This window comes from Streptomyces sp. DH24 (assembly GCF_029813775.1).
GTDB lineage: Bacteria > Actinomycetota > Actinomycetes > Streptomycetales > Streptomycetaceae > Streptomyces.
This window is the reverse complement of sequence record NZ_JARVKW010000002.1, coordinates 114,357-229,699: the sequence shown is the minus strand read 5'-3', so window position 1 is coordinate 229,699 and position 115,343 is coordinate 114,357. Positions and strand designations below refer to the sequence as shown.

68 protein-coding genes and 5 pseudogenes (2 of these 73 cut by a window edge) are annotated in these 115,343 nt (G+C 74.0%); 41 read left to right on the top strand and 32 right to left on the bottom strand.

Translation table 11 applies throughout. The features are described from left to right. Nucleotides 1–5,303: the 3' portion of a type I polyketide synthase gene (locus QC282_RS02535; protein ID WP_279547491.1), read on the top strand. Its footprint begins 3,250 nt before the window's first position; 5,303 of the gene's 8,553 nt are visible here — the last part of the coding sequence; its start codon lies off the left edge, out of view; it ends in the stop codon at nucleotides 5,301–5,303. Between the two features lie 79 nt (nucleotides 5,304–5,382). On the opposite strand, the gene QC282_RS02530 is transcribed toward QC282_RS02535, so the two are convergent. The 3 genes from QC282_RS02530 to QC282_RS02520 all read right to left on the bottom strand — a co-directional run bounded on the left by QC282_RS02530 (nucleotide 5,383) and on the right by QC282_RS02520 (nucleotide 8,789). Further along, nucleotides 5,383–6,216, bottom strand: coding sequence for a phytanoyl-CoA dioxygenase family protein (locus QC282_RS02530; RefSeq protein ID WP_279547490.1), 834 nt, complete (start codon nucleotides 6,214–6,216; stop codon nucleotides 5,383–5,385). Nucleotides 6,217–6,254: 38 nt separating this feature from the next. After that, the gene (locus tag QC282_RS02525) at nucleotides 6,255–7,445 is read right to left on the bottom strand and encodes a cytochrome P450 (protein ID WP_279547489.1); all 1,191 of its coding nucleotides are present in this window, start codon (nucleotides 7,443–7,445) and stop codon (nucleotides 6,255–6,257) included. A 153-nt stretch (nucleotides 7,446–7,598) separates the two neighbouring features. Then, nucleotides 7,599–8,789, bottom strand: coding sequence for a cytochrome P450 (locus QC282_RS02520; protein ID WP_279547488.1), 1,191 nt, complete (start codon nucleotides 8,787–8,789; stop codon nucleotides 7,599–7,601). Nucleotides 8,790–9,257: 468 nt separating this feature from the next. Between QC282_RS02520 and QC282_RS02515 the strand changes: the two genes are divergently transcribed. From QC282_RS02515 to QC282_RS02500, 4 genes are all read left to right on the top strand, one after another. Beyond that, nucleotides 9,258–12,089, top strand: a complete 2,832-nt coding sequence (locus QC282_RS02515) for an AAA family ATPase (protein WP_279547487.1) — start codon at nucleotides 9,258–9,260, stop codon at nucleotides 12,087–12,089. Between the two features lie 317 nt (nucleotides 12,090–12,406). Continuing rightward, nucleotides 12,407–14,974 carry an AAA family ATPase gene (locus tag QC282_RS02510; protein ID WP_279547486.1) on the top strand — a complete coding sequence of 856 codons (2,568 nt, stop codon included), beginning with the start codon at nucleotides 12,407–12,409 and terminating at the stop codon, nucleotides 14,972–14,974. Between the two features lie 3 nt (nucleotides 14,975–14,977). After that, a complete protein-coding gene (locus tag QC282_RS02505; RefSeq protein ID WP_279547485.1) occupies nucleotides 14,978–17,818 on the top strand; it encodes an AAA family ATPase in 2,841 nt (946 codons plus the stop codon). Nucleotides 17,819–18,161: 343 nt separating this feature from the next. Continuing rightward, a complete protein-coding gene (locus QC282_RS02500) occupies nucleotides 18,162–18,899 on the top strand; it encodes a LuxR C-terminal-related transcriptional regulator (RefSeq protein ID WP_336621056.1) in 738 nt (245 codons plus the stop codon). 60 nt (nucleotides 18,900–18,959) lie between these two features. Here QC282_RS02500 and QC282_RS02495 read toward each other — a convergent pair whose 3' ends face one another. Further along, a complete protein-coding gene (locus QC282_RS02495; RefSeq protein WP_279547483.1) occupies nucleotides 18,960–19,733 on the bottom strand; it encodes a thioesterase II family protein in 774 nt (257 codons plus the stop codon). Nucleotides 19,734–19,986: 253 nt separating this feature from the next. Between QC282_RS02495 and htpG the strand changes: the two genes are divergently transcribed. Beyond that, nucleotides 19,987–21,888 carry a molecular chaperone HtpG gene (gene htpG, locus QC282_RS02490; protein ID WP_279547482.1) on the top strand — a complete coding sequence of 634 codons (1,902 nt, stop codon included), beginning with the start codon at nucleotides 19,987–19,989 and terminating at the stop codon, nucleotides 21,886–21,888. 66 nt (nucleotides 21,889–21,954) lie between these two features. Here the strand turns inward: htpG and QC282_RS02485 are convergent, their stop codons facing one another. Further along, nucleotides 21,955–22,767, bottom strand: coding sequence for an SAM-dependent methyltransferase (locus tag QC282_RS02485; protein WP_279547481.1), 813 nt, complete (start codon nucleotides 22,765–22,767; stop codon nucleotides 21,955–21,957). A gap of 140 nt (nucleotides 22,768–22,907) precedes the next feature. Then, nucleotides 22,908–23,783, bottom strand: coding sequence for a helix-turn-helix transcriptional regulator (locus tag QC282_RS02480; RefSeq protein ID WP_279547480.1), 876 nt, complete (start codon nucleotides 23,781–23,783; stop codon nucleotides 22,908–22,910). A gap of 361 nt (nucleotides 23,784–24,144) precedes the next feature. Between QC282_RS02480 and QC282_RS02475 the strand changes: the two genes are divergently transcribed. Beyond that, nucleotides 24,145–24,804, top strand: coding sequence for an ATP-binding protein (locus QC282_RS02475; RefSeq protein ID WP_279547479.1), 660 nt, complete (start codon nucleotides 24,145–24,147; stop codon nucleotides 24,802–24,804). 235 nt (nucleotides 24,805–25,039) lie between these two features. On the opposite strand, the gene QC282_RS02470 is transcribed toward QC282_RS02475, so the two are convergent. Then, nucleotides 25,040–25,630 (bottom strand): hypothetical protein, encoded by a 591-nt coding sequence (locus QC282_RS02470; RefSeq protein ID WP_279547478.1) that lies wholly within the window; start codon nucleotides 25,628–25,630, stop codon nucleotides 25,040–25,042. Between the two features lie 245 nt (nucleotides 25,631–25,875). Here QC282_RS02470 and QC282_RS02465 point away from each other — a divergent pair, with 245 nt between their 5' ends. Beyond that, on the top strand, nucleotides 25,876–26,142 hold the full coding sequence (locus QC282_RS02465) for a hypothetical protein (RefSeq protein WP_279547477.1): 267 nt from the start codon (nucleotides 25,876–25,878) through the stop codon (nucleotides 26,140–26,142). 186 nt (nucleotides 26,143–26,328) lie between these two features. On the opposite strand, the gene QC282_RS02460 is transcribed toward QC282_RS02465, so the two are convergent. From QC282_RS02460 to QC282_RS02450, 3 genes are all read right to left on the bottom strand, one after another. After that, nucleotides 26,329–27,066, bottom strand: a complete 738-nt coding sequence (locus QC282_RS02460) for a D-Ala-D-Ala carboxypeptidase family metallohydrolase (RefSeq protein ID WP_279547476.1) — start codon at nucleotides 27,064–27,066, stop codon at nucleotides 26,329–26,331. 172 nt (nucleotides 27,067–27,238) lie between these two features. Beyond that, on the bottom strand, nucleotides 27,239–28,954 hold the full coding sequence (locus QC282_RS02455) for a cellulose-binding domain-containing protein (protein ID WP_279547475.1): 1,716 nt from the start codon (nucleotides 28,952–28,954) through the stop codon (nucleotides 27,239–27,241). 313 nt (nucleotides 28,955–29,267) lie between these two features. Next, on the bottom strand, nucleotides 29,268–30,062 hold the full coding sequence (locus tag QC282_RS02450; protein WP_279547474.1) for a hypothetical protein: 795 nt from the start codon (nucleotides 30,060–30,062) through the stop codon (nucleotides 29,268–29,270). A gap of 241 nt (nucleotides 30,063–30,303) precedes the next feature. Here QC282_RS02450 and QC282_RS02445 point away from each other — a divergent pair, with 241 nt between their 5' ends. Further along, nucleotides 30,304–30,798: an NUDIX hydrolase gene (locus tag QC282_RS02445; RefSeq protein ID WP_279547473.1), complete on the top strand. Its 495-nt coding sequence runs from the start codon at nucleotides 30,304–30,306 to the stop codon at nucleotides 30,796–30,798. A 2-nt stretch (nucleotides 30,799–30,800) separates the two neighbouring features. On the opposite strand, the gene QC282_RS02440 is transcribed toward QC282_RS02445, so the two are convergent. Further along, nucleotides 30,801–31,055, bottom strand: a complete 255-nt coding sequence (locus QC282_RS02440) for a helix-turn-helix transcriptional regulator (protein WP_279547472.1) — start codon at nucleotides 31,053–31,055, stop codon at nucleotides 30,801–30,803. After that, entirely contained in the window at nucleotides 31,055–31,552 is a 498-nt protein-coding gene (locus QC282_RS02435; protein ID WP_279547471.1) for a DUF2975 domain-containing protein, read from the bottom strand. The genes QC282_RS02440 and QC282_RS02435 overlap by 1 nt, the downstream gene beginning before the upstream one ends. Nucleotides 31,553–31,746: 194 nt before the next feature. Here QC282_RS02435 and QC282_RS02430 point away from each other — a divergent pair, with 194 nt between their 5' ends. Together QC282_RS02430 and QC282_RS02425 are read left to right on the top strand one after the other, a co-directional pair. Continuing rightward, the gene (locus QC282_RS02430) at nucleotides 31,747–32,196 is read left to right on the top strand and encodes a DUF3618 domain-containing protein (protein WP_279547470.1); all 450 of its coding nucleotides are present in this window, start codon (nucleotides 31,747–31,749) and stop codon (nucleotides 32,194–32,196) included. 68 nt (nucleotides 32,197–32,264) lie between these two features. Continuing rightward, entirely contained in the window at nucleotides 32,265–32,552 is a 288-nt protein-coding gene (locus QC282_RS02425; RefSeq protein ID WP_279547469.1) for a hypothetical protein, read from the top strand. A 68-nt stretch (nucleotides 32,553–32,620) separates the two neighbouring features. Here QC282_RS02425 and QC282_RS02420 read toward each other — a convergent pair whose 3' ends face one another. Beyond that, entirely contained in the window at nucleotides 32,621–33,949 is a 1,329-nt protein-coding gene (locus QC282_RS02420; RefSeq protein ID WP_279547510.1) for a SpoIIE family protein phosphatase, read from the bottom strand. Between the two features lie 370 nt (nucleotides 33,950–34,319). Between QC282_RS02420 and QC282_RS02415 the strand changes: the two genes are divergently transcribed. Together QC282_RS02415 and QC282_RS02410 are read left to right on the top strand one after the other, a co-directional pair. After that, on the top strand, nucleotides 34,320–35,855 hold the full coding sequence (locus tag QC282_RS02415; protein WP_279547468.1) for a carboxylesterase family protein: 1,536 nt from the start codon (nucleotides 34,320–34,322) through the stop codon (nucleotides 35,853–35,855). 146 nt (nucleotides 35,856–36,001) lie between these two features. Continuing rightward, on the top strand, nucleotides 36,002–36,940 hold the full coding sequence (locus QC282_RS02410; protein WP_279547467.1) for a hypothetical protein: 939 nt from the start codon (nucleotides 36,002–36,004) through the stop codon (nucleotides 36,938–36,940). A 31-nt stretch (nucleotides 36,941–36,971) separates the two neighbouring features. Here QC282_RS02410 and QC282_RS02405 read toward each other — a convergent pair whose 3' ends face one another. Beyond that, nucleotides 36,972–37,862, bottom strand: coding sequence for a LysR family transcriptional regulator (locus QC282_RS02405; protein WP_279547466.1), 891 nt, complete (start codon nucleotides 37,860–37,862; stop codon nucleotides 36,972–36,974). Between the two features lie 128 nt (nucleotides 37,863–37,990). Here QC282_RS02405 and QC282_RS02400 point away from each other — a divergent pair, with 128 nt between their 5' ends. After that, complete coding sequence (locus tag QC282_RS02400) at nucleotides 37,991–38,896, top strand: DMT family transporter (protein ID WP_279547465.1); 906 nt, start codon at nucleotides 37,991–37,993, stop codon at nucleotides 38,894–38,896. Here the strand turns inward: QC282_RS02400 and QC282_RS02395 are convergent, their stop codons facing one another. Continuing rightward, nucleotides 38,897–39,124, bottom strand: coding sequence for a hypothetical protein (locus QC282_RS02395; RefSeq protein WP_279547464.1), 228 nt, complete (start codon nucleotides 39,122–39,124; stop codon nucleotides 38,897–38,899). A gap of 134 nt (nucleotides 39,125–39,258) precedes the next feature. On the opposite strand from QC282_RS02395, the pseudogene QC282_RS02390 reads away from it, so the two are divergent. Further along, nucleotides 39,259–39,827: pseudogene (locus tag QC282_RS02390) on the top strand (DUF664 domain-containing protein). Nucleotides 39,828–39,851: 24 nt separating this feature from the next. Here QC282_RS02390 and QC282_RS02385 read toward each other — a convergent pair. After that, nucleotides 39,852–40,034, bottom strand: a pseudogene (locus QC282_RS02385) (hypothetical protein); the annotation flags it as partial. A gap of 241 nt (nucleotides 40,035–40,275) precedes the next feature. Between QC282_RS02385 and QC282_RS02380 the strand changes: the two are divergent. Next, nucleotides 40,276–40,467 (top strand): hypothetical protein, encoded by a 192-nt coding sequence (locus tag QC282_RS02380; RefSeq protein ID WP_279547463.1) that lies wholly within the window; start codon nucleotides 40,276–40,278, stop codon nucleotides 40,465–40,467. A 401-nt stretch (nucleotides 40,468–40,868) separates the two neighbouring features. Here the strand turns inward: QC282_RS02380 and QC282_RS02375 are convergent, their stop codons facing one another. Next, a complete protein-coding gene (locus QC282_RS02375; RefSeq protein WP_279547462.1) occupies nucleotides 40,869–41,342 on the bottom strand; it encodes a helix-turn-helix domain-containing protein in 474 nt (157 codons plus the stop codon). Between the two features lie 92 nt (nucleotides 41,343–41,434). Here QC282_RS02375 and QC282_RS02370 point away from each other — a divergent pair, with 92 nt between their 5' ends. From QC282_RS02370 to QC282_RS02310, 13 genes are all read left to right on the top strand, one after another. Continuing rightward, on the top strand, nucleotides 41,435–42,364 hold the full coding sequence (locus QC282_RS02370; protein ID WP_279547461.1) for an ABC transporter ATP-binding protein: 930 nt from the start codon (nucleotides 41,435–41,437) through the stop codon (nucleotides 42,362–42,364). Nucleotides 42,365–42,416: 52 nt separating this feature from the next. Next, on the top strand, nucleotides 42,417–43,187 hold the full coding sequence (locus QC282_RS02365) for an ABC transporter permease subunit (RefSeq protein ID WP_279547460.1): 771 nt from the start codon (nucleotides 42,417–42,419) through the stop codon (nucleotides 43,185–43,187). Nucleotides 43,188–43,314: 127 nt separating this feature from the next. Next, the gene (locus tag QC282_RS02360) at nucleotides 43,315–44,505 is read left to right on the top strand and encodes a cytochrome P450 (protein WP_279547459.1); all 1,191 of its coding nucleotides are present in this window, start codon (nucleotides 43,315–43,317) and stop codon (nucleotides 44,503–44,505) included. Nucleotides 44,506–44,698: 193 nt separating this feature from the next. Next, entirely contained in the window at nucleotides 44,699–47,671 is a 2,973-nt protein-coding gene (locus tag QC282_RS02355; RefSeq protein WP_336621055.1) for an AAA family ATPase, read from the top strand. A gap of 238 nt (nucleotides 47,672–47,909) precedes the next feature. Next, on the top strand, nucleotides 47,910–48,410 hold the full coding sequence (locus QC282_RS02350; protein WP_279547457.1) for a hypothetical protein: 501 nt from the start codon (nucleotides 47,910–47,912) through the stop codon (nucleotides 48,408–48,410). Nucleotides 48,411–48,445: 35 nt separating this feature from the next. After that, a complete protein-coding gene (locus QC282_RS02345; RefSeq protein ID WP_279547456.1) occupies nucleotides 48,446–48,958 on the top strand; it encodes a hypothetical protein in 513 nt (170 codons plus the stop codon). A 108-nt stretch (nucleotides 48,959–49,066) separates the two neighbouring features. Further along, the gene (locus QC282_RS02340; protein ID WP_279547455.1) at nucleotides 49,067–50,488 is read left to right on the top strand and encodes a PfaD family polyunsaturated fatty acid/polyketide biosynthesis protein; all 1,422 of its coding nucleotides are present in this window, start codon (nucleotides 49,067–49,069) and stop codon (nucleotides 50,486–50,488) included. Continuing rightward, nucleotides 50,485–51,351, top strand: coding sequence for an ACP S-malonyltransferase (gene fabD, locus QC282_RS02335; RefSeq protein ID WP_279547454.1), 867 nt, complete (start codon nucleotides 50,485–50,487; stop codon nucleotides 51,349–51,351). Before QC282_RS02340 ends, fabD begins: the two co-directional genes overlap by 4 nt. Nucleotides 51,352–51,433: 82 nt before the next feature. After that, nucleotides 51,434–64,756, top strand: coding sequence for an SDR family NAD(P)-dependent oxidoreductase (locus QC282_RS02330; protein WP_279547453.1), 13,323 nt, complete (start codon nucleotides 51,434–51,436; stop codon nucleotides 64,754–64,756). 2 nt (nucleotides 64,757–64,758) lie between these two features. Beyond that, complete coding sequence (locus QC282_RS02325; protein WP_279547452.1) at nucleotides 64,759–75,498, top strand: SDR family NAD(P)-dependent oxidoreductase; 10,740 nt, start codon at nucleotides 64,759–64,761, stop codon at nucleotides 75,496–75,498. Then, complete coding sequence (locus QC282_RS02320) at nucleotides 75,495–90,203, top strand: SAM-dependent methyltransferase (protein WP_279547451.1); 14,709 nt, start codon at nucleotides 75,495–75,497, stop codon at nucleotides 90,201–90,203. Before QC282_RS02325 ends, QC282_RS02320 begins: the two co-directional genes overlap by 4 nt. 8 nt (nucleotides 90,204–90,211) lie before the next feature. Beyond that, nucleotides 90,212–91,324: a MupA/Atu3671 family FMN-dependent luciferase-like monooxygenase gene (locus QC282_RS02315; protein ID WP_279547450.1), complete on the top strand. Its 1,113-nt coding sequence runs from the start codon at nucleotides 90,212–90,214 to the stop codon at nucleotides 91,322–91,324. Nucleotides 91,325–91,400: 76 nt separating this feature from the next. Continuing rightward, complete coding sequence (locus QC282_RS02310) at nucleotides 91,401–92,213, top strand: cyclopropane-fatty-acyl-phospholipid synthase family protein (protein ID WP_279547449.1); 813 nt, start codon at nucleotides 91,401–91,403, stop codon at nucleotides 92,211–92,213. A 20-nt stretch (nucleotides 92,214–92,233) separates the two neighbouring features. On the opposite strand, the gene QC282_RS02305 is transcribed toward QC282_RS02310, so the two are convergent. From QC282_RS02305 to QC282_RS02280, 6 genes and pseudogenes are all read right to left on the bottom strand, one after another. After that, entirely contained in the window at nucleotides 92,234–93,016 is a 783-nt protein-coding gene (locus QC282_RS02305) for a thioesterase II family protein (protein WP_279547448.1), read from the bottom strand. Next, a complete protein-coding gene (locus QC282_RS02300; RefSeq protein WP_279547447.1) occupies nucleotides 93,013–94,068 on the bottom strand; it encodes a ketoacyl-ACP synthase III family protein in 1,056 nt (351 codons plus the stop codon). Before QC282_RS02300 ends, QC282_RS02305 begins: the two co-directional genes overlap by 4 nt. A 17-nt stretch (nucleotides 94,069–94,085) precedes the next feature. Further along, a complete protein-coding gene (locus tag QC282_RS02295; RefSeq protein ID WP_279547446.1) occupies nucleotides 94,086–94,787 on the bottom strand; it encodes a hypothetical protein in 702 nt (233 codons plus the stop codon). A gap of 125 nt (nucleotides 94,788–94,912) precedes the next feature. Continuing rightward, nucleotides 94,913–96,139: a cytochrome P450 gene (locus QC282_RS02290; protein WP_279547445.1), complete on the bottom strand. Its 1,227-nt coding sequence runs from the start codon at nucleotides 96,137–96,139 to the stop codon at nucleotides 94,913–94,915. Nucleotides 96,140–96,417: 278 nt separating this feature from the next. Further along, nucleotides 96,418–96,930, bottom strand: a pseudogene (locus QC282_RS02285) (GNAT family N-acetyltransferase); the annotation flags it as partial. A 158-nt stretch (nucleotides 96,931–97,088) separates the two neighbouring features. Further along, the gene (locus QC282_RS02280; RefSeq protein WP_279547444.1) at nucleotides 97,089–98,060 is read right to left on the bottom strand and encodes a helix-turn-helix domain-containing protein; all 972 of its coding nucleotides are present in this window, start codon (nucleotides 98,058–98,060) and stop codon (nucleotides 97,089–97,091) included. Between the two features lie 106 nt (nucleotides 98,061–98,166). Between QC282_RS02280 and QC282_RS02275 the strand changes: the two genes are divergently transcribed. Beyond that, nucleotides 98,167–99,198, top strand: coding sequence for a trans-acting enoyl reductase family protein (locus QC282_RS02275; RefSeq protein ID WP_279547443.1), 1,032 nt, complete (start codon nucleotides 98,167–98,169; stop codon nucleotides 99,196–99,198). 84 nt (nucleotides 99,199–99,282) lie between these two features. Here QC282_RS02275 and QC282_RS02270 read toward each other — a convergent pair whose 3' ends face one another. Then, entirely contained in the window at nucleotides 99,283–100,338 is a 1,056-nt protein-coding gene (locus QC282_RS02270) for a glycoside hydrolase family 5 protein (RefSeq protein ID WP_279547442.1), read from the bottom strand. A gap of 384 nt (nucleotides 100,339–100,722) precedes the next feature. Next, entirely contained in the window at nucleotides 100,723–101,283 is a 561-nt protein-coding gene (locus QC282_RS02265) for a hypothetical protein (protein ID WP_279547441.1), read from the bottom strand. 382 nt (nucleotides 101,284–101,665) lie between these two features. Here QC282_RS02265 and QC282_RS02260 point away from each other — a divergent pair, with 382 nt between their 5' ends. Then, complete coding sequence (locus QC282_RS02260; protein WP_279547440.1) at nucleotides 101,666–102,367, top strand: hypothetical protein; 702 nt, start codon at nucleotides 101,666–101,668, stop codon at nucleotides 102,365–102,367. A 237-nt stretch (nucleotides 102,368–102,604) separates the two neighbouring features. After that, complete coding sequence (locus QC282_RS02255) at nucleotides 102,605–102,748, top strand: hypothetical protein (RefSeq protein WP_279547439.1); 144 nt, start codon at nucleotides 102,605–102,607, stop codon at nucleotides 102,746–102,748. Between the two features lie 99 nt (nucleotides 102,749–102,847). On the opposite strand, the gene QC282_RS02250 is transcribed toward QC282_RS02255, so the two are convergent. From QC282_RS02250 to QC282_RS02230, 5 genes and pseudogenes are all read right to left on the bottom strand, one after another. Then, the gene (locus QC282_RS02250; RefSeq protein WP_279547438.1) at nucleotides 102,848–103,240 is read right to left on the bottom strand and encodes a GNAT family N-acetyltransferase; all 393 of its coding nucleotides are present in this window, start codon (nucleotides 103,238–103,240) and stop codon (nucleotides 102,848–102,850) included. 309 nt (nucleotides 103,241–103,549) lie between these two features. Further along, entirely contained in the window at nucleotides 103,550–104,281 is a 732-nt protein-coding gene (locus QC282_RS02245; protein WP_279547437.1) for a ferritin-like domain-containing protein, read from the bottom strand. A 194-nt stretch (nucleotides 104,282–104,475) separates the two neighbouring features. After that, nucleotides 104,476–105,654, bottom strand: a complete 1,179-nt coding sequence (locus QC282_RS02240) for a Cmx/CmrA family chloramphenicol efflux MFS transporter (protein ID WP_279547436.1) — start codon at nucleotides 105,652–105,654, stop codon at nucleotides 104,476–104,478. 382 nt (nucleotides 105,655–106,036) lie between these two features. Then, a complete protein-coding gene (locus QC282_RS02235) occupies nucleotides 106,037–106,780 on the bottom strand; it encodes a carbonic anhydrase (protein ID WP_279547435.1) in 744 nt (247 codons plus the stop codon). 120 nt (nucleotides 106,781–106,900) lie between these two features. Continuing rightward, nucleotides 106,901–107,158: pseudogene (locus tag QC282_RS02230) on the bottom strand (hypothetical protein); the annotation flags it as partial. Between QC282_RS02230 and QC282_RS02225 the strand changes: the two are divergent. The 3 genes and pseudogenes from QC282_RS02225 to QC282_RS02215 all read left to right on the top strand — a co-directional run. Then, nucleotides 107,138–107,278 (top strand): annotated as a pseudogene (locus QC282_RS02225) (DNA-binding response regulator); the annotation flags it as partial. The pseudogenes QC282_RS02230 and QC282_RS02225 sit on opposite strands and share 21 nt — an antisense overlap. 30 nt (nucleotides 107,279–107,308) lie before the next feature. Then, a complete protein-coding gene (locus QC282_RS02220; protein WP_279547434.1) occupies nucleotides 107,309–107,548 on the top strand; it encodes a hypothetical protein in 240 nt (79 codons plus the stop codon). Nucleotides 107,549–107,744: 196 nt separating this feature from the next. Further along, entirely contained in the window at nucleotides 107,745–108,299 is a 555-nt protein-coding gene (locus tag QC282_RS02215; protein WP_279547433.1) for a M23 family metallopeptidase, read from the top strand. A gap of 97 nt (nucleotides 108,300–108,396) precedes the next feature. Here the strand turns inward: QC282_RS02215 and QC282_RS02210 are convergent, their stop codons facing one another. After that, nucleotides 108,397–108,657 (bottom strand): hypothetical protein, encoded by a 261-nt coding sequence (locus QC282_RS02210; protein ID WP_279547432.1) that lies wholly within the window; start codon nucleotides 108,655–108,657, stop codon nucleotides 108,397–108,399. Between the two features lie 146 nt (nucleotides 108,658–108,803). Here QC282_RS02210 and QC282_RS02205 point away from each other — a divergent pair, with 146 nt between their 5' ends. Continuing rightward, a complete protein-coding gene (locus tag QC282_RS02205) occupies nucleotides 108,804–109,349 on the top strand; it encodes a DUF5994 family protein (protein ID WP_279547431.1) in 546 nt (181 codons plus the stop codon). Nucleotides 109,350–109,386: 37 nt separating this feature from the next. Continuing rightward, complete coding sequence (locus QC282_RS02200) at nucleotides 109,387–109,602, top strand: hypothetical protein (RefSeq protein ID WP_279547430.1); 216 nt, start codon at nucleotides 109,387–109,389, stop codon at nucleotides 109,600–109,602. On the opposite strand, the gene QC282_RS02195 is transcribed toward QC282_RS02200, so the two are convergent. Then, nucleotides 109,599–111,767, bottom strand: coding sequence for a HEAT repeat domain-containing protein (locus QC282_RS02195; RefSeq protein ID WP_279547429.1), 2,169 nt, complete (start codon nucleotides 111,765–111,767; stop codon nucleotides 109,599–109,601). The genes QC282_RS02200 and QC282_RS02195 overlap by 4 nt on opposite strands. Before the next feature lie 222 nt (nucleotides 111,768–111,989). Here QC282_RS02195 and QC282_RS02190 point away from each other — a divergent pair, with 222 nt between their 5' ends. The 4 genes in view from QC282_RS02190 to QC282_RS02175 are tightly spaced (at most 48 nt apart) and all read left to right on the top strand, a layout consistent with a single transcriptional unit that may run on beyond the window. Continuing rightward, nucleotides 111,990–112,340 carry a YciI family protein gene (locus tag QC282_RS02190; protein WP_279547428.1) on the top strand — a complete coding sequence of 117 codons (351 nt, stop codon included), beginning with the start codon at nucleotides 111,990–111,992 and terminating at the stop codon, nucleotides 112,338–112,340. Between the two features lie 5 nt (nucleotides 112,341–112,345). After that, on the top strand, nucleotides 112,346–113,617 hold the full coding sequence (locus tag QC282_RS02185; protein WP_279547427.1) for an RNA polymerase sigma factor: 1,272 nt from the start codon (nucleotides 112,346–112,348) through the stop codon (nucleotides 113,615–113,617). 48 nt (nucleotides 113,618–113,665) lie between these two features. Beyond that, nucleotides 113,666–114,670, top strand: coding sequence for an aminoglycoside phosphotransferase family protein (locus QC282_RS02180; protein ID WP_279547426.1), 1,005 nt, complete (start codon nucleotides 113,666–113,668; stop codon nucleotides 114,668–114,670). A 28-nt stretch (nucleotides 114,671–114,698) separates the two neighbouring features. Beyond that, nucleotides 114,699–115,343 carry the 5' portion of an aminoglycoside phosphotransferase family protein gene (locus QC282_RS02175; RefSeq protein ID WP_279547425.1) on the top strand. 90 nt of this gene lie beyond the right edge of the window, so only the first 645 of its 735 coding nucleotides appear in the window; the start codon lies at nucleotides 114,699–114,701; its stop codon lies off the right edge, out of view.

Genomic DNA, 115,343 nt, shown 5'->3' with positions numbered 1-115,343 from the left:
CGCTCGCCCTCTGGCAGGCACTCGCCGACACCGCACCCACGGCCCGCCTCTGGTGCGCCACCCGCTCCGCCCAGTCCGTCGGCGCGGGAGACACCCCTTCCCGGCCCGCCGAGGCGGCCGTGTGGGGCCTCGGCCGCACCCTCGCCCTGGAACAGCCCGACCGCTGGGGCGGACTCGTGGACCTGCCCGCCGACCCGGACGCCGACGACGCCGAACGCCTCGCCGCCGCGCTGACCGCACCCGGCGACGAGGACCAGCTCGCGCTGCGCCCCACCGGCGTCCTCGCCGCCCGCCTCGAACGCGACACCGCCCCCGGCGGCAGCCCGGACAAGGACCGCGGCACCCGCTTCCACGGCACCGCCCTCGTCACCGGAGGCTCCGGCGCGCTGGGCCGGCACATCGCCCACTGGCTCCTCGACCGCGGCGCCGACCACCTCGTCCTCGTCTCCCGTCGCGGCGCCGACGCGCCCGGCGCCCGGGAACTGCACGCCGAACTCGTCGGACGCGGCGCCGAAGTCACCCTCGCCGCCTGCGACATCACCGACCGGAACGCCCTGGCCGGCCTCCTGCACGCCCACCCGCCGACCGTCGTCGTCCACGCGGCAGGCGTCCTCGACGACGGGCTCGCCGCCGACCTCACCCCCGAGCGGCTGGCACGCGTCCTCGCCGTGAAGGCCGAAGCGGCCCAGCACCTCCACGAACTGACCGCCGACCGCCCGCTCGACGCCTTCGTCCTGTTCTCCTCCACCGCGGGCGTGACCGGCAACGCCGGCCAGGCCGCCTACGCCGCCGCCAACGCGCGCCTGGACGCCCTCGCCCAGTACCGCCGCGCCCAGGGGCTGCCCGCCACATCCGTCGCGTGGGGGCCCTGGGCCGGTGACGGCATGGCCGCCGACCCTGTCGTCACGGCACACCTCGGCCGGCTCGGCATCCGCCCGCTCGACCCGGACACCGCCGTCGACGCCCTCCAGCGCATCCTGGACGACGACCGGGTCTGCGCCACCGTCCTCGACGCCGACTGGTCCCGCTTCGCCGCGACCACCGCGTACGCGCGCCGCGGCTCCCTCCTGCGCGAACTCACCGAGCCGGCCAGGACGAAGACGCAGTCCGGCGGCACCGGCCCCGAGCAGTCCACACCCGACGGGGGTGCACTCGCCACGGCCCTGCACGGCCGCCCGGCCGCGGAACGCGAACGCGTCGTCCTCACCCACGTGCGGGACACCGTCGCCGCGGTCCTCGGACACGCCTCCGGCGCCGCCGTCGCGCCCGACCGTCCCTTCAGCGACCTCGGTTTCGACTCACTGACCTCCGTCGAACTCCGCAACCGCCTCGGCGCCGCGACCGGCCTGCGCCTGCCCGCCACCCTCGTCTACGACCACCCCACCCCGGCCGCCCTGGCCGCCCACGTCCGCGCCCAACTGCCCGGCGACCAGGCGAACGAGGGCTCCCAGGACAGTCCGGGATCACCCACCGCCCCCGGTGCCGACGCCGACCCGGTCGTGATCGTCGGCATGGCATGCCGCCTCCCGGGCGGCGTGGACTCCCCGGAAGCCCTGTGGGACATGCTCGCGGCGGGCCGGGACGGTCTGTCCCCCTTCCCCGAGGACCGGGGCTGGGACATCGACCGCGTGTACCACCCCGACCCCGGCAACCCCGGAACCTCCTACGTGAACGCCGGTGGGTTTGTGCGGGGTGCGGCGGAGTTCGATGCGGGGTTGTTCGGGATCTCGCCGCGTGAGGCGTTGGCGATGGATCCGCAGCAGCGGTTGCTGTTGGAGACGTCGTGGGAGGCGTTGGAGCGGGCGGGTGTGGATCCGGTGTCGGTGCGGGGGTCGGTGTCGGGTGTGTTCGTGGGGACGAACGGTCAGGACTATGTGCTGGCGTCGCAGGGTGGGTTCGGTGAGGTGGAGGGTTTTGTCGGTACGGGGTCTGCGGCGAGTGTGATGTCGGGGCGGGTGGCGTATGCGCTGGGTTTGGAGGGGCCTGCTCTGACGGTGGATACGGCGTGTTCGTCGGCGTTGGTGGCGGTGCATCTGGCGGTGCGTGCGTTGCGGGCGGGTGAGTGTGGTCTGGCGTTGGCGGGTGGGGTGACGGTGATGTCGACGCCGGCGGCGTTCGTGGAGTTCTCGCGGCAGCGGGGGCTTGCTGCGGACGGTCGGTGCAAGGCGTTCGCGGAGGGTGCGGACGGGACGGTGTGGGGTGAGGGTGTGGGGATGCTGGTGTTGGAGCGTCTGTCGGACGCCCGCCGCAACGGTCACCCGGTGCTGGCCGTCGTTCGGGGGAGTGCCGTCAATCAGGATGGTGCGTCGAACGGTCTGACCGCCCCGAACGGCCCTTCCCAACAGCGCGTGATCCGGCAGGCGTTGAAGAACGCCGGAGTGAAGGCAGCGGACGTCGACGCTGTCGAGGCGCACGGCACCGGCACCTCCCTGGGCGACCCGATCGAAGCACAGGCCATCCTCGCCACCTACGGGCAGGACCGGCAAGAGCCCCTGTGGCTGGGGTCGGTGAAGTCCAACCTCGGGCACACCCAGGCCGCCGCCGGAGCCGCCGGCATCATCAAGATGATCCTCGCCCTGCACGCCGAGCAACTGCCACCGACCCTGCACGTCGACGCGCCGTCCAGCCGCGTCGACTGGGAGGCGGGCGCCGTGCGCCTGCTCACCGAGCCCCGGCCGTGGACGCGCGGCGACCGTCCGCGCCGCGCCGGCGTCTCCGCGTTCGGCATCAGCGGCACCAACGCCCACGTCGTCCTCGAAGAAGCCCCCGCCGAAAAGACCGAGCAGCACGGGAGCGGTACGCGACTGCCCGTCGTCCCCTGGGTTCTCTCGGGACACCGCCCGGAGTCCCTGGCCCGGCAGGCCGCACGCCTCGGCGCGGCACTCACCGACGACCGGTCGCCGTACGACGTCGGATTCTCCCTGGCCACCACCCGCGCCGTCCTGACCCACCGGGCCGTCGTCCTCGGCCCCGACACACCCACCATGGCCGCCTCCCTCGCGGACCTCGGCACCGAGAACCACGGCATCGTCACGGGCACCGCGTTTGAGGGCGGCACGGCCTGGCTGTTCACGGGGCAGGGCAGTCAACGTGCGGGCATGGGCCGGGAGTTGTACGCCTGCTTCCCGGTCTTCGCCCGGGCGCTCGACGACGTGTGCGCCTGTCTCGACGGCGAGTTCGACGGTGTCCCCGGGTTCCCCACGGCCGTACGGGACGCGGTGTTCGCGCCCGGGAGTTCCGATGCGGCGAGCCTGCTGGGACGTACGGGCTACGCACAGGCCGCGCTGTTCGCCGTGCAGGTCGCCCTGGTGGAACTGCTGCGCTCGTGGGGCATGCGGCCGGACTGCGTGGTGGGTCACTCGGTGGGCGAGTTCGCCGCCGCCTACGCCGCCGGCGTCTTCGAACTGCCCGACGCCGCACGGCTGGTGGCCGCCCGCGCCCGGCTGATGCAGGGGCTTGCGGAGGGCGGGGCCATGGCGGCGATCGAGGCCACCGAGGAGGAGATCACCGGATCACTGGACGCGGCGGTGACCCTCGCCGCGGTCAACGGGCCCCGGTCCGTGGTGGTGTCGGGCGCCGAGGACGCCGTGGCGAAGGTCGCGGCGGCCTTCCAGGCACGGGGGCGCCGGGCGACCCGGCTGCGGGTCAGCCACGCCTTCCACTCGCCGCTCATGGCACCGGCGCTGGACGGCTTCGCCGCCGTGGCGGCCGAAATCCCTTACCGCACACCGACGCTGCCCGCCGTGAGCACGGTGACCGGCGAGGCGGTGCGCGACGGCGACTGGACCACCGCCGCCTACTGGGCCGAGCAGATCGTCCGCCCCGTCCGGTTCCACGACGCGCTGACCACCGCGACCGGCCCGCAGGGCGCCACCCGGCTCCTGGAGATCGGCCCCGACCCCGTCCTCACCGCGCAGGCCCCCGACGACGCGGCCGTCGCCGTGAGCGTGCTGCGCCGCGACCGGGAGGAGACCGCGAGCCTCCTCACCGCCGTCGCCGAGGTCTTCGTGCACGGCACGGACGTCGACTGGAAAGCGGTGTTCGACGGGACCGACGCCCGGCGCGTCGACCTGCCCACGTACGCCTTCCACCGCCGCCGCTACTGGCTGCCCGACCACGCCGCCGACAACGGCGCCCGGTCCTTCCTCGGCGCCGCCGCCGGCCCCGGCACCGAACCACCGGCCCCCACGGACCGGCTGCGCGACCTGCCGTCCGCCGCGCGAGAGAGCGCCGTCATGGACCTGATCCTCTCCCAAGTGGCCCATGTCCTCGGCCACACCGACCCCGGCGAGATCGACCCCACCCGGCGCTTCCTCGAACTCGGCTTCACCTCCCTCTCCCTCGCCGAACTCCGCACCCGCGTCAACCGCGCCTGCGGCGTGCGCCTGCCGACCGGCACCCTCTACGACCACCCCACCCCCCGCGCCCTGGCCGCCCACGTGACCGGCGAGTTGCGGAGCCAGGACGTGCGACCGGCCGCCGCGCCCGCGGACTCCGTCAGCACGCTGGTCCGGTACGCCTTCGAACAGGGGCAGTACGACAAGGCGCTCGACGTCCTCAGCCTGGCCGCCGCCATGCGCCCGGCCCCCGGCGGACACCCGGACGCCCCGCCCGCCCCCGAACCGGTACGGCTCGCCACCGGCACGCGTGCCGGGGCCCTGCTCTGCCTCCCCTCACTGGTGGCACCCGTCACCCCCTACCAGTACGCCCGCTTCGCCGCCGCCCTCCAGGGCATCCGCGACGTCTGGGTGCTCCCCGCGCCCGGCTACGCACCGGGCGAGCCGCTGCCCGAGAGCCCCGAGGCGGCCGCGGCGTGCCTGGCGCGGGCCGTGCTCGCCGCGTTCGGCGACACCCCGCTCACCCTCGTCGCCTACTCGTCCGGCGGCTGGCTCGCCCATCTCCTGGCCGCCCGCCTCACCGGGGCCGGTGCGCCGCCACGCGCCCTGGTCCTGCTGGACTCGCCGGCGGCACCCGAAAAGGAACTCGCCGCCGCCATGGTGGGCACGACCTGCCGGCTGATGCGGGACTTCCCCGAGGTGCCCGTCGACGCCGACCAGTTGACGGCCACCGCCCACTACGGCCGGCTGTTCACCGGATGGCGTCCCGCACCCGGGTCCGCGGCGCCGCGCGCGCTGTTCGTCTCGGCCGCCGACCACGACCCGGCGCTGCTCATGGGCGCCGACCGTCCCTCCTGGCCGCTGCCCCACGAGGCCGTTTCGGCCCCCGGCAACCACGTCACGCTGCTGGAACGCGACGCGGAGAGCACCGCGCGCATCGTCCACGAGTGGCTGCTGAAGCCGTGAACACACTCGTGCGGCAAGCACGGCGAAGGGCCGCCGCACCTTGCGTGCGGCGGCCCTCGGCGTGGCGCGTCCCGTGAGGTCAGCCGTCGAGCAGGGCGATCGGGTCCCGCTGCTCGTACCAGCCCAGGAACGGCGGGCACAGCCCCCACCCCAGCAGCCGCTGCAACTCCTCGGGATACTCGCGGACCATCTCCCGGGGCACGGCGAGGTACTGGTTCTCCTCCTGGCGCAGGTTGCCGCGGACCAGGGCCAGCGTCAGGCCCGTGCGCGGCTCGTCGGCGAGGTTGGCGCCGCCGCCGTGGAAGAGGCCGCCCACCCAGATCAGACACGAACCGCGGTCCATTTCGGCGGGCACGGCCTCCTCGGGACGCGGGGCGCGTTCCGCCTCCCACGTGTGGCTGCCCGGGTAGACCATCGTCGCGCCGTTCTCCTCGGTGAACTGGCTCATCGCCAGCATGATCTGCACCCGGTTGGTCGGCCCGGGGCAGGGCAGCAGATGGGCGATGTCGTCGCGGTGCGGCGGCTGCGGCGTCTCGCCGGGCCAGATCTGGATGGCCTGCGTGATGCTGACCTGGACGTTGGGGGCGAGGTCGGTGCGCTGCCTGCCGAACCAGTTGGTGGAGGGACGCTCGATCAGGCTCCGGGCGGCGCCCAGGAACAGCGGATCGAGGGCGATGCGCTCCATGCGCCGGGAACGGGCGAACAGGGAGCTGATCCGCTTCGTGCGCTGGCCGGTGAAGGAGATGTCGCCGTATCCGGCGGCGTCCAGCGCGGGACCGAGATCGTCCCACAGCCCTTTCAGGGTCGTTTCGTCGACGAGGTCCTCGACGATCACACCGCCGTCGCGTTCCAGGACGGTGGTGACATCGGCCACCGAGGCGGTGGCGGGAAGCCGGGTGAGGTCTGCGGACATACGAGTTCCTGGTTCTGTCGGTCGGGACGGCGATGCGGTCACCAGCGCACCGGCAGGGCGGCGAGCCCGTACAGCACCCCGTCGTCCTTGTACGGCAACTCCTCCACCGGGCAGGCGAGTCGGAGCGTGGGCAGCCGGTCGAAGAGGATGCGGTAGGCGAGCTCCATCTCGACGCGGACGAGATGCTGGCCCAGACACTTGTGCCGGCCGTGGCCGAACGCCACGTGCCCCTGGGCGGAGCGGCCCGGGTCGAAGGCGTGCGGGCAGCCGAACCGGGTCTCGTCGTAGTTGGCGGCGGCCACCAGCGGCGCCACGCCCTCACCGGCCCTGATCAGCTGACCGCCGATCTCCACGTCCGCGACGGCCACCCGCAGCGGCACGAGGTCGGCGACGGAGTAGAACCGCAGCAACTCGTCCACGATGCCCTCGTCGCCGATCCACTCCGGACGCGAGACGAGGGGCACCGCGCCGAGCGCGATGTTGTTGGCGGTGGTCTCCTGACCGGCGATGAGCAGCAGGAGCGCCGCCCCGCCGACCTCCATCGGGGTCAGCTCCCCGGACTCGATCATCGTGCTGATCAGGTCGTCCCCGGGCCGCCGCCGCTTGATGGTGACCATCCGGCCCAGATAGCGCAGCAGTTCCGTCGTCGCCCGGTCACGCTGCTCGTCGGTGGCGGCGAGCGTGACGAGGACGGCGATCCGGGACTCGAAGAAGGCGCGGTCGGCCCGGGGCACGCCCAGCAGCTCGCAGATCACCAGCGACGGGACGGGCACCGCGAAGTCGGCGACCAGGTCGGCCGGGCTGCCCTTGGCGGCCAGTGACTCCACGCACTCCTCGACGACCCGCTGGATCCGGGGCCGCAGCTCCTTCATCCGGCGTGCGGTGAAGGGCTGCATGAGCACCTTGCGGTATCGCTCGTGCTCGGGAGGGTCGAGCGTGGCGAACCACCCCGGGATCTGCGTCTGCGAGGGCGGACCTCCGGTGCGGCCCGGCGTCGGGAAGCCGTCGTTGCGCGAGTCGGAGCTGAGATGCGGGCTGAGAAGCGCCTCCCGTACGTCCTCGAACCGGGTCAGCAGCCAGACCCGCTGGCCGCCCGGCATCATCGACCACACCAGCCCCTCGCGTTCGCGGTACGCGGAGTAGCTGGGCGGCGGGAAGGGCTCACCGGGGCGGCGGAACGGGAAGTCGACCCGCCGCGCTGCGTCGCCCTGTACGTCTGTGGCTGTCACGTGCCATCCCCTCTCACCGGGACGTGCCACCGGGACGCCGGGGCGCCCGGCGTCGAACGAAGGATGGGGGAGACCCGGCGGGCAAATCCCTAGTCATCTCCGGGGAATCGGTGCCGGACGACCCTCGCCTCCGGACCGGCCCGGGGCAGCTGGCTACCACACCACCGGTAACGCCTCCGGGCCGCCGACCAGCCGCCCCGCGCCGGTCACGAGCCGTTCCTCCGGCACCGCCGGGCGCAGCGCGGGCATGCGGCCGAACAGGGCCGTGAACGCCTCGGCCAGTTCCCTCCTCGCCAGCGAGGCCCCGATGCAGTGCCACACCCCGTGCCCGAAGGACAGATGAGGGTTCGGGGACCGGGTGCCGTCGAAGGCGCCCGGGTCCGCGAAGACCCGCTCGTCGTGGTTGGCGAGGGCGAAGTCCAGCAGGACCAGCTCACCGGCCCGGACGGTGACTCCGCCCACCTCGATGTCCTCGCCCGCGTACCGGGGGAGGACGGAACCGGACTGCTTGCCGGACCTGAGCACCTCCTCCACCAGCCCCGCCATCGCCCCGGCGGAACCGAGCGCCGCCTCGTGCTGCGCGCCGTGCCGGGCGAGCAGCACCACGCCCAGGTCGACATGGCTGACCACGCTCTCCAGGCCCGCGAACAGCAGCGTCGCGGCGAGCGCCGCGGCCTGCTCGTCGGGCACTCTGGAGGCGACCAGCCGGGACAGGACGTCGTCGCCCGGGGCGGTCCGGGCCGCCGCCGCCAACTCGCGGAAGAGGGCGAACAGGCCGCCCGGACCGGTCGGTGGTTCCTGCGCGGTCCCCACCCGGCCAAGGTCGCGGAGCAGCGCCGCGCAACGTCCCCGCTCGGCCTCCGGGACGCCGATCAGGTCGTGCAGGACACCCAGGGCGTAGGGGAACGAGAAGTACGCGTGCAGGTCCGCCGGCCGCTCACGCCCGGCGAAGTCCGCGGCCAGGGCCTGCGCGGCCTCCGCGACGCGCGGGCCGAACTCCCGCATCCTGCGGGCCGCGAACTGCGGGGTGAGGAGCGTCCGGACCTCCCGGTGCAGCCGACGCGCCTCGTCCGCGTCGTCGAGGATCAGCATCTCGACCAGCGGGTTGTCCACGTAGCGCGCGGCCGAGGCCGGGTCGGGGTGATGGCGGCCCAGGCGTTCGTCGCGGAGGAGTTCCTTCGTCTCGGCGTACCGGGTGACGAGCCAGGCATCGTCCCCCGCGGGCGTGCGCACCCGGCACAGGGGCGCCTCGTCCCGCAGGGCGGACAGCGGGCCGGGGTCCAACACCGGCCGCGACCCGGTGGTCAGCCGAGGCAACTCCGTGCCGTTCGGGGTGTTCTCCATGGATTCCTGACGGGGAAGAGAGGACGGGATGCCCAGAATGCTCCCGGCCGCTCCGCCGCGAACGGCCCTGCCCGCCCGACACTGGGGAAAGCCGTAGGAAATCGGTGACCACCGTCCGGGGGTCGGTGTGTAATGCGACACACGGCAAAATTGAAACTTATTCACTTTCCGGTCCGGATGCTGCTCCGGACGACGCTCCGGATGCCGCTCCGGATTCAGCGAATGTTCTCATTCCTGCGGGCCTCGGGCTGCCTGTGCCCGCCTGTGGATGCATTTGACATGCATTTCGTTGGCGATCGTGAATTTGCGACGGGTTGTCCGGCTCGTGCCGGAGGCGGGGCGCGCCGCCGCGATTCTGGTTGTCCGTCGCCCTGAGAAGCGGCCCGGAGACGTGCGTATGATCGGACATGCAACGCAGTTCTGACCAACCCCAACTCCCTTGTGTGATGGGGCAGTACAGGAGTCACGGTGGCCTCACCCATCGGCGCGCAGACGGCTGACGAGCCCGGACTTGTCGGCCGGGACCTGGAGCTCTCGCTGGTGCGTGAGCACGTCCACGGCGCCGGTGAAGCCCGGGCGGTACTGCTGCGCGGCCCCGCCGGCATCGGAAAGACCCGGCTGATGTCCGCCGCGCTCGGCGAGCCCGCCGACGCCCACGTCCTCACCGTGAAGTGCCAGGAGAGCGGGGCCGGCGCGTACGCCGCCGTCCGCGCCCTCTTCGCGCCCCTCGGCCTGACGGCGGGGGACCGTGCCGGCCACCCGCTGCTGAGCGGCAGCGCCCGGCTGGCCCTGCCCGCCCTGACCCTCGACGGGGCGCCCGCCGCCGTACCCGCCGACACCTACGCCGTCATGCACGGCCTGTACTGGCTCACCGCCGGACTCGCCGCCGACAGACCGGTCGTCCTCGCCGTCGACGACGTCCAGTGGTGCGACGAGGCGTCGCTGCGCTGGCTCGGCTTCTTGCTCAGGCGCGCCGAGGACCTGCCGGTCGCCCTGTTCATGACCCTGCGCAGCGAGGTCGAGATCGCCCGCCCCGAGGTCCTCGACGAGATGGCGGACGCCGCCTCCTGCCTCACCGTCGACGTGCAGCCGCTGCCCGCCGACGCCGTGCGCGACATGCTCACCGCGGCCCTCGGCGCGGCGCCCGCCCCGGCGCTCGTGGACCGCTGCATGGAGATCACCGGCGGCACGCCGTTCCTGGTGCAACTGGTGGCCGGCGAGCTGAAAAGCCTCCCGCCGGTCACCGGACTGGCCGCCGCGGCGCTGTCAGTCGGCTTCGGCCACGGTGCGGTCGCCCGCTTCCGCGTCGACCGGCTCACCCCCGAACGGCTCGCCGTCGCCAAGGCCGTCGCGGTCCTGGAGACCGACGACCTCGAACCCGTCGCCGCGCTCGCCGGCACCCGGCCGGGGCCCGCCAGCCGCGCCGTCGACGCGCTGCGCGACGCCGGCCTGCTGCACACCGACTCGCTCGGCTACCGGCACGACCTCATCCGGCAGGCCGTACTGGACGCCACACCGGACGCCGAACTCGTCGAACTGCGCGAGCGCGCCGCCCGGTTGCTCAACGACTCCGGCAGCCCCGCCGAACAGGTCGCCGTCCAGCTGATGCGCCTGCCCGACATCCCGGAACCCTGGATGGTCACCGCGCTGCGCTCCGCCGCGCTCGGCGCCGAACAGCGCGGCGCGCCCGCCGTCGCCGGCCAGTACCTCACCCGCGCCCTGCGCCACGACCCCGACGACGTGGAGCTGTTGTCGGAGTCCGCCCGCACCCTCGCGAGCAACGACCCGCGCACCGCGCTGAGCAGGCTGGAGCACGCGCTCACCCTCGCGACCGAACCGCGCCTGCGATGCCGGCTGATCCTCCAGTACGTGGTGACCGCGCTCGGCGCCCAGCACTCCCTGCGCGCCTTCGAACTGGTCAACGAAGCCCTGGAGTTGTGCGAGTCGGAACTCGGCGACTCCCCGGCCGACCAGGCCCTGCGCACCCGGGTGGAAGCCATGGTGCTGGTCGCCGGACTGGACGAGAAGACGACCGTACGGCGGGTGAGCGAGCGCTTCCGGGACCACGCGGCGCCGGCCGGCGAAAGCGCCGAGGAACGCCTGCTGCTGGGCATGCTGTGCGCGCTCGGCACGCTGGAGGGCAGGCCCGCCGCCGAACTCGTACCGGCCGCCGAACGGGTCCTGCGCGTCGGCGACGTGTCCCTCGGCGGCTGGGGCGCCCTCGGCTCCAGCCTCACCCTGTACCTGGCCGACGAGATCAAACCGGTCGACGCGGCCCTCACCGCCCTCCTCGAGCACGCCCAGAAACGCGGCGAGGCCTGGATCTGCGCCCTGGCCTCCACCACACGCGCCCAGGTCCACCTGTGGGCCGGCAACATCACGCAGGCGCTGTCCGACGCGCAACTGGCCTTCGACCTGGCCCACGGCGACCTGCGCGTGTTCAGCGCGGTCGGCCCGCAGTGCGCGCTCGCCGAGGCCCTGGTGCACCGTGGCGAGGCGCACCGCGCGGAGGAACTGCTCGACATGATCGGCAGGCCCCGGCTGGACCAGTTCTCCCTCGAATACCACACGTACCTGGTGACCCGGGCACGGTCCCGGGCGGCGCTCGGCGACCTCGACGGAGCCCTGCGGCACCTTCGGCAGTGCGGCGACAGCCTCGCCGGGGCGGGCATCGGCAACCCCGTGCTGGCGCCCTGGTGGTACGACGCCGCCGAGGTCCTCGCCGAACTCGGGCGCCGGGACGAAGGACTGGAGATGATCGAGGAGGTCGCGCCTGCGGTGCGGCGCTGGGGCACGCCCCGGGCGCGCGGCATGCTGCACTACGCCCGCGGCGTCCTCACCGAGGGCGACGCCGCCGTCGACGAACTGACGGAAGCCGCCCGCCTCCTCGACGGCAGCGCGGGCCGGCTGGAGAGCACCCGCGCCGAATACCTGCTCGGCCGGCGGCTGCTCGACCGCGGCGACGCCGAAGGCGCACGGGAACGGCTCCGGCGCTCCATCGACCTTGCCGTGCTGTGCGGAAGCAAGCTCCTCCTCGACCAGGCGGTGCCCGTCCTGGCGGCAGCGGGCGGGCGGTTGCGGCACAGCACCGAGTCACCCACCGACGCACTTAGCGGAAGCGAACGTCAGGTCGCCGAGCGGGCGGCGGCCGGTGCCACCAACCGGGAGATCGCCGAAGCGCTGTTCCTGACCCAGCGCACCGTCGAGTTCCATCTGACGAGCGCCTACCGAAAGCTCGGCATCCGGGGCCGGCAGGAGCTCGCCGACGTTCTCGCCGGCAGCTGGAAACCGGAGCGGTAACCCACCGGACCCACCGCATTCCTCCCGCATCCCAGAGCATTTCCGTGCTTCGGGTTCTTATCAACGCGCGTTGCGTCGCAAGGGACCTTCCCGGCAGCGTGTGTTGATTCGTCGGTAACCTCAAAAAAAGCTCAGGGTTCCCGGCGAGAACCTGTAATGCGGCGGCGGGGTAGGTAATCTCCCATTCGCAGGAAGAGCAGGTCACCCGCTGTCGTGAGACGAGAGGTGCGCATGCGGAACCTTCTGGTGCGGCGCACCGTCCGTCCCCCGGCTCCCGACGCCGGCGGCAGGCGCGACACGGGCCGCCGGGTGCACCCGTGACGGCGCCCCCCGCGCTCGTGTCCACCCGCCTCGTCGGCCGGGACGCCACCCTCGGCGCGATCGACGGATTCGTCACCCGCCTGGAGAACGGCGCCCGCGAACTCGCCGTCGTCACGGGCCCCGTCGGCGCCGGACGCAGCGCCGTCCTCGACTGGGCCGTCACCCGGGCCCGCGCCGCCGGCCTCGCGGTCGGCGTCGCCCGCTGTTCACCCCGCGAGTCCCGCATCCCGTACGGCACCGTCACCCAGCTGATGGCCACCCTGTGCCCGCCGTCCCGCTTCGGCGCGCTCGCCGGCGCGCTCGGCCGCGGCACCCGGCCCACCGCCGCCGTCGCCCACACGTGCGACGCCCTGCTGACGGAGTCGGCCGGGCGCCCCGTCCTGCTGGCCGTGGACGACGTCCACCTCGCCGACCCCGACTCGCTGCGCTGGCTGGTCGAGCTCGGCAGGCGCAGCCACGGGGGCCCGGTCCTCGCGCTCGGCACCTCGCCCGTACCGGACCGGCAGGTCCTCGCCGCCGCCGGCGTGCCGGCCCGGGCCGGCACGTGCCCGGTGCACACCCTGCGCCTCGACCCGCTGACCGGCGACGAGGCGCACACCCTGCTGGCGACCCGCGCCGGGCGGCCGGTCCCGAAGGCCGTGCTGGCCGCGACCGCCGTGGCCGGGGGAGCCCCGGCCGTCCTGCGCGCCGTCGCCGACCGGATCGCCGAACTGGCCGGTCCGCTGGACACCGACGCCCTTCCCCACCTCGTCGCCACCGCGCGGGCCGCCTGGTCCGCACGCGCCCTGGCGACCGCGCGCGGCCTCTCTGACAACGCTGTCGGACTGCTGCGGGTGGTCGCCGCCGTCGGCCACCTGCTCGACTTCGGGCAGATGGCGGCCATCGCCGGACTCGACGCCACCCCGTTCGACGACGCCGTGGCCGCCCTGCGCGCCTGCGGGCTGCTCGCCGACGCGGACACACCCCGGCTCGCCCACGCCTGGTTCGCCGACGACGTACTTGCCGGCCTGACCCGCGCCGAACGCGACACCCTCCACCTGAGGGCCACCGCACTGCAGGGCGGCAGCGGCGCGCGGATCGGCACCGTCGCCGACATGCTCGGCGCCGTCACCGGACTCGTCCGCCCCTGGACCGCGTCGGACAGCGGCCCGGCCACCCGGCCCCGCCCGGCCGACGTCACCACCGCCGCCCTGCGCCACGCCCTGCGCGAGCCCGTCACCGACACCGAGCGGGCCCGGCTCCTGCTCCGCCTGGCCGCCGTCGAAGCCGTCACCGCACCGCAGGCCAGCGACGGCCGGCTGCGCCAGGTCATGCTCCGCCACGCCACCCCCGAGACCTGGCCCGCCGTCCTGCACGCCGCCGACCTGCTGCTCAGCCGGGGCGACGCCGAGACCACCCGCTGGGTCATCGCGGACGTGCACCAAAGGGCCCTGACGGTGATCCCCGACGCCCAGCTCCGCCCGCTGCGCGCCCTCGGCCGGCTCGCCGGGGACGAGAAGGGCGGCCCGCCCCTCGTCGCCCCGCCGCCCGTCCACACCGACCACCCCGGCCACCCCGCGCAGGCCGCCGTCCTCGCCTGGACCCTGGCCGCCCGCGCCGACGACCGGGTCCGGGTGCTCGACCTGGCCCGCACCACCCTCGCCGAACCCGCCGCCGTCCCGCTCATGTGCCGCATCGCCGCCGCCCGCGCCCTGCTGTGCGCCGGCGACGTCACCGGCGGCCTGGACCGCCTCGACGCCGTCGTCACCGACGCCCGACACACCGGCGCCCGCGCCGCCGCCGCGCAGGCCCTGCTGACCCGGGCCGAGGTGGCCGTCCGCCTCGGCCGCCCCGAGGACGGCCTGCGCGACCTGGCCACCGCCACCCGCGAACTCCCGCCCGCCTCCTGGCACACCCTGCTGCGCCCCCGGCTGACCGCGGCGGAGATCCTCGCCCTGATCCGGTGCGGACGCGTGGACGAGGCCCGACGCGTCGCCGAGCGGGCCCGCACCCGGCCCGAGGGCCACAGCGTCACCTCCGGCTTCCTGCTGTACGCGCGCGCCGAACTCGCCCTGATCGACGGCGACGCCACCCGCGCCCTGCTCCTGCTGGAGGAATGCGGCAGGCTGCTCCGCTCGAAGCGGTGGCGCAACCCCATGCTGATCGCCTGGCGCGGCACCGCGGCCGTCGCCCACCACCAGCTGGGCGCCCCGGCCACCGCCGCCGAACTCCTCACCGAGGAACACCGCGTCGTGGAACGCTGGGGCACCGCGAGCGCCTTCACCGCCGTGCGCACCCGGACCCACGACACGCTGGCCCGCTACGGCGTCGACCTGCCCGGCGCGCCGCACCGCGACGAACCCGCCGACACCCCGGCGGAAGCCGGCGGCGAGGCACTCTCCGCCGCCGAACGCGCCGTCACCGACCTCGTCGTGCAGGGACTCGGCAACCGCGAGATCGCCGGCCGGCTCGGCCTTTCCACCCGGACCGTCGAGCTGCGCCTCACCAAGCTCTACCGCAGGCTCGGCGTCAAGGGCCGCCCCGCCCTCGTCACCCGCCTCCTGGCCGGACAGGAGGACGGCTGACCGATGCTGCTGGAGCGCGAACAGGAGCTGACCGTCCTCGACAAGGCCGTCGCGGAGGCACAGTCGGGTTCCGGCGCGCTCGTCCTCGTCGACGGCGGCGCCGGCACCGGCACCACCGCGCTCCTGCACCGGCTGGCCGACCTCGCGGCGGCCTCAGGCGCGCTCGTGCTGCGCTCCGCCGGCGCGTTCGGCGAACGCGCCGTCCCGTTTGGCGTCGTACGGCAGCTGGTACTGCCGCTGCTCGCCGAGCCGGGCGTGCACATCCCGTCCCTCGCCGGCCCGCTGCTCGCCCCGGGCTGCGACCCGGGCCCCGGACCCGACCGCGGGCACGCCGCGGCCCACCCCTCGCTCCCGGCGCCGGGGGAGACACCGCGAACCCTCGACGGCGCGCCCTGCGCACCCGACATCGCCCCCGCCGACCTCGCCGACGCCCTGCACTGGCTGCACATCGCGCTCGCCGGGATCAGCGCCGAGCGCACCGTGGTGCTCGCCGTGGACGACCTCGGCTGGGTCGACGACGCGTCACGGCACGCGCTGGCCCACCTGGCCGCACGCCTGGAGGGCATGCGCGTCCTGATGGCCGTGGTCCGCAAGGACGGTCTGAGCGCCCGCGATCCGCTCGTCCGGGACATCGCCGCGACGGCCACCCACCACGTGCGCGCCCGCGCCCTGTCCCGCCGGGCCACGGGCCGGCTGGTCGCCGACCGGCTGGGGCCGCACTGCCCCGAGGAGTTCACGGCCACCTGCCACGAGGTGACCGGCGGCCGGCCCAAGGACCTCAGGACGCTGTGCGACCGGGCCCGGCTCCGTCGGCTGGGCGCACCCGCCTGGCACACCGCGCGGCTGACGGAACTCGGCGAGTCGCTGCGCCGCGAGCGACTGCTCGTGCTGCTGCGCCGCGAACCGGTCGTGGAGGCGTTCGCCAAGGCGACCGCGGTCCTCGGCGACCAGGCGACGGACGACCTCGTCGCACGGCTCGCCGGACTCACCCAGGAACAGTGCGACCACGCCCGCGACATCCTCGCCCGCACCTGGCCCGGCACCGACGACGACCCCGCGTCGGCCGTCCGCGCGGTCGCGGGAGTCGTCCTGGGAGCCATGGGCGACGAGGAGAGCTCCCACCGGCACCGACAGGCCTCGGTCCTGCTGGACGAGTGCGGCGCCGACCCCGAGGAGGTCGTCGCCCCGCTGCTCCACGTCGACCGGCTCGGCGGCGCCTGGGAGATCCACCAACTGCGCGCCGCCGCCGCTGCCGCCCGCCGCAGGGGCGCCCCCGACGCGGCCGTGCGCTACCTCAGCCGCGCCCTCGTCGACGTACCCGCCGGCGGCGGTGCGCGGGCCGAGCTGCTCTTCGAACTCGGCGTCACCGAGGCGGAGTCGGGGTCGCCCTCGGCGGTACGGCACCTCGTGCAGGCCGCCCGGCTCATGCCGCGGATCAGGCGCCGGGCGGAGGTGGTGTCCAGCACCCCGATGCACATCGTCGGCAGCGACCCCCAACTCGCCGATCTGATCCGGGAGACGGCCGCCGGCCTCGGCACCCCGCGCGAGGCCGACCGGCACGGCAGATACCTGGCGATGCGGCTGGAGGCACGCGCCCGCTACGCCGGGCTGCACGAGCCCCGGTACGTGGCGTCGGCACCGCGGCGACTGCGCGAACTGGGCGAGCGGCACACCGGACCGTCGTCGTCCGAACGGGAGTTGCGGATCGTCCTGCTGTTCTCCGCCGCCATGGGCGGACAGGCCGTGCACCGGGACATCGCCCGCATGGCCCGGCAAGTACTGGAGCAGGAACCGGCCCACGCCGCCCTGCCCGGCCCCGCGCTGGACATGCTGCCGCCGGTCCTCTACGCGGTGGACGCCCCGCACGCCGCCGCCTCCTGGCTCGACGCCGCGCGCCTGCACGCCGCACGGGAGGGCGCCCCGGGCCTCATGGCACGGGTCGAGGCGCAGCGAGGGCTGCTCCTGGTGGCCCGGGGTGAGATCGCCCTGGCCCGTGAATGCGGCACACGCGCCGTCACGCTCGCGGAAGGCGTGCCGTCCGAGGAACGGCTGCTCCCCGTCCTCACCCTGGGCCGGGTCGCGCTCGAACTGGAGGACCCGGAGCTCGCCGCGCAGCTGACCGGCACCCTCGAACCGGCCGCCGACCTGCGGTTGTTCGCGCTGCACAGGGCGTTGCGCGGGCTGCGCGCCGAGGCCCGCGGCAATCTCCCGGTGGCCCTCGCCCAGTACCTGGACTGCGGCCGCGTGCTGGAACGGGCCGGCTGGCTGAACCCGGCGATCGCCGACTGGCAGGTGCGGGCGGCGTTCGTCCAGCACCGTCTCGGCCGGACCGCCGACGCCGCCGCCACGGCCGACGAGTGCCACGAGCGCGCCCGGACCTGGGGCGCGCCCACCATGCTGGGCCGGACCCTGCGGCTGCGCGGCACCCTCACCGAGGGGCCGCGCGGGGTCGCCCTGCTGCGGCAGGCCGTCGACATCCTGGAATCCGGGGGCAACCGGTTCGAACTCGCGCACGCCCTGACCGCCCTGGGCAAGCGGCTGCGGCGGACCTCCGACGCCGAGGGTGACCGGCTGCTGAATCGCGGACGGCGACTGGCCGTCGAATTACAGAACGCGCCGTCGGACATCCGCTCAGGAATGACGGCGCGACCGGTCCGGGCGATCGTCGCCGGGCTCACCCCTGCGGAAACGAAGGTGGCGGAACGCGCCGCGCGCGGACTCAGCAACCGCGAGATCGCAACGGAACTGGGCATCAGTATGCGTGCCGTGGAAAGGCATCTGACGAGTTCCTATCGCAAATTCGGGATCTCGGGTCGTGACGAGCTGGCCCGTACTCTGGGGTAACCGCGGCTCGCGCATTCCCGGCCGTCCGCTCATTTACTTTCTCTCCTTTTCCGTGTCGTTACCGATGGGTAACTGCGTGCTCCCCCGGATATCGCCGAGGTCTTCGCCCGTGCGGGCCCGAGGCTTCGACGATCATGTGCCTGACGTGCGCAAGCCCTTTCATCCGCGGACGTTTCCCCGCGTCCCGAAATGACCCGGCCGCAGGGACCGCAAGGGGCACCGAACCGTCGTTGTGCGGTACCGCAGTCTTAGGTGCGAAAGGGCTGGTGGGAACTTTCTCGGCCTTGACACGGTTTTTCCATCGATGGCAATGTCATGGGTAAAGAACATTCCGTTCGACGGGATGGTCTGCTGGTCATCAGCTCCGAGAGAGAGTGGCCCACCCCCCATGAAGAACGCAGGCCTCGACTCTGCAGAGAAACATTCCGAAGCGACGCGCAGCTGGACTTCGGAACCGTATCGCGACAGTTACTGGGCGCTTTTTGAGCAGTCCTTCGTGTGTATGGCCAACCTGGATCTGGAATTCAGGATCCTGGAGGCCAACCAGTCCTTCGCCCGCCAGTTCGGCTGGAGTCCCGGGCGCGGGTCGGGAAAGAACTTCTGCGAGTTCCTCCACCCCAGCGTGCAGGGCAAGCTGAAGAACGAGCTGATCCGGTTGGCGGACGGCCAGAGCCCCCGGTTCGCCGACCACATGGTCGCGCTGGACGCGAAGGACTCCGTCTTCCTCGGCGAGATGACCGGCATCGCGGTACGCAGCGGCGCCGGCCGGGTCGACCGCATCCTCGTCATGGTCGACCCCGAGGAGTCCGGGACCGGACCGCAGATCGTCAGCGCCCGGCGGAAGCTGTTCAGCCCGATGCACGCGCGCATCCTGGAAGGCGTGGCCGCCGGAGAGTCCACGGTCCAGCTCGCCACGAAACTCTTCCTCAGCCGCGGCGGAGTCGAGTACCACGTCTCGTCCCTGCTGCGGAAGATGAAGGTCACCAACCGGCCGGCGCTCATATCGAAGAGCTACTCCATGGGAGTGTTCGCCGTCGGCCAGTGGCCGCCCCGGGTGCGACCGGAGTTCGTGTCCGAGTGACCCCGGGCCGCACAGGACCGCGGAGGACCCCCACCCGCGCGGGGGGCCTCCGCGGCCGGCTCAGGACACCGCCGCGCGCGCCGCGTCGAGCTCCTTGTGGATCTCGGCGTTCACCTCGTTCTGATGGTCGGTGAGGAAGAAGTGACCGCCGGGGAAGACCTGCATACGGAACGCGCCCTCGGTGTGCTCCCGCCACGCCGACGCCTCCTCCAGCGTCGTCCTGGGGTCGGAGTCACCCGTCAGCACGGTCAGCGCGCACCGCACCCGGCGCCCGGGAGCGCAGGTGTACGTCTCGATGGCGCGGTAGTCCCCGCGGATCGCCGGCATGGCCATCCGCAGCAGCTCGTCGTCCCCGAAGACGGCGGAGTCGGTGCCGTTGAGCAGCCGCAGCTCGGCGACCACACCGTCGTCGTCGCGCTGATGGACCCGCTCGTCACGCCGGGTCGACGGGGCGCGGCGCCCCGAGGCGACGACCGCACGCGGCGCGTTGCCGCCGGACGCCTCCAGCCGCAGCGCCGTCTCGAAGGCGAGGACGGCGCCCATGCTGTGCCCGAAGAACACCGTCGGCTTCCCGCTCAGGGCGCCCACCTCCTCCGCCACCCGGTCAGCGAGCACGCCGATGTCCTCGACGCACGGCTCCCTGCGGCGGTCCTGGCGCCCCGGATACTGCAGGGCCACCACGTCGACCTCCGGGGCGAAGCGCACCGAGACCGGGTGGAAGAAGCTGGCCGAACCACCCGCGTGGGGAAAGCAGACGAGCCGTACGGCGCTGTCGGCGGACGGATGGTAACGGCGGATCCAGGCCGTGGTGGCGTCGTCGGCGATACGCGACATGGCGTCCCTTTCCGAAAGGCTTCGTCGGCGCGGCGGCCGGCGGTGCGTCCGCCCGCCGTCGCCCGGCCATTGAAAAGGGCTTCCGACCCGCAAAATCCCTACACTTGCCGCCCGCCCGGCCCGGCCGGGCACACGATCCGGCCGGAACGGCACGCGCCACCGGCCGAAAGACTGGCATTCCGTCCTGACTTGCTATTTTAGAGTGACACCACCAGTTCAGGCGAACAGTGGACCTGTGAGGTACTCGCGAACCATGCCGACCGAAACGTTTGAGTTCCAGGTAGAGGCCCGTCAGCTGCTGCAGCTGATGATCCACTCGGTCTACTCGAACAAGGATGTCTTCCTGCGGGAGCTCGTCTCCAACGCCTCCGACGCGCTGGACAAACTGCGCCTCGCCTCCCTCCGGGACGACGCACCCGACGCCGACGTGACCGACCTGCACATCGAGATCGACATCGACAGCAACGCCCGCACGCTCACCGTGCGGGACAACGGCATCGGGATGTCGTACGACGAGGTCACCCAGCTGATCGGCACCATCGCCAACTCCGGGACGGCCAAGTTCCTGAAGGAGCTGCGCGAGGCGCAGGACGCCGCCGGGGCCGACGGTCTGATCGGACAGTTCGGCGTCGGCTTCTACTCCAGCTTCATGGTGGCCGACGAGGTCACCCTGGTCACCCGGCGGGCCGGCGAGACCCAGGGCACCCGCTGGACCTCACGCGGCGAGGGCACGTACACGCTGGAGACGGTCGACGAGGCGCCCCAGGGCACCTCGGTCACGCTCCGCCTCAAGCCGGCCGACTCCGAGAACCAGCTGCACGACTACACCTCCACCTGGAAGATCAAGGAGATCGTCAAGCGGTACTCGGACTTCATCACCTGGCCGATCCGGCTCGTCCCCGAGGCGAAGGACGGCGAGGACGAGGCCCGCGAGCCCGAGACGCTGAACTCGATGAAGGCCCTCTGGGCGCGCCCGCGCGACGAGGTGTCCGACGACGAGTACCACGAGCTGTACAAGCACATCAGCCACGACTGGCGCGACCCGCTGGAGACGATCCGCCTCCAGGCGGAGGGCACCTTCGAGTACCAGGCGCTCCTCTTCGTCCCTTCCCACGCCCCGCACGACCTGTTCACGCAGGGCTACCAGCGCGGCGTCCAGCTGTACGTGAAGCGCGTCTTCATCATGGACGACTGCGAGGAACTGCTCCCGCCGTACCTCCGCTTCGTCAAGGGCGTGGTCGACGCACAGGACCTCTCGCTCAACGTCTCGCGCGAGATCCTCCAGCAGGACCGCCACATCCGCATGATGCAGCGCCGGCTGACGAAGAAGGTCCTGGCCACGGTCAAGGACCTGCGGACCCAGGACCCGGACCGCTACGCCACGTTCTGGCGGGAGTTCGGCGCCGTCCTCAAGGAAGGCCTGGTCATCGACTCCGACAACCGTGACGTGATCCTCGCCGCCGCCTCGTTCGCGAGCACGCACGACGCGCAGGAGCCGACCACGCTCCAGCAGTACGTGGAGCGGATGAAGGACGGCCAGGACGACATCTACTTCATGACGGGCGAGTCCCGGCAGGCCATCGAGAACTCCCCGCACATGGAGGCCTTCGCCGCCAAGGGCATCGAGGTGCTGCTGCTCACCGACCCCGTCGACGAAGTGTGGGTCGACGCGGTCGGCGAGTTCGAGGGCAAGAAGCTGCGGTCGGTCGCCAAGGGCGAGATCGACCTCGGCGCCGACGAGGACGGCAAGGCCGACGCCGAGAAGGAGAAGCAGGGCGAGGAGTACGCCGGGCTGCTCGGCTGGATGACGGAACACCTCGGCGAGGACGTCAAGGAGGTCCGCCTCTCCTCCCGCCTCACCGTCTCCCCGGCCTGCGTCGTCTCCGACGCGGGGGACCTCACGCCCGCGCTGGAGAACATGTACCGGGCGATGGGCCAGGAGGTCCCCAAGGCCAAGCGGATCCTCGAACTCAACCCGGAGCACCAGCTCGTGAAGGCCCTCAACCAGGCCTACACGGAACGCGACGACCGCACCGAGCTCACCGAGACCGCCGAACTCCTGCACACCCTCGCGGTCCTCGCCGAGGGAGGCCAGCCGAAGGAGCCGGCCCGGTTCGTGAAGCTGGTGGCGGACCGGCTCGAACGCACCCTGTAGCCCTGCGGCACCGGCAGCCGGACCGGCAACTGCCCGAGCGGCGCCCGCGGTTGACGCGGGCGCCGCTCAGGGTTTGCGGCCGATGGCGCCGTACATGGCGATGTCCTCGTCGCGAATGCCCTCGCACGTCGCGTCGGGCCGCCACTTGTGCACCTGGGTCAGGCCCGGTGCGACGAGGTCGAGTCCGGTGAAGAACTCGGCGGCCTCGGCGTGGGTGCGCAGCCGCATCGGCATGTCGCGGGCCGCGTACTCCTCGGCGACCCGCCCGACCTCGTCCGGCGCGAAGTCGGCGGTCCCCACGGACATGGCCAGGCAACTGCCCGGGGGCAGCGGTTCGAGCAGCTTGCGCACGATGCCGTACGCGTCGTCCTCGTCCAGCACGAAGTGCACGATGGCGATCACCGTCAGCGCGATCGGCTGCGACAGGTCCAGGGTCTCCCGCAGCGCCGGAGCCGTCAGGATCGCGGCCGGGTCGCGCATGTCGGCCTCGATGTAGGCGGTCCGGCCCTCCGGGCTGCTCTTGAGGAGTCCCTGGGACAGGGTGAGCACGATGGGGTCGTTGTCGACGTAGACCACGCGGGAGTCGGGCGCGACCTCCTGGGCGATCTCGTGGAGGTTCGGGGAGGTGGGGATGCCCGTACCGATGTCGAGGAACTGGCGGATCCCCGCCTCGGCGGCCAGATGGCGCACCGCGCGGTGCATGAAGTCGCGGTTGGCCCGCATGTGGACGGGCAGGGCGGGCCACTCCCGGCACAGCGCGTCACCCGCCTCCCGGTCGGCGGGGTAGTAGTCCTTGCCGCCCAGGATGTAGTCGTAGATGCGCGCGGAATGGGGACTGGCGGTGTCGATCCGGTCAGCGGGCCATCCGTCGTCGAGCACCAGCACTCCTTCGTGTCGGCTTCACTTCCATTCACGCACGCCGCCCTCACCGGGTTCACCGGAATACGGAAAGATGCCACCCCGGTTCGCATGAAGCTGCCACTGCGGTGCGCCGCACACCGAGGAAGGGCGAGCGGCGCTCAGAACTCCTTGCGGAGGATCTCCAGGGTCGCCGCGGTGGCCCTGGCCGACGGTGCCTGGGCGCTGAGACGGTCGAGCGTCTCCCGGTAGACCACCACGTCGTCCTGCTTGTCCAGGTAGACGTCGCCGATCAGACCGCTCAGATAGACGACGTCGGGCATCTCCCGGGCCAGGAACCGGAACAGGTGGAAGGCGCCCGCCGGCATGGCCGGGTGGGGCCCGCGGTCGAACCTCATGATCTGCAGCACCACGTGCGGCAGTTCCACGAGGGCCAGCAGGTGATCGATCTGCGTGCGCATCACCTCGGGGCCGCCGATGGGCCAGCGCAGCGCCGTCTCGTCCATGACGACCCACAGATGCGGCGGATTCCGCTGGTGCAGCAGGTCCTGCCGGCGCATGCGCAGCGCGACCCGGCGCTCGGTCGCCTCCTCGGAGGCGTGCGGGTTGCCCGCGCTCAGCAGCGCGCGGACGTACGCCTCGGTCTGCAGCAGCCCGTGCACGAACTGGGGCTCGTAGGCGCGGATCTGCGTCGCGGCCTGCTCCAGGCTGAGATAGGCGGCGTACCAGTCGGGCATCACGTCCCGGTAGGTGTGCCACCAGCCGCGCTTACCGGCCTCGTTCACCGACTGGAGGAACGTGGCCGTTTCCTGCTCGTCGGTGACCCCGTAGACCCGCAGCAGCTTCTCGACCTCGGCCGGGCGGAGGCGGGCGACCTTGGCGTTCTCCATCCGGCGGATCGTCGCGTCGCTCACGCCGATCGCCTGCGCCGCCTGGGCGTAGCTCAGGCCCGCGCGCTTGCGCAGTTCCTCGAGCTGCTTGCCCAGGATCAGCCGCAGGACGGCCGGGGACGTGTCCCATCCGGCCCCGTCGGTCACAGCTCGCCTCCCGTCTCCGTTGCCCGCCAGAATTTCACGTGCCGCCTCACGACGCCGCAACAAGTCACCGTTCAACTTCTTGAAGGAGAGCCAAAATTCGTCAATCTGCAAATTGCAGTTTGCCCTTTGCATCTCTCCTCCGTACGACAGTATGGTCGGCACCACACCTCAATCCGCTTGTGTGCCACCGGCCTCGGTCGGCTCGACAGGTTGCAGGTCACCAGCCGTGCCCCGTTGACGCCGCCCGCGGGCCTTCGAGAGCCCTCTCCCAGCCGGGGCCGGTCACGGGGGAGTTCCGGCACACCGAGACGCGGGTGTCGCCGTTACGTCCCCGACTCTGCACGACGAGAGGCCGCCCCCCATGGCTCCCCCCTCCCCAGTGGGCCCGTCACCGCGACACCCGGACGCCGGGCCCGAGCCGAAGAGACGCTGGCTGCTCCCCGCGCACGACGGGTCGGTCGCTCTCGCCCGCCGCCACGTCCGTGACGCCCTGGCGCAGTGGGAGGGGCACCCCGAAGTGGCCGACGACGCCACCCTGGTGGTGTCCGAACTGGCCACGAACGTCATCGCGCACACCGGCAGTCCCGTCCTGGTCCTCACCCTCCACCTCGACGCGACCCGCCTCCGCATCGAGGTCGAGGACCGGTGCGGCGAGAGCGGCAGGCCGCGGCCGGGCCTGTGCGACCCGGACGACGAAGGCGGCCGCGGGCTGCTGATCGTGGCGCATCTCGCCGCCACCTGGGGCGTCACCGCGTGTCCGACCGCCAACGGCTCCCTCGTGTGGGCCGAGTTGCCATGGCGCCGGGCGGGCGCGCCGGACGGGCACGGGCACGGAGAGCGAGCCGAACGGGACGACGGCGTGCGACCGCTGCCGGGCCCAGGCGAGTCCACCGCGACCCGGTGCCCGGCCCCGGGTCACTCCCTGCCGGGCCGGCTGTCCCGACCGGCCCACTCGCCCCACGCCCACTCGCCCCACGCACACGCGCACCGGCCACCGGAAGCGGGGCCCGTGCGGGCCTGATGTTCGGCCGCCCCCTCCCGGGCGGCCGCGCGGCCGACGCACGGCCAGGGGCGCAGCGTCACCAGGAGCAGCCGGACGTGCTCGGCGGTGCCGGTGGTGTCCGCGTCGATCGTCGATGCCGTGGAGCCGGTCGGCGAGCACCATGGACACCGAGTGGGACGCCGAGCCGGGCTCCGGGCAGGACGCCGAACCGGGGCTCCGGGCCCGAACGCCGGGCCGGGCTTCGGAGCCTGGCTCAGTGCTCGGCCGGCGACGCCACCAGGCCGAACAGCGACGCCACGGCCCTCGCCAGCCCACCCGCACCCGCGGCGGCAGCCTCGGCGGGCACCGACAGTCTCCGCAGCGCCCCGCACAGGACGTCCTCCAGCAGCGCCACCTGCCCGCCGAGCATCCGCGCCCCGGAAGCACCGTTGCGGCCCCGCCCGGCGAGCTGCGTGAGCACTTCCTGCGCGGAGAGCTGCAGTTCCTGAAGGACCTCCCACTCCGCCTTCGACGCCTTCCCCTTCCCCTGCCTCAGTACCTCGGGCAACTGCTGGATCACGTTCGTGTGCCACAGCGCCAGCGAGCCCTCCATCTCCGCGCGCAGCCCGTCGAGACAGAGCCGCAGGACGGCCGCGCCGGTCGTCACGCGGACCGTCGGAGCGCTGCCCGCCCTGGGGACGGCCGGTGCCGCGGGCCGCGCGCCCAGGTAGTTGCGCAGGACGACCGGCATGACCTCCGCCTCGGAGCCGGACGCGGGCCTGTCGGGCGCCAGCACCGCGCATACCGGGGCGAGGGACTGGGCGGCCTGTTCGGCCGCCGTGTGGCATGCGTAGTCCGTGGGCACGATGCGTTGTTCCTTTCGGGCGTCGCCGGCTGCGGTCGGTCCGTGTCCGGTTGCACGCTGTGAGACGGCGATTGGTTCACCGAAAAGCCGGAAACCCGCGAATTCACAGGAATTCGTGCGCTCCCCCGGGGTGCGAACCCGCTTTTTCCGGGGCCGGTTCGCACAGCCGCCGACGGGGCCGCCGCGTCCCTGACCGCGAGCGCGCGCCGCGCCGGTTGTCAGTGGTGGCTGTGATCCTGGCCGTCATGGACGAACGGGAATTCATGCGAGGCCGGGTCTACGGCGCCGACCACGAGGACGCCGCGCCCCGGTCCGGTCGCGTGTACGCGGAACTGGTGGGCGGCCCGCTGGACGGCCTGCTGCTGGACGTCACCGACCGCCCGGAACGCGAACTGCGCAGCGGTGTCACCCTGCCGACGGAGATAGGCCGCCACGGTCCGGGCGGCAGCGCCGTGTACGCGCCGCGCGGCCCGGGGGCACGCCGCTTCGACTGGCGCGGGGACGTGCCGTGAACGGACGTCGGGGGCAGGGGCGGACGGCCGCCCGCGGTGCGGCGTACGGCCACGCCGTCGGCCTGGCGCGCGCTGAGGGCCGGGCGCGCGGGCCGTCGCGGTCACGAGGTCCCGGAAAGCGGTGAGCGGGTCCCCCGGTTCACCCGGGGAACCCGCTCGGCGCTGTTCAGAAGTGCGGTCGGACGGTCAGATGCCGCAGGTGGGCGCCGACCAGTACCGGCTGCTGCGGTGGTCGAGGTGGGTGTGGTCGTTGTGGTCCGGGTAGCCCGGGCCGAGGATGCCGTTGAAGCCGTGGTTGCGGGCCTGCTTGGCCAGGGTGCACAGGGAGTGCGGTCCGGCGCCGAGGTCGGCCGCGTCGCCGTACAGGTGCCGGCTGCTGCTGGAGCCGCCGACGGCGCTGTTGCAGGAGTAGGAACGGAAGCCGCTGGTGACCGTGATGGGCTGGTCGCCGAGCGCGTGCCGCAGGGCCTCCAGCTTCCACATCGTCCGCAGCGCGTTGGCCTTGGCCGTCGCCGCGCTGACCGCGCCGCCCGACCAGTCGGAGTTGCAGCGGTTCAGCTCGGCGTAAGTGAAGTGGATCGGCGTGCAGTCGTCGTCCTGGAGGGCGTACAGCTTGTTGTAGGTGTTGGTCCCCGCGACGCCGTCGGCGGACAGGCCGTACGCCGACTGGAAGCGCTTGAGGGCGGCCGAGGTGGCCGGGCCGAAGCTGCCGTCGACGGCCAGCACGGTCCCGTAACCGGCGTAGCCGCCGAGCCGGATCTGGAGCTGGGTGACATCGGCGCCCGAGGCACCCTGGGAGAGGGTACGGGTCCAGGTGTAGCAACCGTCGGCGTGCGCGGTTCCCGCGGTCGCGACGGTTCCCACCACCGCGCCAGACATGATCATGACAAACGCGGCGAGGAGTCGGGCGGTGCGTCTGAGCATGCGATCTCCTGTAGGAGGAACGTGAGTTGGGGCTGAGGTCGAGCTGTGTTACGCGCGTCAACCATGGAGCACGCGGGCCGCAGGACGCAAGAGCAACTGCAGAGACCTGCCTTCCGCTCCGGTGCCGACTGCGGCGCCGGAGCGGAAGGCGCGGGGGGTGGTCCGGCCGGGGTCAGGGACTGGCGCAGGTGAGGCTGCTCGGTGCCGACGCGGAACCGCCGTTGACGGTGAAGCCGAACGTGACGGTGCCGTTGGCCGCGACGGTTCCGTTCCATGGTGTGTTGCGTACCGTGACGGATCCGCCGGTGCCGGTGTGCACACCGTTCCAGAGGCTGCTCATGGACTGACCGGAGGCGAGGGTCATGCCGACCGTCCAACCGGCAAGCGCAGCGGTGCCGTTGTTCCGGACCGTCACCTCGCCCTGGAAGCCGCCGGACCACGAGGTGACCGTCCGATAGGCCGCGGTGCAGACGGCGCCCGGCTCGCCGGGACCACCGCCCGTGCTGCCGCCGGACGTCGAGCCCGCACTGGAGCCTCCGGTCGAACCGCCGGTGGTGCCTCCGGTCGAACCGCCGGTGGTGCCTCCGGTCGAACCGCCGGTGGTACCGCCGGTCGTGCCGGAGTCGGTGAGCGTCGGGGTCTGCCAGTCCCGCCACTGGGACAGGTTGCCGGCCTTGGCGGGCGAGACCCGGAACACGCCCGGAGCGGTGCCCGAGTCCCGCAGGAACCTGGCGATGCTCTGCTGAAGGGGTGCCTTCCACTCGGGCCTGACGGCGCAGTGCGTGCCGTCCTGGACGTCGGACCAGTACGAGATGTTGGACCCGGCCCCGAGTGCCTTGTAGACCTCGGCGCCGCCCAGGGCCGCGACGCTCCCGGACCGGGCGCCCAGCCAGTCGACGTGCGGGTTCTCCATGACGAAGAGCCCGCGCGGCGCGACCATGGCCACGACCTCGTGGGTGTCCACCGGCAGCGTGGCGGGATTGCCGGTGAAGGAGCCGAACGCGTCGCCCAGCCACGGCTGTTCGGAGTAGGCGCTGCTCAAGGGCTGGGCACCGCTCTCGCCGGGAATCCCGCGGAAGATGCCCGTGCCCGCGCTGCCCGACTCGATCGGCATGGTCAGGTCGATGCGCTGGTCGAACGCTCCGGCCGCGAAGGCGCCCTTCCCGAACCGGGAACACCCCGTGACCCCGGTCGCGTCCGCCCGCAGGACACTGCCGCCCGACTGCTCGATGACGTCGATGATGCGGCTCACGCCCCACGACCACGCCATCAGCAGCCCCGAACTGCTCGATGAGCCATAGACGCTGTAGAAGGCGCCCTGCTTGTTGTTGCGCGGTGTGCCCTCCTTGCCCACCGTGTACGGGTCGAAGTTGACGACCGCCGCACCCGAGGCCTTGATGGTGGCGGTGTCCGCCCCGAGCCCGCCCAGGACGACGACCGCCGGGAACGGGCCGGTGCCGCTCGGCAGATCGACGCTCGCCGAGAAGGACGCGGTCCTGCCCCGGTGGGTGACGTTCACGGTGATGCCGGTGCGCGAGACCGTGCCCGTCACGCTCTCGGGCTTGCCGGGCTTCTGGCCGTACACCGACCGCTCCGCCAACTCCTTGATCTCCGCCCGCCGGCACCGCCAGTCGGACGTGGTGGAGATCCGCGTGCCGTCCAGCTTCCTGAACGGGTCGGGAAGCCGGGAGTCGGCGGCCGGTGAGCCGGGATCGGGTACGGGGCAGTCGGCACCGTCGTCCTCGACGCCCGGCTCGGCCTGCGCGACGGCGGTCACGAGACTGTCGGCGGCGTCCGCCTGCGGGACGAGCGTGGTGCCGGCGAGGCCGGCCGCGGCGACGAGGACCGCCGCCGCCCATAGCCGGGGCCGATGTCTGGGCAGGCGCATGAGACCTCCTGGAGGCAGGGCGCGGATGGGTGGGAGCGCTCCCAGGCTAAGAAGGGGGTCAGGGCGTGACAACAGGTCGGTGCGGGGTGCTTGAGGTTGTCCGCTTTCGGCTTCCTGTCGAAAGTTGAGTGAACCGGTGAACTGGCGAGGACGTGGAAAATGGCCCGGCCGACTGCCGATTGACAGTCGGCCGGAAGGGCGAAAGTTTCGTTCGTCGATCCACGGGGCGAGGTCACCTTTTGCGTCGGTTTACGACGGGTGCTTTATCGGCCATTGATGCTGGGGCGTGTGCGCCTCCCGCCGGTCCCGCGTCTCAAGGGGCCGACGGCGGCGAAGGGTTGGCCGGTCGCACCGTGGTGACGGCCCGGTTCGGGGCTGACGGGTCCTGGTGGGGCGAGGTGGTGACGGCCGTGAAGGCGATGAGGCCGGCGAGTGCCGCGGTCGCGCCGAACACCGTCCGGGTGAGGGTGCGCATGCGCTCCTCGCCGCCGGTGCGCACGGACCGGGCGCTCGGCAGCGTCGCCGTCGACACCGTGCAGACGAGCGCGTGGAGCCGCCGCTCCAGCTCCTCCGGATCGCGCAGCTCCGGAACGCGCTCCGCGATGCGGGCATGCGCCAGCCGCAGCCGGCTGCTCGCGGCCCGGGTGCTGGCCGCCGTCTCCGCGGCCGCCTGCGTCACGCTCATGCCCAGGCCTTCACACAGGAGAACGGTCCGGCGCCACAGGGGCGGCAGTTCGAGCAGGGCCGCGGTGAGCGGGTCGACGGGCTGAGTCCCGGTCCGCCGCTTGGGCGTACGCCGCAACCGGTGCCAGGGCGACAGGGCGTACTCGTGGGCGTGCGCCCGCACCCATCCGACCGGATCGGGATCGACGGCGATCTCGGGCCAGTGGTCCCAGGCCAGGTGGAAGGCGTGCTCGACGGACTCGAAAGCGCGCCCGCGGTCCCCGGTCAGGAGATACGTCTGATGGACGGCGGCCGGGGCCGCGTGGGCGTACAACGCGTCGAAGGCCTCCTCCGGGGTGCGTGCGGAGCGGAGTCGCGGGTGCGGGGCGCGCCCGGCGGGCCGCACTGCGGCAGGAGCGGCACCGGCGGACTGGGACATGTGCATACGCATATCTTGCGCGATCATGATGCCGTTCGTCCGCAGCGTTCGAGGTACCGGCGATTGTGTTCACCAACGCCGTTGATTCGGACCGGAATTGATCCGATCTGATGATGACCGTCTCCTTGGCGGGATGCTGCCGAACGCCATGTCGGCATCCCGGCCGGACCGGCCGGGCGGCGGCGAGGGGGCGAGCCGTACCGGGCCGGGCGGACTCCGGCGGCGCGGAACGGGGCATCATCACCTGGTGTCCGACTTCCATCCGCCGCCGCTCGAAGTCGACGGCCGGGGCAACGCGTTGGTCGCCTTCTTGCGCGGGGACGAAGGGGCGGCCCCGCGCGACGCCCCGTCGCCGGCCGCGTTGGTCGCTCTCTGGCACGGCGGCCGTGTCGTCATGGTGTTCGACAGGTTCCGTGGGCAGTGGGAACTCCCGGGCGGGCGCCGGGAAGTGGGGGAGTCTTCGCGACGGGCCGCTGTCCGGGAGCTGTTCGAGGAGAGTGGCCAGCGGGCCGACGGGCCGCTGCGGTTCGTCGGCCACGCCCGCTTCGCCCTCGCGCCGGACGGCCGGGCCGAGTACGCGGCGCTGTTCACCGGCCGCACCACCCGCGTCCGGCGCTTCGAGGCCAACGAGGAGATCGCGGCCATCCGCTGGTGGGACCCCCGGGAAGCCCTCACCGGACGTGCGCAACCCCTCGACGCCCGCCTGGCCCGGCTCACCCGAGATCCCGGTCCCGGCGGCTGACGTCACCCGGCCGTGGCGTTCTCCGGCTCGGCGTCCTCGGCGGCTCCGGGTTCCTCCGCCTCCCAGCGCAGCAGGTCGCCCGGCTGGCACTCCAGCACCTCGCACAGTGCGGCGAGCGTCGTGAAGCGCACCGCCTTGGCGCGGCCGTTCTTCAGTACCGCCAGGTTGGCGGGCGTGATCCCGACGCGCTCCGCGAGCTCGCCCACGGACATCTTCCGCCTGGCCAGCATCACGTCGATGTCGACGGCGATCGGCATCAGATCACCTCCGACAGTTCGGCCTGCAACTGCGCCGCCTCCACGTCCCGCGCGACGGCCTGGGCGAGCAGCATCCGCAGCACGAGCACGATGAGCGCGACCCCCAGGATCGCCACGCCGACCCCGCCGATCAGCAGGACCACACCCGGGGCGACCGCCTCGCCCGGCGCCAGCACGGTCCCGAGCGCGAACACCAGGAGGGCCGCCGCCACGACGGCGCCGGTCACGATGTGCACGTAGCGGAAGGCGGCGTGGGAGAAGACCGTTCCGCGTCGCACCATCGTCACCAGCCGCCAGACGCAGACCAGGACGACCTGGGCCGTCACGACGCCCAGAACCGTGATCACCAGGACCGGGGTGCGCAGGTGCGCCACGTCCGGGTCGAGGTCCTCCAGGTCCGTGGCCAGCAGGGGCACCATCACCGCCTGCACGAACACCGAACCGGCCAGCAGCGCCACGAGCACGGCGCGCAGCGCGAGGACCGTCAGCTTGCCCATAGTTTCTCCTTCGATCGAGCCACGATGGAAATCTATCGAAAATCGATAGGTGACGGCAAGTGGGCCGACGGCAGGCAGTCGGCGGCGGGCCAGGTGTCTCACCGCGCGGTCGGGGGGTACTCGCCCGCCACCGCAGCAGACCACCGACAACGTCGAACGGCCCAAGCGGCCGGGATGAAGGAGAGTGCACAGCGATGACCCAGCCGCCCCACGACGAACCCACCGCCGCAGGCCCCGAGGAACTGCGCGAGCAGGTCGAGCGGACCCGCCACGAACTGGGCGGTACGGTCGAGCAGCTGGCCGCCAGGGCGGACGTCAAGGCGCGCGCCCAGGAGACGGCGGCCGCAGTCAGGGAACAGACGCTCGCCCTCAAGGAACAGACGGCCGCGAAGGCGACGGAGCTGACCGGACAGGCCAGGACCAAGGCGGCCGAGGCCGCGCACGTCCTGCAGGACAGGCTTCCCGAGCCGGTCAAGGACAAGGCCGCGGCGGCCGCCGAACAGGCCAGGGCCACGGCGGGCCGGGCCGGGCAGGTGTGGCAGGACAAGGCCCCCGAACCGGTGCGCGACAACCGCACCGCGCTGATCGCCGCCGGCGCGGCACTGCTCGTCGTCGGCATGCTGCTGCGCCGAAAGAAGCAGTGACGCGGGTGCGGCGGCCTCCGGCACCGGGTGGCCGCCGCACCAACGCACCCGTACGAAAGGCTCTGATCGTGTCTGCTCGTCACGCGTGGCCCGCGCTGACCGCGGGCGCGGCCACCGGCCTGATGCTGCTGCTGCGACGCGCCTCGGCCCGCTCGTGGTGGGGCGGCAGGCGGCATGGCCCCAGTGCGGCCCGCCCACCGTGGCGTCGCACCCCGACCGCCGACTACCCCGCATCCACGAACCACGGCCCCCGGGACCCGGAAAGCCGCGAAGCCGCCGTCCTCGTGGAAGAGGCCGAGGAGCACGTCTACCGGTACTGGAAACAGCTGCGGACACAGCAACCTCCGCCGGACTGAGGCCCGACGGCCGGCCGCCGTGGTGTGAGCCGTCCCCGCCACGCGAACCCTCGCGTGGTGGGGACGGCTCACACGGCCGTTCCCGCCACGGTCTCGGATGCCCCGCGCCCCGGGACGCGCAGCACGAGGACGGCCATGTCGTCGTGCCCGTCGCCGGGGTGACGGTCGGCGAGCGCCCGGCACAACTCCTCGACCGGCGCGCCGGCATGGCCGTGCACGGTGGCGAGGAGGGTCTCCAGGCCCCACTCCAGCGGCTTGTCGTGGCGTTCCACGAGACCGTCCGTGTAGAGGACGACGGTGCTGCCCGCCGGCAGGTCGCAGGAGTGGTCGGGCCGGGACATCGCCGCGTCGACGCCCAGCGGCAGCCCCGGCTCCGCCTCCAGGATGCGCGCCGGTCCGTCCGGCGGGAGCAGCAGCGGCGGCGTGTGCCCGGCGTTGCTCCAGCGCAGCGTCCACCCGTCCGGGCCCGCCGGCTCGATGCGGGCGACGCAGGCGGTGGTCATCAGAGGGCCGCCCGTCACCTCCATGATGCGGTCCAGCCTGCGCAGCGCTGAGCCGGGCGCGGTGCGCCTGTCGAACGACAACGCCCGCAGCATGCTGCGCGTCTGGGACATGGCGGCCGCCGCCTGCATGTCGTGACCGATGACGTCGCCGATGACGGCGACGCACGAGCCGTCGGACAGCTTCACGGCGTCGTACCAGTCGCCGCCGAGATGACCGGGTGCGGTGGCCGGCCGGTAGACCGCGCACGCCTCGAACGGCGTGAGGTCGAGCAACTGGGGCAGCAGCAGGCGCTGGAACTGCTCGGAGGTCGCACGGACCTGCTGGTACAGGCGCGCGTTTTCGATGGCGACACCCGCGGTCCCGGCGAGCGCCAGGATCACGCCCTCGTCGTGCTCGTCGAACGGCTTCCCGTCCCGCCGGTCGGACAGGTACAGGTTCCCGTAGATCCGGCCGCGCACGGAGACGGCGACGCCGAGCAGCGTACGCATCGGGGGATGCCCGGGAGGGAAGCCTGCCGACTCGGTGTGCTCGGCGATGTTCCGCACCCGCAGTGGCGCGGGATGACTGATCAGGTGCCCGAGCAGACCCCTCCCGCGCGGCAGCTCCACCCCGGACAGAGCGGCCAGCTCCCGCGAGGTGAGGCCGAGGGGGATGAACTCGGCGAGGAACTCGCCCTTGTCGTCCAGCACGCCCAGCGCCCCGTACCGCGCGCCGACCAGGTCCATCGCGGTGCGCACGATCCTGCGCAGCACCGACGGCAGCTCCAGCTCGCTGCTGATGCCGAGCACGGCGGCCAGCAGACCCTGGAGGTCGCGCTGGGCGCGGGCCAGGGCGTGCATCTGCTCGCCGATGCGGTCCAGGTCGGAGCTGAGCGGCAGATTGAGCAGCGACATGTAGGGCACGTCCGGCCCGCCCGCCTCCCTCTCCTCGCCCCTGTCCTCGGCCACGCGCTCGCTCCCTCCGGGTCCTTGGGCGACGGCTGTCTTCGCACAAAGGGCGATTCTCACCCATAGGAACACGAGGCAGACATCAGGTTCCGCCTTTCGGCCGCGTCGGGCGGGTGGCGCCGCCCGAGCCGGGCGCCGGACACGTCCCGGACGAGTCGGACCGCGCGAACACTGGTGATTTACGCGATGCCGCGCCCCCGGCGGCTGACGAGACTTCGGTGCCTGCTACCGCCCCCTTCCGATGGAGGTGCCGATGTCCGGCCCGCTCACCACACACCTGGCGTGGACTCGCCGCCGAACGTTATGGACGCGACGAGTGGGGGTGCTGATCTGCGCACTCCTGCTGTCGGTCGCCGGAACTGCCCTCGTGCCCGCCGCGGCGGCCGACGGACCGACCGCCACCACCCGCCACGGCCAGGTGCGCGGGAAGGCGGGGGAGACCGCCACCTCGTACCTCGGCATTCCGTACGCCGCCCCGCCCGTCGGGCAGCGCCGCTGGAAGCCGCCGGCGCCGCCCGAGCGCTGGTCGGGCGTCCGGGACGCCACCACGCCCGGCAACCCCTGCATGCAACGCGTCCAGTCCAGCCCCTGGGGCAACCTGGCGGGCCCCGGCACCCCCAGTGAGGACTGCCTCTACCTGAACGTCTACACACCCGCCCAGCGTGCCGCGCAGAAGCGGCCGGTGATGGTGTGGATCCACGGCGGCGGCTTCACGGTCGGCTCCGGGACGTTCTACGACGGCGGCACCCTCGCCGCCAAGGGCGACGTGGTCGTCGTCAACTTCAACTACCGTCTCGGCGCGTTCGGTTACTTCGCCCATCCGGGCCTGGCAGCCGAGTCGCCGCTGGGCCTGTCCGGCAACTACGGGCTGCTCGACCAGCAGGCGGCGCTGCGCTGGGTGCGGGAGAACATCGCGGCGTTCGGCGGCGACCCCGGCAACGTCACGATCTTCGGCGAGTCGGCGGGTGGCGGCAGCGTCTGCCAGAACCTGATCTCGCCCCGCACGACCGGCCTGTTCCACCGCGCCGTCGCCCAGTCGGGCTGCGGTTTCGACCTGCCCACCCAGGAGTCGCAGCAGACCAACGGCACGGCCTGGGCGAACTCCCTCGGCTGCGCGGACGTGGCCTGCCTGCGCGCCAGGCCGGCCGGCGAACTGCTCACCGCCGCGGCGAGCCCCACGGCACGCTGGGTCCCCAACGTCGACGGCAAGGTGCTGCCGCTGCAGGTGACGGACGCGCTGGAGAGCGGACGCTTCCACCAGGTGCCCGTCCTGCAGGGCACCACCGCCGACGAGGGCCGGCTCACGGTGGCGACGACGTACGACCTGGCCGGTCGGCAACTGACCGCGGCGGGCTATCCGGTGGCCGTGCGCGCCGTCTACGGCGACCGGGCCGACGCCGTCCTGGCGCGGTACCCGCTCACGGACCACGGCACGCCCGCCGAGGCGCTGGGCGCGGTGTTCACGGACTCGCAGTTCGCCTGCCTCCAGTCGCGGACCGCACGCCTCATGGCCGAGCACACCCGCTCCTACCAGTACGAGTTCGCCGACCGTCACGCCATGGACCACCTCGGCCTGCCCATCGGCTTCCCGCTCGGCGCCCCGCACGGCTCGGAGATCCGGTACGTCTTCGGCGGTGTCTCGGGCACCCCCGCCCAGAACGCCCTCGCCGACAGGATGCTGGGCTACTGGACCAACTTCGCCAGGACCGGCGTCCCGTACGCCGCGGACGCCCCGCGCTGGAACCTCTTCCCGAAGGTGCAGACCCTCGCCCCCGAAGGGATCACCGCGGGGACCACGTTCCCGCAGGACCACAAGTGCAACCTGTGGGACGGCCCCGTGACGCGGGGCTGACCGTCGGGAACCGTCCTCGGCCCGGCCGCCGCCCGGTCCGGGGCCGGGCCGGGGACGCCGCCCGGCCGTCACGCCCCGCGCAGTGCGCGAGGGGGGCGGCGCCGTCCGATGTGCGGGGCCGTGCCGCACGGGGGAGTCTGTGGGGCATGCAGCGAAAGGGCGCGGGCCGCGGGCGCGGCGGTGAACGGGACGTCGAGGCGGTGCTCGACGAGTTGTACGTCACGCGGCCGTCCGAGTTCGTCGCGCGCCGCGAGGAACGGGCCGTGGCCGCCAGGACGGCGGGCCGCGCCGAGGACGCCCGCCGCATCCGCGCCGCACGGCGCCCCACCACGGCGGCCTGGGCGGCGAACCTGCTGCTGCGGTCCGCGCCGGAGGAGAGCCGGCAGTTCCTGGAGCTGGGACGGGAACTGCGCGAGGCCTACCGGACGCTGGACGCCGCCGGGCTGAAGGAGCTGTCCGCGCAGCGCCGGCGGGTCGTCTCCGCGCTGTCGCGCGAAGCAGCCGGGCTGGCCCGGGACGCGGGGCTGCGCCTGTCGGCGGCGGTGCAGCAGGAGGTCGAAGCGACCTTGCAGGCGGTGCTCACCGACCCCGAGGCGGCGGATCGGTGGGCCACCGGCCGCCTGGAGGGCGCCCTCACACCGCCGTCGCACTTCCCTGCCGGAACGGGACCTGTGAAGAGGACCCGGACCGGCCCCGCCCCGGCCGAGGCGGCACCGCGGCCCGCCCAGCGGCGGACGAAGGACGAACTCGCCGAGCGGCGCCGCCGACGGCAGGAGGAACTCACCCGGGCCCGCAAGGCGGCCGAGGCGGCCGAACGGCAGCTCGGCGACCGGCGTTCGGACCTCGCGGACGCCGAGGAGTCCCTGCGGCGGGCACGTGACCGCCACGACGAGGCCGAACAGCGGGTCGCCGCCGCCGAACGTCACCTGGAAGAAGCACGCGAGGAGCTCGAACGGGTCGGCCGCGAGCGGCACGAGGCCGGGAAACGGCAACGCTCGGCCGCCGACGCGCTGGCCCGGGCCGAGCGGGAGGCACGCGAGGCGGCGAAGGAAGCCGAGCGACTGGCCGGCCCCCGCCGCGGCTGACCAGCGGTCTGCCCGGCCGTTTGCCCGGCTCTCACCGTGAGGTCACGTCCCGCAGCGCGGTCAGCAGGGCACGGATCGCCGGCCGGGACAACGACGCCTCCCGCACCGCCGCCTGGATCGCCCTGACCGGTTCGGGCCCGCGCACCCTGCGCACCACGACGTCGGAATGCCGGCCGGCCAGCCCCATGACCGGGACGAGACAGACACCGAGACCGGCGGCGACGAAACCCTGCGCCGTGGCGTAGTCCTCGCTCTCCACCACGAAGTTCGGGCTGAAGCCCGCCGCGGCGCAGCTGTCGACCACCGTGTCCAGGCAGGGGCCGGGCCGGTCGCTGCGCACCCACGGCTCGTCGGCGAGGTCGGTCAGGTCCAGCACCCGTTTCGCGGCGAGCCGGTGCCCGGCGGGAAGCACGGCACGGTACGGATCGTCGAGCAGATGCACGAAGCGGACGCCCTCGTGCGGCTGCCCGCGCGGCCGGACCACCACCGCCAGGTCGGCCTGCCCCTCGGTCACCTCGGGCAGCGGGTCGTGCGGGTCCGTCATCCGCAGATCCACCCGCACGTCCGGGTGCTCCCGCCGGAGCCGGGCGAGCGCGGGCGCCATGAGCGTGGCACCCGCCGTGGCGAAGTAGCGGAGCGACAGCAGTCCCGTCGTACGGGCCCGCAGCCCCGCCAGTGCCGACTCCGCCTCGGCGACCTGCCTGCCGATGACGGCCGCGTGCTCGCTGAGCAGCTCACCCGCCTCCGTCGGCCGCCCCCCGCGCCCGACCCGCTCCAGCAGCGCGATCCCGGCCTGCTTCTCCAGCGCCACCACCTGCTGACTGACCGCGGACGGGGTGTACCCCAGATTCGTGGCCGCCGCCGTGATCGAACCGCTGGTGACGACCGCCCGGAGGACCTGCATACGCCGCACATCAAGCATGTAGCTCAGCTTAAAGGTCATGCAGAACCCTTCGCTTGTCCTGTTGTGAAGTCCCCGGCAGCATCAACGCCAACGAACCGAACCGGAGGCGTCAAGTGACCCGAGGCCGACGTGGCCCGCTGATACGCGTGGCCGGACTCGCCCTGCTGTGGGGCTCGGCGTTCCTGTGGATCGAGCTGGCGCTCAACAGCGGGCTGACGCCCTTCCAGATCGCCTTCGCCCGCGCCGCCCTCGGCTCGGCCGTCCTGCTGGTCCTGACCCGCGGCGCGCACCAGCGGCTTCCACGGGACCGCGGAACGTGGGGGCGGCTCGTCGTGGCCGCCTTCTTCTGCAACGCCCTGCCGTTCCTCCTCTTCGCCATCGGCCAGCGGACGGTCGACTCGGGCCTGGCGGGGGTGCTGCACGCGACGACGCCGCTGTGGTCCGTGCTGATCAGCACGGTTGTCGGCACGGAGCGGGCCATCGGCCCGGTCCGCCTCGGCGGACTCGTCCTGGGATTCGCCGGGACCCTCCTGATCTTCGCGCCCTGGCAGGCGACCGGACTCCTCAGCGGCGGCGCGCTCGTCCTGCTGGGGGCGTCGGCGAGCTACGCCGTCGGATTCGCCTACATGGGCAGCAGGCTCACCGGCCGGGGCACCGGGCCGCTCGCGCTCTCGGCGGCGCAACTCCTCGCCGCGACGGCGCTCTCCTCGCCGGCCGTGCTGATCGAGGGCCCGGTGCCCACGGACCTCGATCTGCGGGCCGTGGCCTCGGTCGCCGTTCTCGGAATCTTCAGCACCGGGTTCACCTTCTACCTGAGCTACCGGCTCATCGCCGACGAGGGGGCCACGAGCGCCGCCACGGTCGGCTACCTCCTGCCGGTCGTGTCCGTGGCCCTCGGCGCGGTCGTCCTCGACGAGGAACCGGGCCTGCGTGTCGTCGCGGGAGCGGCCGTCGTACTCGCCGGCGTCGCCGCGACCCGGTGGCGCGGGTGGCGCGGGGACGAGGACGCCGCCGGCCAGCGGCCCGCCCCGGCCGGTGCGGGCCGGGACTGATCACTTCGGGGTGCCGGCGTTCCACTCACCGGTCCGGGGACCGCGCCACTCGATCAGAGCGGACTGCCGCACCCAGTCCTCGTCCACGTGCTCCAGGCCGGCCTCGCGCAGGAACTCGACGACGTCGAGCAGGCCGTACGCCATCCCGACGAAGTGGCCGTCGACGCGGACTCGCCGACCGCCGTCCTCGGCGGGTGGGTAGATCACGATCGGCTGTGCACTTGCCATGCCACCAGCGTGCGGTCCGGCACCCCGGCCCGCAGGTCGGGCGGCCCGGCGCGGCCGGCGCCTTTCCCGGCACCACCGCGGCGCCACCTCGCGAGGAACAATTGTGTGGCGGCCCCGGGCCGCCGCGGAGGACCATGCGGCATATGAGTGACCAACCCGCACGCTGGACCCGGGCCACCGTCTACCCCGACATGTGGACCGACCCGGAGGACGACCCCCGCAACTCGGAAGGCACCAGTCCGGACGGCGAGCTCGCGACGCTGGACGACTTCCTGTCGGGCTACCGCATGACCCTGCGGATGAAGTGCGAGGGCCTGGACGCGGAACAACTGGCCCGCCGGTCGGTCCCGCCGTCCACGATGTCGCTGCTCGGCCTGGTCCGGCACCTCGCCGAGGTGGAACGGGACTGGCGCAACTGGATCACCGACGGTGACCCCCTGCCCAAGCTGTACGGCCGCCGCGACGCGGACTTCGAGGACGCTGCCGCCGACCCGGCCGTGGTGGACGCCGCGTACGCCGACCTGGAGCGTGAGCAGGCGGCGACCGACACCGCGCTGGCCGGACACCCGGACCTGGGCGAGCGGGTGGGCAGGGACGGGATCGCGGTCGGGAGCTGATGGTGCACCGCATCGAGGAGTACGCCCGGCACTGCGGGCACGCCGACCTGCTGCGCGAGTGCGTCGACGGACGGGTGGGCCAGTGACGGGGGCCTGACCCGCTCCGTGCTCTACGGCACGGCGCTGCCCAACGGCCCGTTCCCCATGGCGAGTCGGGCCACCCGGTCCGTCGCCGGGCCGACGACGCCGAGGCCGTTCCCGTACCCGTCGCGGGTGAAGCCGCCCGAGACGTGGGCGGTGCGGCTGTCGGGCGACTGGGCGACGGACTCGTGCGGGCCGTCGAGGGGGACGATTCCTGGCGTCCGGGACGGCTGACGGCGGTGTCGTCCCGTCGCACCGACCCGCCGGGCATCGGGTCGGTGCGACAATGGACGTTTGCCCACTTCGCAGGGGGTGCCGCGCGGCGGCCTCAGCGGCCGTGCGCTGCCCGCGGCCCCACCCGCGTGTCACCCGATTGGCCCGCCCCGGCTTCGTCGGACCGTCGGCGCGGGGTGTGATGAGGGCTGAGAAGGGCGTCCAGAGGGGAGGCCGATCATGTACGAGATGTGTGCCGGCTCCGAAAAGCCGGGTGAAGCACTGGTATGGCACGTCATGGCGAAACCGGCGACCACCACCCTGTGCGGGCAGCGGCTCGCGCACCGGGTCGAGGCTCCCAAGGCGCAACGTGCGGCCCACTGTCCGGACTGCATGGCGTCCTTCGCGAAACTCATGACCGCCACGACCTGAACCCACGTCCCCGGCGCGCGGGCGACAGCCGTGGGCGCCGGGCCCAGGCCGGTCAGGGGCCGGCTGCCGAACCGACGGTGAGACCGCGTCCCGGGCGGCCGGGAACGTTCGCACCCGGACGTGCGGGAGCCCGGGTCACCAGTGGTCGTAACGGCCGCAGGCCCGCGGTTCTCCTCCGGCTGGACGGCCGGCCAGTCCGTGGGCCTCGGCGCGGAGCCCCGACGTCTGGCCTTCCAGGAGCAGTTGACGGCACGGCGTGGCCCGGTTCAGTTCCCTCGCGGTGGCAATCCCCGACCCGGGATTCCGCCCCACCGGCCCGCGACCGCCGCCGCGCTCCCGCCGCCCGGTCCCCAGAGGGCCTGGATGATCCGCCGCGGCGGGGCGTCGGCCCGGACGGGGGTTCAGCGCTCGCCGGCGTCGTACCGCTGACGCCACTTGTCGATCAGGGCCGCCATCTCGCGTTGCATGAAACCGTAGAAGTCCTGCATCTCGTCGAGCCTGCGGCCGGCGACGCTGTCGTGGCCCGCGGCCTTGATGCCCTCGGCCGCGGCGTTCCACATGCTGTCCAGCAGGGCGTTCTGGTTGCCCATCAGGGTCGCCCACGCGTGTTCGCGGAAACGGTAGTGGTCGCGGCGGCTGCCGGGTGCCGGTACGCGCTCGATCATGCCGGTCGGGATGAGCTGGTTCACGGCGCCGGAGACCGCGCCGCTGCTGATCTTCAGCTCCTCGCAGAGGTCGGCGGCGGTCAGCGTCTCCTGCTGGGTGAACAGCAACGCGGTCATCACCCGGGCAGTGGTCCTCTGCATGCCGCTCTGGGCGAGCGTCAGCGCGAGCCGCTCCGCGCATTCTCGCAGCTGGGTGTCCCTCTCGTCCATCAATGCCCTCCTCTTGACGAGTTCTTATCATACCGAGCGCCTCGAAAACTCAAAGCGTTTACAGATCTCTGAACGTTCGCTATGTTGCAATCATGGAGAACGTGATCGAGCTCCGGGAGCTCACCAAGACCTATGGCACGCGCCGCGGCCTGGTCGACCTCACCCTCGACGTGCGGCGGGGCGAAGTGTTCGGCTACCTCGGTCCGAACGGAGCCGGCAAGTCCACCACCATCCGGCTGCTGCTCGACCTCATCCGGCCCACGTCGGGCCGGGCGACGGTGCTCGGACTGCGTCCGCTGGAGGACGGTGTGGAACTGCGCCGCCGGGTCGGCTACCTGGCCGGTGACTTCGTGTGCGACGGCCGCCAGAACGTCCGCAGCTATCTGCGCTTCCTGGCCGCCCTGCGCGGTGGTGTGCCCGAGGCGCGCATCGACGAGCTCGCCGAGCGGCTCGGCCTCGACCAGACCACCAGGATCAAGAAGCTCTCCAAGGGCAACCGGCAGAAGGTCGGCCTCGTCCAGGCCTTCATGCACACGCCGGAGCTGCTCGTGCTCGACGAGCCCAGTTCCGGGCTCGACCCGCTGGTGCAGCAGACGTTCCTCGACATGGTGGCCGAGGCCCGGGACGCCGGTCAGACCGTCTTCATGTCGAGCCACATCATGAGCGAGGTCGAGGCGGTCGCCGACCGGGTCGGCATCATCCGCGACGGCCGTCTCGCCGCCCTCGACACCGTGGCCAACCTGCGCACCGGGGCCGTCCGCGACATCGAGGTCACCTTCGAGACGCCGGTGCCGGCCGAGGCGTTCGCGCGCGTGCCCGGCGCCGACCGGCTCAGCCTCGACACCGAAGGCACCACGCTCACCGGCCAGATCTCCGGCAGCCCGGACGCCCTCGTCAAGGCCCTCGCCCAGTACACCGTCACCAGCCTGCGCGCCACCGAACCGGCCCTTGAGGAACTGTTCCACAGCTACTACGCGGGCGCCCAGGACGCGCCCCGTACCGAGACGGCACCCGCCGCCTGACGGCGTCGCCGTCGCCGCTCGAGAACCGTACCGAAAGGACAAAGGACTTCCGATGAGCGCCGCTATCCTCACCAAGTACCTCTCCGACAGCCGACGGAGCCTGACCGGCTGGGCGGTCGGGACGGCGGTGGTCGGCATGGTGTACGCCAGCACGTATCCGTCGCAGCGCGAGAACACCGCGAACCTGCCCGAAGCCCTGCGCGAGGGGCTGAACATCGACCAGAGCGCCGCGGGTTACCTGCACGCCAGCGTGTTCGGCGTCATCCTCCCGCTGCTCGCCATGATCTACGGCGTGACCGCGGGCACCCGTGCCGTGGCCGCCGAGGAGGAGTCGGGCCAGCTCGACCTGCTCCTCGCCCACCCCATCACGCGCACACAGCTCGCGGTCCAGCGCTTCGGGGCGCTGATCGCCGGCGCGTTCGCCATCGCGGCGCTGGTCTGGCTCGGTCTGCTGGCCATCCGCAACGGCTCCGAGCTGACCAGCATCACCCCGCTGGAGTTCCTCGCCCAGTGCTTCCACCTGGCCCTGCTGGCGGTGCTGTTCGGCGCGCTCGCCATCGGCCTGGGCGCGGCGATCGGCCGCAAGGCGGTCGTCCTGGTGACGAGTGCCGTGGTCGGCGTGGTGTCCTACACCCTGCACACCTTCGCCGGCCAGCTCGGCGCCGACTGGCTCGCGTACGTGTCGCCCTTCCACTACTACATCGGCGGCGAACCGCTGCGGCACGGCTTCCAGTGGACGGACGTGCTGGTGCTCGTGGTGGCCTCGGGGCTGCTGTTCGGCCTCGGCGTGCGGCGGTTCAACCAGCGGGACATCAACAGCTGAGTCCCCGGTGGGCGAGGTCGGGCACGAGGCTCTGGGGTGGGTGCTGGGGGATACCCCAGTGTGCGTTCCAGGGCCTCCTCGCAAGGCTGCAACGACCGACCCGCCTGCCAGGAAAAAAGGTGATGGGGTGTCCACGACAGACATCGAGATCGCGCCGCAGCCCAACGTGAACGACCCGGCGATCTACGACTGGTACCGCATGATGCGCGACGAGCATCCCGTGCACCGGGACCCCACCACCGGCTGGTGGGTGGTGTACCGGTACGCCGATGCCCGGCACGTCCTGACGACCCCGGGTACGTACTCGTCCGAAATGCACCGCATGGGCTTCCCCGAGTCCGGGCTGGAGAGCCTGCCGCAGATGGACCCGCCGCGGCACACCCGAGTGCGTCAGATCCTCAGCACGGCGTTCACTCCCGCATCGATCGCGGCCTACGAGCCGGCGATCGTCCGGCTGACCCACGAGATCGTGGACGAGATCGCCGACCGCGGCCAGGTGGACCTGGTGGCCGACCTCGCCTACACCGTGCCCATCGCCGTAATCCTGGAGATTCTCGGCCTGCCGGCCGAAGACCGCGTCCTCTTCTACGACTGGGCCCGCAAGGTCATGAACGTGACCCCGGAGGAAATGGCGCAGGAAGGGTACCTGGAGGCGCTCGGCGAACTCCAGCAGGAAGCGATTTCATACCTGCGTGAACGGGTGCGTGAACGCAAGAATAAGAACACCGACGACATGCTCACCCGGCTCGCCAACGCGGAACTCGACGGCGACCGGCTGACCGAGGACGAGACGGTCAACTTCGCGAATGTGATGTTCGCCGGCGGTCATATCAGCACGACCATGACCATTGCCAACGCGGTCGATCTGCTGGACCTGAATCCCGGCGCACAGGCGGAGCTGCGGGCCAACCGCGACCTGATTCCGCAGGCCGTCGAGGAGGTGCTGCGGCACCGGCCCCCGATCACCACGGGCCTGCGGGCCTCGACCCGGGAGGTGGAGCTGGCCGGGGTCGTCATCCCGGAGAACCAGCACGTCGCCGCCAGTTTCTGCTCGGCGAACCGCGACGAACGGCAGTTCCCCGACCCCGAGGCCTTCGACATCCACCGGCGCAGCGAGGGCCGGCACTTCGGATTCGGGTTCGGCACCCACCACTGCATCGGAAACGCCCTGGGCCGGCTGGAGACCAGGCTGGTCCTGAACGTCCTGTTCGACCGGTTCAAGGAGATCGCCGTCGACCGGGACGGCGACCTCGCCTGGGCGATCCCGCCGCAAATGGTGGGCTTCGACAAGCTTCCGGTCTTTCTGAGTCCCGCCTGATCCGGTCAAAAGGATCGAGCCACCCCTTGTCGGCCAGGACAAGGGGTGGCAATGCCACTTTCCGGCCTCCTTGGCCATATTGGGAAGGTGATTTTGACGCTTCCTTAACGCTGCTTCGTGCAGCGCTCGCGGTGGCGTCATGTGTTAACTTGTGAATCAGTCCTGATCGGCGAGACGTCATGAGGACGGGGGAATGTGTCACGACCGCCAAGACCACAACAGAAAAGCCACACACCAAAAAGGCGCAGATTCTCTGCGCGCTTTCCCTTTTCTGGAACCTTTCCAGTCTCTCGACTTTCCACCAAGGGGTGTGGCAATGCAGGAATTCCTGCTTCTGGAACGTGATCGCGAAATGGACCTCATACGGGCGGGGGTGCGGCAGGCGCGCGGCGGGGACGGCGCGTTCGTCGTCTTCGAGGGGGGCCGCGGAGCGGGCAAGACGCTACTGCTCGCGGCCGCGCGCCAGGAGGCCGAGAAGGAAGGGTTACAGGTGCTCCAGGCGCGGGCGGGCGCGCTGGAGCGGGGGTTCGCCTGGGTCGTCGTCCGCCAACTCTTCGAACACTGCCTCAACGCCACAGGACGCACCGACCAGGACGACCTGCTCGCCGGCCCCGCGGCTCTCGCCGGCAGCATCTTCGACTACGCCGATCCCGACGGCATCAGCTCGACGCCCCAGGAGGACGGGGGGCTCTACCGCGTCCTGCACGGGCTCTACTGGCTCTGCAGAAACCTGTCCGCCTCTGCTCCCCTGATGCTGCTCATCGATGACGCCCACTACTCGGACACCGCCTCGCTGCGGTTCGTCAACTACCTCGTCAACCGGCTGGAGGGCAGCGGCGTCCTGCTCGTGCTCACCAGCGCCCCCGACGTGCCCGGCGAAGCCCAGGAACTGCTCCTGTCCGCCAGCCGCTCCCCGCTCGCCCGGCACGCCGTGCTCGACCCGCTCGGCAGGGACGCGGTACGCGAGGCCATCACCGTACGGCTCGGCGGCACACCCCACGACGACGTGACCGAGGCCTGCCTCGTCGCCAGCCACGGCAACCCCTCCCACCTGACGGAACTGCTCGACGAGATGCGCCGCCGCGGCATCACCGCCGAGCAGCCGGCCGCCGACGAGATCCTCAGCCTCGCGCCCGCCCGCATCGCCAAGGAAGTGGCCAGCCGCTTCCAGCAACTGCCGCCCTCCGCACGCGGCCTCGCCGAAGCCGTGGCCGTCCTCGGTGACGACGCGGACCCCCGGCACTGCGCGGCGACGGCCGCGCTGGACAACGGCGTCGCCCACGACGCCGCGAACGCCCTGCGCGAGGCCGACCTGCTCAACCCCGGGGTGCCGTACACCTTCCGGCGTCCCGTCGTACGGCAGGTCGTGTACGCGCAGATGTCGGCGGACGCGCGCAGCCGCGCCCACCGGCGCTCCGCCCACTCGCTGCACACCGCCGGCGTCGACCTCGCCACGGTCGCGGAACACCTGTGCCGTACCGAACCCGCCTGCGACGCCTGGACCGTCAGGACCCTGCGGGCCGCCGCCGTCGAGGCCATGCGCCGGGCGTCACCGGCGGACGCCACCCGGTACCTGCGCCGGGCACTGGCCGACTCCAGCGCCGAGCACGACCCGTGGATACTGGGGCAGTTGGGGTCGGCCGAGTTGCGCGCCCGGCAGTCCTCGGCGATCGAGCACCTCCGCGAAGCCCTGCGCCGCACCCACGAACCGGCCTTCAGAAGCCGGCTCCGCCTCGAACTGGGCCTGGCACTGACCGCGTCGGGCCGCTACGACGAGGCACTCACCCTGCTGGCGGAACCGGGCCCCGCCCGGCCCGACGGGAACGAGCCCGCCGAGCAGGCCGTACGCAGCATGGCCGCGGTGGTGGCCCGCATCGCTCCCGGCCGGCGTGCGTCGACCCTGCCCCGTCTGCCGACCGCCACCGCCGCGCCGCGCGCGCACGCGGCCATCGAGGCGCTGTCACGCGGGCGCCCGGTCCACCGGGTGGCACGGCTGGCCGCCGCCGCGATCGCCGACGAGGCGGCATCGTACGGCGAGGACACGGAACTCACCGACACGGCGGTCGCGGCCTGGACCCTCGCCCAGTGCGACGAGGCGGAGCAGGCCGAGAAAGTGCTGCGCGAGGCCGCCCGCAAGGCGTCCGACGCGGGGCAGCTGCTCGCCGCGGCCACGGCGACGAGCCTGCTCGGTGGAGTACTGCTCGACACCGGCCGGCTCGCGGAGGCCGAGGCCGGCGCACGGCGACTGCTGCAGCAACAGGAGTGCTGTTCGCTGACGCTCGCCTGCGTGCCGCTGGCCGCCGCCGTACTCACCCACTGCCTCATCGAGACCGACCAGCTCCAGGAAGCCGAGGACACCCTGTGCCGGACCGGGCTGACCGGACCTCTGCCGCAGTCGGCGCTGTCCGTTCCGCTGCGGATCGCGCGCGTGCGGCTGCGCATCCGGCAGGACCGCTTCGAGGACGGGCTGCGGGAGCTCACTGAATGCCGTGACCAGGCCGGACAGGAGGGCTGGCTGTACCCGTCCGCGTCCTCGGAGTACCTGTCGGACGCGGCGCGGGCCCTGGCCATCACCACCGGACCGCGGGCGGCCCGCAAACTCGCCGCCGACGTCACCGAGCGCGCCCGGGCCTTCGGCGCCGTCCGCCCGCTGGCCGCCGCCCTGCGCACACACGGCGAGATCGCCGGGGGAGAGGAAGGACTGGAGATGCTGGAGAACGCCGACCGGCTCCTCGCGCCCACGCCCTACCTGCTGGAACGGGCGCGCGTCCTGGTCGCGCTCGGCGCGGCGCTGCGGCGGCAGGGCCGGCGCGGCGCGGCCCGCGGCCGCCTCACGGCCGGAATGGACATGGCCCAGGCCATCGGCGCCTCCGTACTGGAGGACACGGCCCGCGCCGAGTTGCGCCTGGCCGGAGTCCGCCAGGTCAGGAGCGGCCCGCAGCAGAGAGCACCGCTGACACCCGCCGAGGAGAGAGTCGCGCACAAAGCCGCGGCAGGGCTCAGCAACCGGGAGATCTCACAGGCGCTGTTCGTCACCGTCAAGACGGTGGAATGGCACCTCAGCCAGGCCTACGCCAAGCTCGGCATCGCCAAACGGGCCGAACTGACCCGGGCCCTGGCCACCGGCCCGGCACCGCACGGCGAGACCGTCCCCCGCTCCGCCTAGACCGGACCACACCACACCGCACGATGCGGCGGGCGCCCCTGGTGGGCGCCCGCCGTCGTGTCGGCATGCCCGCGGCCCGGGCGTCTCGCGGACCGGCCGTACTGGGGTCGCTGCTGGGGGAGTTCCGGGGGCGGGCCGGGGCCCCGGTCCACCAGTCTTGGCTGCCGGTCCCGCCGGGCGCGACAGTTCCCGACCGGACACCGGGACCGGCCACATGCCTAACCGAAGGGCGGGACACGTGACCAGCACGACGGACAAGAGCTACGCCACCCTGACCGAGGCCGAGCGGTCGTTCGTGGACGAAGTGGCGCGGCACTACCACGAGGCACACGGCGTGACCTGGGAGAAGGGCCGGGTCATGGCGTGGATGATCATCAGCGACCCGATCGAGCAGACCCTGGCCCAGATCTGCGCCGCGGTCGACGCCGAACCGGACAGCATCGAGCAGCTCATCGAGCAGCTGACCCTGGCCGGCCTGTACCGGCGCATCGAGACGCCCGGCGAGGAGACCCGCTACCGGCTCGTCGACGACGGCTACCCCAAGGCCGGCGCCGACACCTTCGCGAGCTGGCCCGAGTACCACCAGATCTTCCGCTTCGGCCTCGACGTGCTCGCCGACGCCGACGACGCCCGGCGCAGGCGGATCGCCGAGATCGAGGAGCTGTTCGGCCACATCGTCGGGGACCTCGCCGACATGTCCAAGCGCTGGGAAGAGCACCGCCGCACCGCTGCCGCCTGACCGACCGCCCGGACGCACCGCGAGGAGAGCTCATCATGACCGAGCAGACCGCCCCCACCACCCTCTCCGAGGGCGAGCAGGCTTTCGTGGAGAAGGTCGCCCAGTACTACTTCGAGAACGACGGAATGCCGCACGACCGCGGCCGTGTCGTCGGCTGGATGATGATCTGCGACCCGCCGGAGCAGACCGCCGCCGACATCGAGAAGGCCCTCGGTGTGCCGCGCGCCGCGATCGACCGCATCGTCGACCAGCTGACCCCGGAGAACGACCCCCTCAGCGTCTTCGAGCGCACCGGATCGCTCCAGGAGAACTACACCGTCCGGCTGCGCGAGAACAGCTGGGGCCCCAAGGTCCGGGGCATCTTCTCGGAGTTCCCCGACTTCCACCGCGTCGCCGCCGCCGGGCTGACCGCCCTCAGGGCCGAGAACGCCTCCGAGGAACGCCTGCTGCGGCTGGCCAACATGGAGCGCTTCCTGGGCTTCGTCAGCGCCGAGATGCCCGCCATCCTCCAGCGCTACGAGCAGAGCAAGGCCGGCGCCGGCCGCTGACCGCGGGCACCCGCCGGGACCGGCGGGTGCCCGACCAGGCCAGGGCCCCGGACCCCGGGGCCGCACGCCGACGGAGCCCGGACGCGGCACAGACAGGACGGGGCACAGATGACCACATCGCTCGTGCGGGCCGGCCGGACGGCCGGGGACGACGGCCGCATCGGCCCGGAAGCGCTGGGCAGCGCGGCCTTCCGCGCCGACCACGGGGTCCGCTACGCCTACGCGGCCGGCTCGATGTACAAGGCGGTCGCCTCCGAGGAACTCGTCGTACGGATGGGCAGAGCCGGCCTGCTCGGCTACTTCGGCACCGGCGGCCTGCGCGCCGACCGGGTCGTCGCCGCCATACGCCGCTTCGAGCGGGAGATCGGCGACGGCCCCTGGGGAGTCAACCTCCTCGCGTCGCACGAGAACCCGGCCAGGGAACAGGAGCAGGTACGGCTGTTCCTGGAGCACCGGGTCCGCCGGGTGGAGGCGGCCTCGTTCATCGTCCCGACCCGGCCGCTGGTCCAGTACCGGATCAGCGGCCTGCGCACGGCACCCGACGGCTCCGTGCACGTGCCCCACCGGGTCATGGCCAAGGAGTCGCGGCCCGAGGTCGCGCAGTACTTCCTCGAACCGCCGCCCCGGCACCTCGTCGAGGAACTGCTGGCCGACGGCGCCGTCACCGCCGAGGAGGCGGCCCTGGCCGAGCGCGTCACCCTCGCCGACGACCTGTGCGCCGAGGCCGACTCGGGCGGCCACACCGACCAGCGCCAACTCGTCGTGCTGCTGCCCGACACGGTCCGCCAACGCGACCGGGCCGCCGCCCGGTTCCCCGCCGCCGGGCTGGTGCGGGTCGGCGCGGCGGGCGGACTCGGCGTGCCGGAGGCGGTGGCCGCCGCGTTCGTCCTGGGCGCCGACTTCGTCCTCACCGGCAGCATCAACCAGTGCACCGCCGAGTGCGGCACCAGCGACCGCGTGAAGGACATGCTCCAGCAGGCCGAGGTCCAGGACATGACCGTCGTCCCGGCCGGCGACATGCTGGAGACCGGCGCCCGCGCACAGGTGCTGCGCCGCGGCCTGTTCTACCCGGCCCGCGCCAACCGGCTCTACGAGCTCTACCGCCGCCACGACTCCCTCGACGACCTCGACGAACGCACCGCCGACCAGCTCCAGCGCCGCTACTTCCGGCGGACGTTCGACCAGGTGTGGGAGGAGACCCGCGCCTACTACGCACAGGCCAACCCCGCGTCGCTGGCCCGCGCCGAGCAGGACCCGAAGCACAAGATGCTGCTCGTCTTCAAGGCCTACTTCGTGCAGTCGATCCGCCTCGCCATGAGCGGCTCCGAGGAACACCAGGTCGACTACCAGATCAACTGCGGCCCCGCGCTCGGCGCCCTCAACTCCCGGCTGCGCGGCACCGACCTGGAGCACTGGCGCGACCGCCACGTCGACGAGCTCGCCGACCTGCTGATGCGCGGAGCGGCGGACGTCCTGACGGCACGGCTGGCCGGCCTCACCACCGCCACACGGAACGGGAGCCGAACGTGACCGTCGCCCACCTCTTCGCCGGACAGGGTTCCCAGCGCGTCGGCATGGGAGCCGAGCTGCTCGCCACGTACCCCAACCTGGTGCGCCAGGCCGACGACGCGCTCGGCTACTCCGTCGCCGACCTGTGCCTGAACGGCCCGGCACCACGCCTGTCCGACACCCGTTTCACCCAGCCCGCCGTCTACGTCGTCGACGCCCTCGCCTACCTGGACTCGGTGCGCAGAACCGGCGTCATACCCGACGTGGTGGCCGGTCACAGCCTGGGGGAGTACGCCGCGCTGTTCGCCGCCGGCGCCTTCGACTTCCGCACCGGCCTGGAGATCGTCGCCCGGCGCGCCGCCCTCATGGCCGACGCCGGGCCCGGCGCCATGGCCGCGGTCATCGGACTGGACGAGTCCGGCGTGCGCGACGTCCTCGCCGCCGAGGGCGACGACATCGACCTCGCCAACCTCAACGCCCCGGACCAGATCGTCGTCTCGGGCGGCACCGAAGAGGTGCGCCGGGTCTCGAAGGCGCTGGCCGCGCAGGGCGGCACGGTCGTCCCGCTCACCGTGAGCGGCGCCTTCCACTCACGGAGGATGCGGCCGGCCGCCGAGCACTTCGCCCACTTCCTGAGCGGCTACGTGTTCGGCCGCCTCAAGATCCCCGTCATCGCCAACGCGACCGCCCGGCCCTACGGCGACCACGAGGTGCGCGACCTGCTCTGCCGCCAGCTGTGGTCCCCCGTCAGGTGGTCCGACACGGTGCACCACCTGCTCACACTGCCCGACCCCGACCTGCGGGAGATCGGCCCCGGCAACGTGCTCACCGGCCTGACCCGCCGCATCAGCGCGGCACGCGAAGCCGCACCGGCAAGCAGCTGACGGGCCGCACCGGTCGGCGACCGGAACCCCAGGACTGCCGGGAAGACCGGACGAGAAGACCGGACTGGAGGAACAACGGCGCATGAAGCCCAACGTCGTCACGGGTGAGTTCCGCGTCACGCGAGCAGATGTCCTGGCCTTCGCGGAAGCGGGCGGGGACCACAGCCCGCTGCACGTCGACGCGGCCTACGCCCGCCGCACACCCTTCGGTCAGCCGGTGGCGCACGGAGCGCTGTGCACCCTGCGGGCGCTGGCCCTGGCCCCCGCGCCGGGCACCGGACTGCGCCTCGCCTCGCTCCGGGCACGGTTCCCCGGACCGGTGTACCCGGACCAGCTCTACCGCTGGGAGGCGGAGCACGCCGCCGACGGCCGGGTCTGCGTACGCGTCCTCGACGGCGGGCGCACTCTGGCGGAGATCGAGGCCCACTACGCCGAAGGCACCGTGCACGCGCCGCCCGCCAGGCCCGCCCGGCACCGGTTCACCAGCGAGCCGGCCCGCACGCCGGTGACGGAACTCGCCCCCGGCGCGCAGGTGGGCACCCGCTACCGCCCCGACTGGCAGGCGCTGCTGCGTCTCGTGGAGGCGGAAGGGCTCGGGGACCGGGGAGTGGGCGTGGACCACGCCGCCGTGCTGGCCTGGGCGAGCCAGCTGGCCGGCATGGAGGCCCCCGGCCGCGCCGCCCTCGTCAGCGGCATCGACGCCGACTTCGAACCCCTCGCCGCACGGCGGGGCTTCTCCGCACGGGCCGTGCTCGCCGACGTGGACCCGCGCTACCGCTCCGTGCGGCTCACGGGCGACGTGACCGGCGGACACACCACGGCACGCGTGCAGGTCCGCGTCTTCGCCCGGCGCGAGTCCAACGCGCCGGACCCGGACCGGCTGCGCGCCCTCGTACCGCAAGACGGGCCCCTGCTGGGGAGGACCGCCGTCGTGTGCGGCGGCAGCCGCGGACTGGGCGCGGCGCTCGTCCAGGCGCTTGCCCTGGCCGGCGCCACCGTCCACCTGGTCTACCGGGACAGCACCGCCGAGGCCGAGGCCCTCGTCGCCGCACTCGGCCCCGACGGCACCCGCGTGCGCCTGCACCGGGGGGACGTCGCCGACCCGGCCTGGTGCGCCGAACTCGGGCGGGCCGTGCGAGAGCGGGACGGAGCCGCCGACCTGCTGATCCTCAACGCCGGGCCGCCGGCCCGGCCGATGGACGTGCACCCGGACACGGCCGCACGGGCCGGCGAACACGTGGCGGCGGCGCTGCGGCTCGCCCAGGCGCCGCTCGCCGCGTTCGCCGGGCACATGGCGGACGGCGGTGTCGTGGTCGCCGTGTCCTCGGCGTACGCCCACGCACCCCGCCGCGGACTGTCCCACTACACGGCCGCGAAGCGGGCCCTGGAAGGGCTCGCGGAGGCGGTGGTCGTCGACAGCCCCGGCCTGGCCGCCCTGATCGTCCGGCCGCCGCGCCTGGCCACCACCTTCGCCGACAGCGTGGCCGACGACAGCGCCCTGGACGTCGAGCCCGTCGCCGCCGCGGTGGTCCGGCGCGTCACGGACGGCGTCACGGCGGGAACCGCCGAGGTGCTGGCCGACTTCCACACACCCGAGCCGTGGAGCGGGGGCGAGGGCGGGCAACCGGCCGGGAGCGCGGGCACCGGCGCACCGGGCCGCCGCCGGGCCGGGGAGGACGAGCCGGGGCACGGGGCCGGGGACGGCCGGCAGGAACCCCGCGCCAGCGACGGCCGGCCCGGGCGCCGGGCCGCGGAGGGCGGGCCGGAGCACCCGGCCGGTGCCGGTGAGCCCCGGCAACCCGAGGCGGCCGGTGCCCCCGAGGCCGGTCACGCCGGCAGCCTCGTCGTGGCCGCCACCTTCACCACCGACCCGCTCCACCCCGTCCTGGCCCACTGGTGCGAACGGCTCGGCCTCGACCTGGCCGTGCGGCCGGCGGCGTACGGCCAGGTCTTCCAGGAACTCCTGGACCCGACCGGCGCGTTCGCCACCAACCGGCGCGGCTGCAACGTGGTGCTCGTGCGCGTGGAGGACTGGCCCGAGGGAGCCGAGGGCGAGCGCACCGCCGACGAGTTCGCCGCCGCGGCCCGCACGGCGGCGGAACGCCTCCCGGTGCCGCTGCTCGTCGCGCTCTGCCCCGCGTCGCCGCCCGCCCTCGCCCGGCGCGCGACCGCCCTCCGGGCCCTGGAGGACCGCCTGTGGCAGGCCCTCGACGGAACCGGCGGCCTGCACCTGACCCGGCCGGCGGACCGGGGCGACGGCCACTGGGTGCGCGACCACCACGACGCGGCCCGGGAGGAACACGCGCACATCCCCTACACCCCCGAGGCCTGCACGGCCCTGGGCACGGCCGTCGCCCGCACCGTCCACGCCCTGCTCGGCCGTCCGTACAAGGTGCTCGTCCTCGACTGCGACAACACCCTGTGGCGCGGCGTCTGCGGCGAGGACGGCCCTCTCGGAGTGGAACTGGCAGATGCCCACCGCCACCTTCAGCAGTGGGCCGTACGACGGCACGACGAAGGCGTCCTCGTCTGCCTGGCCAGCAAGAACTCCGCCGAGGACGTGGACGAGGTGTTCCGGCTGCGCCCGGACATGCCGCTGCGCCCCGAGCACGTCGCCGCCCGCCGGGTCGACTGGAACCCCAAGGCCGGCAACATCGAGGCGCTGGCCCGCGAACTCGGCGTGGGCCTTGACTCGTTCGTCTTCCTGGACGACAACCCGGTCGAGACCGCGGCCGTACGCTCGGCCCTGCCGCAGGTCCTCACCCTCCGACTGCCCGCCGACGAGGCGGAGTGGCCCGCGTTCCTCGCCCGGATCTGGGCCTTCGACCGAACGCGGGTCACCGACGAGGACCGCAGGCGCACCGACATGTACCGCGCCGCCCGGCGCCGTGAGGAGGCCAGGGACGCGGCACCGTCCCTGGCGGGCTTCATCGCCGGGCTCGGGCTGCGTGTCGACGTCCACGAGGCCCGGGACGACCAACTGGCCCGCGTCGCCCAACTCACGCAGCGCACCAACCAGTTCAACCTGGCGCCGCTGCGCCGGACCGAGGCCGAACTGCGCGGCGTGCTCGCCGACGGCGCCCGGTGCTGGGTGGCCGAGGTCGGCGACCGGTTCGGCGACTACGGACTGGTCGGCGCCGCCGTGACCCGCGAGGAGGGCGACCGGGTCCTGCTCGACACGTTCCTGCTGAGCTGCCGGGTCCTCGGACGGGGCGTGGAACACGCGTTCCTGGCCGCCGTGGCCCGCGCGGTCACCACCGAGGGCGGTCCCGGCGTCCTGAGCGCCGAACACCGGCCCACCGACCGGAACACCCCCGCCCGTACGTTCTTCGAGGCGGCGATGGGCGAGGCCGCGCACGGCGGGGACGGGGCGCGGCTGCACAGCGCGCCGCTCGACCGTCTCGCCGGGCTGGTGTTCCGGCCCGACGACGGACCGGCGCCGCAGGACACCACGGCGGAGCGCCGCCCGGCACCGGCCGGCGCCGGACCCGCCACGGACACCGCCCGGCGTGCCGCGCTCGCGCAGCTGGCGGCCGAGCTGACCGACATGACCGCACTGCACGACGCCGTCACCGGTGGACGCGAGCCCGCTCCCGGGCCGTCGGCCCGTCCGCACGTGGCCGGGCGCGGCGGAGGCGATCCCTTCGACGCCGTACGGGCCGTGGTGAGCCGGCTCAGGCGGATTCCCGCCGCCGAACTCACCCCGGACACCACGCTGGAGTCCCTGCGGCTGGAGTCGCTGGAGATCGTCGACGCGACCGTCGCCCTGGAGAAGGACTTCGGGCGGCTGCCGAAGACGCTGTTCTTCGAGCACCGCACGCTCGGGTCCGTCGCACGCGCCCTGGAACCGTCCGCGCCCGCCGACCGGCCCGGGAGTTCGCAACCCCTGCCCGTGCCCCTGCCCGCGCCCGCGGCCCGGCCGACCCCCTCCGGCGCCGCGCCCGTGGCCCGCGCCGACGACGTGCCGGACGACGACGGCATCGCCGTGGTCGGCATCGCCGGCCGCTATCCCGGGGCGGACGACGTCACGCGGCTGTGGGAGAACCTCAAGGCAGGCGTCGAGTCGCTGAGCGACGTCGCCGTGCGCTGGGAACAGCGGGACGTGGTCGACCCCGACGGCGGCCCGGCCCGCACCTACAGCTCGGCCGGCGGACTCCTCGACGGCGTCGACGAGTTCGACGCGCTGTTCTTCCACCTCGCCCCCAGCGAGGCGGAGACCATGGACCCGCAGCAGCGCCTCTTCCTCCAGACGGCCTACCACGCGGTCGAGGACGCCGGACACACCCCGACGAGCCTGGGCCACGACGTCGGCGTCTACGTCGCCTCCATGGGCCCGGACTACGCCGTGCTGAGCGCCAACGCGGCCCTGGACGGCCACAGCCGGTACCCGAACAGCGACCTCTACCAGATCGCCAACCGGGTCTCCCACTTCATGGACTTCACGGGACCGAGCGTCGCGGTCGACACGGCCTGCTCCGGATCGGGCGTCGCCCTGCAGCTCGCCTGCGACGCGATCCGCGCCAAAACCGTCTCCGCCGCGCTCGCCGGCGGCGTCAACCTGATCCTGCACCCGGCCCGCCGCATCCAGTACGCCCAACTCGGCATGATCTCCCGCACCGGCCGGTGCATGCCCTTCGGCGCCGACGCGGACGGCATGGTGACCAGCGAGGGCGTCGGCGCGGTCCTGCTGCGCCCGCTGCGCGACGCGCTCGCCGACGGCGACCACGTCTACGGCGTCATCCGGGCCGTCGGCGCCAACAGCGACGGGCGCACCAACGGCTTCACCGTGCCCAGCCCGCGGGCGCAGGCCGACCTCATCGCCCGCACCCTCCGCCAGGCCGGCACCGACCCGTCCGCCGTCGGATACGTCGAGGCCCACGGCACCGGCACCCCGCTGGGCGACCCCATCGAGATCCGCGGCCTGAGCGAGGCATACGCCTCCGTGCGCACCCCTGCCGCGATCCCCGTCGGCAGCGTCAAGGGCAACATCGGACACACCGAGGCGGCCGCCGCCCTGGCCGGGCTGACCAAGGTGCTCCTGCAACTGCGGCACCGCACCCTCGTGCCCTCCCTGCACTCCGAACGCCTCAACCCCGACATCGACTTCGCGGCCACGCCCTTCCACGTCCAGCAGACCACGTCCCCCTGGCCCGCCGCTCCCGACGGCACCCCGCGCATCGCCGCGCTCAGCTCCTTCGGCGCGGGCGGGGTCAACGTGCACCTCGTCGTCGAGGAGGCGCCGCCCGCCCCGGCGGCCGGCGCGGCACCGGCCGGACCCGAACTCGTCGTACTGTCCGCACGGGACGAGGAACAACTGCGCCGCTCCTGCGCGCGGCTCGCGGCCCGGCTGCGCACCGCCGGACCCGAACTCCGGCTCGCCGACGTCGCGTTCACCCTGCGGGAGGGACGCGAGCACTTCGACACGCGCCTCGCGCTCGTCGTCACCGGGCCGGGCGAACTCGCGGACCGCCTTGAGCAACTCGCCGCGCCGGGCCGGGAACTGCGCGAGGCCGTGCGGGACACCGCCGGCGCGACGCTCGGCCGACTGGACGACGGCGGCCGGCTCGGCGACGTCTTCGACGGAACGCCGGGCGCCACGGAGGTCCTGCGCGCCCTCGCCGACCGCGGCGAACTGGTTAAGCTCGCCCGGCTCTGGTGCCAGGGCGCCCGGCTGGACTGGCGGGACGTCCTGCGGTCCGCCGACGGCCGGCGCGTGCCACTGCCGGGTTACCCGTTCGCCCGCGCACGCCACTGGCTGCCCCGGACCGGCGCCGGTCCGCAGCCTGCCGCACCGGTCGCCCCGCCGCGGCGCGCCGAACTCCACGTCCCCGACTGGACGCCCGTACCGGCCCCCGCGACGGCACTTCCGCCGGACGCCACGGTGATCGTCGTCGGCGGCACGCCGGACTGGGCGCGGCACGCGCACCACTGGGTCGCCCATCCCCGCGAGATCACCGAGCTGGTACGCGGTCACCGTCGAGTCGTCGTGGTCGACCGCCGCGCCCTCGACCGTCCCGCCGAGCCCCTCGCGCAGTCGCTGACCGAGGCGATCGACACGCTCGGCACCCTGGCCGGCCTCGCCGACCACGGCCGGTCCCTCATCCACGTCACGCTCACCCCACCCGAGTGGGCGGATCCCGCCCCCGCCCTGGCCGTCGGGTTCGGACGCGCCCTGGAGCACGAGGTCCCCGGGTTCCGCTCGGTGCGCTGCGAGATCGGTGCCGACGAACCGGACCTGACGCAGGTGCTGTCCCTCCTGGCCACCGGCGCCCCCGAACTGCTCGTGGACGACGCCGATCACCTCGTCCGAGCGTGGCGCCGGGCCACCGTACCCGCCGGACAGGCCCCGCCCCTGCGGCACGGCGGGCACTACGTCCTCACCGGCGGCGCGGGAGGCGTCGGTCGCCTGCTGACCGCGTACCTCGTCGAGCGGTGGGCGGCGCGGGTGACGTGGGTGAGCCGTTCCGGCGCTGACACCCGGCCCGGCGGGGCCCTGTTGCGGTCGGCGGCCCGAAGCGGCGGCGCGGTGCGGCAGGTGCGGGCGGACGTGACCGACCCGGACGCCCTCGCCACCGCGCTCGCCGACGCACGCGAGGCGTTCGGTCCCGTCCACGGCGTGGTCCACGCGGCCGGAGTCCTCAACGACGGCGCCGCCCGCGACCGTTCGACGGACGACATGCGCGCCGTGCTGGCGCCCAAGACGTGGGGCACCCTGGCCCTGGACGAGGCCACCGCCGGGGACCCGCTCGACTTCTTCCTGCTGATGTCGTCGTTCGTCGGCATCCTGGGCAATGCCGGGCAGACGTCGTACTGCGCCGCCAACCGCTTCCTCGACGCCTTCGCGGACCACCGCGCATCCCTGGTGGCGCGGGGAGAGCGGTCCGGCCGGTCGGTGTCCGTCGCCTGGCCGCTGTGGCGGGACGGCGGGATGGAGATGCCGTCCGCCGTCCGGCGCCTGACCGAGACCACGCTCGGGCTCACCCCGATCGACACGGCCTCCGCCCTGGCCGCCCTGGAGGACGCGCTCCGCCTCGGCCGGACCCGCGTCCTGGTGGGCTTCGGCGACCAGGAACGGATCAGCGCGGCGCTCGCCGGACGGCACGGGGCGCTCGGCGGGGGCGGGGTGGTCGGCGGGCGCGAGGCGTCGGCCGGTTCTGCGGGTTTCGTCCCCGTGCGGCCGGTTGGGCCCGGGGCACCAGCCGGGTCCGAGGCGTCCGTCGTGCCTGAGGCGTCCGTCGTGCCTGCGGCGGCAGCCGGGCCCGAGGCGTCCGTCGTGCCTGCGGCGGCAGCCGGGCCCGAGGCGTCCGCGGTGCTTGCGGCGTCCGCCGTGGCAGGGGCGTTGCCGCAGGCGGGCGGTGGGGAGCGGGGAGTGGCGGCTCCGGGCGCCGTCCGTGATCGGCTGCGCGATCGGCTGCGGGACCTGCTGCGCGAGGAGGCGGCCGGCCTGGTCAAGGTCCCGGCCGAACAGGTGCGTGTCACGGCCGAGTTCGGCGACTACGGCTTCAACTCCCTGCTGTTCACCGACTTCGCCAACCGCCTCAACGACCGCCTGGGGCTGGCCCTCACGCCGGTGGTCTTCTACCAGCACTCGACCGTCGAGGCGTTGACGGCGGCGCTGCTGGAGAGCGCGGCCCCCGCGCTGACCGTAGCGGCGGAACCTGCCGTACCGGCGGAGCCTGCCCCGCCGCCGGCACCCGCCGTGCCGGTCGTGGCCGGGGCCCCGGTGGCGGCCGGGGCCGCATCGCGCGCCGAGCCGGAGCCGCCCGCCGCGTCGGACCCGAACCCGGCCCCGATCACCGGGCCACGCCCCGCCTCCGGCCGCGCGCACCCCGGCACCATGCCCCCGGTCGCCGTCATCGGCATGGCCGGCCGGCTGCCCGGATCGCCGGACCTGGACGCCTACTGGGCACATCTGATCAAGGGCCACGACCTCGTCGTGCCCGCGCCCGGGGACCGCTTCGGCGACTCCGTGCCGGCCGGCGGGTTCCTCGACGACATCCTCGCCGTCGACGCCGAGTTCTTCGCCGTCTCCCCCCGCGAGGCGCGCCTGATGGACCCGCAGCAGCGGCTGTTCCTGGAAGCCGCCTGGCACGCGGTCGAGGACGCCGCGATCCGCCCGTCGTCCCTCGCCGGCAGCCGCACCGGCGTCTTCGTCGGAGCCACCCTGTCCGACTACGCCGACCTGCTCGGCCGGGCGGGCGAGGAGGTCGCCGCCCACAGCATCACCGGACACGTCCAGAGCGTCATCGCCAACCGCCTGTCGTACCAGCTGGACCTGCGCGGGCCGAGCGAGGTGGTCGACACCGCCTGTTCCAGTTCGCTCACGGCACTGCACCGGGCGCTCGGCGCGCTGGAGGCGGGGGAGTGCGAACTCGCCGTCGCCGGTGGGGTGAACGCGCTGTTCTCCCCGGCGTGGTTCGACTCGCTCGGCCAGGCCGGGATGCTGTCCGCGACCGGCCGGTGCTGGACCTTCGACGAGCGCGCCGACGGCTTCGTACGGGGCGAGGGCGTCGGCGTCGTCGTCCTCAAGCCCCTGGACCGGGCCCTGGCCGACGGCGATCCGATCCGCGCGGTCCTGCGGGGCAGTGCCGTGAACCACGGCGGGCGGGCGCACTCCCTGACCGCGCCCCGTCCCGAGGCCCAGGCCGAGGTCGTCACCGCCGCGCTGAACCGGGCCGGCGTCGACCCGCGGACCGTCACGTACGTCGAGACGCACGGCACCGGCACACGCCTCGGCGACCCCATCGAGATCGCCGGCCTGACCGCGGCCTTCGACCGGCCGGGCGCACGTGCCGCGGAACCCTGGTGCCACCTGGGCGCCGTGAAGGCGAACATCGGGCACCTGGAGTCCGCCGCCGGCATCGCCGGACTGCTCAAGGTGCTGCTCGCGCTGCGCCATCGCACCCTCCCGCCGAACGCCGTGGGGGAGCGCGCCAACCCCCATCTGCGGCTCGACGGCACCCCGTTCCACGTCCTGCGCGAGGCCCGGCGGTGGCGGCCCGCCGACGAGGCCGGGGCGCCCCTGCCGCTGCGCGCCGGGATCAGCGCCTTCGGCTTCGGCGGGGCCAACGCCCACCTGGTCGTGGAGGAGCCGCCCGCCCTCGTCGCGGGGACGACGCGGCCCGCGCCCGCCGGGGAGCACGCCCTCGTCGTCCTCGTGCTGTCCGCCCCCGACGACGACCGGCTGCGTGCCTACGCCCGGGCGGTGCGCGACGAACTGCGCCGTGAACCGCAGGAGTCCGACTTCGCCGACCTCGCCCACACCTCGCGGGTCGCCCGCGACCCGATGCCCGCCCGGCTGGCGCTGGTCGTCCCCGGCCGAGCGGAGGCCGTGGCCGCGCTCGACGCGTACCTCGACGGCCGTGCAGCCCCGGGACTGCACACCCGGACCGCCGCGCTTTACACCGACGGCACGGTCCCGGGGCCGCTTCCGGACCCCGGGCCGCTTCGGGGAACGGCACTGGTTCGGGGTACGGCACCGGTTTCGGGTGCCGAGCCGGTGCCGGGTGCCGGGCCGGTTTCGGGTCCGCACGAGGCGGCCCGCCGGTGGGTCGCCGGTGAGGACGTCTCCTGGCCGCTCGAACCGGGCCGGCGCCGAGTGCCGTTCCCGGCCCGCCCGTTCGACCACTCCAACCAGTACGGTCCCGTGGCCCTGACGGCTCCGACGGCTCCGACGGCTCCGACGGCTCCGGCGGCTCCGATGACCCCGACCGCTCCGACCGCTCCGGCGGCATCGGCGGCCCCGATGGCCCCGACCGCCTCTGCGGCTCCTGCGGCCCCTGCGGCTCCGACGCCCCTGTCCGCCTCCGTCGCCAAGGAGGAGCCTTCCGACGACGACGCCGGTACGGCGTCCCTGCGGCTGCTCGCCCGTGTCTGGGCGCCGCAGCCCGCCCGAAGCGGGCCGCCGCCGTCCGCCGGGCGCCTGACCACCCTCGTCCTCGTCGGCGCGGAGGCGGACGCCGGACTGGCGGAGGAACTGGCGGGGCTCGACGGACACGACGTCGTCGTGCTCCGCGAGCCCTCACCGCTGCCCCTCCCGTGCGCCCGCACCGTGGAGGCCGACCTCGACGACCGGGAGCGCACCCGCGACGCCCTGACCGGCGAACTGGCCGCGCACGGGCCGTTCGACATCGTCATCGACGCGGTGGACGCCCTCGCCGCGCCGGGACGGCCCTCCCGCCACGCGGGCCGGATCGCCCTGCTCCAGGAGCTGGCGGCCCGCGCCCGGGACCACGCGGTCACCGTGGTCCACGTCCGGCCGACGGCCGCGACCCGGCCCGCCGAGACAGGGCAGGGCGACGCGGTACTCACCGCGGCCCGCATGGCCGGCTGCGTACGGGCCGTCGGCGCGGAGTACGCCGCCGTCACCGCCGTGACCGTCGAGTACGACGCCGTACCGGAAGGGCTGCCCGGCCCGGTGGCGCTCGCCGCCGCCGAACTCGCCGCCGGGACAGCGGCCGAGGGCGCCGAGATCCGCCACGTCCGGGGCACACGTCACGTGGGACACCTGGAGGCGATCCCGGTACCGGACGCGGGGCACGGTCGTCGCCTCGGGTCCGTCGCCCTGACCGCCGACCGCCCCTACGTGATCACCGGTGGCACGGGCGGCCTCGGGATCGCCGCCGCCGAACTGCTCGTCGCACGCGGCGCCCGGCGGATCGCCCTCACCGGCCGCCGTGCCCTGCCGCCGAGGGAGCGCTGGGAGCAGGCGACGGCGGACGACTGGTGGGCCGCCCGCACGGCCGCGGTCACCCGCATGGAAGCGGCGGGAGCCCAGGTGCTCCTGCACCACGGTCCCCCCGACGGGCTGTCCGCGTTCCTCGACGAGGTGCGCGCCCGCTTCGGGCCGCCGGCGGGCGTCCTGCACTGCGCGGGTGCCGTGTCGCCGACCCCCGCCTTCGTGCACAAGCCCCCGCACGAGTTCGACATGACGTGGGAGCCGAAGGGACCGGCGCTGGCCGCGCTCGACCGGGCGCTCGGCGCCGACGAACCGGACTTCGTCGTGCTCTACTCCTCCGTCTCGGCCCGGATGCCACGGCTCGCCGTCGGCCTCAGCGACTACGCCGCCGCCAACGCGGCCCTGGACGACTACGCCGAGTTCGCCCGGGCCCGCGCCCGTGCTCGCGGCAGCGCCACCCGCTGGCTGTCCCTCGCCTGGGGCAGCTGGTCCGGCATCGGCATGGGCGAGGTCACCACGCCCCGTTACGGAGAGGCGGGCCTGGTCCCGATGAGCCCGGAGGACGGACTCGCCCTGCTCGACGCCGCGCTGGCGACGGACCGGCACGCCGCGCTCGCGGCCGTCGCCACCCGGTCCGGGACCAGTGCCGACGACTCGCCCTCGCGGCAGACCTCACAGGCGGACCCCCGACTTCGGCCGGCGGCCGGACCGACGGCCGACGGGATCGACCCGCCGTCGGCGCCGGACGACACCCGGCTCGTCCGACGCTGCGCCGACCATGTCACGGACGTGCTCGCCGAGGTGCTCGGGACGCCGCGTCACCGCATCGCCCCCGACCGGCCGTTCGCCGATCTCGGGGTCGACTCGATCCTCATCGCCAGTATCGTCGTCCGGCTGGAGGCAGCCACCGCCGCACCCCTCGACCCGTCCGTCGTCCTGGAGCACCCCACGGTCGAACGGCTCGCCCGCCACCTGGTCCACGCCCACCGCGAGGGCATCACCCGCTGGGCCGCCGAACCCGACGGAGCCACGGGACCCGCCGGGCAATCGAAGGCCGAGGCCGCGCCCGCGCCCGCCGAACCCACGGGACCCGCCGGGCAATCGAAGGCCGATGCCGCGCCAGCCGGTCCCACGGGGCCCGCCGCGCCCGCCGCGCCAGCCGGTCCCACGGGGCCCGCCGCGCCCGCCGCGCCAGCCGGTCCCACGGGGCCCGCCGCGCCCGCCGCGCCCGCCGCGCCCGCCGGGCCCTCCCGGCCTCGGCCCACCACCCTGCCCGCGCCTGCCGGCGCACCGGCTCCCGCCCACGGCCCCGGCATGCCCCTCGCCGTCATCGGCATGGCCGGCCGGTTCCCCGGTGCCCCCGACACCGCGGCGTTCTGGGACCTGCTGCGCGACGGCCGGTCCGGCATCCGCGAGGTGCCGCGCAGCCGCTGGGACGTGGCCTCCCGCTACTCGCCCGAGTACGCGCCCGGCATGAGCATCAGCAAGTGGGGCGGCTACCTCGACGGCATCGAGGACTTCGACCCGGCGTACTTCGGCATCGCCGAGGCGGACGCCGCCCACGTCGACCCGCTGACCCGGATCTTCCTGGAGACGGCCGAGACGGCCATCGCGGACGCCGGGTACCGGGGCGAGGAGCTGAACGGCCGGGCCGTCGGCGTCTTCGTGGGCTCCGGGACCAGTACGTACGCGTCCCGCGTCACGGTGCCCGGCCGGGCCACCGCGACCGGGCTCAACCAGAACTTCATCGCCGCCCACCTCGCCCACCTGCACGACCTGCGCGGGCCCAACCTCGTCGTGGACACGGCCTGTTCGTCGTCGCTGTCCAGCCTGCACCTCGCCCGGCAGGCGTTGCAGCTCGGCGAGTGCGAGATGGCCGTCGTGGGCGGCGCCGACCTGCTGCTGGACGAGACGCCGTACCTGTCGCTCAGCGCCGCCCGCGCCCTGTCGCCCGACGGCACGTGCCACGTGTTCGACGCGTCCGCCAACGGCTTCGTGCCCGGCGAGGGCGTCGGCGCGGTCCTGGTGAAACCGCTGGCAACCGCCCTCGCCGACGGGGACCGCGTCCTCGCGGTGATCGAGTCGACGGCCATGAACAACGACGGCCGCACCATGGGCCTGACCACCCCCAATCCCGACGCACAGCAGGCGGTCGTCCGCGAGGCGCTGCGCCAGGCCGGCGCGGACCCGGCGAGCGTGTCGTACGTCGAGGCCCACGGCACCGGCACCATGATCGGCGACCCCATGGAACTGCGGGCGCTGACCGGCGTGTTCGCGCAGTCCACCGACGAGCGGCAGTTCTGCGGCGTCGGCAGCGTCAAGTCGAACGTGGGACACCTGCTGATGGCGGCGGGCATGGCGGGCCTTCAGAAGATCGTGCTGTCCCTCCTGCACCGGCAGCTGCCGCCCACCCTGCACTGCGACCGTCCCAACCCGCGCTTCGCGTTCGACACGTCGCCGTTCCGCATTCAGGACCGGCTGGAACCCTGGCGGCCCCGGCAGGGCGTACGCCGGGCCGGCCTCAGCGCGTTCGGCTTCGGCGGGACCAACTGCCACGTCGTCCTCCGCGAGCCCGTGGGCCCCGAGGAGACCGGTCGGACGGCCGTACGGACGCCCCTGCCGCCGCCCGTGTTCCAGCGGCGCCGGCACTGGGTCGAGCGCACCGGCCAGGACGACCCCCTGCGCATCACGCCCCGTCCGCTGCTCGAGCTGGAGGAACTGATCTAGTCATGCCGCAGAACCGGTCATCCGTCCAGCGCTCCCACGACCTGCTGCGCCCGCTCGCCGGCCGCCGCGCCACCACCGGCGTCGGCGCCGACGACCCGGCCGTCCGGGACCACCTCGTCCACCAAGTGCCGGTGCTGCCCGGCGTGTTTCTCCTCGACCTGGTGCTGCGGACCGTCCAGCGGGCGGGCGTCGACCCCGGCCTCGTCGTGCTGCGCCGCATCGTCTTCCACGCGCCCGTCGTCGGCGCGGGCGAGCGGTGCGCCGTCGAGGTCGTCCTCGGCGACGCGGACCCCGGGCAGCCGCTGCCCGTCACCGTGCGCAGCCGCCCCGCGGGAAGCGACCGGGCACCGTGGGAGACCAACTGCACGGCCGAGATCCACCCGGCCGACGGCGCGCCGTGGCGGCGGATGGACCCGGCCGGCCTGGTGGCGCAGGCGACCCGCACCGTCGACGTCGACGAGCTCTACGGCTTCGTCCGCGCCCTCGACATCCACCACCGCGGCTTCATGAAGGCGTCCGGCACGGTGCACGTCGCACCGGGTCACGCGCTGGCGCGCATGCGGCTCGCGGACGAGGCGACGGAGCACGTGGGCCACTTCCACGCCCACCCCGCGGTGCTCGACTTCGCCACGCTCGTGCCGATGCTGCTGTTCCCGGAGCAGGACCTGGGCACGCCCCGGCACGCCTACATCCCCCTCTACATCGAGTCGCTACGGGCCCGCACCGGCGTGGGCGCCGAGAACCTCGTCCACGTGCCGGGACCGGTCGCCGGAGGATTCGACAGCGAGCTGTTCCAGGCCGACATCGAGGTCTGCGGCCCGGACGGCGAAGTCCTGGCCGAGCTGACCGGTTTCCGCGCCAAACGGGTCCGGTCCGCCGCGCTCATCACGGACCGCGCCCGGCCGCCGGCCGACCGGCCCCAGGCGCCGCCGCCGACGATGCCGGAGCCCGCTCCCGTCGGGGCGTTCGAGGAACGGGTCGCGGCGCTGGTCGCGCGGCGCCTCGGCGTCGAACCCGACCGCGTCGACCGCGAACTCGGCTTCTACGAGTGCGGCCTCAGCTCGGTCGACCTGCTGAGCCTGGTCGGCGACCTGGAGGAGATGCTCGGTACGGACCTCTACCCGACGCTGCTGTTCGAGCACCCCACGGTCAGACGGCTCGCCGACCACCTGCGGGCCGAGTACCCGGACGTGGACCAACCGCCGTCCGGCGCGAAGCAGATTGAGCAACCGCGGGCCGAGCACCGGGACGTGGACACGGCGCAGGCTGAGCAACCGCGGGCCGCGGACCGGGAAGCGGACCGGGTGCGGGCCGCCGCGATGCGGGTGACCGGCCCGCCGTCGGTGCCCGCCGCGGTTCCCGACTCCGCCGCCCGCGCGGCCGACGGCGACCCCGAGCCGCTGGCGATCGTCGGCCTCGCCGGCCGCTACCCCGGCGCGCGGACCCCGGAGGAACTCTGGGAGGTGCTCGCCGACGGCACGGACCGGGCGACGCCCGTCCCGGCCGACCGCTGGGACCACGAACCGTACTTCGACCCGCGCCGCGGCACACCCGGACGCACGTACTCCCGCTGGGGCGCCTTCTGCGACGGCGTGACGGAGTTCGACGCGCCCTTCTTCCATCTGAACGCCCGCCAGGCGGAACTGATGGACCCTCACGAACGGCTGCTGCTCCAGGCGGCATGGGAGGCGATCGAGGACGCGGGACACACCCCCGAAGGACTCGCCGCCCAGACCGACCGGTCCGTGGGCGTCTTCGCGGGCGCCATGTGGAACGACTACCAGCTGCACGGCCTGGAGCGGCTGCGCGCCGGGACCGCCGACATCGCCGGCTCCTGGTCCTCCGCCCTGTCCAACCGGCTGTCGTACTCCTTCGACTTCGCCGGACCCAGCATCACCGTGGACACCGCCTGCTCCGCGAGCCTGGCCGCGCTGCACCTCGCCGCCGACGCGATACGGCGCGGCGAGTGCCGCGCGGCCCTGGTCGGCGGGGTGAACCTGTCCCTGCACCCGTACAAGTACCTGCGGCTGGCCGAGCTGGGGCTGCTGTCACCGACCGGGCGCTGCCGCCCGTTCGGCAGGGACGCGGACGGCTACGTGCCCGGTGAGGGCGTCGGCGCCCTGCTGCTGCGGCCGCTCTCCGACGCGCTGGCCTCCGGCGACCACGTCTACGGGCTGCTGCGCGGCTCGGCGCTGCTGCACAGCGGGCGGACCGGCGGCTACTCCGTACCGAGCCCCGAGGCCCAGGCACGGGTGGTGTCCGCCGCCCTCGCCGACGCCGGAGTCCCGCCGCGCACCATCGGCTACGTGGAGGCGCACGCCTCGGGCACCGTCCTCGGCGACCAGATCGAGGTGGAGGCGCTCACCTCGGTGTACGCGCGGCACACCGGGGACCTCGGGTACTGCGTGATCGGCTCCGCCAAGCCGGTCGTCGGCCACCTGGAGGCCGCGGCGGGCATGGCGGGCCTCACCAAGGCGCTGATGGCGCTGCGGCACCGCACCCTCCCGGCCGCCGGCGACATCGGCGCGCCCGCCCCGGGAATCCGCTGGGAGGCGACGCCGTTCCGGCTGCCCGCCGAACCCGAGCCCTGGCCCGCCCCGGTCGACCCGGACACCGGACGCCCGGTGCCCCGGCGCGCCGCCGTGAGCGCCTTCGGAGCGGGTGGCGCCAACGCCCATGTCGTCATCGAGGAGTTCACGGCCGCGGACGTTCCCGAGCGGACCGGCACCGACCGGCCCCTCGCGTTCCCGCTGTCCGCGCGGACCGCCGACCGGCTGCGCGAGCAGGCCGGGCGACTGGCCGACCACCTGCGGGCCCGGCCCGGACTGCGCCCGGCCGACGTGGCGCACACCCTGCGCGCCGGACGCCGCCCCATGGAGCACCGCCTCGCCGTGGTGGCCGCCTCGACGTCCGAACTCGCCGACGCGCTGCGGGCGTTCGCGGACGGACGCCCGCCGGCCTGCCCCGCGTACGCCGGAACCGCGACCGTGGGCACGGGCACGACCGTGGGCACGGGCACGACCATCGGCATCGGCACCGGCACGACCGGCACGACCGGCACGGCCGGGGAGACGGACGCCGCCCGGCACTGGGCCGCCGGCGGCCCCTCCGACTGGCCCGTCCTCGACGAAGTACGCCGGATCTCGCTGCCGACCCACCCCTTCGAGCGGCGCCGGTACTGGCTCGGCGACCCCGGGCCGGGGAAACCGTCCCCGGCGCGCGAGGAGCCCCGCACCGCCGGGCCGGACCGTCCCGCCACCCTGCTGTACGTCCCGGACACCCGCCCCCTGCCCCTGCCGGACCGCGCGACCGCTGCCGTGCCGGACGGTCCGCTGCTGCTCCTGGACGCCGACACCGACCGCGTGCGGGACTTCCGCGCGCTGCACCCCGAGGTGGTCCGCGTCAGGCCCGGCATGTCCTACCAGCGGCTCTCCGCCGACGAGTTCGAGATCGAGCCCGGCGACGCCGAACACTACGTCCGGCTCGTGGAGACCCTGCGCGCGGAGCACCGCGCCCCGCGAGCCGTCCTCCACCTGTGGCCGCTGGCCGGGGACACCACCGGCGACACGAGCACCGGCGGCGTGGTGTCCGCGCTCCTGCTGTGCCGCGCCCTCGCCGTCGGTCCGACCCGGCCGCTGCCGGTGGTGTACGCCTACCCCGCCCGAGGCGCGAGCCCGGCGCACGCCGCCGTGGGCGGACTCGCCCGCAGCATCCGCCTCGAACAGCCGAAGCTGCTGCTGAAGACGGTGTGGCTCCCGGCGCCGGCCGTCGAGGCGCGGGAACTGCTCGCCGAGGTGTACGCACCGGCCGACGTCTACGGCACCGAGATCCGGCACACCGGCCGGGGCCGCCTCACGGAGGCGTTCGTGCCGGCGGGACCGCCCGACGCGTCCCGCGACCCCGTGCGCCTCGCCCGTCCCGGCGGCGTCTACCTGATCACCGGCGGGGCCGGCGGGCTCGGCCTGCACACGGCCCGCCGCATCGCCGCGTCCGGTGACGTCGGCGTGGCGCTGCTGGGCCGTTCAGCCGGTGGCGCCCGCACGGACCGGGCCGTCGCCGAACTCCAAGCCCTCGGCGCGCGTGCCGCCTACTTCTCCGCCGACGTGACCGACCGGACCGCGCTGTCGGCCGCCGTGCGGGACGTACGGGAACGGTTCGGACCGCTGACCGGGGTCGTGCACGCCGCCGGCGTCCTGGAGGACTCACTGGTCGTCAGCAAGAGCCGTCCGGCGGTCGAGCGGGTCCTCGCCCCGAAGCTGCCCGGCGTCGCCGCCCTCGACGCCGCCACGAGCGACGACCGGCTCGACTACCTGCTGCTCTACTCCTCGCTCGCCGCGGCGGCGGGCAGCGCGGGCGGCGCCGACTACAGCGCCGCCAACCGCGCCCTGGACGCCTACGCGGCCTGGCGCGAGGAGCTGCGCCGGGCCGGCGAACGGCACGGCGTGACCGTCTCGATCGACTGGCCGTTGTGGCAGGACGGCGGTATGGGCATCGACCCGGCGCTCCAGGACCGCGTCCTCGCCCGCACCGGGTCGGTCCCGCTCGACACGGCCACCGCCCTCGACACCCTCGACACCGTCCTCGGTCTCGGCGCCGAACGCGTCGTCGTCCTGCACGGCGACGCCGCCCGGCTCAGGGCTTCGCTGGAGACGCCGCGCGCCGGCTCGGACTCCGGCGACACCACTGCTGACGCCGGACCGGCCGACGCCCCGGACCTGCGTGGCCCACTCGACGCCCACGTCCTCGCAGCGCTCACCGCGGCACTGCGCCGCGGCGGCAAGTACGTGCAGCCGTCGTCCGTACGGGACGCGGGATTCATGTCCCTGGGACTCAGCTCGCTCGAACTCGCCTCACTCACGGCCGAGTTGGGTTCCTGGCTCGGGGTCGACCTGCCGGCCACGACACTCTTCCGGCACCCGGACACCGACCGCCTGGTGAACCACCTGCTCGACACCCACCCCGACGCCGTGCGCGCCGCGCTGCGCCGCGAGGCCGCCTCCGCACCCGACGGGATCGTCTCCGCACCCGACGGAACCGCCTCGGCAGCCGACGAAACGGCCTCCGCATCCGACGCAACCGCCCCCGCGTCCGACGTGGCCGCCCTCGCCGACGCGCCGACACGGCAGCCCACGGCACCGGCGCCCCGTGCCGTCGCCGACGACCGGGACGGCGCGCCCCGGCCGGAACAGCCCGTCGCCGTCATCGGCATGGCGGGACGCTTCCCCGGCTCCGACGACCCCGCGGGATTCTGGGCCGACCTGCTCGGCGGGCGCGACCTGGTCACCGAGGTCCCCGCCGACCGGTGGGACCACCGCCTCTACCACGACCCGCACGGCGAGCGCCCGGACGCCACCGACTGCGGCCACGGCGGCTTCCTCGCCGACGTCACCCGCTTCGACGCCGCCTTCTTCGGACTCACCCCCGCCGAGGCCGAGGGCCTGGACCCCCAGACCCGCCAGCTGATGGAGGTGCTCCACCGGACGGCCGAGGACGCCGGTGTCGCCGGCCGCCTGCGCGGCTCGGCCACCGGCACCTTCGTCGGCCGCTGCTTCAGCGACTACGACCAGGCCATGACCGCCGCCGGACGGCGGATGGGCGCCCACGACGTGACCGGCACGTCCGTCACCATGGCCGCGAACCGCATCGCCCACCACTTCGACCTGACCGGCCCCTCCCTCGTCGTCGACACGGCCTGCTCCTCGTCCCTCTACGCCCTGCACCTGGCGGTCGCCGCCGTGCGCCGCGGCGAGTGCGACATGGCGTTCGCCGCGGGGACCAACCTCATCCTCGACCCGCGGCACTACGTCCGCAGTTCCGCGCTGGGCGCCCTGTCGCCGTCCGGCCGCTGCCACACCTTCGACGACCGCGCCGACGGATACGTGCCCGCCGAAGCCGTCGTCGCCGTCCTCGTCAAACCCCTCGACCGGGCCCTCGCCGACGGCGACCCGATCCACGCCGTCGTCCGCGAGGTCGGCGTCAACCACGGCGGCCGGGCCGGATCGGTCACCGCGCCCAGCCCCGCCCGCCAGACCCAACTGCTGCTGGACACCTGGGCGCGCGCCGGGATCGAACCCGACGACCTGGGCTACCTGGAGGCGCACGGCACCGGAACCGCCCTGGGCGACCCGATAGAGATCGAGGGCGCCGTCGAGGCGTTCCGCCGCCACACGGCACGGTCCGCGTTCTGCGCGGTCGGCTCCGCCAAGGCCCACCTCGGACACGCGGAGGGCGCCGCGGGCCTCGTCGGCGTCGTCAAGGCCGTACTGCAGATCCAGCACGGCGTGATCCCGGCCATGCCGGACTACCAGCGCCCCAACCCGCACTGCCGCTTCGAGGACACTCCGCTCCACGTCAACACACGCCCCGTCGACTGGCGCACCCGCGACGGACGGCCGCGCCTGGCCGGGGTCAGCTCGTTCGGCTTCGGCGGGTCGTACGCGCACGCCGTCATCGAACAGGCGCCGGTGCGCGAAGCGGCTCCCGTCCCGCGCCTGCCCCGGCTGTTCCCGTACTCGGCCCGCGACGGCGAGGCGCTGCACCGGCTCGTGCGCGCGCACCGCGCCTTCCTCGCCGCGACGCCCGGCATCCCGCTCGACCGGATGGCGGCGACACTCCACCACGGCCGCGAGGCGATGCGGCGCCGGGTCGTTCTGGTCGCGGACTCCCACGAAGGCCTGCTGGCCGCGATGGACGCCTACCTCACCGACCCGGGCGCCTCGGCCGGGGTGCACGTGGCGGCCACCGCCGACGCCCCCGGCGAGCCGCTGCTGGAGGCGGCCCGGGCCTGGGCGGCGGGAGCCGCGCTGCCCGCGACGGCCGCGCCGGACCCCGCGACGGCACGCGTCAGCCTGCCGACGTACCGCTTCGGCGGCGCGCGGTACTGGTTCGCCGAGACGGCGGCCGACCGGGCGGCCACCGCCACCGGGCAGCCCGCCGGACCCGCGGCCGGCCTCCCGCAGCCCGCTGCCCCGGCCGACGCACCCCGGCCCGCTGCCCCGGCCGCCCTCCCGCAGCCCGCTGTCCCGGCGGACGCGCGGCTGGTCGCCGTCCCGGCCGAAGTGCGTGACGCCCAGGAGCACATCCGGCGCAGCGGCTTCGACGGACGCCGTGCCGCCCAGGGGATGGAACGGCTCAACGACCTGCTCAGGCGCTGGTGCGTGCACCTGCTCGCCGACGGCGGCGCCCCTCCGAGCGCGCACCGACTGCGCGCCCTGCTGGCGGACGAGCACCACCACGGCCGCCTCGCCGACGCGCTGGCCGCACTGATGGCCACAGTGCCCGCCGCGTCCCGCACCGCCGCCCCGGACTTCCCGGCCGACGCGTCCCGACTGGCCGCCGAACACCCCGAACTGGCCCCGTGGCTGAAACTCGTGGGGGTCTGCCTGCCCCGGCTGCCCGAGATCCTGACGGGCCGGGCCGACGCGCTGGAGGTGTTCTTCTCACCCGACCACCCCGACCTGCTGCTGGGCATCTACGACGGCAACACCGTGGCCGACCACCACAACGAGATCGTGGCCCGCCTGGTGGCCGGCCGGGTGCGCGCCCTGCGGGAGTCCCGCCCGGACACGCCGGTGCGCCTGATCGAGATCGGCGGCGGAACCGGCGGGACGACCCGCCGGCTGCTGGAGGCCGTCGCCGGGCACGGGGACGCCGTCCAGTACCGGTTCACGGACGTCTCCCCGGCCTTCCTGCCCGCCGCCCGCGCCCGGTTCGCCGACACCCCGGTGGACTTCACCTGCGCGGTCCTCGACCTCGACCGGGACCCGCTGGAGCAGGGCTTCGCACCCGGCGGCGCGGACATCGTCGTCGCCGCCAACTCCGTGCACGCCACCCGGCACCTGGGCGAGAGCCTCGGACGGATCAGGCGACTTCTCGCGCCGTCCGGCGTGCTCGTACTGGAGGAACTGGTCCGCAACCACGACTGCATGACGGCCATGATCGGACCGCTGCCCGGCTACTGGTCGGCGGTGGACGTGGAGGCGCGGCTGCCGCACTCGCCGTTCTTCGACGTCCCGCGCTGGCGCGCGGCGCTGGCCGAGCAGGGCTTCGAGGCGACCTGGGCACTCGGCGCGCCGGACCTGCGGGAAACCGAGTTCGACAACGCGGTGATCTTCAGCCAGGTGCCGGCGGCGGCCGGGACCGCTGGGGGCGCCGGGGTGACCCGCCCGGCGGAGGCCCCTGCGCGGGCGTCCAGCGCGCAGCACCCGGCCCCGCCGGAGCCCGCGCCGCTGGAGCCCCCGTCGCGGGAGCCCGCCCCGCAGGTGCCCGCCTCCCCGGAGTCACGGCCGTCGGACCCGCGCCCCGGCGAGCCGCGCGCACCGCGACCCCAGCGGCAGGGACAGCCCGCCGCCCCGGCGGCCGACGCCGACGAGGTCCGCGAGCGGCTGGTCCCCGTCTTCGCGCGGTTCTTCGGCCTCGCCACCGACCAGGTGGACACCGCCGTCACCTTCGACCACTACGGGATGGACTCACTGAGCGCCATCCAGCTGGTACGCAGCCTGGAACCGGAGTTCGGCAGGCTGCCCAAGGTCCTGCTCTACGAGCACCCGACGATTGACTCGCTGGCCGCGCACCTCGCCGAACACGCGCCGGTCGCGTCGCGGAGGCACAGCCGGGCCGGGACGGCGGCCACCCCGAGCGGCGCCGACGCGGCTCGGCCGCCGCGAGACACCCCGGACACCGAACACGAACCCGCCGCCGCGATCCCCGTGCCCCCGGAACACACGCCGCGACCGCACCCCGCCCCCGCCCCCACGGCCGGCGCGGACGCCGACGATCCGATCGCCATCGTGGGCATGGCGGGCCGCTTCGCCCGCTCACCCGACCTGCGCACCTGGTGGCGCCACCTGCGCGACGGGACGCACCTCGTGGGGGAGATCCCGCCGGACCGGTTCGACTGGCGTGAGGTCTTCGGCGACCCGCACCGCACGCCGGGCACGGTCAACAGCCGCTGGGGCTCCTTCATCGACGGCGTCGACCGCTTCGACGCCGACTTCTTCGGCATGACGCCGCTGGAGGCCGAACTGATGGACCCCCAGCAGCGGATCATGCTGCAGACGGCCTGGCAGGCGGTGGAGGACGCCGGCCACCGCCCCGCGTCCCTGCGCGGCACCCGCACGGGGGTCTTCATCGGCGCCACCTCCCGCGACTACGACTGGCAACTGCACCGGGCGGGCCGCCACCGCGAGGGCCATGTCGTCAGCGGCAACGGCCACTGCCTGATCGCCAACCGCATCTCCTACCAACTGGACCTGCGCGGCCCCAGCGAGGCCGTGGACACGGCGTGCTCCAGCTCGCTCACGGCACTGCACCGGGCGGTGCGCGCGGTCCGGTCCGGCGAGTGCGAGGCGGCGCTCGTCGGCGGGGTGCACCTGTTCCTCACCGCCGACCTGTTCGTCGCCCTCGGCCAGCTCGGCATCATGTCGCCCGACGGCCGCTGCGCCGCGTTCGACCGGCGGGCCAACGGCATGGTGCGGGGCGAGGGCGCCGTGGCGGTCCTGGTCAAACCCCTGTCCCGGGCGCTGGCCGACGGCGACACCGTGTACGCGCTGGTGCGCGGCAGCGGGGTCTCGCACGGCGGCGGGGGCCACATGGACTCCCTGATGATGCCCAACCCGACGGCCCAGGCGGAGCTGATCACCACCGTCTACCGCGACGCCGGCGTGGACCCGCGCACCGTCGGCTACGTGGAGGCCCACGGCACCGGCACCGAGGTCGGCGACCCGATCGAGGTGCGCGGTCTGCGCAAGGCGTTCGCCGCGCTCGCCGGCAGGCCCGACGGCGAACCGGTCGACCCCTGGTGCCTGCTCGGCACGGTCAAGTCCAACGTGGGGCACACCGAGGCCGCGGCCGGACTGACCGGCGTCGTCAAGACGGTGCTGGCCATGCGGCACGGCATGCTGCCGCCCACGCTCCACTTCACCGAGGCCAACCCGCTGCTGGACCTGGACGGCAGCCCGTTCCGCGTCGTGGACCGGCTGACCCCGTGGCCGGCGGGCGGCTCCCCGCGGCGCGCGGGCGTCAGCGCCTTCGGCCTCGGCGGGACCAACGCGCACGTCCTGCTGGAGGACTACCCCGACACCCGGCCCGCCCCGGACGCGTCCGCCGGTCCGGTCGTCGCCCCGCTGTCCGCCCGTACCCCCGAGCGGCTGCGCGCCCAACTGCGGGAATTGCACGGCTTCCTCACCCGGGACCCGGCCGAGCAGGCCGGACCGCTCGCCCTCACCGACATCGCGCACACCCTCGCCGTGGGACGGGACGCGATGGCGCACCGCGCGGCGTTCGTCGTCGCGACGACCGGCCAACTCGCCGACGCGGTGCGCCGCCTGCTCGACCAGGAGCCGGGCCCGGACACCTTCACGGGGTCCGCCGAGCGGGGACCGGACGGACAGGGAGCCAACGGGCGGGCCGACGCCGCCGCACCGGACCCCGACCCCCACGGGGCGGCCCGGCGCTGGGTGTCGGGCGCGGGCCTGCTGCCCGCCTCCCCGGGCCGGCGCGTGTCCCTGCCGGCGTACCCGTTCGAGGCACAGCGCCACTGGGCGGAACCCCTCGAACCCACGGCGGCCGCCCCGGCGACCGCCGTGACACCCGCCCCGGCACCCGCCGTGGCGTTCGCTCCGGCGTCCGCGGACGCTCCGGCGTCGGCAGCCGGGACCTCGCTGCCCGAACTGCTCCAGGCACTCAACGAAGGCCGCCTCTCGGTGGACGAAGCGGAACGGCTCATGGAAGGTGCGCAGTGATCTCCAGGCAGAACCGTCGGGACATCCTCGAGCGCGTCAGGGCGGGGGAGCTGGCCGTCTCCGACGCGGTCGCCCTCATGGGCACGGCAGCCCCCGGCGCACCGGCCGGGGCCGCCCCCGCCGACCCGGCCGTGCCGGCGGGCGCGCACGAGGTGGTGGCGTTCACGTCCGGCTGGGAGCGTACGGCGCCGACCGGGCACCGGGCGCCGCGGCACGGGCGCCCGCCACTGATCGTGCTGGACCCGTCCGCCGCCCGCCGTCCCGGCATCGTGGCGCCGGGGACCGGCAGGGTGGTCGAGGCCGTCGCCGGACCGTTGCCCGCGTCGGACACCGCCGCCGCCCCGATGCCGGGCCCCCGTGTCGTCCAGCTCGGCGACGACGCGTCGTGGGAGCGGCTGTGGGCGGCACTCGCCGCCGCCGACGAGCTGCCCGACCGCATCGTCCTGGTCACCGCCGAGGGGCCCGAGCACTGCCTGGACGTCGTGTACCCGGCCGTGCGCACCCTGATCCGCGGCCGGATCGGCGAGCGCCTCGCCGTCGCCTGCCTCGCGGTGGGGGAGGACAGTGCCCGGGCCGCGGACGCGCTCGGCGGCTTCTGCTCGATCGCCGCCCAGGAGGACAGCCGGCTCCATCCGGTCGCCGTGTCCGCGGACGGCTCCGCCGACCCCGTCGCCCTGGCCCTGGAGGAGCTGGCGGAACCCGTCGCGCCGCTGCACCAGGTCCGCCACGACGCCGGCGGCCGGTGGGTGCGGACCATGACGTCCCTGCGACTGCCCTCCGCCGGACCACTCGCCGCCGGTGTCCACCTGCTGTCCGGCGGTGGCGGCGGCATCGCCCTGAGCCTCGCGGAGCTGCTGGCCCGGACCCCCGGCGCCCGGATCGTCCTGCTGGGCCGCTCCCACCCCGGCACCCGCGTGGCGGAGACCCTGCGCCGCGTCAACGGCACCGGGACGGAGCGGGTCCGGTACGTACACGGCGACGTGACCCGGCCCGACGACGTACGGCGTGCCGTCGCCGAGGCCCGCGCGGCGTTCGGCCCGGTCACCGACGTGCTGCACCTGGCCGGGGTCAACGAGGACGCGTACATTGCCAACAAGGCACCCGGCGCCCACGCGCGCGTGCTGGCGCCCAAGCTGGCCGGCGCCCGCCACCTCGACGAGGCGACCCGGGACGAACCGCTGCGCCACTTCGTGCTGTTCTCCTCGCTCGCCGGATACGCGGGCCATCCCGGACAGGCCGACTACGCCGCCGCTAGCCGTGCGCTGGGCGGCTTCGCGGCCCACCGCGCCGCCCTGGCCGAGGCGGGCCGGCGCAGCGGACACACCGTGTCGGTCGGCTGGCCCCTGTGGGCCGGCGGCGGCATGACCCTCAGCGACACCGACCGCCGGGCCGTCGAAGTGCTCCAGGGCATGGTCGAGATGCCGCCGGACACCGGCCTCGCGGTGATGACGGCGGCGCTGCGGTCCGAGGCGCGCGAGATCGTCGTCGTCCACGGCCACCGCGCCCGCATCGAGGAGTTCGTGCGGGCCCGCCTCACGGGCGCGGCGGCGCCGGGCGGTTCCCGGGACGAGCGGCCGGCCGAGCCCGCGGCCGTACCGGCGGCGGAGCCGGAAGCGGCCGAGGCGGCACGGACGTTCCTGCTGGAGCTGGTGTCGCGACTGACCCGTATCGCACCCGGCAGGCTCCGCTCCGACCAGGAGTTCTCCGCGCTCGGCATCGACTCGGTGATGATCAGGCGTCTCACGGCCGCCCTGGAGGACCGGCTGGGACCGATGCCCGTGACGCTGCTGTTCGAGCACCGCACGGTGGACGACCTCACCGACTACCTGGTGGCCCACCATCGCCCGGCGCTCACCGCGACGGCCGGCACGGCGACCGCTCCGGCCGGGGGGCCAGCGGTCCCCGCCGGTCGGCCCGCCCCTTCGGCCGCTGAACCCGCGGCCCCGGCCGGTCAGCCCGCAACTCCCGCAGTACAGGCCCCCGTCGAGGCCGACACCCCCTCCACCGGCACAGGCCCCGCCCCGCGGGCCACCCCCCGGCCCGCCGTCCGACCGCCGGACGACGACGCCGCGCCCGACGACGCCGTCGCCGTCATCGGCCTGGCCGGCCGCTATCCCGGCGCGCGGGACGTGACACAGCTGTGGCGGATGCTCGTGGAGGGCCGGGACGCCATCGGCGAGATCCCGCCGGAGCGGTGGGACAAGGAACGCTGGTTCGACCGCGGCGACCGTCGGCCGGGCACCAGTTACGGACGCTGGGGCGGCTTCCTGGACGACGTGGCGCGCTTCGACTCGCTGTTCTTCTCCGTGGCCCCGCGCGAGGCCCGGCGCATGGACCCCGCCGAGCGGCTGTTCCTGGAGGTCGCCTGGTCGGCCCTGGAGGACGCCGGGTACACCCGCGCCCGCCTGCACCGCACCACCCGCACCGACGAGGGACACGCCGTGGGTGTCTTCGTGGGCACCACGGGCCTGGCCTACGGCCTGGTCGGCGCCGAGGAGTGGGGCAAGGGCAATCCGGTCCCGGCCTACTCGATGGAGTTCTCCCTCGCCAACCGCCTCTCCTACTTCCTCGACGTGCACGGCCCGAGCCTCACCGTCGACACCGCCTGCTCCGCCTCCCTCACGGCTCTGCACCTGGCCTGCGAGAGCCTGCGGCGCGGCGAATGCCGGACGGCCGTCGTGGGCGGCGCCCACCTCAACCTCCACCCGATGAAGTACGCCATGCTCGCCGAGCAGCGCATGATCTCCCCCGACGGGGTCTGCCGGGCGTTCGGCGACGGCGGCAACGGGTTCGTCCCCGGTGAGGGCGTGGGCGCGGTGGTGCTCAAGCCGCTGGCCGCCGCCCGCGCCGACGGCGACCGCGTCGACGCCGTCATCCGGGCCACCGCCATCAGCCACGGCGGCCACACCAACGGCTACACCGTGCCCTCGCCGCGCGCCCACGCCTCCGTGATAGCCGCGGCACTGCGCCGCTCCGGGATCGACCCGGCGAGCATCGGCTACGTGGAGGCGCACGGCACCGGCACGGAACTCGGCGACCCCATCGAGATCGAGGGCCTGGCCCGGGTGTTCGGCCGGTCCGCCGACGAGGGACAGTACTGCGCGCTCGGCTCGGTCAAACCCAACATCGGGCACGCGGAGGCCGCGGCCGGCATCGCCGGACTCACCAAGGTCCTCCTCCAGCTGAGGCACCGGACACTGGCGCCGACCCTGCACAGCGACCCGCCCAACCCGAAGATCGACTTCGCCGCGACGCCGTTCCGCCTGCAGCGCACCGCCGAACCGTGGCACCCCCGGCCGGGGCACGACCTGCGCCGGGCCGCGCTCAGCTCGTTCGGGGCGGGAGGCGCCAACGCGCACGCCGTGATCGAGGAGTACCGGGACGCCGTGCCGGCCGACGCCGTGCCGGACGAGGGCGGCGATCACCTCGTGGTCCTGTCCGCCCGGACGCCGGACCGCCTCAAGGCCGCCGCCGACCGGCTGGCCCGCTTCCTCACCGCACCCGACGGCGACCGGCTCCGGCTGGACGACATCACCCACACCCTCCAGACCGGGCGCGAGGCCTTCGAACACCGCGTGGCGTTCGTCGTGCCCACCCGCGCGCGGCTGGTGGAGGCGCTCTCGCGGTACGTGACGACCGGCGCCGCCGACGCGGCCGGCCACGTCGCACCCGAGGCACCCCGGCGCGAGACGGCCGACGCGCGCGGCCTGTTCGCCGGGCGCCGCCTGCACGAGCTCGCCGCGCGCTGGGTCGCGGGGGAGGAGTTCGACTGGCCGGAGGCCGCCGACCGGCGTGACCGGCACGGCCGAGCGCCCCGCGCCGTGCCCCTGCCCACCTACCCGTTCGTCGGTCCCGTGCACTGGCCCGACACCGTGGCCCCGGCGGTTGCCGCTGCCTCCGGCCGGACTCCGGTCCCCGCGCAGGCCGACGGGACGGCCGACCGCGCGCCGCTCGCCGAGCTGGGCGTCGCGGCGGACGGGGCGGCCGAGTTCGTGGCCACCCTCACCCGCGACCACCCGTGGGTGGCCGACCACCTCGTCGACGGCCGGCCCGTCCTCGCCGGCGTCGCCCACCTGGCGCTCGCCCGCGCGGCGGCGCAGCGCGTGACCGGACGGCCGGTCACCGAACTGAGCGAGGTGCGCTGGCGCACCGCCCTCGTCCTGGACGCCGACGAGCAGCCCGTCGTACGCGCCCTGCCCGCCGCCGGGGACGGAGCCGTCCGTGTCGAGATCGGCACCGGCACCGGCGAACGGCGCGTCGTCCACGCCACGGTCACGGCCTGGACCCCGCCCCGCCCCGGCGCCCCGCCCCGCGCGCCGAAGCCCCTGGACATCGCGTCCGTCCGGCTCGGCTGCCCCCGGGAGGTGAGCCACGAGGCGTTCTACGACCGGGCCCGCGCCGCCGGCCTCGACTACGGCCCGTCGTACCGGAGGGTGGAGCGCCTGTGGTGCGGCGAGGGCGAAGCCCTGGCCGAACTCGCCGAACCGGCCGAGCGGACGGCACCGCCCGCGCCGACGTCCGGCCGCGCCCCCGGCGGCATCGGCGACCCCGGCGTCACCGACGCCGCCCTGCACGCCGTGCACGGAGCCGTGCCCGCGTGGGAGGAGCCGGCCACGCTGCCGGCGGCCGTCGACCGGGTCCGCCTGCACAGCGCGGACGGAGTCGTCCGCCACGCCCACGCCCGGCTGGTGGCCGCCGACGCCGCACGCGGCACCGTCAAGTGCGACGTGCTGATGACCGACGCCGAAGGCCGGGCCCTCGTCGAGTTCACCGGGCTGACCGTGGTGCGGCCGTCCGGCTCCGCCGGAGTGCCCCATCTGGTGCCCGTCTGGCGCGTGGCACCCCGCCTCGACGTCCCGGACGCCGCACCGGCCGGGGACCAGCCCGGACCTGCCCTGGTGCTCACGGCCGGACACGACGCGGGCCTCGCCGCCGCGCTCGTCCGCCACCACGGCGGCGCGAGCGAGACGGCCGACCTGACGGCACTGCGGGACCGCGACGACCACCTGGCCCTGCTCCAGGCTCACCCGGGCATCCGCACGCTCTACTTCGCCGGCGGCGTCGACACCCGCCGCCACTCCTCCACCGACCTGGCGCATTTGGAGTACAGCCGGCGGCACGGCTGCCTCGCCCTGTTCCACCTGGCGCAGGCCCTGGCCGAGCTGCGACCGCGCGGCCTGCGGCTCGTCGTCCTGACCAGCGACAGCCAGCAACCCCTGCCCGGCAGCCCGGTCGACAACCCGTTCGCGGGATCGCTGCACGGCATGGCCCGCACGCTCTCCCGCGAACTGCCCTTCCTCGACGTGGTCTGCCTGGACCTCGCGCGCACGGACCTCGAAGGATGCCGGGCCTCCGGCACCTGGGCGCCCCTCGTGCGGGCCGTCGCCGCCGAACCGGCCGCCGCACCGTTCACGGAGACCGCGCTGCGCGAGGGCACCAGGCTCGTCAAGCGGCTCGCCCCGGCCGAGCTGCCCGCCCCGGCGGACGACCGGCTGCCCCTGCGGCGCGGCGGACGCTACCTCGTCGTCGGCGGTCTCGGCGGCCTCGGCCGCGTCGTCGGCGAACACCTGCTGCGCGACTGGGACGCCCGCCTGGTGGTGATGGGACGCCGCCCCGAACGGCATCTGCCGGACGGGACGCTCGCGCGACTGCGCGCCCACGGCGGGCAGGTCGAGTACCTGCCGGGCGACGTGACCGACCCCGCCGCCGCGCGGGCCGCCGTCCGCCTGATGCACGAGCGGTACGGCGGCGTCGACGGAGCCGTCCACACGGCGTTCGTCCTCGCCGACCGGACCATCCCCCAGTCGGACGACGCCACCTTCGACGCCGCCTTCGCACCCAAGACGCGGGGAACCGTCGCCCTCGCCGACGCGCTCACCGCCGAACCGCTCGACTTCTTCGCCCTGTTCTCCTCGGCCATCGCCCACACCGGCAACCCCGGCCAGTCCAACTACGCCGCCGGCTCGACGTTCATGAGCTCCTACGGCGCCCACCTGGCCACCCGGCTGCACTGGCCCGTCACCGTCGTCGACTGGGGCTTCTGGGGCGACGAAGGCGCCGTCGCGACCCCCGAGCACCGCGAGCGGCTGGCCCGCTGGGGCGTGCAGCCGCTGACCGCCGCCGAGGGACTGCACGCCTTCCGCCAGGTCCTCGCGGCCGGCCTCACCCAGGTCGCACCCCTGCGCGCGGACCTCGCCGAACTGGGGCGCGTGACACCCCTGGAGCCGGGCACCCGCCACCGGCGACCCGCCGCCCACGGTCCCGCACTCGCCGCCCCGGCAGGCCACGACCGCTCCGCAGCCGCAGACGGCACCGGCAGGGACGTGCTCGCCGCGCCCGCCGCGGCCGTGATGGCGGCGCAGCGCGCGGACGGCGAACCCTACGCGCCCGACTACCTGGACGCCGTCGACGACTACGCACGCCTCGCCCTGCTGGACACCCTGCGCGAAGCCACCGACTGCCTGGCCCCCGGCGCGCACTTCACCCGCGCGGAACTGCTGCGCGGCCTCTCCGTCCACGACGAGCGGCTCCCGCTGTTCGACGCGCTGCTCGCGTCCCTGAAATCGGCCGGCCACGTGCGGTCCGACCGAGGCCGGCTCACGGCACCGACCGCGGCCGACGCGGACCGCCGCCACCTCCTGCGCCACGAACTCCTCACCCGTTTCGTCCACTTGGCGCCCACGCTGGACCTCCTGGACGACTGCGCCGCTGCGCTGCCCGACGTCCTGGCCCGACGGCGGCGCGGTCTGGACGTCCTCTTCCCGGGCGGCTCCGACCGGCGCATGGCCGCCCTGTACGCGGACGATCCGCGCACCCGGCACTTCAACCGCCTCACCGCCACCGCCGTACGGGCGGCGGTCACCGAGGCCGTCGCGGCCGACCCGGCCCGCCGCGTACGCATCCTGGAGATCGGCGCCGGCACCGGCGCCACCACCCGCGCCGTGCTCGACGCGATCGACGACCACCGGGACTCCGTCTCCTACCACGTCACCGACATCTCGCCCTCCCTCGTCGCCGGAACCCGCCGGCGCCTGGCCGACGGCCGGCCCCACACGGACTTCCGCGTCCTTGACATCGCGGACGACCCGGCCACGCAGGGCTTCGACGGCGACCGGTACGACATCGTCGTCGCCACCAACGTGCTGCACGCGACGCGGGACATGCGGCGGACGCTGCGCAACGTCGCCGAACTCACCGCGACCGGCGGCCTGCTGGCCGTCAACGAGGCCACCCGCGTCCTGGACGCGGTCACCCCCGTGTTCGGCCTCACCGACGGCTGGTGGCTCGCCGGGGACGCCGGGCTGCGGCTGCCGCACGGACCGCTGCTCGCCCCGGCCACCTGGCAGGCGCTCCTTGCGGAGGCCGGATTCGACCGCAGCCGGCGGTTCGGCGTGCACGGCTGGACCGACCACCAGGCCGGACAGCACCTCTTCGTCGCCGAACGAGGCCCTTGGCGTACGGCATCGCCCCCCGCCGCCCCGCCGCCCGCGCGGCGGGAACCCGCCGACCGGCCCGTGACACCGGCCGAACCGCAGGCCCCGGCGTCTGCGAACGGGTCCGGGGACCGGCTCCTCGCGGGCACCACGGAGCATCTGCGGAACCTGTTCGCGGACCTGCTCCGACTGCCGCCGGAGGAGGTGGACCCGGCGGTGCCCCTGGCGTCCCTCGGCACGGACTCCCTGACGGTGATGGAAGCGGTCGAGCGCCTGGAACGCGACATCGGCCCGGTGCCGCGGGAACTGCTGGTGACCGGCGAGTCGGTCCGCTCGGTGGCACAGGCCCTGGTGAGCGCCAAGGGAACGGAACTGGCGGCGCTGACGGGAGCCGCCGGCGCGCCGACCGACGACACGCCGTCCCCGGTCCCCACGGCGTCCGACTCCCCGGCGCCGGCACCGGAAGAACCCTCGCCGCACCCCACCACCGCCCGGCCCGCTCCCGAACCGGTCGCGCCTGCTCCGACGGCTCCCGAAACCGCTGCCACCACCGCCCGGCCCGCTCCCGAACCGGTCGCCCTCGCCCCAACGGCCCCCGAAACCGCCGCCACCACTCCCACCGCTCCCGAACCCATCGCCGTCGTCGGCATCGCCGGCCGGTATCCGGGTGCCGCGGACGTCGACACGCTCTGGGAGCACCTGCTCGCCGGGCGCAGCCTCATCACCCCCGTCCCACCCGGACGGTGGAGCGCCGAGGAGTCCGGCGACGGGGCGGCCTGGGGCGGGTTCCTCGACGACGTCGACCGCTTCGACCCCCTCCTCTTCCGCATCTCGCCCCGCGAGGCCGAACGCATGGACCCGGCCGAACGCCTCTTCCTGGAAACAGCCTGGGAAGCACTGGAGGACGCGGCGCTGCCCCCGTCCCGGCTGCGCGCCCGGGCTGCCGGTGACGGCGACAGGACCGGCGTCTTCGTCGGCGTGATGCACCACCAGTACGCGCTGCTCGGAGCCGAGGAACGCGGCCGCGGGAACGCGGTACAGGCCCTGTCCTCCGGCTGGTCCGTCGCCAACCGCGTGTCGCACACCTTCGGCCTGACCGGCCCGAGCATGGCGGTGGACACGGCCTGCTCCTCCGCGCTCACCGCCGTCCACCTCGCCGTGCGGAGCCTGCGCGACGGCGAGTGCGGCACGGCGATCGCCGGCGGAGTGAACGTCATCCTCCACCCCAGCCACCACGCCGACCTGGCCGCCGCCCGGATGCTGTCCCCGCACGGCACACCCCGGGTCTTCGACACGGCCGCCGACGGCATCGTCACCGGAGAGGGCGTCGGCGCGCTCGTCCTGAAACGGCTCTCGGACGCGCTGCGCGACGGCGACCGCGTGCACGCCTGTATCCGCGGCTCGGCCGTCAACGCCGACGGCCCCACCGAGGCGTACGCCGTCCCCCGCGCCGAGGCGCAGGTCGACCTCATCACCCAGGCCCTGCGGGCCTCCGGAGCCGACGCGCGCACCGTGCAGTACGTGGAGGCGCAGGCCACCGGCTCACCGGTCGGCGACCCCGTCGAACTGGCCGCCCTGCGCGAGGCGTACGGCGTCCGGGCCGACGGTCACCGGCTGCGGATCGGATCGGTGAAACCGAACACCGGACACCTCGAAGCCGCCTCGGGCGTCGTCCAGTTGACGAAGGTGATCCTCCAACTGCGGCACCGCACCCTCGCACCCACCCTCGGCACCGACGGGCCGCCGACCGCGGACGGCTTCCTGGTGCCGCGCGAGCCCGTCGCCTGGCCCGAGCCGCCGGCCGGGGAACCCCGGCGGGCCGCCGTCAGCTCCTTCGGCGCGGGCGGCGCCAACGCCCACGTCGTCCTCGAAGGGGCACCCCGGCCCGACCGGGCCGACGACACCACCGGCAGCCGACGGCCCGCCCGGCCGCTCCTGCTGCTCCTGTCGGCCCGCAGACCGGACGCCCTGCGCAGGTACGCCCGGCGCCTCGCCGCGTTCCTGGAGGGTCCCGGAGCCGCCCTGAACCCCGTGGACGTCACGCACACCCTCCGGGCCGGACGCGAACCCCTGACAGCGCGGCTCGGTGCCGTCGTCCACGATCTCGCCGACATCGTCTCGGTGCTCACCGCGTACGCGCAGGAACGCCCGCACGACCGGCTGGTGACCGGCCCCCGGGGCGAGGCGCCCGACCGGCACGACCTGCCGTCCCCCGACGCCGAGGTCCTGGCACAGGCCCGGCGCTGGATGGACGGCGAGCCCCCGGACGGCCTCGCCGCGCCCGAGCCCGGCGCCCGCATCGTCTCCCTGCCGCACTACCCCTTCTCCGACGGCCGCTACTGGCTCCGGCCCACCCCCGCCGACCACGGCACCACAGGCCCGGCCCCGGCGCATCAGGCTCCGGCGCATCCGGCTCCCGCGGATTCGGTGCCGGTGGACCTGTTGGACCCGGTGCCGACCGAGCCGGTCACGACGAGTTCTCTCCCGGTGGACCCCGCCCCCTCGGACCCCGTCCTCTCCGCCGTCACCGCCGAGCCCCTTCCGCCCGCCATCGGTTCCAGCCCTTCCGAGGAGCTCTCCGTGACCCCCACGCACCCGACCGCCGACAGCGCGGGCAGCACACCGTCCGCCGTGCACGCGATGCGGCACGTCGTCACCGAGGCCATCTGCGCACTGGTGGGCGTGACGCCGCAGGACATCGACCCCGGCGACCACCTCAGCGACTTCGGGCTGGACTCGGTGACCATGGTGCAGCTCGCCGACCGTCTCTCGCGGACGACCGGCGCCGACCTCACCCCCGACGTCCTGTACGGCTGCCGGGACATGGCGGCCGTGGTCGACCACCTCGTCAAGGCCACCGCCACCAGGGCCCAGACGCCCGCAGTCACCCCCGCCCCCACCCCCGCCCTCGCCCCCGCACCGGCGCCGGCCGACGACGAGCCGCAGGCCGCCGTTCCCGCTGCTCCCGGCGCGTCCCGGGCCTCGGCCTCCGCCTCCACCCAGGTGGCCGCGACAGCCCCGGCGTCTCCGGCGGTCACGTCCGCCCCCGCCGGATCGCGCCACGACCGCGTCAACGAACCCGTGGCCGTGGTCGGCATGTCCGGGTCGTTCCCGGGATCGCCGGACCTCGACAGCTTCTGGAACAACCTGGTCCAGGGCCGCGACCTGATCTCCGAGGCACCGTCCGAGCGCTTCGCCGCCGCAGCGGGCACGGCCCCCGTCCGCGGCGGGTTCCTGGACGGTGTGGACCGCTTCGACGCCGGGTTCTTCCAGATCACCCCGCGCGAGGCGCGCGTCATGGACCCGCAGGCCCGGCTGTTCCTGCAAACCGTGTGGGCGGCCGTCGAGGAGGCGGGCTACGACCCCGCCGACCTCGCCGGCAGCGCCTGCGGCCTGTTCGTGGGCGTGGCCTCCTCCGAGTACGGCGAACTGGCCCGCGAGCGCGGCGTGGACGTCGACGGCCAGCTGATGACCGGCAACGACCACAGCGTCCTGGCCAACCGGGTCTCCTTCCTGCTCGACCTGCGCGGCCCCAGCGAACCCGTGGACACCGCCTGCTCCAGCGCCCTCGTCGCCGTGCACCGGGCCGTCCGCGCCATCCAGACCGGTGAGTGCGACCTGGCCGTCGCCGGCGGCGTCAACGTCATCGTGGCGCCGACCGCGTTCGAGGCGTTCGGGCGGTCCGGCATGCTGGCGCCCGACGGCCGCTGCAAGTCGTTCGACCACCGTGCCGACGGATACGTGCGCGGCGAAGGGGTGGGTGCCGTTCTGCTCAAGCCGCTGAGCAGGGCGCTCGCCGACGGCGACCACGTGCACGGCGTCATCGCGGGCTCCGCGACGAACCACGGCGGACGTGCCGCCTCGCTCACCGCCCCCAACCCGGCGGCCCAGGCCGAGGTGATCTCCCTGGCCCAGCGGCGCGCGGGGGCCCGGCCCGAGACGATCGGCTACGTGGAGGCGCACGGCACGGGAACGGCCCTGGGCGATCCCATCGAGGTGACCGGCCTGCGCACGGCCTTCGAGACGCCGGGCGCGGACGGCACCGTGTCCGTTCCGAGGCAGTACTGCGGGCTCGGCAGCGTGAAGACCAACATCGGCCATCTGGAGACGGCGGCCGGCATGGCGGGCCTGTTCAAGGTCCTGCTGTCCCTGCGGCACGGCATGCTGCCGCCCACGCTCCACGTCGAACGCGTGAACCCGCTGATCAGGCTCGCGGACTCGCCGTTCCACCTCGTCACCTCGGCCCGCCCCTGGACCCCGTTCACGGACGCCGGCAGTGGGGCGCCGCTGCCCCGGCGTGCCGGTGTCAGCTCGTTCGGCTTCGGCGGCATGAACGCCCACCTGGTCGTGGAAGAGGCTCCCGCGCCCACCGCGTCCGGGCCGTCCGCCCCCGTGTCCGACGGCGACCGGTTGTTCGTGCTCAGCGCCCGCGACGACGAACGCCTCCTGGCCGCGGCCCGCCGCCTCCTCGAACGCCTGGAGCGCTGGGAACGCGACGGACACCTGCACGCCGTGTCGCCGGACGACGTGGCCTACACGCTCCAGGTGGGGCGCCGGCCGCTCACCGCGCGGCTCGCTGTCGCGGCCCCGAGCCTCGCGGACGTCGCCGACGCCCTGCGCACCCACCTCGACGGCGGTGACGACCCGCGCCTGACGAGGAGCCGGGACACCGGCCCGCGTTCCGCCGACGAGGACGACCTGAGCGACGCCGTGCGCCGGGCCGTCGCCGGGGACTTCGGCAGGCTCGCGGCGCTGTGGGCGGCGGGCGCCGACGTCGACTGGCGGTCCCTGCACGCGACGCAGGCCCGCGCCAGGGTCTCCCTGCCGACCTACCCCTTCGCCCCCGAACAGCACTGGCTCCCGCCGGCCACCGCCCCGACGACGACACCCCGGGCCACCGCCCAGACACCCGCACACCGGGCCACCCCACCGGCGCCCGCACCCCGGGCCACCGCGCCCCAAGCCCCCACGGCGCGGCCCGCGCCTCCCGCAACGGCCACCCCGAAAGCCTCGCCCGCCCCGAAACCCGAGCCCACCCCCGAGCCCACCCCCGCACCGCAACCGGCCCGCACGGCAACGAACACCCCGGCGCCGCAACCCGTCCCCGCCCCGCCCGTTGCTGCCTCCGCCTCCACCTCTGCCTCCGCTTCCGCGACCCCCGACCTCCCCGACCGGCTCGCCGGCCTCCGGCAGCACGTCCGTGAAGCCGTGGCGGACGGCATCGGCATCGCGCCCGAAGCCGTCGACCCCGCACGGGACTTCGCGAGCTACGGCGTCGACTCCATCGGCGCCATGCGGATCATGCAGACCGTCCAGGACCGCTACGGCGACCACATCCCGATGGCGGCGATCCTCGAACACCCCAGCGTCGACCGCCTCGTCGTCCACCTCGACCAGAGCTACGTGCTGCCCGACGCCGTACCGGAAACCCTCGACGCCGTCGCCACCGGCCCCGCCCGCAAGGCGCAGCGGCCCCTGCCGGCCGCGCGCCCGTCGGTCGCGGCGCCCCGGCTGGTGCCCCTGACCGGTGACCGCGCCGGAGACCCGGTGTACTGCCTCTTCGGCGACACGGGCGAACTCACCTGGGTGATGCACCTGTGCGGGCACCTCGCCGAGCACGGCCCGGTCACCGGCGTCGAGGCACCGGGCTTCCCGGAGGGCGCGGACCCGGCCGCGGACATCAACCTCCTCGCGCGGGCCTGCGCCGACGCGATCGGCGCGGCCCACCCGGGCGGCTCCTGCCGGCTCGCCGGACACGGAGTCGCCGGCCTGGTCGCCGTCGAGACCGCCCGCATCCTCCAGGACCGCGGCCTGCAGATCACCGAACTGCTCCTCGTCCAGACCCCCGGACCGGGGGAGCAGCCGCTCGCCGAAACCGGGACCGAGTCGCTGGCCGAGGTGGCCGCACCCCTCGCCGGTGTCTGGGGAGCGGACCGGCCGCCCGCCGCCGCGGACCTCGCCGGACTCACGCCGAAGGCCGCGCTGGACCGGGTGACCGGCGCCCTCGGCCCGTCCGCGCCGATGGACGCCGACGCGCTCCGGGGCCGGCTGGAGCGTGCCGCAGCCTGGCGGGCGGCCCTGGTCGCCGCCGCGGCCGTACACCACGCGCGGCCCCTCGGCGGACTGGAGCGGACCGTGGTCGTGCGGGCCGTGCCGGCCGACGGCGGCGACGGCGGGTACCACCGGTGGATCGCACCGCCGCCCGACCTGGTGGACCTCGACGTCGAGCCGTGGCTCCTCGTCTCGGCCGGGAACGCGGCGCGGGTGTGCGCGCCGCCCGCCGCACCCGAACCGGCCGCGCCCCCGGCGCAGACGGCGTCGCCGGTCGTCGCGATCAACCGGCACGGGGACAACCGGCGGTCCGTGTGGGCGCACAACCTGTACGGCGAAGTGAGCTACGCGATCTACCTCTCCCGCCACCTGGGCCTGCACAATCCCGTCATCGGCCTCGAACAGATCGGCGCCGCCGCCGCGGACCGCATGCCCCGCCGGTACGACTCCGTCGAGGACATGGCCGCCCACTACGTCGGTGAACTGCGCGACCGCTTCCCCGGCGAGCCCTACCTCCTGGGCGGCTGCTCCTTCGGCGGCGTCCTCGCCTACGAGATGACCCGGCAACTGCAGCTGGCGGGCGAGGAGGTGACGCACCTGATCGCGATCGACCCGATCATGCCCGGCACCGAGGCCTGGGACAGCGTGGACTGGGGCACCGTCACGGAGGTCGAGGCGGAGGCCTTCTCCCTGGTGATGCTCGGCAACGCGATGTGCCAGCGCTGGGGCGTCGGCGAGCAGATCGGCCTCGCGTCCCTCACCGGCCTGGACCTCCAGGCGCAGCTGGACCTGGTGGCGGGCCACATCCGCGACCGGTCGGCCGCCCGGCCCGACCGGGAGATGATCAAACAGCAGATCCTGGTCCGGCACGAACTGATGCTGCACAACGGCGACCTGCTCCAGGCCTACCGGCCGGCCCCGCTGCGCACCACGGTGCCCACCACGCTGTTCCACGCCACGCAGGGCTTCCTCGCGCCGGGCAACAGCAACGACCTGCCGGCGGTGCCGCGCACCAGCGACGACAAGTCCAACGGGCTCGCCGGGTTCGTCGGCCCGCGCATCACCATCCACGAGATGCACGCCGACCACCACACCATCGCCCACGACGACAACCTCGCCCGCATCGCCCGGATGCTGTCCCCGGTGCTGGCCTCCCGGAACTTCCCGACCAGCCTGTTCCCGGCCTCGCTCAACCCGGCCGGCCCCGACGGCACCAGGTGAGGAGCCTGATGGACTTCAGCGTCTACTTCTTCTCCGCGAACGACCGCAACGACTTCGGCACCCGCTACCGCTTCATCCTGGACGTGGCGCGCTTCATCGACCGGCACGGCTTCACCGCCATCTGGACGCCGGAACGCCACTTCCAGGAGTTCGGCGGCAGCTTCCCCAACCCGGCCGTGCTGTCCGCCGCGCTCGCCGTGGCCACCGAGAACCTGCACCTGCGGGCCGGCAGCGTGGTCCTGCCGCACCACCACCCCGTCCGCGTCGTGGAGGAGTGGTCCCTCGTGGACCAGCTCTCCCGGGGCCGGGTGGGCGTGTGCCTCGCCACGGGCTGGCACCAGGGCGACTTCGTCTTCTACCCCGACCACTACGCCGAGCGCAGGCAGTACACCCTGGACCACGTGGAGACGGTGGCCGCGCTGTGGCGCGGGGAGACCCGCACCTTCCCCGGCCCCGACGGCCGGGCCCTGGACGTGCGCACCTATCCGCGGCCCTGCCGGCCGGAACTGCCGATGTGGCTGGTGCACACCTCCAACCCGCAGACCTGGGTCGACGCCGGTGAACGCGGCCTGAACGTCCTGTCCCTGCTGACCAGTTGGGAGAAGCTGGAGGAGGACGTGAGCCGGTACCGCGCGGCCCGGGAACGCGCCGGCCACGACCCGGCGGCAGGCACCGTCACCGTGGGCATGCACACCTACGTCGGCGACGACGAACAGCGGGTGTGGGACCTGGTGCGCGAGCCCGTCAAGCGGTACCTCGCCTCGTTCATGACCCAGAAGCGCAACGACGACGCGGTCAGCGGCCAGTCCCGCGGCGCCGACGCCGCCGAACAGGACCGGCTCGCCGAGCTGATGGCCGAGGACTACTACAGCCGCCGGTCCCTGCTCGGCACCGAGGACAAGTGCGCCGCCACCGTGGACAGGCTGCGCGCGGTCGGGGTGGACGAGGTCGCCTGCCTCATCGACTTCGGCCTGCCCTTCGACACCGTGACCCGGGCCCTGCCCGCCCTCGACGCGCTGCGCCGCCGCTGCGCCACCACCCGGCCCGAGCCGCAGCCGGCCGGCCCGTCCGCCCCGGCACGGGCCGACGCCGAACCGATGAGCTGGTACTACACCACCTGACCGCGCCGTGCGGTGCCGCCGCGGCGCCAACCGTCATCCGGCACCGCACCACAACACGTGAGGCAAGAGGTACGGGATGATTTCAACGCACCGGTCCAACACCGAGGCCGTGGCCGAACTCTACGACTCGTTCAGCGAGTTGCACTCCCGGGTCTGCGACAGCAATCTGCACCTCGGCTACTGGGCGGACGCGTCGGACCACTCCACCTTCCAGGCCGCGACCGAGCGTCTGACGGCACTCATGGTCGAGCGACTCGCGCCGCTGACCGGCCAGCGCGTGCTGGACATCGGGTGCGGGATCGGCCGGCCGGCCTTCCATCTGGCCGGCGGACACGCGGTGGAGGTCGTCGGCGTGTCCGTCAGCCGCTGCCAGATCGAGCACGCCAGCACCAGGGCCCGCGAGATCCGGCTCGCCGACCGGGTCCACTTCGAGCTGGCCGACGCCCAGTACCTGCCCTACCCCGACGACTCGTTCGACGCGGGCTGGTTCTTCGAGTCGCTGATCCACATGCCCGACAAACCGCGGGCGCTGCGCGAGGCGGGGCGCGTCCTGCGGCCGGGCGCCCGGCTCGTCATCGCCGACATGTTCCACGAGCCCGGCGAGGACTGGTCCGCGATCCACCCCCTGGTCACCGCCTTGCCGCTCGACGCGTACGAACCGCTCCTCGCCGGCGGGGGCTTCGACGTCCTGGACGTCACCGACGTCACGCCGCACATCCGCGTCCCCGAACCGGTACGCCGCAGACTGCGGTCGATGCTGCTCGAACACCGCGCGGAATGGGTGGACCTCGCCGGCGAGGAGGTGGTGCGCACCCTGCTCGACCCGGAGACCGACACCTTCTACACACCCGGCCTCGGCTACGTCCTCATCACCGCACGCCGGCGCTGACCCGCACCCCGGGGGACGGCTCAGGGCACGAGCGCCCGCAGCAGTTCGTCCGTCAGGTGCCCGAGCAGTTCCTCCCGCGACGGCCCCAGGAAGAAGTGGCCGCCGGGCAGCACGGCCGTGGCGCACCCGGCGTTCGTCACCTCCGCCCAGGCGGCCAGCGTCGCCGGGGTGGTCTCGGGGTCCTCGGCGCCGCCGTAGGCGACGACGGGGCAGCCGAGGGGCCGCCCCGGCAGATAGCGGTACGTCTCCAGCATGGTCGTGTCCGCGCGCAGGATCGGCAGGTACAGCGCGCGCATCTGGGCGTCGGTCCGCAGCAGCGGCGGAATGGCCCCGTACCGGCGGTCCAGCACGTCGAGGTACTCGTCGTCCGGCAGCCGGTGGACGCCGCCCGCATACGTGCGCTGCTGCGGGGGATTGCGGGCCGACACGGCGAGCAGGACCGGCTCCGGCAGGCCCCGCTCGCGCAGCGCCCGCGCGGTCTCGAACGCCAGGAACGCGCCCAGGCTGTGCCCGAACAGGGCGTAGGGCCGCGTCAGCAGGGGCGCGAGGGCGTCGGCCAGTTCGCCCGCCGTCGCCACCAGATCGGTGCGCAGCGGTTCGTGCAGGCGGGCGTCGCGGCCGGGCATGCGCACCGCCCACGGTTCGATCACCCCCGGCAGGCGGTCCGCCCAGCCGTGGTAGACGGCGGCGCCGCCACCCGCGTAGGGGACGCAGATCAGCCGCAGCAGCGGAGCGGGCGCCGTCGCCTCCCGCATGCGCAGCGCCCACAGGTCCCCGGGCCGGCCCGGTGCCTCGACCGTCATGCGGCCCGGTCCGGCACGGCCGCCCACGCGGGGACGTCGAGCATCTCCACGACCGCGCACGAGAAGGAGATCCCGGCCCCGGCGCCCAGCAGCATCACGCGGTCGCCGCGCCGCAGCTGACCGGTCGACACGAGGTGGTGCAGGCCGCTGGTCTGGTCGTTGGCGCCCGTGTGCCCGACCGAACGCCCGAAGTCCCACACGCCCTTGGCCACGCCGGCGTCCTCCCCGAAGGGTTCCAGCAGGCGGTGGAGCACGTTCAGGTCGCCGACGAACTGGTGGGCGACGCGGGTGATGTCGTCCGGGGCGAGCCCCGCCTCGTCGAGGGTCTCCTTGATCAGGGCGCGCTGCGTCTCGCCCATCAACTGCCCCGCGTTCACGAGGTCCTGACCGCCCTTGTAGGTGGCGGCGCGGTCCCGCAGGTCCACCTTGACGCCCGCCGTGCACCCCGGCGGGAAGAGCGGTTCGCCGCCCCGGTTCAGTTCCTCCAGTTCCGGCAGTGACACCGCGCGGACGTTGACCAGCCGTGCGAAGCCGGTCCGCCGGGACAGCACGCAGGCCGTCGCCGCGTCCCCGAACAGGCCGCCGGGGGTGGCCCGCCACCGGTCGACCAGCGGATCGCCCCAGTTGTCGGCCGACGTGATCAGGGCGGCCGTACGGTCCGGCGCCGCCGCCAGATAGGCGCCGGCGAGTTCCATCGCGGCGAGGAAGCCGTTGCAGCCCTGGCGGACCTCCAGAGCCGGGATGGTGCCGCCGACGGTGTTCCGCAGGACGTAGTGCTGCGGCGACCACAGGTCGGGGCCCTGGTGGTTGCACGACACGTGCATCAGGATGTCGATGTCGGCGGGTTCGTGCCCGGACACCTCAAGGGCCTGGTGCGCGGCCTCGATCGCCAGGTCCGGGGCGGGCACGTCGCCCGCGACGGCCACCGACTCCCAGCCGAGGGCCTCCGCCTCCGCCGCGTCGTACCACCCGGCGGCCACGGCCTCCTCGGTGGTGACGCGCCCGGGGATGCGGGCGCCCAGACCCGCGATGTACAGGTCGGACAGAAGCATGGTCGAAGGCCTCTCGCTCAGACGGGATCGGTCCGGTGGGCGGGAACCGGGGACGGTTGCTCCAGCCCGTGGTTGCGCAGGGAGAACGTGCGGGTGGTGAGCCGCATGCAGGGCTGGATCAGGGTGTCGACGAACACCAGGAAGCAGATCGTGCCGAGCCCCACCGGCCCGCCGAGGACGTGTCCGCAGCCCAGCAGGACGAGTTCGAGGCTTCCCTTGGCGGCCCAGAACGGCCAGCGCCAGCGGTGCGTCATGGAGATGGCCACCAGGTCCATGGCGCGGATCCCGACCCCGCTCATGATGATCAGCGCGGACCCGTACGTGCACAGCAGGACGCCCACGATCATGACTGCGCCGGGCGGGAGCGGCAGTTGGCCGGCGGCTTCGACGGCCCGCAGCACGTCGATCAGGCTGCCGCACAGGAAGAAGGTGACGAACGGCGACAGCGGGGGCCGCCGCCGGTTCCAGGCCGCCCAGACGACGAGGCACACCAGGGCCACCGCCGCCTGGACGATGCCGATGGTCAACGGGGCGTGTTCGAGGACGCCGAGGGCGAAGACGTCGAGGGGATCGGTCCCCAGGTCGGCGTGGATGAAGGCGGCCGCCCCACTGGAGAACAGCAGACAGCCGCCCAGGTAGACCAGGTGGCGCTGACGGTGGGCCGCGAGGTGGCTGCACAGCCGCAGGAGTGCGCTCTCGCCGCGGGAGGCGTCACTCACGAGGTGCTCCTGGGAAGCCCGGCAACGGGTGCGAGGTCGTCACGGACGACGAGCCTGGCGCACCGGCCGGGACGACCGCCCTGGTACCTGCCCCAGCATCGACCCCAGTTCCGCGTACCCGGTGCTCAGCGGGCGTGCAGGTACACCGGGAGCCGCTGGTGCCCGTTGCTGATCAGGGACGCCACGGGCCGGAGTTGGTCGGCCGGTTCCGCGAGGTGGACGCCGGGGAAGCGGTCGAAGAGACTGTGCAGGGCGAGGGCGACTTCGAGGCGGGCGAGGGGCGCGCCGAGGCAGAAGTGGACGCCGTGGCCGAAGGCCAGATGTTCCTTGACGGTGCGTGCCGCGTCGAACGTGTCGGCGTCCCCGTGCCAGTCGGGGTGCCGGTTGGCGGCGGAGTAGGAGGCGAGGATGGCCTCGCCCCGGGCGATGGTCCGCCCGTCGGGGAGCGGGATGTCGGTGACGGCGTACCGCAACGGCAGGTGTTTGACGGCGGGTTCGTGACGCAGCGTCTCCTCGACGACGTCCTCCCAGGTGACGGCCCCGCTGCGGACCAGTTCCCGTTGGTCCGGGCGGGTCAGCAGTGTGAACACGGCCTGGTCGATGACGTTGACCGTGGTCTCGTAGCCGGCGCTGATCATCAGCAGAAGCGTGTCGCGCAGTTCCTGGGGCGTGAGGCGGGAGCCGTCGCTCTCGTCGTCCCGCGCGGCGATGAGCAGGGACGTCATGTCGTCGCCGGGAGCGCTGGTCTTGGCGGCGATGAGCTGTTCCAGGAGCTCGTACAGGCCGACGGTGTTGGCCTGGGCCTCCTCCGGGCCGAGCGTGGTGTCGAAGACGCGGTCCACGAGGTCGCGGAAGTCGTCCCGCTGGTCCTCCGGCAGACCCATGAGGTGACTGATCACCCCGATGGGCAGCGGGTAGGCCAGTTCCTGGCGCAGATCGACCGGCTCGTGCGCGGGCAGGCCCGCGAGGCGGTCGACGAGCGCGGTCACCATGTCCTCGACGGCCGGTTTCATGGCGGCGATCCGGCGGGAGCTGAAGGCCGGCGCCACCAGCCGGCGCAGCTTGCGGTGGTGGGGACCGTACGCGGTGAACATGTTCTCCACGGCCACCCACAGCGCGAGCGGCCAGGTGCCGACCGCCTCCGCGAAGGCGGGCCAGTGGGCGCGGGCGTCCTTGGAGACGTGCGGGCTGATGAGCAGCCGCTTGAGTAACACGGGGTCGCTGACCGACCAGGCTTCGACGCCGAGTATGTCGACCCGGGTGGCCGGGCCGCGCTCGCGCAGGGCGCGGTCCTCGGCGTGGTGGTCGGCGCCGGTGGGGTCGAGGACGAGCGGAGGCTGCTGCTGGGTCATGACCGTGCTCCTGTCGTGCGGCGGGCGGGGCGAGCCGACGGCCGGGGCCGCCGGGGCGCGGTGGAAGCGCCCCGGACGCCGGGTGAGTTCGGCGACCGGGACCATACCCCTGGCGCTCACGCGTCGTAACAGCCCGGTGACCATGAATGCGGGTGGCCGGGAGTTTGGGCCGAAAATCATCCGCCGGTCGGCAACGCAACGCGCCCCGACCGGGCCGCACCCGCCCACGCCGCGAGGCCGCCCTCCGGGCGACGGCGCCACGTTGCGGTCACGACCTGGATGCCGAACGGCGTGGCGTAGCGGAGCGTGCCGCTCGGCAGGGGGTGGCCGTCGTCGAGGGCGAGCGCCATGAGGGCCTCGTCCGGGACGTCGACGGTCACGCCGATGCCGTGGGCGGAGGCCCGGGTGAAGCCGAACCGCGGATAGTACGACGGATGCCCGAGCACGGTGACGAAGCGCTCGCCGAGCTCCGCGGCGGCCCGCAGCGCGGCACGGACGGCCGCGGAACCGGCGCCGGTGTTCTGGTGCTCGGGCAGGACGGCGACGGGCCCCAGGCACAGGGCAGGAACGGTGCCGATGTGGCAGCGCGTCAGCAGCGCGTGGCCGACGGGCCTGCCGTCCTGACCGGTGGTGACGACGGACAGGCCGTCGATCCACGCCTCGTCGGCGCGCAGGGCCTCGACGAGGTCGGCCTCCAGCGGGGTGTCGAAGGCCGCGAGGTCGATCTCACGGATGGCGGAAAGGTCGGCGCCGGTCTCGGCGCGCGTGATCCAGTCGGGGTGCGCACGCATGGCGGAAGCAGGGTCCGTTTCTGAAGGTGTCGGTTGGCCGTGTGCCGCGAGCCGACGCTCCCGGCGGGGCGGGACAGAACGAGATCAGGCCGTCGCCGGGGACGCGAGGACGATCCGGGCGCCGTGCAGGGCAGTGACCCAGTGACCTTGGGCCCCGCTCACCGGAGGACGGCGTCCTCCGTGCCGCTCCGGGGCCGTGTGCGGAAGGTCCGGCGGTAGGCGTCCGGGGGAACGCCGACCGTGCGGTTGAAGTGGCGGCGCAGCGTCGTGGCGGTTCCCATGCCGGTGGCCCTCGCGATGGCGTCGACACTGCTGTCGGTGTTCTCCAGCAACTCCTGCGCCCGGCGGATCCGTTGGTCGAGCAGCCACCGCAGCGGGGTCGTGCCGGTCGCCGCCCTGAAGTGACGGCCCAGGTTGCGCGAGCTCATCCGTGCCCGACGGGCCAGGTCCTCCACGGTCAGCGGCTGGTCGAGGCGTTCCATCACCCAGGGCAGCAGCTCCGCGAGCGGGTGGTCGTCCCGGGCCGGCACCGGGGACGCGACGAACTGCGCCTGGCCCCCGGCCCGGTGCGGCGGCACGACCAGACGGCGGGCGACGGCGTTGGCGACCGACGAGCCGTGGTCGCGGCGGACCAGATGCAGGCACAGGTCCAGCGCCGCCGCCTTGCCGGCGGAGGTGAGCACGCTGCCGTTGTCCACGTAGAGCACGTCCGGGTCGACCTCCACCTCGGGATGGCGGGCGGCCAGGACGTCGGTGTGCGCCCAGTGCGTGGTCGCGCGCAGCCCGTCCAGCAGCCCGGCGGCGGCCAGCACGAACGCGCCCGTGCACAGCGAGGCCACCCGTGCTCCCGCCTCGTGGGCCACGCGCACCGCGTCGACCAGATCGGCGGGCGGGGCCACGTCGACGTCCGCCCAGGCGGGCACGATCACCGTGTCGGCGTCCCGCAGCCCGTCGAGCCCGCGGTCGCTCTCCAGCCGGAACCGGCCGACGCGCACGGCGCCCGTCCCACAGAGGGCGACGTCGTACCACGGCACGGTCACGGCGTCCGGGGCCGAGCCGAACACCTCGTACGCCACGGCCAGTTCGAAGTGCAGCATGCCGTCGGTGACGGCCAGCGCGACAGTACCCATGTCCGGAAGTGTACGGGGCGTGTCGTTCCGGACACTCACCTTTGGTGGCCCGCCCCCGTCAGGATGTCCGCAGGCCCAGGGGATCGTCCGAGCACGGGAGAAACACATGGCAGCGCGGCAGACGGTCGTGGTGTACGGCGCGTACGGGCACACCGGACGCTTCGTCGTGGCGGAACTGCTGGACCGCGGCCTCGTCCCGGTCCTCTCCGGCCGCGACGCCGGCAAGCTGCGGGTACTCGCGGCGTCCCACCCGGGACTCGCCGTGCGTCCCGCGTCCGTCGACGACCCGGTCTCGCTCGACCGCGCACTGGACGGCGCGGCGGCCGTGATCAACTGCGCCGGGCCCTTCGCCACGACCGCCGCCCCGGTGATCGAGGCGGCCCTGCGGGCCGGGATCCCGTACGTGGACGTCGCGGCCGAGATCGAGGCCAATGCCGACACGTTCGCGCACTTCACGGACCGGGCCCGCGCGGCGGGGGCGGTGATCGTCCCCGCGATGGCCTTCTACGGCGGCCTCGGCGACCTGCTCGCCACCGCGGCGATGGGCGACTGGACGACGGCCGACGAGGCGCACATCGCGTACGGGCTCAGCGGCTGGCATCCCACCGCCGGCACCCGCGCGGCGGGCGAGGTCTCCCGGCGGCGGCGCGACGGCCGACGGGTCCGCCACACCGGTGGGCGCCTGGAGTACCACAACGACGACCTGCCCCACCTGAAGTGGGCCTTCCCCGAACCGATGGGCACCCGCGCCGTCCTCGGCGAGTTCACCATGGCCGACGTCGTCACGATCCCCAGCCACCTGTCCGTCCCGGAGGTCCGCACCTACATGACCGTCGAGGCGGCCCGGGACCTGTCCGACCCGGACACGCCGGCGCCGGCAGCGGTGGACGGGCGGGGGCGGTCCGCGCAGACGTTCCTGGTCGACGCCGTGGTGCGGTCCGGCGGCGCCGAACGCCGTGCCGTCGCCAGGGGCCGGGACATCTACGCCGTCACCGCGCCGCTCGTCGTGGAAGCGGTCCGGCGCGTTCTCGCGGGCAGGACCAGGACCGTCGGAGTGGCCTCCGCAGGTGACATGTTCGACGCCCTGGGCCTGCTGCGGGCCCTCGCCCCGCACATCACCGTCGACATGGACGTGTAGACACAGCCGGCGCGGGCCGGGGGCTGTCGCGGCCTCCGGCCCTTCCTGCGTGCCGGGTCGCTGCCGTACGACCCGGCGCGGTGCTCAGCCGGTGGGGAAGCTGTCCGGGGTCCTGATCCGGTCGCGGATCCACACGCCGGCCGGCTTGAGCGGAGCGGTGCCCGTCCAGGGGCCGTTCGCGTCGCAGGTACCGGTGGTGAAGACGGCGCCGGTGCGGTGGTCGTCGGAGAAGTTCCAGTTGACCCAGCTGATCTGCTTACGGCCCATCAGATCCAGGTACCGCTGGGCGCGGTCGAAGTCGTTCGGCCCGTCGCCGCTGGCCTCCTGGGTGCCGAACTCGGTGACGAAGACGGGGATCCGGTCCGACGCCCGGTCGAGCGCGCTCAGGTACTCCTCGCCGTGCGAGGCCGCGTAGAAGTGGAACGTGTACATGATGTTGCTCGCCCGGACCGGGTCGTTGACGACGTCCGTCTCGTCACGGCCGTCCGAGATGCCGAGGGAGCCCCAGCCGTGGGTGCCGACGAGGATCGGGGTGTCGGGGGCCTGGGCGCGGACGACGGGGATGAGCTGCTCGGCGTAGGACTTGATCCGCGACCAGCTCACGCCGTTGGGCTCGTTGGCGATGTCGTACAGCAGGTTGGTCTTGCCGCGGTGCCGCTGGGCGATCTCGGTGAAGAACGTCTTGGCTCGCTCCAGGTTGTGGTTGGGGTCGCCGGGCGTGAGCTGGTGCCAGTCGACCAGCGCGTACATGCCGCGGGCCGTGGCCATCTCGATGAGTTCGTGCACCCGGTCGGTGAACCCGCGCGGGTCGGTCTCGTAGCCGCCCTCCTGGACGTAGAGCGAGATGCGCAGGACGTCGGCGTTCCAGTCGCCGGCGAGCGCGTCCAGGGAGCCGTCGGTCAGGCACTGGCTGTACCACTGCAGGCCGTGGCTGCTCATGCCGCGCAACTGGATCGGCTTGCCGTACTGGTTGCACAGCTTGACGCCGCACACCTTCAGCCGGCCGTTGATCGCGGCCGGGGTGGCGTTCTCGCTTCCGGTGGGAGCGGACGGGGTGGCGGTGGCGGGGGAGGGGCCGAGGGTGAGGCCGAGGCCGGCGAGCAGCGCGCCGGCGAGGAGAGTCGACAGAGGTGTACGCATGACATCCTCGTGGTGGGGGGTCAACTGGCGTTGGTCTTGCCGGTGGTGGTCGGGGAGCCGACCGGTTGGCGGCCGTGCGTGTTCCGCTCGAACACCTTCGGCTCGACCGATGAGGGGGCGTCAGGGATCTCCTCGTCGTGGGGGCGAGGGGCGTGTTTCCCTGGAGTGACTGTTAGGAAAGTTTCCTTACGGTGCTCGGAGGTTAAGGGCTCTGACAGAACGCGGTCAAGGGTGTGGGCAGGGCGAGCGTTGCGGAGGCGTGTTCAGAGGTCGGCGGCCTTCCCGCCGGACGCGAGGGAGCGTCAGTGGAACGCGACGGGGACGAAAGGCGCGTTGGCGCCGATCGTCGCCGGACGGTGTCGTACCGCCGCCCCGGTGGTCGTCTCAGCCGGCGGCCGACGCCGACGACGACGGCGTCGCGGTGACGGAACCGGGCGACGCGTGGGTCGCCGTGGGGACTCCCCCCGGCGCCCCTTCCAACTGCTCCACGGTGGTGCCGTTCGGTGTGCCGCTCGGCGTGCCCGCTCCGATGGACAGCAGCGACCAGGCTCCGAGGGCCAGGGTGATGGCGGCGGCGGTGGCGATCACGCGGACGACGCGCCGGAGCCTGGCCCGGCCGTCCAACTCCCGCCAGGCCGGGCCGGCCCACGGGTCCTCGGGCTGCCACACGTCGCCCACCGGACGTGTCTCGGGATCCGCCGGCCGGTGCGGGGGCTGCCTGCGGACGTCCTGCTCCGTGGTGCCGCCGTCGGCAGCCCGGTCGACCGCGTCCAGGGGACGGTGCCGTGCCCGCGCCCGTTCCCGAGCGGAGGGCTCCCTCGGGGCGGAGGCGCGGATGGCGCTCTCGCTGTCGGCGAGGAACTTCAGCCACACCTCGTCGGGGACGGGCGGCGTCGGCTCCGGCTCCTCGGGCGTCCTGTCGGCGCCCGGCCCTTGGGTGGTCATGGTCCCCCTCGTCTGCCCCTGGTGTACCGTCCGCGGCCCTGCGAGCGGCGCTGCAGCGGCGCTGCGAGCGGCACGGGAGGGTGCCCCCGGGCCGCGACCGCACCGGCGAGATCATTGCACGGTTGCAACTCGGCTCGGCGGGGCGCGATCGGGGCCGAGCCCCGAGCCGTCTCGGGCGAACCGCCTTCGCGCAGTCCGAAGATGGGAGGACGGCGGGTCCCGGGTAACGCGAGGGCGCGCCCTCGTTGCCTGGTCCCGGCAATGTCGGCACTCCCCGCGCGTCCGGCCGGAGGCAGTGTGCACCGCCGCCCGTTCGGCCAGGATGCGGAGCCAGGGCCGAACGGGAAGAGACAGTGGGGGTGCATGAGGGGTGGCCACGCGGATGAGTCGACATCACCGGCCCGCGCCCGCTCCCGAGCGCCACCTCATGACGCATCTGCGCAGCACGGTGTGGGGGCCGGCGGAATTCATGGGCCTGCCGCCGCGACGGCAGGTCGCCAAGGGCTTCCTCGTCGGATGCGTGGGAGCCGGGCTGATCGTCGGGAGCACCGTCGCCGGTGCCTGGTACGGCGTTCCGGGACTGTCGGACGGCGAGGGCGGCCTGGTGTGCGCCGCCGCGCTGGCCCTCCACCTCTGCCTGGTGCGAGCGGGGCGGGCGCTGATCGGCGTCGTGGTGGTACTCGCGGTCTGCCTCGCCCTGGAGACTCCCCAGGCGGCCGAGAGCCTCGTACTGGCGGTGCGGGGGCGGGTGCAGCCGGTGGTGGTGACGTCCGTCGAAGGTGGGCCCGGGGCCGTCTCCGGCCGGGGCCGCCGTTCGTGCTCGGTGGCCGACCGCGACGGCACACCGCTGAAGCCGCGCGTCTGGCTCGGCTGCGGACCGGCCACCCGGCCCGGCGACGCGCTCGCCGTCGTGTACGACACGGCGGGCAGGGTACCCCCGCGAGGGCTGGACGTCAGGGCCTCCCGCCCGGCGCCGCTGCGTGATCTGTGCGGCTGGGCTGCCGCGCTGGTCACGGGGTGCGTGATCGCGGTCGTACGTTCTTTCCGTCTCTCGCACACCACCGGGCACGCGGCCACCCGTTGATCGTTTTCTTTTCCCTTGCTTTGCATTGTGCAAAGATTGCCGGGTGTCGAACAGGGGTGGCGATCCCGGGGAGGAGATCGGCGTATGGCGGACGCGTTCACGCCGCGGCGACCGAGGTCGGCGGGGCCGGGACTCGGCCCCTGGGACTGCCCGAGTCCCCCCGGAGGGGTGCGGGGCAGGTCCGCCCCGGTCGTCGTGCACAAGCCCTTCTTCGCCGGGGGCCGTCAAGTCTCGCTGATGGGCGAAGTGGTGGGCGTGGCGAGGTGTGTCGCGGACGTGCTGGCCGTTGTGCGGCGGGTCGGCATCATCGTGGGCCACGAGGAGGCGGGTGCCACGCCCCTGATCGAATGGCGGGGCGGGGGCGTCGACCGCTGGCAGTGAGCGTGCCGGGGGCGGGGTCGTGGCCGTGGCCGGGGTCGTCGCTCCGCGTCGTCGGCGAGTGGGGGCCCGGCGAATCGGCGGCAGTGAACCGGTCTGCGTTCAGCGGTGCGGCCAGTGCTCCAGCGCGGAGCGCCACCCCCGCCGGAGGGCGCCCATGAGATGGCGGCACAACGGGCCGCCACGGGGCAGCGGTACCCCGGTCTCCTCCGTCATCTCACGGAAGAAGGCCCGGCCCTCCCGGGTCTGCGGGGTCGTGCTCCACCGGTGACCCGGGTGGCGCGCCAGGAGGGAATGGGTGAGTTCGCGGCCCAGGCCCTGGCGCTGCCAGCGGTCGCCTATCCAGATGTCCAGGATGCGCCCCGTCCGGCACGACGGGCAGACACGGAAACGCAGCCGCCCGACGAGACGGTCGCCGCGATCGAGCAGGACGATCTCGGTCGGAGCCGCAGCGGTGGGCGCGGCAAGGCCCTTCAGCCGCAAGGTCGGATCCACCGGCACCCCTCCTCCCGCAGCCCTCGCCGTCCCCCTCGGGAAAGACAATTCGGTGCACACTATGGAGCATCCGTGTGCGGCTGGTGAAGGGGTCGGACGGTACCGGGCCCAACCTGCCGGCGACGGCCCGGAGCTTCGTTGGTCACGACCGTCGACGGCGAACGCCACCACAGCCCGGTCATCGAACTGCCCGTCACCGAGTTGCCCGCCCCTGAGCTGCGTCACCTGCCGACCGGTGCCGAGCGCGTCCTGGGCGACTTTCTGTGCCTGGCGGCCCGCCTGGACCGCCGGGCACCTGCGTTTCCGGCGTCAGCCCGCGTCCGACCACACGACCGAGTGGGGCGACAGCACGGCGTTGACCACCGCGCGGGACGATCCCATGACGTCGGCCGTGAACCGCAGGCGCCCGAGGCCGAGGCGGCGCAGCGCCGGGCCGTGGTCGACGGCGACGACGAGGGAGCCGGCGAGCAGGAGCAGTTGCCACAGAGCCATCACCGGGCGCCGCACGGCACGGGGCAGTTCGGCCAGCGAAGCGTGCAACCGACGGCAGTGGAAGGGGACGTGGCGCTGCTCGTCGGCCAGGATGCGTCCCGCGACGTCCGAGGTGAGCGAGTCGCCCGCGCCGTCGCGCAGCGCGCGGTAATAGCGCAGGGCCACCACCTCCGCGATCATCAGCACCAGCAGTTCCAGACGCAGGCCCATCAGATGCCGCAGCCGTACGAAGACCGTGTCGCTCCAGTGGCCGTTCAGCGTCGGCATCCCGCCCGCGGCCAGCAGCCGGGCGAGCAGCCGGGCGTGGTTCTGTTCCTCGGCCACGAAGAGGCGGACCGCCTGCGCGTAGTCCGCGTCACCGGCCTCGTCCGCCTTGCCGACGAGGTTGGCGCCGTCTCCGTCCTCGCCGACCTGGAAGCGCTGGATGCTCGCCCACACCGCCGGGTGCAGTGCCGCGCCCCGCTCCCAGTCCGGGTCGCCCTGGGCGTGCCTGCGCTCGCGCTCGTCCTCGAACCGCCGTATCCACTTGTCGAACCCGTCCGTACGCACCGGGGTCCTCCTCTCCGGGGCACGGCCGCCGTGTCCCGAAGAGGGACGACGCGGCCGACGGCCGAACCGTTCCACGGCCCTCGGCAGGGCCGCCGCCCAGGACCGAGGCGATCGGTGCCTCCGCCGAGCCGGGATCGCCGGATGCGCGCGGGGACTCCAGGCGATGGCGCGACGCCCCCCGACGGGCGGCCTCGTCAGGCGGGCGCCTCCTCGTTCCGGCCCGCCGTGACGGCGTCGCGGAGGGGGAGGACGACGAGCAGCGCGACGGCGACGAGGAGGGCGCTGGCCCACAGCGGGCCGACGTTCCCGGCCGCCGTGCCGAGGGTGGTCGCGGCGACGAGCGGCCCGGCGGCGGCGCCCGTGTTGAGCGCGGCGGTCGCGTAGGAGCCGGCCATGGTGGGCGCCGGCGCCGCCTCGTACAGGATCCGCGCGATCAGCGTGCTGCCCAGCGCGAACGACAGCGCCCCCTGCACGCAGACGAGGACGAGCAGCGCCGCCGGCCTGTCGGCCAGTACCGCGAGGGCGGGCCAGCCGACGAGGAGCAGCGGGCCGCAGACGGCGACGACCAGGCCCGGACGCCGGTCGGAGTACCGGCCGGCGACGGTCACACCGGCGAAGGAACCGGCGCCGAACAGCATCAGGGCGACGGGCACCCACAGCTCACCCAGCCCGGCGGTGTCCGTGACCACCGGAGCGAGGAAGGTGAAACTCGCGAACGTCGCCGCGTTCACCAGCGCGCCGAGCCCCATGACCACGATCAGCCGCGGACCGGCGAGCTGCGCCAGCTCCGAGCGCAGAGCCGGTCGCCCCGTGCCGTCCTGCCGCACGGGGCGGGCCGGGATGCCCGCGAGGATGCCGAGGGCGGCGGGCAGGCAGAGCACGGCGACCGCCCAGAAGGTGGCCCGCCACCCGAGCCAGGCGCCGAGCACGGCTCCGCCCGGGACACCGGCGATCGTGGCCAGCGTCGTGCCGGACAGCAGCACGGCGAGCGCCCGCCCCTTCTTGGCGGGTGCCACCAGAGTCGTGGCCGTCGTCAGGGCCACGGCCCGGAACCCCGCGTTCGCGAGCGCCGCGGCCACCCGGGTCGCGAACAGGACGGGAAAACTCGACGTGGCGGCGGCCACGGCATGGGCCGCCAAGAACACCCCGACGAACCCCAGAAGGCTGGAGCGCGGCGGCCAGTTGCGGGCGAGCGCGGCCATGAGCGGCGCTCCGACGATCATCCCGACGGCGAACGCCGAGGTGAGTGTGCCCGCCGCCCCGACCGTCACGTCGAGATCCGAGGCGATGTCCGGCAGGAGACCGGCGAGCATGAACTCCGATGTGCCCATGGCGAAGACGGCCAGGGCAAGCACGTACAGGGGGAGAGGCATCGAGAGGCTCCGAGGTGAGGAGAAGCACGAGAAGGAGACGTCTCGTCACCGCGGTCAACACCCCACGGGTCCACGGGGCACACGTGTCCGGCCGCAGCGCGCGGCGGGACGACGCGGTTACCGGATCAGCGGTTACCGGCTCAGTGGTTCAGGGGGCTGACGGCGTGACCGAAAGCCCCCACCTTGGATGCCTCGGGGCTCGACATGGGCTGGATGCTACCCGACGGCGGCCCTGCGAACGCCGGTCGGGTGAGGTCGGCACGACTGCCCTCCCCAACTTCTGCGGGAGGCCGCGTCCGGCACGACTGCCCTCCCCGGCTTCTGCGGGAGGCCGCGTCCGGTACGGCCGGACCGACCGGTCGGGCAGCTGCGCCCGGGCGTCTCAGTCGACGCGGTGCACGCGCTGGTTCGTCAGCTCGTAGCGTGCCCCCACGACCGCGAGGCGGCCGGCGGCCACTCGCGTGGCGAGGTCCGGTTCCGCCGCCAGACGGGCGCGCACCAGCCGCACGTTGGCGTCGACTGTCGCGTCGACACGGGCGTCGCCCTCCAGGCTGTGGTCGATGGCCGGGGTGATCTGATCGGCGAGGTACTGGATGTGGGCGGGCAGCCGCTCGCCGGACTCCTCGGCCTCGACCGCCGCGCGCACGGCACCGCACGACTGGTGACCGAGCACCAGGACCAGTGGGATGTTCAGCTCCAGCACGCCGTAGGCAACGCTGCCGAGCACCGCCTCGTCCAGGACCTCACCGGCGCTGCGCACGGTGAGCAGATCGCCGAGGCCCTGGTCGAACACCAGCTCCGGGGGCACACGCGAGTCGACGCAGCTCAGCACCACGGCGAAAGGATGCTGGCCCGATATCAGCGCCTCACGGACGTCACGCGTCTCGTCCGGGTGCTTCTCACGGTAGGTGCGCCACCGCCGGTTGCCGGCCTCCAGCTCGCGCAGCGCCTCGGCGGGCGTGCCGGGGCGTGGACGCGGACGGGGCGCGGCGGACGCGGGGGAGACGCCGACGGCGAGTGCGGCGCCGACGGCCGCCGCCCCGCTCAGAGCGCCTCGCAGCAGCGAGCGGCGGGCGGGCTTCGGCTCGGCGGGCAGTGAAATGGCCGCAGGAGAAGGAGAGTTCACGAAATGAACGTATGTCTGAATCCCGGTGCCCCTCGCACCGCTACCGAACCGTGGCCGGAGCATGGGGAATCCATGGCCACGCCCTGGTGAGTCCTTGACGGGACAAGGGAGTCGGCGCGGTCAGGGAGCGATGCCCACGCCCTCGATCCCCCTCCAGCCGTGCTCCTGCGCGGCGGTCATCGCGGGCCGGGTGAGCCCGCCCGGCGGGGGCAGGACGCGTGACGCGTACGGCGCCGGGCCGAACTCGGGGCGGTAGAAGCAGCCGTCGCCGTACCCGCTGTCGAAGGCGGGGCGGGAAGCGGCGATCGAGTGCGGGGTCGGCTTGCGGCCCGTGCGCACCCAGGTGTCCAGGACGGCGATCGACGCCGCGTACTCAGCCCGACGACCACGAAGACCCACATCAACCGGGCCATGACCAAGCTCCACGCCCGGGACAACGCCCAACTCGTGGTGCCGGCCCACGAATCGGGCCTGGTGACACCACGGGGCGGCCGCTGAGGGCGACGGCGGTCCCGTAGCCTGCCCGTCATGCGCTACTACGTGACGAGCGGCCCGCGCCGGGGCGCCACGGGGACGATGACCGAGGGGGCGGGAGAGGTCCGGCTGCCGCACCCCAGCACGCCGAACGTGCTGTGCCGGTACAAGGTCCACAGCGCCGATGCACCGACCGGGCAGCCGGGCCCGGAGGCCGCCGGCGCCCGACTGCGCTACGCCGGTGACGTGGCCGTCCGGCCGGGCCGGCCCTTCCGGACGGCCCGCGACGGCTGACGAACACCCCGGACCGGTCCCGCGAGACGGGACGAACAGGACCCGCTCCTTTTACTCCCGGCGTTGCGTGATTCTGCAACTTCCTTGTTTTATCCGTTCGTTGACGGACAGGCTTTGTCATGTTCCGGATGAGAACGTGCCGCGGGTGCCATCACGCGGACGCGATCACGCACACACGAACGGGAGGCACACGACGATGTCTGGTGCGAGCAGGACCTTTCGCAGATTCGCCGCCGTCGCGAGCGCGGTGCTGACGGTGGCCGGACTCGGCCTGGCCGCCGCCCCGCAGGCCGCGGCGGCGGACTACTACTACGAACTCCCCTACCCCGCGGGTGAGGCCTACCAGGTCACCCAGGGCCCCGAGGGCACCTACTCGCACACCGGGCCCTACAACGAGTACGCCTGGGACTTCGGCCTCCCCGCGAACTACGAGGTCTCCGCCGCCCAGGGCGGCACCGTCCTGGTGTCGGACTGGTCGCCGTACTGGCAGAACGGCATCGAGGTGATCATCCGCCACTCCAACGGCCACTGCACCCACTACGCCCACCTCAACCGGGCCATCTACAACACGGGCGACTGGGTCCCGCAGGGCCGCGTCATCGGCTGGTCGGGCAGCACGGGCGCGTCCACCGGCCCCCACCTGCACTTCCAGGTGATCGACTGCAACAGCCGGGTCGGCATCCCGGCCACCCTCCAGGGCTGGACGCCCCCGACCGGCTCCTGGCCGGTCAGCGTCAACAACCGCGCCTGACCGGCTGCCCGGTCGGTCCCGCCCCCGCAGCGAGCGAACACGGGTGCGGGACCGGCACGGCGTGACCCCCGGGCGCCCGACCGGCGGGCGCGAGATCTCAGTCCCGGCCGGGCTCCCGGTCGGTGTGGCCCGTCCAGCGGCTGGACTCCAGCCAGGACCGCGCCGGTTCGGCCGCCCGGGTGGTGTCCACCGTGATCTCCAGACGCGTACCGCCCTCGTCGCCCGCCGGATAACTGCGCTGCTCGCCGGCGGCGAAGCAGTGACGGAGAACCTCCGCCACGCGTCGGGCGACCTCGGGGGACGCGGCGACCACGTGGACTTCCGCGTACCCGGCGGAGGGCGTTTGCTGGGACTCCATGGTGACCTCGCTGTGCGACGGGACGTATCGACGATCACTCTACGTCGGCGTGCCCCCTGCCCCGGCACGAGCAGTCGCGCTCCGCGCAGCGGGCCGAGGAGTACCGTGAAACGAGGACTTCACTTCCGCGTAAGCAGGCGAGCGCCATGCCCGACTCCCAGCCCGGCGAGCCGCACGGGAACCGGCTGCTGCCGGACACCGGCGGCCGCACCGTGCGGCCCGGCTCGGTCGTCGTGCGGCTGGCGACGACGCACGACCGGGAAAGCGTGCTCGACGGGGCCTGGTGGCCGCGGTCCCGGGACATCGCGGCCGAGCTTCCCGCCCTGGTCGCGGCGCTGACCGAGCACCTGGGCCCGGTCGACCGTGTCGGCCTGGACGCCCAGGCCTGGGAAGGGCTGCCGACGCGGCTGACCATCGACGGCCGAGTCGTGCACATCGACTCCTACCCGGTCGGCGACGACACCGTTCTCGTCACCAGGGGAGAACAGGACCACTTCTCCCTCCTCGTCGTCCCGCCGGACGCCACACCCGACGCCGCGCACGCCGCCATGGCCGAAGCCGTCCGCGCGGACAACACCATGAGGGCCGGGGAGATCCTCGTCGACACCGGCACCGACCCGGCGCACGACAGTGACGAAGGCCCACCGGACCGGCCGGGACGGACACACGGAGCCGAACGGTCACTGTCATGACACCGCTCCCGGATCAGTCGAACAGGACGTGAGGACGATGGAGACCCTCGTTGTCGTGGTAGCCGCCGTGGCGATGATCGCCGTCGGCGCGTTCCTCATCCACCGGCTCAACTCGCAGCACGACACCCGCGCCACCGACTTCCACTACGGCCCCTTCGGCTCGGTCCTGCGCGGCCCGGCACCGTCGGTCCCGCGGCGGAAACGCGGCCGGACGCGGCCCCCGCACCGCACCAGAAGGGGACCGCGGGACTAACGGGTCTCTCCGCCGGACCGGGTGCGGGCGCGGAGCAGCGCACCGACCCGGACGCGGAAGGCTTCGTCCTGGCGGATGATGCGGTCTTCCACCCCGGAGCGGACGACGCGCGCGTCGCCGTCGGCCAGAGAGGCGAGGCGCCGAGTGTGGTCGCCGGTCAGGCCGTCGGCACCCAGCGCTTCCAGGGCGTCGCACGCCCCCAGGGGATCGGCTTCCCGTTCGGCCGCGTCGAGCACGGCCGCGGCGAGAGCGGTCCGGTCCAGTGAGCCGGGTTCCGCCGCGGCCACGAGGGCCAGGGTCGCCGCGGGCACCTGCACCGGGTTGTCGAGCAAGGGCTCCAGCCGGCGCACCAGCGGCCGTCCGGCGGCACCCAGCAGCGCCGCGACCCGGGCCGCCCGCACCACGGACCACTGGGACCAGAGGCTCTGCGCGGCCCGGGCGAAGACCGAGTCCAAGATGCCGACCACCGTGGCGGCGTCCCCCGTGACGCGCCACAGCGCCTCGGCCAGTGCCGTGTCCGCGTCCAGTACGGGTGTGGTGGCATCGCTGTCCGCGCCGCTGAGCGCCGCCCGCAGCACCGGGACCAGGGTCGACGCCCGGGGGCCGAGCGCGCCCGCCGTACGGGCGGCCTCCGGGAGTGCGCGGGAGCCCTGGCGCAGATCCCGCTCCAGCAGGTCCAGCAGGAGGCCGGGCTCGCCGGTGAGGTCGTACAGGCCCTTCGCCGCCGGGAGCGAGCCGGACTCGGCGGCGCTCCGCAGAGCCGTCGCCGCCCGCGCGCGCTCGTCGGGCGCGCACTCGCCCGCGACCGAGGCGATCGCCCGGGCGGCCTGGCCGGGAAACCGGGGGAGTGCCGCGTACAGCTGCGGCAGGGCTGGTGCGGCGCGGACACCCCATCCCGCGAGGAGGTTCGTCAGCTGCCACGGCTCGTTGCCGCTCAGCGCCTCCGGCCGGGCGAGGCGCTGACGGACGGCGTGCAGGAGTTCGTCGTCGTAGGGGAACGCGGCGTCGGCGGGCGACGGGAACCCGGCAGCGGCGTCGAGGGCGCGCGGGCGCCGCCCCAGCCCGCGGGCCAGGAGCGGGGCACCCTCGTCCGGTGCCACCCGCACGAGCGCGGCCAGGACACGGTCCGCCAGGTCGTCGTCCTCCCCGGGGTTACGGCCGGCGAGCGGCACCAGGACCGGCGCGGCCGGTGCGGCGGCCGTCCCCAGACGCCCGAGCAGGGAGGCCACCGCGACCACGGCCTCGTCGTCGGCGGCAGCCGCCACCAGGGCGGGCACCAGCCGCCGCGGGGCGCTCCGGGAGAGCATGCAGGCACGGTCGGCCGCCCACAGCGCCTCGGCCCGCACTTCCGCCCGGCCGTCGCGCAGGGCGGTGTCGAGCAGGTCGACAGCGGCCTCGCGGTCCGCGTCGCGGTCGCGGCCCAGCAGCAGGTCCACCACCGCGGCCAGCGGCTCGTTGCGGTCCAGGTCGAGCCGGTCCGCGACCAGAGGGTCGGCGGGCAGGAGGGACAGCATCGCCGCGCGGTGTGTCCCGGTCCACGGCACGGCCGCGTCGAGGCAGGCGAGGACGGCGGCCAGACGCAGCTCCGCCGGGGCGGCGGGGTCAAGGACCGTGGCGGCGGTGGCGGCACCGAGTGCCGGGTCCAGCCGGGACATCCCGGTCAGCACCTCGGCGCGGACGAGCGGGTCGGCCTCCTCCTCCCAGCGTCCGCGCAGCGCGGGAAGCGCCGCCGTCACGCGGGTGTGGGACACGGCCCAGGCGGCGGCCTGCCGGACCCTCGGCGCCGCGGCGCCGAGCAGCGGCAGCAGCAGCGGAAGCTGCCCGGCCACGGCCGCCCGGACCGCGCCCGGTGCGACGCCGTGCTCGTCCTCGCTCTCGGCCATGCCGCCGAGCAGCGTCAGCACGTCCTCCGTACGGTGGCCGGCGACCGCGATCGCGGCCAGGAAGGGCACGGCCTCGGCGCTGGCCGAGTAGACCGTCCCCTGGTGCAGCACGCTGCCGTACAGCTCCGACAACGCTTCGCGCGCCGCTTCCGCGTCGGCCCCGGCCAGGGCGCGCAGTACATCGGGAAGATCCTCCGCACTGCCGTAGGCGTGGGAGAAAGTGGACCAGGGGTGCGAGTCCAGGCCGTCCAGAGGATGCGCGGCGCGGTCGGCGAGTTCCATGCGGAGCATCGTGCCAGGCGGGTCCGACGTCACCGCCGCCGGTCCGCTCCGGCGTTCAGCAGGCCGCCGGCGATGGTCCCGGCGGGCCGGGGGCGGGCCCGGAACCGACCCGAGAAAAAAGATCCCGGGGCGGTGTCGATACGGCGGTGTCCCGTTCGTCGTGATGGTGTGCGGCGAGCCGCTGCGCGAGGATGACGACACGAATTCGAGGAGAGCCGGACCATGAAGTACATGATGCTGATCCACAGTGGCGCGGTCGACGCGGACGGCGGGGCCGCCGAGTGCACCGTCGAGGACTGGACGACCTACGACAAGGCGGTGCGGGACGCGGGGATCTTCGTCTCCGGGGAGTCGCTGGCCGACCTGGTCACGGCCACCAGGGTGCGGGTCGGCGCGGACGGGGAGCGGACCGTCACCGACGGACCGTTCGCCGAGACCCGCGAGGTCCTCGGTGGCTTCTACGTCATCGACGTACCGGACCTGGATGTCGCGCTCGACTGGGCCGCCCGCTGCCCCGGTTCGCGCGGCAGCGGATCGGTCGTGGTGCGGCCGGTCGCCGACTTCGGAGCCTGACGGCCGTGGAGGCGCGGGCAACCGGCGCGGACCGGGCGGTGGAGTCGGTGTTCCGTGAGGAACACGGCCGGTTGCTCGCCTCCCTCGTGCGCCGCTTCGGGGACCTGGACCTGGCCGAGGAGGTCGCCTCCGAGGCGGTCGAGGCGGCGCTGGTGCACTGGCCGGTGCAGGGCGTGCCGGCCAGGCCAGGCGCGTGGTTGCTGACGACGGCGCGGCGCAAGGCCGTCGACCGGCTGCGGCGCGACCAGGCGTACGCCGCCCGGCTCGCCGTCCTTCAGGCGGAGGCGGACCGGGCCGGCCCCGCCCTGCCCGCGGACGCCGCCGCCGACGGAGAACTGCCCGACGAACGGCTGCAGTTGTTCTTCACCTGCGCGCATCCGGCCCTGCTGCCCGAGGCCCGTGGCGCCCTGACCCTGCGGTGTCTGGCCGGGCTGACGACGCCCGAGGTCGCCCGCGCCCACCTCGTCCCGCCGGCGACGATGGCGCAGCGGATCGTGCGCGCGAAGAAGAAGATCCGCGAGGCGCGGATCCCCTTCCGGGTGCCCGGCGCCGACGAGTTGCCCGCGCGCCTGCCGGGCGTGCTCCAGGTCCTCTACTCCCTCTTCACGGAGGGCTACGCGGCCAGCTCCGGCCCCGAACCGCAACGGCTGGACCTCGCGGAGGAAGCCATCCGGCTGGCGCGGATCCTGCACCGGCTGCTGCCCGCCGAACGCGAGGTCACCGGACTGCTCGCGCTGATGCTGCTGGTCCACGCGCGACACGGCGCCCGGACCGGCCCCGGCGGCGAACTCCTGCTGCTGGAGGACCAGGACCGCGGCCGCTGGGACCGCACGATGATCGAGGAAGGGCTGGCGCTGGTGCCCCCGGCCCTCACCGGTGGCCCGCCGGCACCCTACGGCGTACAGGCAGCCATCGCCGCCCTGCACGACGAGGCGGCGGACCTGGCGAGCACGGACTGGCCGCAGATCGTCGCGCTGTACGACGTGCTGCTCGCCCTCACCCCGTCCCCGGTCGTCGCGCTGAACCGGGCCGCGGCCGTGGCGATGCGCGACGGCCCGGAAGCGGGTCTCGCCCTGCTGGACGACCTGGCGGGCGAGGAACGGCTGCGCGGCCACCACCCGTACCCGGCCGCGCGGGCCGACCTGTTGCACCGCCTCGGCCGGTTCCCCGAGGCGGCGGCGGCCTACCGGGAAGCACTCGACCTGGCCGGCACCGAGCCCGAACGCGCCCATCTGCGCAGCAGGTTGAGCGCGGTCGAGCCCTCGGAGCCCGGCTGAGCCGGTCGATTCAGCCTTCCCGCCCGCACTGATCACTAGGCTGCTGCCATGGCCGAGCGGGAGAGCGAAGTGACGGTTGCCGAGGACCAGTTGGACGACGCGGGCTGGTCCCGGACCCGCGCCTGGGTGGAACGCGGTCTTCCGCCCGGAGACCGGATCCGCGCCGTGGCAGCGCTGCGCGGCGGCTGGACATCGCAGATGCGCCGCCTCGACGTCGAGGGGGAGGGCGGGCCGTACTCCCTCGTCCTCCGGTCCTTCGTCAAACCCTTCTACGTGAAGCACGCACGAGGACTGCTCACGCGGGAGGCGGACATTCTCCGTCTCCTCGCGAACGCGAAGGCGAACGCGGACGCGGATGTGCCGGCCGCTCGGCTTCACGCCGTCGACGCGGCAGCGGAGCACTGCGATCATCCGTCACTGCTGATGTCCCTGCTGCCGGGGAGCGTCAGGCTGGACGAGGCGGACGTCGAGCGGACATCGGAGCTTTTGGCCCGGCAGTTGGCGGCGATCCACGGGCTGCGTGTCGCGGAAGAGGCCCGGCCGCGCACCTACGAGGCGTGGACCAGCCCGGAGCGGGTGCGGTTTCCCGTGGGTTCGAGGCGACCGGATCTGTGGGAGCGCGCCGTGGAGGTGATCCGCCGGCCGCCCCCGGTCCACCGGCCTTGCTTCCTGCACCGTGACTTCCACCCCGGGAACGTCCTCTTCGCCGGAACCGGGGCGGGTCTGGCGGTCACGGGTGTCGTGGACTGGGTGGAGACCTCCTGGGGGCCCGCCGACCTGGACGTGGCCCACTGCTCGACCGCGCTCGCCCTGCTGCACGGAGTGCCCGTCGGCATGCGGTTCGCGGACCGGTACGTCGAGGCGGGCGGGACGCTGAGTGACGACCCGGCGGCTCACCTGTACTGGCGTCTGCTGGACGCGCTGGCCTATGCGCCGGACGCGGAGAAGGTCGCCGGGCCCTGGCGGGACCTGGGACGCACTGATCTGACGCCCGCCGTTCTCGCCGGGCGTCTGGAGGAATACCTTCTGGCACTCTTGCGTCGCTACGGCTGACAACGGGCACGTCGGGCAAGGTAAGGGGGTGTCCGCGTCACACCTGCCCGGAGGTTTCGTCCATGCCGTCGTCCGTGTCGGCGACACTGTTCGCCGCCCCGCCTCTGCCCGCACGAAGTTCGTGGGGGAACTGCTGAGGCTGCTCGAAGCCGCCGGCTGGAACGGGGCTCCGCGGTATCTCGGCACCGACGACCAGGGCCGTGAGGTCCTCAGCCACCTCGACGGGCACGTGGCCTGGGAACCGCGGCAGCCCGCGGCCGTCTCGTCCGACGAGAGCCTGGTGGCGGTCGCCCGGCTCGTGCGTGAGTTCCACGACCTGACCGCGGGCACCGCGCTCGCGGGCGATCAGGAAGTGGTGTGCCACAACGACCTGTCGCCCAGGAACACGGTCTACCGGCCCGCCGGCGGCGAGCTCCGGCCGGTGGCCTTCATCGACTGGGACCTTGCGGCGCCGGGGAAGCGCATCCACGACGTCGCCCATGTGTGCTGGCAGTACCTCGGTCTCGGCCCCGCGGTGACCGACATCGGGAACACGGCCAGGCGCATGAGGCTGATCGCCGACGGCTACGGACTCGAGGACCGGTCACGCCTGGTGCCCACGATCCTGTGGTGGCAGGACCGGTGTGTTGGCGGGGCATCGACGCCGGGGCGGACGCGGGCGACGCCGCGATGG

Coding starts and splice junctions, on each gene's coding strand:
- QC282_RS02530 (WP_279547490.1), bottom strand. CDS start 6,216: ATGTCCGCAGACCTCACCCGGCTTCCCGCCACCGCCTCGGTGGCCGAT.
- QC282_RS02520 (WP_279547488.1), bottom strand. CDS start 8,789: ATGGAGAACACCCCGAACGGCACGGAGTTGCCTCGGCTGACCACCGGG.
- QC282_RS02505 (WP_279547485.1), top strand. CDS start 14,978: ATGCTGCTGGAGCGCGAACAGGAGCTGACCGTCCTCGACAAGGCCGTC.
- QC282_RS02500 (WP_336621056.1), top strand. CDS start 18,162: ATGGTCTGCTGGTCATCAGCTCCGAGAGAGAGTGGCCCACCCCCCATG.
- QC282_RS02495 (WP_279547483.1), bottom strand. CDS start 19,733: ATGTCGCGTATCGCCGACGACGCCACCACGGCCTGGATCCGCCGTTAC.
- htpG (WP_279547482.1), top strand. CDS start 19,987: ATGCCGACCGAAACGTTTGAGTTCCAGGTAGAGGCCCGTCAGCTGCTG.
- QC282_RS02475 (WP_279547479.1), top strand. CDS start 24,145: ATGGCTCCCCCCTCCCCAGTGGGCCCGTCACCGCGACACCCGGACGCC.
- QC282_RS02465 (WP_279547477.1), top strand. CDS start 25,876: ATGGACGAACGGGAATTCATGCGAGGCCGGGTCTACGGCGCCGACCAC.
- QC282_RS02460 (WP_279547476.1), bottom strand. CDS start 27,066: ATGCTCAGACGCACCGCCCGACTCCTCGCCGCGTTTGTCATGATCATG.
- QC282_RS02455 (WP_279547475.1), bottom strand. CDS start 28,954: ATGCGCCTGCCCAGACATCGGCCCCGGCTATGGGCGGCGGCGGTCCTC.
- QC282_RS02450 (WP_279547474.1), bottom strand. CDS start 30,062: ATGCACATGTCCCAGTCCGCCGGTGCCGCTCCTGCCGCAGTGCGGCCC.
- QC282_RS02440 (WP_279547472.1), bottom strand. CDS start 31,055: ATGCCGATCGCCGTCGACATCGACGTGATGCTGGCCAGGCGGAAGATG.
- QC282_RS02435 (WP_279547471.1), bottom strand. CDS start 31,552: ATGGGCAAGCTGACGGTCCTCGCGCTGCGCGCCGTGCTCGTGGCGCTG.
- QC282_RS02430 (WP_279547470.1), top strand. CDS start 31,747: ATGACCCAGCCGCCCCACGACGAACCCACCGCCGCAGGCCCCGAGGAA.
- QC282_RS02420 (WP_279547510.1), bottom strand. CDS start 33,949: ATGTCGCTGCTCAATCTGCCGCTCAGCTCCGACCTGGACCGCATCGGC.
- QC282_RS02410 (WP_279547467.1), top strand. CDS start 36,002: ATGCAGCGAAAGGGCGCGGGCCGCGGGCGCGGCGGTGAACGGGACGTC.
- QC282_RS02405 (WP_279547466.1), bottom strand. CDS start 37,862: ATGCTTGATGTGCGGCGTATGCAGGTCCTCCGGGCGGTCGTCACCAGC.
- QC282_RS02395 (WP_279547464.1), bottom strand. CDS start 39,124: ATGGCAAGTGCACAGCCGATCGTGATCTACCCACCCGCCGAGGACGGC.
- QC282_RS02380 (WP_279547463.1), top strand. CDS start 40,276: ATGTACGAGATGTGTGCCGGCTCCGAAAAGCCGGGTGAAGCACTGGTA.
- QC282_RS02375 (WP_279547462.1), bottom strand. CDS start 41,342: ATGGACGAGAGGGACACCCAGCTGCGAGAATGCGCGGAGCGGCTCGCG.
- QC282_RS02370 (WP_279547461.1), top strand. CDS start 41,435: ATGGAGAACGTGATCGAGCTCCGGGAGCTCACCAAGACCTATGGCACG.
- QC282_RS02365 (WP_279547460.1), top strand. CDS start 42,417: ATGAGCGCCGCTATCCTCACCAAGTACCTCTCCGACAGCCGACGGAGC.
- QC282_RS02355 (WP_336621055.1), top strand. CDS start 44,699: ATGTGTCACGACCGCCAAGACCACAACAGAAAAGCCACACACCAAAAA.
- QC282_RS02345 (WP_279547456.1), top strand. CDS start 48,446: ATGACCGAGCAGACCGCCCCCACCACCCTCTCCGAGGGCGAGCAGGCT.
- QC282_RS02340 (WP_279547455.1), top strand. CDS start 49,067: ATGACCACATCGCTCGTGCGGGCCGGCCGGACGGCCGGGGACGACGGC.
- QC282_RS02330 (WP_279547453.1), top strand. CDS start 51,434: ATGAAGCCCAACGTCGTCACGGGTGAGTTCCGCGTCACGCGAGCAGAT.
- QC282_RS02325 (WP_279547452.1), top strand. CDS start 64,759: ATGCCGCAGAACCGGTCATCCGTCCAGCGCTCCCACGACCTGCTGCGC.
- QC282_RS02315 (WP_279547450.1), top strand. CDS start 90,212: ATGGACTTCAGCGTCTACTTCTTCTCCGCGAACGACCGCAACGACTTC.
- QC282_RS02310 (WP_279547449.1), top strand. CDS start 91,401: ATGATTTCAACGCACCGGTCCAACACCGAGGCCGTGGCCGAACTCTAC.
- QC282_RS02305 (WP_279547448.1), bottom strand. CDS start 93,016: ATGACGGTCGAGGCACCGGGCCGGCCCGGGGACCTGTGGGCGCTGCGC.
- QC282_RS02300 (WP_279547447.1), bottom strand. CDS start 94,068: ATGCTTCTGTCCGACCTGTACATCGCGGGTCTGGGCGCCCGCATCCCC.
- QC282_RS02290 (WP_279547445.1), bottom strand. CDS start 96,139: ATGACCCAGCAGCAGCCTCCGCTCGTCCTCGACCCCACCGGCGCCGAC.
- QC282_RS02280 (WP_279547444.1), bottom strand. CDS start 98,060: ATGGGTACTGTCGCGCTGGCCGTCACCGACGGCATGCTGCACTTCGAA.
- QC282_RS02275 (WP_279547443.1), top strand. CDS start 98,167: ATGGCAGCGCGGCAGACGGTCGTGGTGTACGGCGCGTACGGGCACACC.
- QC282_RS02270 (WP_279547442.1), bottom strand. CDS start 100,338: ATGCGTACACCTCTGTCGACTCTCCTCGCCGGCGCGCTGCTCGCCGGC.
- QC282_RS02265 (WP_279547441.1), bottom strand. CDS start 101,283: ATGACCACCCAAGGGCCGGGCGCCGACAGGACGCCCGAGGAGCCGGAG.
- QC282_RS02260 (WP_279547440.1), top strand. CDS start 101,666: ATGAGTCGACATCACCGGCCCGCGCCCGCTCCCGAGCGCCACCTCATG.
- QC282_RS02255 (WP_279547439.1), top strand. CDS start 102,605: ATGGGCGAAGTGGTGGGCGTGGCGAGGTGTGTCGCGGACGTGCTGGCC.
- QC282_RS02240 (WP_279547436.1), bottom strand. CDS start 105,654: ATGCCTCTCCCCCTGTACGTGCTTGCCCTGGCCGTCTTCGCCATGGGC.
- QC282_RS02220 (WP_279547434.1), top strand. CDS start 107,309: ATGCGCTACTACGTGACGAGCGGCCCGCGCCGGGGCGCCACGGGGACG.
- QC282_RS02215 (WP_279547433.1), top strand. CDS start 107,745: ATGTCTGGTGCGAGCAGGACCTTTCGCAGATTCGCCGCCGTCGCGAGC.
- QC282_RS02210 (WP_279547432.1), bottom strand. CDS start 108,657: ATGGAGTCCCAGCAAACGCCCTCCGCCGGGTACGCGGAAGTCCACGTG.
- QC282_RS02205 (WP_279547431.1), top strand. CDS start 108,804: ATGCCCGACTCCCAGCCCGGCGAGCCGCACGGGAACCGGCTGCTGCCG.
- QC282_RS02200 (WP_279547430.1), top strand. CDS start 109,387: ATGGAGACCCTCGTTGTCGTGGTAGCCGCCGTGGCGATGATCGCCGTC.
- QC282_RS02195 (WP_279547429.1), bottom strand. CDS start 111,767: ATGGAACTCGCCGACCGCGCCGCGCATCCTCTGGACGGCCTGGACTCG.
- QC282_RS02190 (WP_279547428.1), top strand. CDS start 111,990: ATGAAGTACATGATGCTGATCCACAGTGGCGCGGTCGACGCGGACGGC.
- QC282_RS02180 (WP_279547426.1), top strand. CDS start 113,666: ATGGCCGAGCGGGAGAGCGAAGTGACGGTTGCCGAGGACCAGTTGGAC.